Annotated in this window: 81 protein-coding genes and 3 tRNA genes (1 of these 84 running past the window's edge); 44 read left to right on the top strand and 40 right to left on the bottom strand. The window is 62.9% G+C overall.

Features of this window, described 5'->3' with window-relative positions:
• Positions 1-6,643 (bottom strand): Cna B-type domain-containing protein (locus D8M36_RS10285; protein WP_238638364.1); only part of this gene is annotated, 6,643 nt, incomplete at its 3' end.
• A gap of 335 nt (positions 6,644-6,978) precedes the next feature.
• On the opposite strand from D8M36_RS10285, the gene D8M36_RS03180 reads away from it, so the two are divergent.
• The gene (locus D8M36_RS03180; RefSeq protein WP_126846679.1) at positions 6,979-7,356 is read left to right on the top strand and encodes an iron chaperone; all 378 of its coding nucleotides are present in this window, start codon (positions 6,979-6,981) and stop codon (positions 7,354-7,356) included.
• 94 nt (positions 7,357-7,450) lie between these two features.
• Here D8M36_RS03180 and D8M36_RS03185 read toward each other — a convergent pair whose 3' ends face one another.
• Positions 7,451-9,103, bottom strand: coding sequence for an ABC-F family ATP-binding cassette domain-containing protein (locus tag D8M36_RS03185; RefSeq protein ID WP_126846681.1), 1,653 nt, complete (start codon positions 9,101-9,103; stop codon positions 7,451-7,453).
• Between the two features lie 59 nt (positions 9,104-9,162).
• On the opposite strand from D8M36_RS03185, the gene D8M36_RS03190 reads away from it, so the two are divergent.
• Positions 9,163-10,425 (top strand): GNAT family N-acetyltransferase, encoded by a 1,263-nt coding sequence (locus tag D8M36_RS03190; protein ID WP_161970194.1) that lies wholly within the window; start codon positions 9,163-9,165, stop codon positions 10,423-10,425.
• Positions 10,426-10,473: 48 nt separating this feature from the next.
• Here the strand turns inward: D8M36_RS03190 and D8M36_RS10050 are convergent, their stop codons facing one another.
• The 9 genes from D8M36_RS10050 to D8M36_RS03225 form a co-directional block, all read right to left on the bottom strand.
• The gene (locus D8M36_RS10050; RefSeq protein ID WP_153246498.1) at positions 10,474-10,644 is read right to left on the bottom strand and encodes a hypothetical protein; all 171 of its coding nucleotides are present in this window, start codon (positions 10,642-10,644) and stop codon (positions 10,474-10,476) included.
• Positions 10,645-10,738: 94 nt separating this feature from the next.
• Entirely contained in the window at positions 10,739-12,019 is a 1,281-nt protein-coding gene (locus D8M36_RS03195; protein WP_126846685.1) for an ATP-binding protein, read from the bottom strand.
• 193 nt (positions 12,020-12,212) lie between these two features.
• A tRNA-Ala gene (locus tag D8M36_RS03200) sits at positions 12,213-12,285 on the bottom strand.
• A 7-nt stretch (positions 12,286-12,292) separates the two neighbouring features.
• Positions 12,293-12,421, bottom strand: a complete 129-nt coding sequence (locus D8M36_RS10290; RefSeq protein WP_223845731.1) for a DLW-39 family protein — start codon at positions 12,419-12,421, stop codon at positions 12,293-12,295.
• Between the two features lie 19 nt (positions 12,422-12,440).
• Positions 12,441-12,514 (bottom strand) — tRNA-Ile (locus D8M36_RS03205).
• A 115-nt stretch (positions 12,515-12,629) separates the two neighbouring features.
• Positions 12,630-13,418, bottom strand: a complete 789-nt coding sequence (locus D8M36_RS03210) for a DUF3566 domain-containing protein (RefSeq protein WP_238638365.1) — start codon at positions 13,416-13,418, stop codon at positions 12,630-12,632.
• 22 nt (positions 13,419-13,440) lie between these two features.
• Positions 13,441-16,068 carry a DNA gyrase subunit A gene (gene gyrA, locus D8M36_RS03215; RefSeq protein ID WP_126846689.1) on the bottom strand — a complete coding sequence of 876 codons (2,628 nt, stop codon included), beginning with the start codon at positions 16,066-16,068 and terminating at the stop codon, positions 13,441-13,443.
• 71 nt (positions 16,069-16,139) lie between these two features.
• Positions 16,140-18,215, bottom strand: a complete 2,076-nt coding sequence (gyrB, locus tag D8M36_RS03220) for a DNA topoisomerase (ATP-hydrolyzing) subunit B (protein WP_126846691.1) — start codon at positions 18,213-18,215, stop codon at positions 16,140-16,142.
• Between the two features lie 561 nt (positions 18,216-18,776).
• On the bottom strand, positions 18,777-24,047 hold the full coding sequence (locus D8M36_RS03225) for a S8 family serine peptidase (protein WP_126846693.1): 5,271 nt from the start codon (positions 24,045-24,047) through the stop codon (positions 18,777-18,779).
• Between the two features lie 318 nt (positions 24,048-24,365).
• On the opposite strand from D8M36_RS03225, the gene D8M36_RS03230 reads away from it, so the two are divergent.
• Positions 24,366-26,453, top strand: coding sequence for a bifunctional metallophosphatase/5'-nucleotidase (locus tag D8M36_RS03230; protein ID WP_126846695.1), 2,088 nt, complete (start codon positions 24,366-24,368; stop codon positions 26,451-26,453).
• 132 nt (positions 26,454-26,585) lie between these two features.
• Here D8M36_RS03230 and D8M36_RS03235 read toward each other — a convergent pair whose 3' ends face one another.
• The 4 genes from D8M36_RS03235 to dnaA form a co-directional block, all read right to left on the bottom strand.
• Positions 26,586-27,326, bottom strand: a complete 741-nt coding sequence (locus tag D8M36_RS03235) for a DUF721 domain-containing protein (protein ID WP_126846697.1) — start codon at positions 27,324-27,326, stop codon at positions 26,586-26,588.
• Positions 27,323-28,645 (bottom strand): DNA replication/repair protein RecF, encoded by a 1,323-nt coding sequence (gene recF / locus D8M36_RS03240; RefSeq protein ID WP_126846699.1) that lies wholly within the window; start codon positions 28,643-28,645, stop codon positions 27,323-27,325. Before recF ends, D8M36_RS03235 begins: the two co-directional genes overlap by 4 nt.
• 14 nt (positions 28,646-28,659) lie before the next feature.
• Positions 28,660-29,778, bottom strand: a complete 1,119-nt coding sequence (gene dnaN / locus D8M36_RS03245; RefSeq protein WP_126846701.1) for a DNA polymerase III subunit beta — start codon at positions 29,776-29,778, stop codon at positions 28,660-28,662.
• Positions 29,779-30,232: 454 nt separating this feature from the next.
• The gene (gene dnaA / locus D8M36_RS03250; RefSeq protein WP_126846703.1) at positions 30,233-31,831 is read right to left on the bottom strand and encodes a chromosomal replication initiator protein DnaA; all 1,599 of its coding nucleotides are present in this window, start codon (positions 31,829-31,831) and stop codon (positions 30,233-30,235) included.
• 342 nt (positions 31,832-32,173) lie between these two features.
• Here dnaA and rpmH point away from each other — a divergent pair, with 342 nt between their 5' ends.
• From rpmH to D8M36_RS03290, 8 genes are all read left to right on the top strand, one after another.
• Positions 32,174-32,311, top strand: a complete 138-nt coding sequence (gene rpmH, locus D8M36_RS03255; RefSeq protein ID WP_016663525.1) for a 50S ribosomal protein L34 — start codon at positions 32,174-32,176, stop codon at positions 32,309-32,311.
• Positions 32,312-32,324: 13 nt separating this feature from the next.
• Positions 32,325-32,717, top strand: a complete 393-nt coding sequence (rnpA, locus tag D8M36_RS03260; RefSeq protein ID WP_126846705.1) for a ribonuclease P protein component — start codon at positions 32,325-32,327, stop codon at positions 32,715-32,717.
• Positions 32,714-32,995, top strand: a complete 282-nt coding sequence (gene yidD / locus D8M36_RS03265; RefSeq protein WP_126846707.1) for a membrane protein insertion efficiency factor YidD — start codon at positions 32,714-32,716, stop codon at positions 32,993-32,995. Before rnpA ends, yidD begins: the two co-directional genes overlap by 4 nt.
• A gap of 81 nt (positions 32,996-33,076) precedes the next feature.
• The gene (gene yidC / locus D8M36_RS03270) at positions 33,077-34,177 is read left to right on the top strand and encodes a membrane protein insertase YidC (RefSeq protein ID WP_126846708.1); all 1,101 of its coding nucleotides are present in this window, start codon (positions 33,077-33,079) and stop codon (positions 34,175-34,177) included.
• A gap of 9 nt (positions 34,178-34,186) precedes the next feature.
• A complete protein-coding gene (locus tag D8M36_RS03275; protein ID WP_126846710.1) occupies positions 34,187-34,711 on the top strand; it encodes a Jag family protein in 525 nt (174 codons plus the stop codon).
• Entirely contained in the window at positions 34,711-35,385 is a 675-nt protein-coding gene (rsmG, locus tag D8M36_RS03280) for a 16S rRNA (guanine(527)-N(7))-methyltransferase RsmG (RefSeq protein ID WP_126846712.1), read from the top strand. The genes D8M36_RS03275 and rsmG overlap by 1 nt, the downstream gene beginning before the upstream one ends.
• A gap of 28 nt (positions 35,386-35,413) precedes the next feature.
• The gene (locus D8M36_RS03285) at positions 35,414-36,283 is read left to right on the top strand and encodes a ParA family protein (RefSeq protein ID WP_274542644.1); all 870 of its coding nucleotides are present in this window, start codon (positions 35,414-35,416) and stop codon (positions 36,281-36,283) included.
• A 12-nt stretch (positions 36,284-36,295) separates the two neighbouring features.
• Entirely contained in the window at positions 36,296-37,666 is a 1,371-nt protein-coding gene (locus D8M36_RS03290) for a ParB/RepB/Spo0J family partition protein (protein WP_126846714.1), read from the top strand.
• A 2,449-nt stretch (positions 37,667-40,115) separates the two neighbouring features.
• Here D8M36_RS03290 and trxB read toward each other — a convergent pair.
• From trxB to D8M36_RS03310, 4 genes are all read right to left on the bottom strand, one after another.
• Positions 40,116-41,165, bottom strand: a complete 1,050-nt coding sequence (gene trxB / locus D8M36_RS03295; protein WP_126846715.1) for a thioredoxin-disulfide reductase — start codon at positions 41,163-41,165, stop codon at positions 40,116-40,118.
• A 73-nt stretch (positions 41,166-41,238) separates the two neighbouring features.
• Positions 41,239-41,787 carry a hypothetical protein gene (locus D8M36_RS03300; protein WP_126846717.1) on the bottom strand — a complete coding sequence of 183 codons (549 nt, stop codon included), beginning with the start codon at positions 41,785-41,787 and terminating at the stop codon, positions 41,239-41,241.
• Complete coding sequence (locus D8M36_RS03305; protein WP_126846719.1) at positions 41,784-45,830, bottom strand: murein biosynthesis integral membrane protein MurJ; 4,047 nt, start codon at positions 45,828-45,830, stop codon at positions 41,784-41,786. Before D8M36_RS03305 ends, D8M36_RS03300 begins: the two co-directional genes overlap by 4 nt.
• A 16-nt stretch (positions 45,831-45,846) precedes the next feature.
• Positions 45,847-48,291 (bottom strand): DUF6049 family protein, encoded by a 2,445-nt coding sequence (locus D8M36_RS03310; protein ID WP_126846721.1) that lies wholly within the window; start codon positions 48,289-48,291, stop codon positions 45,847-45,849.
• Between the two features lie 91 nt (positions 48,292-48,382).
• Here D8M36_RS03310 and D8M36_RS03315 point away from each other — a divergent pair, with 91 nt between their 5' ends.
• The 10 genes from D8M36_RS03315 (at position 48,383) to D8M36_RS03360 (ending at position 57,530) form a co-directional block, all read left to right on the top strand.
• Complete coding sequence (locus D8M36_RS03315; protein WP_126846723.1) at positions 48,383-49,906, top strand: CCA tRNA nucleotidyltransferase; 1,524 nt, start codon at positions 48,383-48,385, stop codon at positions 49,904-49,906.
• Complete coding sequence (locus D8M36_RS10385; protein WP_126846725.1) at positions 49,903-52,311, top strand: transglycosylase domain-containing protein; 2,409 nt, start codon at positions 49,903-49,905, stop codon at positions 52,309-52,311. The genes D8M36_RS03315 and D8M36_RS10385 overlap by 4 nt, the downstream gene beginning before the upstream one ends.
• 153 nt (positions 52,312-52,464) lie before the next feature.
• Positions 52,465-52,755, top strand: a complete 291-nt coding sequence (rpsF, locus tag D8M36_RS03325) for a 30S ribosomal protein S6 (RefSeq protein WP_061212179.1) — start codon at positions 52,465-52,467, stop codon at positions 52,753-52,755.
• Positions 52,756-52,801: 46 nt separating this feature from the next.
• Positions 52,802-53,368 carry a single-stranded DNA-binding protein gene (locus tag D8M36_RS03330; protein WP_034371286.1) on the top strand — a complete coding sequence of 189 codons (567 nt, stop codon included), beginning with the start codon at positions 52,802-52,804 and terminating at the stop codon, positions 53,366-53,368.
• Positions 53,369-53,455: 87 nt separating this feature from the next.
• Positions 53,456-53,692 carry a 30S ribosomal protein S18 gene (rpsR, locus tag D8M36_RS03335; RefSeq protein ID WP_016663507.1) on the top strand — a complete coding sequence of 79 codons (237 nt, stop codon included), beginning with the start codon at positions 53,456-53,458 and terminating at the stop codon, positions 53,690-53,692.
• Between the two features lie 21 nt (positions 53,693-53,713).
• On the top strand, positions 53,714-54,184 hold the full coding sequence (gene rplI, locus D8M36_RS03340) for a 50S ribosomal protein L9 (RefSeq protein WP_065248615.1): 471 nt from the start codon (positions 53,714-53,716) through the stop codon (positions 54,182-54,184).
• Positions 54,185-54,297: 113 nt separating this feature from the next.
• Entirely contained in the window at positions 54,298-55,749 is a 1,452-nt protein-coding gene (locus D8M36_RS03345; RefSeq protein WP_238638366.1) for an amino acid permease, read from the top strand.
• Positions 55,750-55,919: 170 nt separating this feature from the next.
• Positions 55,920-56,786 carry a hypothetical protein gene (locus D8M36_RS03350; RefSeq protein WP_126846727.1) on the top strand — a complete coding sequence of 289 codons (867 nt, stop codon included), beginning with the start codon at positions 55,920-55,922 and terminating at the stop codon, positions 56,784-56,786.
• A 121-nt stretch (positions 56,787-56,907) separates the two neighbouring features.
• A tRNA-Leu gene (locus D8M36_RS03355) sits at positions 56,908-56,991 on the top strand.
• Between the two features lie 71 nt (positions 56,992-57,062).
• The gene (locus tag D8M36_RS03360) at positions 57,063-57,530 is read left to right on the top strand and encodes a DnaJ family domain-containing protein (RefSeq protein WP_126846729.1); all 468 of its coding nucleotides are present in this window, start codon (positions 57,063-57,065) and stop codon (positions 57,528-57,530) included.
• A gap of 78 nt (positions 57,531-57,608) precedes the next feature.
• Here D8M36_RS03360 and D8M36_RS03365 read toward each other — a convergent pair whose 3' ends face one another.
• Positions 57,609-58,226, bottom strand: coding sequence for a DJ-1/PfpI family protein (locus D8M36_RS03365; RefSeq protein ID WP_126846730.1), 618 nt, complete (start codon positions 58,224-58,226; stop codon positions 57,609-57,611).
• A 3-nt stretch (positions 58,227-58,229) separates the two neighbouring features.
• The gene (locus D8M36_RS03370; protein ID WP_126846732.1) at positions 58,230-59,066 is read right to left on the bottom strand and encodes a glycoside hydrolase family 25 protein; all 837 of its coding nucleotides are present in this window, start codon (positions 59,064-59,066) and stop codon (positions 58,230-58,232) included.
• An 86-nt stretch (positions 59,067-59,152) separates the two neighbouring features.
• Between D8M36_RS03370 and D8M36_RS03375 the strand changes: the two genes are divergently transcribed.
• Positions 59,153-60,625 (top strand): protein adenylyltransferase SelO, encoded by a 1,473-nt coding sequence (locus tag D8M36_RS03375; RefSeq protein ID WP_126846734.1) that lies wholly within the window; start codon positions 59,153-59,155, stop codon positions 60,623-60,625.
• Between the two features lie 21 nt (positions 60,626-60,646).
• Here D8M36_RS03375 and D8M36_RS03380 read toward each other — a convergent pair whose 3' ends face one another.
• The 5 genes from D8M36_RS03380 to D8M36_RS03400 all read right to left on the bottom strand — a co-directional run bounded on the left by D8M36_RS03380 (position 60,647) and on the right by D8M36_RS03400 (position 68,293).
• Positions 60,647-61,795 carry a hypothetical protein gene (locus tag D8M36_RS03380; protein WP_148110237.1) on the bottom strand — a complete coding sequence of 383 codons (1,149 nt, stop codon included), beginning with the start codon at positions 61,793-61,795 and terminating at the stop codon, positions 60,647-60,649.
• Positions 61,765-62,604 carry an ammonia-dependent NAD(+) synthetase gene (nadE, locus tag D8M36_RS03385; protein ID WP_065248607.1) on the bottom strand — a complete coding sequence of 280 codons (840 nt, stop codon included), beginning with the start codon at positions 62,602-62,604 and terminating at the stop codon, positions 61,765-61,767. The genes D8M36_RS03380 and nadE overlap by 31 nt, the downstream gene beginning before the upstream one ends.
• A 9-nt stretch (positions 62,605-62,613) precedes the next feature.
• The gene (locus D8M36_RS03390) at positions 62,614-64,590 is read right to left on the bottom strand and encodes an HSP90 family protein (RefSeq protein ID WP_126846736.1); all 1,977 of its coding nucleotides are present in this window, start codon (positions 64,588-64,590) and stop codon (positions 62,614-62,616) included.
• Positions 64,591-64,666: 76 nt separating this feature from the next.
• A complete protein-coding gene (locus tag D8M36_RS03395) occupies positions 64,667-67,627 on the bottom strand; it encodes a YhgE/Pip domain-containing protein (protein ID WP_126846738.1) in 2,961 nt (986 codons plus the stop codon).
• A 12-nt stretch (positions 67,628-67,639) separates the two neighbouring features.
• Positions 67,640-68,293, bottom strand: coding sequence for a TetR/AcrR family transcriptional regulator (locus D8M36_RS03400; RefSeq protein WP_126846740.1), 654 nt, complete (start codon positions 68,291-68,293; stop codon positions 67,640-67,642).
• A gap of 211 nt (positions 68,294-68,504) precedes the next feature.
• Here D8M36_RS03400 and D8M36_RS03405 point away from each other — a divergent pair, with 211 nt between their 5' ends.
• Positions 68,505-69,065: a TetR/AcrR family transcriptional regulator gene (locus D8M36_RS03405; RefSeq protein WP_126846742.1), complete on the top strand. Its 561-nt coding sequence runs from the start codon at positions 68,505-68,507 to the stop codon at positions 69,063-69,065.
• Here the strand turns inward: D8M36_RS03405 and D8M36_RS03410 are convergent.
• Positions 69,062-69,742 carry a metal-dependent transcriptional regulator gene (locus D8M36_RS03410; protein WP_126846744.1) on the bottom strand — a complete coding sequence of 227 codons (681 nt, stop codon included), beginning with the start codon at positions 69,740-69,742 and terminating at the stop codon, positions 69,062-69,064. The two genes, D8M36_RS03405 and D8M36_RS03410, sit on opposite strands and share 4 nt — an antisense overlap.
• A 150-nt stretch (positions 69,743-69,892) precedes the next feature.
• Between D8M36_RS03410 and D8M36_RS03415 the strand changes: the two genes are divergently transcribed.
• From D8M36_RS03415 to D8M36_RS03435, 5 genes are read left to right on the top strand one after another with little or no spacing between them, the layout of a single operon-like run.
• A complete protein-coding gene (locus tag D8M36_RS03415; RefSeq protein ID WP_238638367.1) occupies positions 69,893-70,459 on the top strand; it encodes a manganese efflux pump MntP in 567 nt (188 codons plus the stop codon).
• A gap of 53 nt (positions 70,460-70,512) precedes the next feature.
• The gene (locus D8M36_RS03420) at positions 70,513-71,625 is read left to right on the top strand and encodes an FUSC family protein (protein WP_126846748.1); all 1,113 of its coding nucleotides are present in this window, start codon (positions 70,513-70,515) and stop codon (positions 71,623-71,625) included.
• A 33-nt stretch (positions 71,626-71,658) separates the two neighbouring features.
• Complete coding sequence (locus tag D8M36_RS03425) at positions 71,659-72,561, top strand: putative selenate ABC transporter substrate-binding protein (RefSeq protein WP_126846750.1); 903 nt, start codon at positions 71,659-71,661, stop codon at positions 72,559-72,561.
• A gap of 1 nt (position 72,562) precedes the next feature.
• On the top strand, positions 72,563-73,318 hold the full coding sequence (locus D8M36_RS03430) for a phosphonate ABC transporter ATP-binding protein (RefSeq protein ID WP_126846752.1): 756 nt from the start codon (positions 72,563-72,565) through the stop codon (positions 73,316-73,318).
• Positions 73,315-74,865, top strand: coding sequence for a PhnE/PtxC family ABC transporter permease (locus tag D8M36_RS03435; RefSeq protein WP_126846753.1), 1,551 nt, complete (start codon positions 73,315-73,317; stop codon positions 74,863-74,865). Before D8M36_RS03430 ends, D8M36_RS03435 begins: the two co-directional genes overlap by 4 nt.
• A gap of 29 nt (positions 74,866-74,894) precedes the next feature.
• On the opposite strand, the gene D8M36_RS03440 is transcribed toward D8M36_RS03435, so the two are convergent.
• Positions 74,895-75,497 carry a GNAT family N-acetyltransferase gene (locus tag D8M36_RS03440; RefSeq protein WP_126846755.1) on the bottom strand — a complete coding sequence of 201 codons (603 nt, stop codon included), beginning with the start codon at positions 75,495-75,497 and terminating at the stop codon, positions 74,895-74,897.
• 10 nt (positions 75,498-75,507) lie between these two features.
• A complete protein-coding gene (locus tag D8M36_RS03445; protein ID WP_126846757.1) occupies positions 75,508-76,047 on the bottom strand; it encodes an NADPH-dependent FMN reductase in 540 nt (179 codons plus the stop codon).
• Between the two features lie 66 nt (positions 76,048-76,113).
• Between D8M36_RS03445 and D8M36_RS03450 the strand changes: the two genes are divergently transcribed.
• The 10 genes from D8M36_RS03450 to D8M36_RS03495 all read left to right on the top strand — a co-directional run bounded on the left by D8M36_RS03450 (position 76,114) and on the right by D8M36_RS03495 (position 95,677).
• Positions 76,114-77,142: an ornithine cyclodeaminase family protein gene (locus D8M36_RS03450; protein ID WP_126846758.1), complete on the top strand. Its 1,029-nt coding sequence runs from the start codon at positions 76,114-76,116 to the stop codon at positions 77,140-77,142.
• Between the two features lie 3 nt (positions 77,143-77,145).
• A complete protein-coding gene (locus D8M36_RS03455; RefSeq protein ID WP_074298622.1) occupies positions 77,146-78,414 on the top strand; it encodes a phospholipase D-like domain-containing protein in 1,269 nt (422 codons plus the stop codon).
• 111 nt (positions 78,415-78,525) lie between these two features.
• Positions 78,526-79,749: a glycerophosphodiester phosphodiesterase family protein gene (locus D8M36_RS10085; RefSeq protein WP_161970195.1), complete on the top strand. Its 1,224-nt coding sequence runs from the start codon at positions 78,526-78,528 to the stop codon at positions 79,747-79,749.
• Positions 79,750-79,887: 138 nt separating this feature from the next.
• On the top strand, positions 79,888-81,228 hold the full coding sequence (gdhA, locus tag D8M36_RS03465; RefSeq protein WP_126846760.1) for an NADP-specific glutamate dehydrogenase: 1,341 nt from the start codon (positions 79,888-79,890) through the stop codon (positions 81,226-81,228).
• A gap of 22 nt (positions 81,229-81,250) precedes the next feature.
• Positions 81,251-82,045 carry a sulfite exporter TauE/SafE family protein gene (locus D8M36_RS03470; RefSeq protein WP_126846762.1) on the top strand — a complete coding sequence of 265 codons (795 nt, stop codon included), beginning with the start codon at positions 81,251-81,253 and terminating at the stop codon, positions 82,043-82,045.
• A 117-nt stretch (positions 82,046-82,162) separates the two neighbouring features.
• Entirely contained in the window at positions 82,163-83,764 is a 1,602-nt protein-coding gene (locus tag D8M36_RS03475; RefSeq protein ID WP_126846764.1) for a Na+/H+ antiporter NhaC family protein, read from the top strand.
• Positions 83,765-87,451: 3,687 nt separating this feature from the next.
• Positions 87,452-87,889 (top strand): hypothetical protein, encoded by a 438-nt coding sequence (locus D8M36_RS03480; RefSeq protein ID WP_126846766.1) that lies wholly within the window; start codon positions 87,452-87,454, stop codon positions 87,887-87,889.
• A 571-nt stretch (positions 87,890-88,460) separates the two neighbouring features.
• Positions 88,461-92,306 (top strand): phosphodiester glycosidase family protein, encoded by a 3,846-nt coding sequence (locus D8M36_RS03485; RefSeq protein WP_126846768.1) that lies wholly within the window; start codon positions 88,461-88,463, stop codon positions 92,304-92,306.
• A 152-nt stretch (positions 92,307-92,458) separates the two neighbouring features.
• Complete coding sequence (locus D8M36_RS03490; protein WP_074298634.1) at positions 92,459-94,261, top strand: ABC transporter ATP-binding protein; 1,803 nt, start codon at positions 92,459-92,461, stop codon at positions 94,259-94,261.
• Positions 94,262-94,312: 51 nt separating this feature from the next.
• Positions 94,313-95,677 carry a carboxylesterase family protein gene (locus tag D8M36_RS03495; protein WP_126846770.1) on the top strand — a complete coding sequence of 455 codons (1,365 nt, stop codon included), beginning with the start codon at positions 94,313-94,315 and terminating at the stop codon, positions 95,675-95,677.
• 60 nt (positions 95,678-95,737) lie between these two features.
• On the opposite strand, the gene D8M36_RS03500 is transcribed toward D8M36_RS03495, so the two are convergent.
• The 8 genes from D8M36_RS03500 to hutG all read right to left on the bottom strand — a co-directional run bounded on the left by D8M36_RS03500 (position 95,738) and on the right by hutG (position 105,469).
• Positions 95,738-96,637 (bottom strand): anchored repeat-type ABC transporter permease subunit, encoded by a 900-nt coding sequence (locus tag D8M36_RS03500; RefSeq protein ID WP_126846771.1) that lies wholly within the window; start codon positions 96,635-96,637, stop codon positions 95,738-95,740.
• On the bottom strand, positions 96,637-97,449 hold the full coding sequence (locus tag D8M36_RS03505; protein ID WP_126846773.1) for an anchored repeat-type ABC transporter ATP-binding subunit: 813 nt from the start codon (positions 97,447-97,449) through the stop codon (positions 96,637-96,639). Before D8M36_RS03505 ends, D8M36_RS03500 begins: the two co-directional genes overlap by 1 nt.
• Entirely contained in the window at positions 97,446-98,582 is a 1,137-nt protein-coding gene (locus D8M36_RS03510) for a choice-of-anchor M domain-containing protein (RefSeq protein ID WP_161970196.1), read from the bottom strand. Before D8M36_RS03510 ends, D8M36_RS03505 begins: the two co-directional genes overlap by 4 nt.
• 28 nt (positions 98,583-98,610) lie before the next feature.
• Positions 98,611-100,221, bottom strand: coding sequence for an anchored repeat ABC transporter, substrate-binding protein (locus D8M36_RS03515; RefSeq protein ID WP_202974864.1), 1,611 nt, complete (start codon positions 100,219-100,221; stop codon positions 98,611-98,613).
• Entirely contained in the window at positions 100,218-102,212 is a 1,995-nt protein-coding gene (locus D8M36_RS10390) for a choice-of-anchor M domain-containing protein (protein WP_126846778.1), read from the bottom strand. The genes D8M36_RS03515 and D8M36_RS10390 overlap by 4 nt, the downstream gene beginning before the upstream one ends.
• Positions 102,213-102,304: 92 nt before the next feature.
• Entirely contained in the window at positions 102,305-102,922 is a 618-nt protein-coding gene (locus D8M36_RS03525; protein WP_083476128.1) for a cysteine hydrolase family protein, read from the bottom strand.
• On the bottom strand, positions 102,919-104,382 hold the full coding sequence (locus tag D8M36_RS03530) for a purine-cytosine permease family protein (RefSeq protein ID WP_126846780.1): 1,464 nt from the start codon (positions 104,380-104,382) through the stop codon (positions 102,919-102,921). The genes D8M36_RS03525 and D8M36_RS03530 overlap by 4 nt, the downstream gene beginning before the upstream one ends.
• 43 nt (positions 104,383-104,425) lie before the next feature.
• Positions 104,426-105,469: a formimidoylglutamase gene (gene hutG / locus D8M36_RS03535; protein WP_126846782.1), complete on the bottom strand. Its 1,044-nt coding sequence runs from the start codon at positions 105,467-105,469 to the stop codon at positions 104,426-104,428.
• A 62-nt stretch (positions 105,470-105,531) separates the two neighbouring features.
• Between hutG and D8M36_RS03540 the strand changes: the two genes are divergently transcribed.
• Positions 105,532-106,290 carry an IclR family transcriptional regulator gene (locus tag D8M36_RS03540; protein ID WP_065248576.1) on the top strand — a complete coding sequence of 253 codons (759 nt, stop codon included), beginning with the start codon at positions 105,532-105,534 and terminating at the stop codon, positions 106,288-106,290.
• A 55-nt stretch (positions 106,291-106,345) separates the two neighbouring features.
• Here D8M36_RS03540 and D8M36_RS03545 read toward each other — a convergent pair whose 3' ends face one another.
• Both D8M36_RS03545 and D8M36_RS03550 read right to left on the bottom strand, forming a co-directional pair.
• On the bottom strand, positions 106,346-108,103 hold the full coding sequence (locus D8M36_RS03545; RefSeq protein WP_126846783.1) for a pyruvate dehydrogenase: 1,758 nt from the start codon (positions 108,101-108,103) through the stop codon (positions 106,346-106,348).
• Between the two features lie 620 nt (positions 108,104-108,723).
• Positions 108,724-109,572: an MBL fold metallo-hydrolase gene (locus D8M36_RS03550; RefSeq protein WP_126846785.1), complete on the bottom strand. Its 849-nt coding sequence runs from the start codon at positions 109,570-109,572 to the stop codon at positions 108,724-108,726.
• A gap of 230 nt (positions 109,573-109,802) precedes the next feature.
• Between D8M36_RS03550 and D8M36_RS03555 the strand changes: the two genes are divergently transcribed.
• Genes D8M36_RS03555 through D8M36_RS03565 form a run of 3 tightly spaced genes read left to right on the top strand, consistent with a single transcriptional unit; the run spans position 109,803 to position 112,944 of the window.
• Complete coding sequence (locus D8M36_RS03555) at positions 109,803-111,128, top strand: ABC transporter substrate-binding protein (RefSeq protein ID WP_126846787.1); 1,326 nt, start codon at positions 109,803-109,805, stop codon at positions 111,126-111,128.
• Positions 111,125-112,009, top strand: a complete 885-nt coding sequence (locus D8M36_RS03560) for a carbohydrate ABC transporter permease (protein WP_126846789.1) — start codon at positions 111,125-111,127, stop codon at positions 112,007-112,009. The genes D8M36_RS03555 and D8M36_RS03560 overlap by 4 nt, the downstream gene beginning before the upstream one ends.
• A 50-nt stretch (positions 112,010-112,059) precedes the next feature.
• Positions 112,060-112,944 carry a carbohydrate ABC transporter permease gene (locus D8M36_RS03565; RefSeq protein WP_226998179.1) on the top strand — a complete coding sequence of 295 codons (885 nt, stop codon included), beginning with the start codon at positions 112,060-112,062 and terminating at the stop codon, positions 112,942-112,944.
• Positions 112,945-113,076: 132 nt separating this feature from the next.
• Here the strand turns inward: D8M36_RS03565 and D8M36_RS03570 are convergent, their stop codons facing one another.
• Complete coding sequence (locus tag D8M36_RS03570) at positions 113,077-114,393, bottom strand: ABC transporter substrate-binding protein (RefSeq protein WP_126846792.1); 1,317 nt, start codon at positions 114,391-114,393, stop codon at positions 113,077-113,079.
• 231 nt (positions 114,394-114,624) lie between these two features.
• Between D8M36_RS03570 and D8M36_RS03575 the strand changes: the two genes are divergently transcribed.
• Both D8M36_RS03575 and feoB read left to right on the top strand, forming a co-directional pair.
• The gene (locus D8M36_RS03575; protein ID WP_238638368.1) at positions 114,625-114,984 is read left to right on the top strand and encodes a FeoA family protein; all 360 of its coding nucleotides are present in this window, start codon (positions 114,625-114,627) and stop codon (positions 114,982-114,984) included.
• Positions 114,981-115,343: the 5' portion of a ferrous iron transporter B gene (gene feoB, locus D8M36_RS03580; protein WP_126846794.1), read on the top strand. Its footprint extends 1,584 nt past the window's final position; 363 of the gene's 1,947 nt are visible here — the first part of the coding sequence; the start codon lies at positions 114,981-114,983; the stop codon falls past the right edge of the window. The genes D8M36_RS03575 and feoB overlap by 4 nt, the downstream gene beginning before the upstream one ends.

The raw sequence follows: 115,343 nt of genomic DNA on the forward strand, positions 1-115,343 counted from the left end.
TCCAACCGTTCTCGGCGTTCAACTCGACGGGATCACCAACCGGCGACTTCCCCCCACCAGTCGACTCCATGAGCTGAACCTTCACCGGCATCGTCAACGCCGGATCAAGATCCTCACCCTCAAACGACTTCCAGACTTTGTTTACCGCAACTTCGGTCGTGGGCGGTGTCGGCGGAGTCTGCGTATTCGTGATCGTGAAGCCACTTGCCGCATCGCCCGTCACCTCGGAGGTGAAGCCCTCAACAGTCAGCTCCTCAACCGAGTACGAGATCGAAACCTTCTTGCCCTCAACGAGCTTCCACTCCGGAAGATCCTTGAACGTGTGCGTCCAACCGTTCTCGGCGTTCAACTCGACGGGATCACCAACCGGCGACTTCCCCCCACCAGTCGACTCCATGAGCTGAACCTTCACCGGCATCGTCAACGCCGGATCAAGATCCTCACCCTCAAACGAGTTCCAAACCTTGTTCACCGAAACTTCGGTCGTGGGCGGTGTCGGCGGAGTCTGCGTATTCGTGATCGTGAAACCACTTGCCGCATCGCCCGTCACCTTCGAGGTGAAGCCTTCGACCTCAAGTTCCTCAACCGAGTAGGTGATGTCAATCTGTTCCCCGTCCACCTTTTCCGAAACAGGAAGCCCACCGAACGTGTGCGCCCAACCGTTCTCGGCGTTCAGTTCAACTGGCTCACCCACCGGCATCTTCTCAGCGCCAATGGACTTCATGAGCTGAACCTTCACCGGTGTGGTTGCCGACTCTTCAAGAGCCGAGCCATCAAACGCTTGCCAAGTCTTCTTGACAGAAACCTCAGATACCGGCGGAATCTGTGTATTAGTCACGGTAAAGCCATCTTTCGCGTTACCTGTGACCTCAGACTTGAATCCGTCAACCGCCAGCTCTTCAACGGAGTAGGTGACGTCAGCTTGCCCGCCGTCAATACTCTCTGAGACTGGCAACTTGGTAAACGTGTGCGTCCAACCGTTCTCGGCGTTCAACTCGACGGGATCACCAACCGAGGTGGTCTTACCGTCAACCGTTTTCATCAATTGAACATTCACGGGAACCATGGAGTCCGCATCGAGATCGGAACCATCCGCGGCCTTCCACACCTTGTTGATGTTCACTTCAGTCGTGGGCGGAGGAGTCTGCGTATTCGTGATCGTGAAACCACTCGTCGCATCGCCCGTCACCTTTGAGGTGAAGCCGTCAACAGTCAGCTCCTCAACCGAGTAAGAAATATCGGTTTTCTTGCCCTCAACGAGCTGCCACTCAGGCAAATCCGTGAATGCGTGCGTCCAGTTGTTATCAGCATTCAACTCGACCGGATCACCAACGGGGGTTGTTTTCCCGTCAACGGTCTTCATCAGCTGAACCTTCACTGGTACCGTCAACGCCGAGTCAAGATCCGAACCATCAAACGACTCCCAGACCTTGTTCACCGAGACTTCCGTCATCGGCGGTGTCGGCGGAGTCTGCGTATTCGTGATCGTGAAACCATTCGCCGCATCACCAGTCACCTCAGAGGCGAAGCCCTCAACAGTCAGCTCCTCGACCGAGTACGAGATCGAAGCCTTCTTACCGTCCACAAGCTGCCACTCAGGCAAATCATTGAACGTATGTGCCCAACCATTCGCCGCATTCAACTCAACCGGATCACCAACGGGGGTTGTCTTTCCGTCAACGGTCTTCATCAACTGGACCTTCACCGGAGTCATCAACGCCGGATCAAGATCCTTACCCTCAAACGACTTCCAAACCTTTTTCACCGAAACTTCGGTCGTCGTCGGCGGAGTCTGCGTATTCGTGATCGTGAAGCCACTCTTCACGTCACCCGTCACCTTCGAGGTGAAACCTTCGACCTCAATCTCCTGAACCGAATAGGAAACATCGACCTTCTTGCCATCAACGAGCTGCCACTCAGGCAAATCCGTGAATGCGTGCGTCCAGTTGTTATCAGCATTCAACTCGACCGGATCACCAACCGGTGTGGTCTTACCGTCAACAGTTTTCATCAATTGAACATTCACGGGAACCACGGAGTCCGCATCGAGCTCGGAGCCATCCGCAGCCTTCCAAACCTTGGTGACGTTCACTTCAGTCACGGGCGGAGGCGTCTGCGTATTCGTAATCGTGAAGCCACTCTTCACGTCACCGGTGACAGCCGAGGTGAAACCATCAACTTCAAGCTCCTGAACCGAGTAGCCGATATCAACCTGCTTGCCATCGATCTTCTTGGTCAGCGGCAAACCAGTGAACGTATGCATCCACCCGTTGTCAGCTTTCAACTCGACCGGCTCACCAACCGGGGACTCCTCCCCGGCAACGATCTTCATCAACTGAACCTTCACCGGAGTCATCAACACCGGATCAAGATCCTCACCATCAAACGACTCCCAGACCTTATTCACCGAGACTTCGGTCATAGGAGGCGGAGTCTGCGTGTTCGTGATCGTGAAACCATTCGCCGCATCACCGGTCACCGTCGAGGTGAAACCTTCGACCTCAAGCTCCTCAACCGAATAGGAAATATCGGTTTTCTTGCCCTCAACGAGCGTCCACTCCGGAAGATCCTTGAACGAATGCGTCCAACCATTCTCGGCGTTCAACTCGACTAGCTCGCCAACGGGGGTGGTCTTCCCGTCAACGGTCTTCATCAACTGGACCTTCACCGGCATCGTCAACGCCGGATCAAGATCCTTACCCTCAAACGACTTCCACGCCTTGGTCACCGAGACCTCAGTCGTCGTAGGCGGAGTCTGCGTATTCGTGATCGTGAAACCACTCGTCGCATCGCCCGTCATCTCAGAGGTGAAACCGGGAACCTCCGCTTCTTTAACGGTGTAGGTCACCGGGTTTCGCTTACCGTCGACAATCTCGAACTGCGGCAAATCCTTGAATGTGTGCGCCCAGTTGTTTTCAGCGTTCAACTCGGCCGGACCACCCACCGGGGAGTTCTCCCCGTCAACGGTCTTCATCAACTGAACCTTCACCGGAGTCATCAGCGCCGGATCAAGATCCTTACCCTCGAACGACTTCCAAACCTTGTTCACCGAAACTTCGGTCGTCGGAGGCTGAGTCTGCGTATTCGTCACGTCAAAGCCAATCTTCGACACGCTCTTCAGTACAGACTTCGGGCCAGGACCATCAACCTGCTTCACGTAATAAGTGACATCAACCGACTTACCGTCGACAGTCTCGAACCGGGGCAATTCCTTGAACGTATTAGTCCACTCATTCCCGGCGTTCAGTTCAACTGGGTCACCCACCGGCATCTTCTCAGCGCCAATGGATTTCATAAGCTGAACCTTCACCGGATCTTTCTTGGCCATATCCGTAACGGTGAAGCTCATCGTCTTGCCAGCCGAAACATCGTAAGCAAAGTCCTCGAGGCCTAGCTCCATCACTGAGTACTCAATCTTCACCTTCTTACCATCAACCGTTTTGGTTTCCGGAAGATCGTTGAACGTACGCGACCAATCATTGCCGACGTTCAACTCAACCGCGTCACCAAGCAGAAACTTCTCCCCACCTGTTGACTCCATCAGCTGTACCTTCACCGGTGCGGTCGCAGCTGGAGCGGAGATTGTCAGACCGTCCTTCGCACTACCGCTCAACTCGACAATTGCAGGCTCGACACTCTGCTCTTGTACGGAATACCTGGGCTCCACCCGCTTACCGTCGACAACCTCGAACCGGGGCAATTCCTTGAACGTATGCGCCCAACCATTCGCCGCATTCAACTCAACCGGATCACCAACGGGGGTTGTCTTTCCGTCGACGGTCTTCATCACCTGAACCTTCACCGGCATCGTCAACGCCGGATCAAGATCCTTACCCTCAAACGACTTCCAAACCTTTTTCACCGAAACTTCGGTCGTCGGAGGCTGAGTCTGCGTGTTCGTGATCGTAAAACCACTCGCCGCATCTCCGGTGATGCGGAAGTTAAAGCCACTTACGCCCAACTCCTTGGTCGAGTACGTAACGTCAACCTGCTTACCTTCTACTTCCTTCGTCGCCGGAAGATCCTTGAACGTGTAGGTCCAGTCGTTATCGGCATTCAACTCGACCGGCTCGCCAACCGGGGACTTCTCCCCACCTGTTGACTCCATCAGCTGAACCGTCACCAGCGTGATCGCAGCTGGAGCGGAGATCTTCAGACCGTCCTGCGCACTACCACTCATCTCGACGGTCACAGACTCAACACCCTGCTCTTCTACGGAGTAGTTGATCTTGACCTGCTTACCTTCTACTTCCTTCGTCGCCGGAAGATCCTTGAACGTGTAGGTCCAGTCGTTATCGGCATTCAACTCGACCGGCTCGCCAACCGGGGACTTCTCCCCACCGGTTGACTCCATCAGCTGAACCTTCACCGGCGCGTTCGCAGTCGGAGCGGAGATCTTCAGACCGTCCTGCGCACTACCACTCATCTCGACGGTCACAGACTCAACACCCTGCTCTTCTACGGAGTAGTTGATCTTGACCTGCTTACCATCAACGGTTTTGGTGGTCGGCAGATTCTCGAACGTGTGTGTCCAACCGTTCTTGGCATTCAACTCGACCGGCTCGCCAACCGGGGACTTCTCCCCACCGGTTGACTCCATCAGCTGAACCTTCACCGGCGCGTTCGCAGTCGGAGCGGAGATCTTCAGACCGTCCTGCGCACTACCACTCATCTCGACGGTCACAGACTCAACACCCTGCTCTTCTACGGAGTAGTTGATCTTGACCTGCTTACCGTCAACCGTCTTGGTTTCCGGCAGATCCTTGAACGTATGCGTCCAGTCGTTATCAGCTTTCAGCTCAACCGGTGCGCCGAGCTCGAACTTCTTACCCTTGACCTCGCCAACAAGCTGCACCTTCACCGGAACCTTTGACTTCTCGTCAAGGTCCTTACCGTCGGCGGTCTTCCAGTCCTTGGTGACCTTGACCTCGGTCTTGCCTGGAGTTCCGAATACGAGTGTTCCGTTCGAACCTACGCCAGCACCGCGCGGAGCCTTGTTCTTCGTCACGGTAAGTCGAGCCCACGACTTCGCGCGGTTCTTGGCCTGTGCGTCAGCGATCGTTTTCAGACCTGAATTGGCGAGGGCCTTCGGGTAGTCGTGAGTCTTATCGGAGTCTCGACCGGTGCCGTCGAACACTTGCTTTTTTCCGGGGTTGTCCGCGTCAAAACGCGAGGCGTTACCGGATGCTCCATCCTTGTAGAAGTCCGGCTCAGCGCCACCCAGCATGCGCGAGTCGATTGTCAACCCCGCACGGTTCGCACCCCCGTAATTATCATGAGCGAAATCATCACCCCAACGGCTACCTTGTTCGCCATCAGCCGCGGAATTATCGAACACCGCGGCGCCGTTCGTCACATGCATGACCAGATCGCCGGTCGGGCACAGCCAAATGCCGCCACCGAGCGCAGTCGAGCGCGATGTCGCCGCATTTTCAGTGATGAGAGCATCGTTGAAGTGCGCAGCGTAGGATTTTGTGGCGACGTACACGCCACCGCCCTGCTGGTGTGCAATATTGCCCTCGATAAGGCCAGCATTCAGCTCGACAGCGTTGGAGACCGTGTTCACGCCGCCGCCGGTGCGGGAGGCCGTGTTCTCCTTGATGGAGCCACCGTTCATCGTGAACCCGCCCGGCGAGACCTTACTCCATTCTTCGGGCTTGAACTTGCAGCCCATGCCGTCGCCAGGAACCTCTGCAAAAGAGCCCTCCGCTCCCCACACATACAAATCCATGGCGTTCACGCCGCCACCGTTGGGCGCCTGGTTCTTCTTGATAGTGCCGCCATTCATCGTGACAGCCGCGTTACCGAAAACGTTCACGCCGCCGCCGCCAAAGGCCGCACTGCCATAGGAAATCTCGCCATCGTTGATCACGAGTGTTGAGCGACTCTTCGAGGTATCCTCGCCAAGCTTCGGGCAATTCCCAAGCCAGTTGGTGACGTTGATGTTGCCAGCCCAACCGTGATTACCGGTGATCTTCCCGCCGTTCAGTTCAAGGTGCGAGCCCTTAAACACCCCGACGCCTCCGGCCTCGTTGTAAGCATCCCACCGTTTCGCGGCATATCCTTTGGAGATTTCGCCGCCATTCATCACCATGGTCGCGCCGTTGTTCAGCGCAACGTTTGCAGCTCCGTTTTGCGTTGTCGACGGCTCGTTTTTGCGTTGGTTGTCGGTAATTGCACCGCCGTTGAGCGTGAACTTTGCCTCGGGCCCGTCAATGGTCACCGCGCCCTGGCCTGCACTGGAGATCTTTCGGGCTCCCTTGATGCTGCCGGCGTTCATCACCAATTCGCCGCGGACGTAGACGGTGGGCGCGAAGCTATTACCCTTGACGACATTGTCGTGCTGGGCGCGTGAATTGATGACGAGTCCCTCGCCGTTGCCGGTGCCGTCGGAGAGCGTGAGTTTGCCACCCTTTTCCACACGGATGAGACTGCCTGTGAATGTGCCATCGTCGCGGATAATCTTGGCTCCACCACTCCATGGAAGAACTTCCGCACCCACCAATTCGATGTCGGCACCTTTGGGAATGACCAAGGTTTTCGTCAGCAGCGTTTCCATACCGTTGCCGATCTCGATCCGAGTTGGCGTCGTTCCGGCCTCGGTGATGAGCTGTTGGAGCTGATCTTGCTCGCAGAAGAGCACAGCCCCCTCTTTGTAACACTTGAGCACCTGCCGTTCTGTTGGCTGCGGCGCCCCCATCGCCGCTGACGGGAAGCCCACCACCCCCGCCAACATCAACAACAAAGTTAGACACGCTGCAACAAAAGGCGCCCCGCGTTGGGCGCGAAGTTCACTGCTCACTTCTTCGGCTTTCCAGGTGATGCGCCGTGGCCCATGGTCCACCGGCGACTTTATAAAATCATGCCAATCCCACTTTATACCCAGGTCATGGGGACAAAATACCGTTACCACCGGGGCGGCAACCGTGGGAACCAGCTCCCCCACACTTGCTTCGGCCCCTGCACTAAGGTGGCACCGTGACAATCCGAACGCTAAACGAATTCCTCGACACCGTGCCCGACGGCCCCAAACGCGAGCGCATGATCGAGGTGCTCGAATGGGTGCAGGCGACGTACCCGGACCTGGAGATGCGGATCGCGTGGAGCACGCCGATGTTCACGCATCACGGCACGTTCATCATCGGGTTTTCGGCCGCGAAGATGCATATGTCCGTGTCCCCCGAGAAAGCGACCATGGACCATTTCGCGGGGTTCATTCAGGAGCGCAGCACCGACCGCACGGCGATGCTTGCCCGCCAGCCGTGGAGCAAGCCGTTTGATTACGAGCTGCTCGCGGAGTTCATCGACTACCAGCTCGCGACGAAAAAAGACGTCACGACCTTTTGGCGCCCTTAAACTCGGGCCATTCCCGTACATGCGTGGCTGAGGTGGTGAAAAACGACCCGGTTAACGCCGAAAGTGGCGTCCACACCTCGATTTTTCACCACCTTCACTCGGTAACACCAAAAGCGGGCGAGGGCGCGAGAGTGAGCCGCCGCCCCTCCCAATGCTCAATGAGCCAGCGGTCGTGGCTCGCAATGATGAGGGTCCCCGTCCATTCATTGAAGGCCTGCTCGAGCGCCTCAACCGTAGCGAGATCGAGGAAGTTGGTGGGTTCATCAATGACGAGGAACGACGGCGCCTCGGCAAGCGCGAGGGCAAGCTGGGCGCGTCGTTGATTGCCCGCCGAAAGGTCCTCGATTCGTGTGTGCCACATCGAGGGATGCAGCATTCCGGCGCCGCGCTCCCCTACCCCCTCAGTCCATACCTCGCGCGTGAAACCGGGATCGTCAATGTGCGGTAACCGCTGCGGCACGAACCCTACGGGACGGTCGCTTGAGATGCTGCCACTCGCCTCGGCTCCTTCGGGCGAGGCTCCCGACGCGATCCAATTGAGAAAGGTTGTTTTCCCTGCGCCATTCCCGCCGGTCACGAGTAAGTGCTCTCCACGCGCAAGATCAAGGGTGAGCGGCGCCATGCGCTCGTGAACGGCGGCATCTCGCGCCGAAAGGGCGAGGCCGGGGGCGTGGTGCGCGGGTGCGAGGGGGAACGTCAAGTTGTAGGAACGGGGCCGACGGACCTCCCGCTCCTCGAGTGCCTCTAGGCGCCTGTCGTCATTTCGCTTTCGTCGCGTAGAGGTTGCCTGCGCACGATCGGCAAAGAACTTCTTCGCCATTCCTTGAGCCTCCGAGAGCCGCACCCCGCCGCGTGCGATCGATTGTGCGGCATTCCTGTGTGCACGAATCTCCCGTTTTTCGCTCTGCTGCTCGGCGTGGATGTCGGCGTGCGCCCGGTGAGCCTTCTGTTTCGCCTCGAGGAATGCCGAGTATGCGCCATTGGTGCGATACACGCCGTGCAGATCGTGTCCTTCGGCCGTTGCAAGGGCCTGCCAGGTCGCGACGTCCAGGTCGTAAATCGCCGTCGCCGTCTCATCAATGAAGGCGCGGTCATGGCTCGTCATCAGTACCGGCCCTTCCCACTGGCGCACGGTGCGCGCAAGGAAGTCCACGCCCTCGGCATCAAGATGGTTCGTGGGCTCGTCGAGAATGAGCACCTCGGGCCGCGCGATAAGCATCGCCGCAAGCGGGAGCCTCCCGCGCTGACCGGGGGAAAGTGTTGCCACCTCACGTTCGCGGCCCTCCCCCGTGAGCATCGGAAGGCCTAGCCTCGCAAGCACTTCATCGATGCGCGACTCAAGCGACCACACATCGCGCACTGTCATCTGCGCAAGTAGAGCGTCGTATTCGCGAGCATCGTCGGGGCTTTCATCCCCGTTCGCCGCCATGTGGGCTGTGAGGCGTTCAAACATCGTGCTGAGAGCGCGCACGGGCCGAAGGGCTTCATCGAAATAGTCGCCAACACTCCCGGAAAAGTTTTCTGCCGACGGAGGCTGGCGAGCGTCGGACCCCATTCCTTCCCATACAACCGCGCCACTATCCGGGCGAAGTTCCCCGAGCGCGAGCCGTAAAAGCGTCGTTTTTCCGCAGCCGTTCGGGCCCACCAGGAATGCACGCTCGCCTGCCCCCACCCGAAAGCTGACCCGATCAAGGAGGGGGCGCGACGTGAACGAAAACGACACCGCATCGAACATAAGTGCAGGCATCGCACGCTCCTCTCCCCTGCCACAGGTCCCCCAGACCCTACTTTGCTAGGGTTCCAGGCGTGAATCTCAAGTATGAAACCCATCACGTGACAAGCGCCAACCCAAACGATAACCCATGGTATCCCGCCTGGCTCACCGCCGTCCAGCAGGGATTCCACGATCCCTACCCCTCACAGAAATTCCTCGAGCACCAACTGAAAATCGACGCGGAGCGTAAGGCGACCGCTCGCACGGTTCTCGACGATGAGAGCCGCAAGTACGGCCTCGGCAAGGATGTTCCCGTCGCCACGTTCATGGATTGGACGGGCGAGCTCAACGTGGGTGGCAAGGTCATCGACTGCCACCAGATCAGCGAAGTCACCGTTCTCGCCTCCCACCGCCGCCAGGGCATCGCCACGACCCTCATGACCGAGTCGCTCACGGACGCAAAAGAGAAGGGCCTCGCCGTTGCCGCTCTCACCGCGACCGAAGCCGCGATCTACGGCCGCTTCGGTTTCGGCCCCGCCATCTTCAGCACCTCCGTCGAGCTGCACGCCGGCTCGGGCTTCAGCGTGTCCGCACCCATCACCGGCACGTGCGAATACATCGACGTCACCCAGCTCGCCGAGGCCTCCCATCACGTCTTCAAGAAGTTCCACGCGCGCCAGACCGGCTCGATCAGCCGCTGCGCGCCCGAGATGGAGATCCGCAACGGCTCCATCGACAAACCCACGCGCGAAACGAACAACAAAACCCGCGCGATTGGCCATTGGAACGAGAAGGGCGAACTCGACGGTTACGCGACGTGGCGCCTTGAAAGCCGCGGCGGCGCCCTCGATGTCATCGACTTCGTGCCGTGCAATACCAACGCGAGCATCGCGATGTGGTCGTTCCTCGGCTCGCTTGACCTCGTGCGCCGCGTGCGCTTCGACAACGCCCGCAACGACGAGCACCTTCCCTGGGCCCTCGCCGATCGCCGCCGCTACCAGATCAACGAGCACAACGACTTCCTGTGGCTGCGCGTGATCGACCCGGCCGCGCTGCTCGAGGCCCGTAACTACTACACCGAGGGTGACGTCACCTTCCGCGTGGTGGACCCGATGGGGATTGCCGACGGCACCTGGCGTCTCACCGTGAAGGACGGCAAGGGCGCGTGCGAGCCTTACGAGGGCGAGCCGCAGGTGGAGATCGATGTTCCGGCTCTCGGCTCGACTCTCCTCGGCGGCGTCAACATTCAGGCCCTCGAAACTGTGGGCTGGGTGCGCGGTGACGAGGACGCGGTCGACAAGCTCGGCATCCTCCTGCAGCGCCGTCGTGAGCCGTGGTGCGTGACCTACTTCTAGACAATGTCGACGCCGCCTCATACTGCGGCGCAAAAGCCCTGGCGTACCTTAGCGACCTTCGGTGAGCTTGTGCGCTAGGGCTTCGTCTTCAAGCTCCGCGGCGATACGGGTCGCCCGGTCGAGATTCACGCGTGAGTTCCCCAGATCAAAGCGCGGAAACGTCGGCTCCGGGGCAGCTGTGGTTGCGCTCCGCTGCTCTTCGTTCTGATTCGCGGTCATGAGGCAATCCTATGTGGGGGCTTCTCGCGGCGAAATGGGCTCGAGGCAAGAATTTTTTCTCGCACCCCTCAGCGGAAAGGCGAAAAGCGCTCATTTACGGGTGCTGCCAAAGACTCGAGACCGGCAGAACGTGGAGGGGGGCTCCTCCATTTTTCATGGTGACTGCGCGCGTTCCCGAGTACAGCACCACGCGCGCCGCGACTCGATCCTTGAAGGGAGCTGATCCCACATCAAGGTTTTTCCACGCGCGTTCCGTCACGGTTTCGGCCGCCTTCACTTCGATGAGAATCAAGCGAGAATCGGCAAGTTCAACGACAACGTCGATTTCCCGATCTCGTTCGCGATAGTGGTGGAGGCTGAAGCGCTCCCGTGACCAGGTCGATTGCGCTCGCAGCTGCTCCCCCACAAACGACTCAAGCGTTGCCCCGAAAAGTTCCGCGCCTCCCGCGACGCGCGTCTTTTCGAGCGTGAGCCCAGATAAAAACGCGGCAAGGCCCGAATCAGCCACGGCGACTTTCGGGCGCTTGACCACGCGATTCGTGAAACCCACTCCCCACCCGGGCGTGACATCAAGAAGGTACATGCGCTCAGCGAGAGCAAGATAGTCCCCGAGTGCCGTCTCGCCAACCCCGAGAGCACGTGCCGTTTTCGCCTTCACGAGTTCCGATTGGCCCTGCTCCGCGAGGTGCCGCAAGAGTGCTCGCAACTGGGAAGGGAACTGGCCTCCCGCGAGCTGAGGCGCATCATGTTCGATGAGTGAAGTGACATACGAATCGAACCACCGTGCTTTGCGACGCTCCCCTTCACGCTGCACGGGAACCGGATAGCCACCAGCGAGGACCATGCCTCGAAGCTCATCCCCGCCGCAGTAGGAGACCTTGCCAGCATTTGCTCCCGCTGCGCCATCAAGAATCCACGAGACCCAATCCTCGGGCTCTGCCCGTTCCATAATTTCGCCAGCGGTAAGCGGATACACGCGAAGAAACTCCGCGCGACCCGCGAGAGAATCAGAGACACCAGGGGTGCGCAGCAGATCGGACGACCCGGTGATCGCGAATCGGCCCGGGCGCCGGTCGGCATCGATCGTGCGTTTCAACTCAAGTGCGAGCGCCGGAACGCGCTGCGCCTCATCGACCACAAGAGTCTTACCTTGGGCCTGTTGTAAAAACGCTGCCGGGTCCGCTTCCGCGAACGCTCGCTCAAGTGGATCATCGAGGGTGACCATATGAGCGCGTTGTGGATCAACAGCCTGCCCCACGAGCGTTGATTTCCCGACCTGGCGCGCGCCTTGAACAACGAGCAGGGGCGAGTCCTCGAGGATCTCCCGCGCGATTGACACCGCATGCCGGGGAATGTGGGCGTTTACCGAGTTCATGGGCTTATTCTATGCGTCTCCAGGCAAAAAAGCGAGGATTTGCCACCTTATTTCCGAGGATTCGCCACCCTCTACGCGGGGATTTGCCACCTCATTTCCGGGGATTCGCCACCTCGGTTTGGCACCACCGGTCACGCGCATCAAGGCATGAAGAAACCCCAGGTCGGCTCTAGCCATCCTGGGGTTTTATCTGTGGAGCTAACGGGACTCGAACCCGTAACCCCCTGCTTGCAAAGCAGGTGCGCTACCAATTGCGCCATAGCCCCCGGTATGTCAGCGAGTCTGTTCTTCGGCTTCTTGCCAAAGATCATCCCTCAACTGTTTTTCTTCAACTTTCCGCCAGGCAAAAAGGCCGACGGCGGTGGAGGCGATGAGCAAAAGAAGTGCTCGTACAAACTTCACGATGCCTCCGTTCGTTGAGTGGGCCTAGCTGGACTTGAACCAGCGACCTCTGTCTTATCAGGACAGCGCTCTAACCGACTGAGCTATAGGCCCTCCTGGAGCAACTTGCGCAACTCCAACGAGGAAACACTCTAGCCCAGTGCGGGCCCTTCGCACAAACGCGAGGGCGCATGTGTATGAGACGCCACACGGGCTAGAGGGCTGCGGCTTAGTTATCCGTCAGCGTGACCTTCAAACCGCCAAGCAGCGAGGCCACGATGTTGTACAGGAACGCGAAGAGCGTGCCGAGCGCGGTAATGATCACGACGTTGAGCACGGCCACGATCACCGAGTACGAAAGCATCTTGGAGAACTCGAAGTACTCCAAGAACGGCAGCGGCTTGCCGCTGTTGAAGTCAGTACCGATCTGGTTGATCTGATCCCACAAGCCGATCGCATCGACGATCTGCCACAGAAGAGCCACCGCGACCACGAGCGCAATACCGAACGCAATCGCCACGAGGAACGACAGCTTCAAGACGCTCCACGGATCAAGCTGCGAAAGCGTGAGTTTGACGCGGCGGCTGCCCTGGCGGGGTGCCTCCTGCGCGGGTGCCGTTTCGTGTGCCCCGGGCACGGGCCGTGCGGCCGGCTGGTGGGTTGTGCGGCTGCGCGGCACCGGCTGCGCACCGGTCTGCGCGCGGTTTGCCTGGGCATCGTGCGCGCCACGGCTCTGGCCACCGGCTTTTGCGCCGTGGCTCTGCCCGGCGTGGGGGGCAGCAGCGCGGTCCGACGCTTGCTCGCTTGCCGCGTTTCCTTCTTTCGCACCCTGTGCCTGAGCATTCTTCTTGGTGCGGGAGGTCGACTTCGGCTCGTCGGTTTCGCCGCTCTTAATCGCGTCGATCCGGCTCGTGACGCCCTCCGAGAGCGCGGCGGTGGCGTTGCGGGACTCGGCGCTCTGCTCGGGCCCGCCCTGCTTCGCAATCGGCTGGGTCTTGTCGTCGCTAGTGGAACTCACGGTGTTCTCCTCGCTCATTCGATCAGTCCGAGACTACGGCATCGCCGGCATCATCACTGCCAGCTTCTTCCGCCTCGTCATCCGGTTCGCTTTCCTTGAACACGTTGACGAGGATGATCGAGTCTTTCTGGTCGGGCTTTGCGAACACAACGCCCATGGTGTCACGGCCCTTGGAAGGCACGCCCGCGACGGAGGACCGCACGACCTTGCCCTTCTCCATGAGCACGAAAACTTCGTCAGTTTCCTCAACGATCGCGGCACCCACGAGGTGACCGCGGTCGTTCGGGAGCTTCGCGACTTTAATACCCAGGCCACCTCGGCCCTGCACGCGGTACTCATCGATCGAAGAGCGCTTCGCGAAGCCGGAATCGGTCACGGTAAACACGAACGTGTCGGGGTGGGCAACATCCATCGCGAGAAGCTCATCGTCACCGCGGAACTTCATGCCCGTCACACCGCCCGTGACGCGGCCCATCGGGCGCAACACGTCGTCGGAAGCGGGGAACCGCACACTCTGGCCGTTCTTGGACACGAGCAACAGGTGATCGTCACCGTTGACAGCGCGGGCCGCCACAAGCTCGTCGGTGACGAGGGAACCGTCGGACCCCTCAAACTCACGCAGGTTGATGGCGATCAGGCCGGCACTGCGGTTCGAGTCAAACGCGCTCATCGCGGTCTTCTTAACGATGCCGTGCTTCGTGGCGAGCACGAGGTACTCAGCTTCGTCGTAGTCGCTGATCACGAGCACGGAACGGATCGACTCGTTCGGCTGGAATTCGAGAAGGTTCGCGATGTGTTGGCCCTTCGAGTCGCGCGGCGCCTCGGGCAGCTCGTAGCCCTTGATGCGGTACACGCGGCCGAAGTTCGTGAAGAACAAAAGCCACTTGTGGGTCGTCGTGGTGAAGAAGTGGTCGACCACGTCGTTCTCGCGCAGGCTCGCGCCGCGCACACCCTTGCCGCCGCGCTTTTGCGCGCGGTATTCGTCGGTCTTGGTGCGCTTAACCCAGCCGCCGCGCGTAATCGTGACGACCATGTCCTCTTCGGGGATCAGATCCTCAACGGAAACATCGCCGTCAAACGGCACGATCTGGGTGCGGCGCTCATCGCCGTACTTCTCGACGATCGCCTCGAGCTCCTCGCTCACGATTTCGCGCTGGCGCTGCTCGCTCGCAAGGATCCCCTCGTACTCGAGGATCAACGCGGCGAGGCGATCATGCTCTTCGGTGATCTTCTGGCGCTCGAGCGCGGCGAGGCGGCGAAGCTGGAGCGCGAGGATCGCGTTCGCCTGGATCTCGTCGATGTCGAGAAGCGCGATAAGAGCCGTGCGGGCCTCGTCCACGTCAGGCGAACGGCGAATGGTCGCGATCACCTCGTCGAGCGCGTCGAGAGCTTTGAGGTAGCCGCGGTAGATGTGGATCTGCTCTTCCGCCTTGCGCAGGCGGAAGCGGGTGCGGCGCACAATGACGTCGATCTGGTGCTTCGTCCACTCGCGCACGAACGAATCGATCGAGAGCGTGCGCGGCACGTCGTTGACGATCGCGAGCATGTTCGCGGAGAAGTTCTCCTGAAGCTGAGTTTGCTTGTACAGGTTGTTGAGCACAACCTTCGCCACGGCATCGCGCTTGAGGGTGAGCACGAGGCGCTGACCGGTCTTACCCGAGGTTTCGTCGGTGATGTCGGCGATGCCCTGGATGCGGCCGGCCTTGACGAGCTCGGCGATCTTACGTGCGAGATTGTCGGGGTTGACCTGGTAGGGAAGCTCGGTCACCACGAGTGCGAGGCGGCCGTTGATCTCCTCGGTCTTGACGACGGCACGCTGCGTGATCGAACCGCGACCCGTGCGGTACGCCTCCTCGATCCCCTTACGACCCGTGATGGTCGCGCCGTTCGGGAAATCGGGGCCCTGGATGCGTTCAATGCACGCCTCGAGAAGCTCTTCCTTCGTGGCTTCAGGATTCGTGAGCAGCCACTGCACCGCAGAAGCGACCTCGCGAAGGTTGTGCGGCGGAATGTTGGTCGCCATACCCACGGCGATACCCGCCGAGCCATTCACGAGGAGGTTCGGGAAGCGCGAGGGCAACACCACGGGCTCATCGACCGTGTTGTCGTAGTTGCCCACCATGTCCACGGTGTCTTCGTTGATATCGCGCACGAGCTCGAGGGCGAGCGGCGACATCTTGCACTCGGTATACCTCGAGGCCGCGGCGCCGTCGTCACCGGCCGAGCCGAAGTTGCCCTGGCCGAGCACGAGCGGGTAGCGCAAGTTCCACGGCTGCACGAGGCGCACGAGAGCATCGTAAATCGCGGAATCGCCGTGCGGGTGGTACGTACCCATGACCTCGCCGACGACCTTCGCACACTTGCTGAAGGAGCGCTCGGGGCGGTAGCCACCGTCGTACATGCCGTACACAATGCGGCGGTGCACAGGCTTGAGGCCATCGCGCACATCGGGGAGTGCACGCCCCACGATCACGCTCATCGCGTAATCGAGGTAGCTCTTTTGCATCTCCTTGTTCAGATCAACCTGGAAGATCTGATCGCCCTCGTCCTCGTCGATCGCGTCAACGGTTGTGGTGAGGCCCTGCGGAATCGCGTGTTCGAGATCCTCGGCGCTTCGCGGGCCCTGATCTTCGATGTTCTCGTCGCTCATGTCCTTCTCCCCTAGTCTTCCTCGCGTGAATGCTCTCTCAATAACCGCTGCTTACCCCTCGGGGCGCCGGTTTAGATATCGAGGAAGCGCACGTCCTTCGCGTTTTCCTGAATGAACCGGCGGCGCGCGTCAACGTCATCGCCCATGAGCACGCTGAACACCGCGTCGGCGTCAGCAGCCTCCGCCATCGTCACTTGCTTGAGGGTGCGCAGATCACGGTCCATAGTGGTCGTTTGAAGCTCTCGCCAGTCCATCTCGCCGAGGCCCTTGTAGCGCTGGATGCCGTTGTCCTTCTGGATGCGCTTACCGGCCGCGCGGCCCTCTTCGAGCTTGAGGTCTCGTTCCTCATCGCTGAACACGTACTCGTGCGGCGAGTTCGTCCACTTCAGGCGATACAGCGGCGGCATCGCGATAAACACGTGCCCGAGTTCGATGAGCGGGCGCATATAGCGGAACAGCAGCGTGAGCAGAAGCGTGCAAATGTGCTGGCCATCAACATCGGCATCCGCCATGAGAATGATCTTGTGGTAGCGCAGCTTCGTGGGATCGAAATCCTCGCCAATACCCGTGCCAAACGCCGTAATGAGCGAGCGCACCTCGGCGTTATCGAGAGCACGATCAAGGCGCGCCTTTTCCACGTTGAGAATCTTGCCGCGGATCGGGAGGATCGCCTGAGTCTTCGGGTCGCGACCCGAAACCGCCGAGCCGCCTGCCGAGTCGCCCTCGACGATAAAGATTTCGCTGATCGCGGGGTTGCGGCTCGAGCAGTCGCGAAGCTTGCCGGGCATGCCGCCCGTTTCAAGCGGCGACTTGCGGCGGGTCGCATCGCGCGCCTTACGGGCTGCCTCGCGGGCCGCGGCCGCCGATTGCGCCTTCGTGACGATCGTCTTCATCTCGTTCGGGTGGGCCGACGCCCAGTCCCCGAGCTTGTCGGTCATCACCTTCGACACGAACGTGCGCGCGATCGTGTTGCCGAGTTTGGTCTTCGTTTGGCCCTCGAACTGCGGCTCGCCGAGCTTCACGGACACGACCGCCGTGAGACCCTCGCGGATGTCTTCGCCCGTGAGGTTCGCGTCCTTTTCCTTCATGAGGTTGTTGGCGCGCGCGTAACGGTTGATCACGCCCGTGAGGGCACTGCGGAAGCCCTCTTCGTGCGTACCACCCTCGTGCGTGTTGATGGTGTTCGCGTATGTGTGCACCGACTCGGAATACGCCGTGGTCCACTGCATCGCGATCTCCACCGAGATCATGTGGTCGGTGTCTTCGCTCTCGAAGCTGATGATCTCCGGGTGAATCACCTCGGCGCGCTTTTGCTTGTTGATGTACTTGACGAAATCCTCAAGGCCCTGCTCGTACAGGAACGTCACTGTTTTGGTCTTGGGCTTCTCCGCGGTATCGGCGCCTGCCTCGGTGGGGCGCGCCGCATCGTTGATGCCGTCGTTTTCGTCAACATCCTGGTCGAGGTTATCGAGATCCGGGAGGTCGTCGTCAACGGGATCCTCAACCGGGCGGTGATCCGTGAGGGTGATCTTGAGGCCCTTGTTAAGGAAGGCCATCTGCTGGAAGCGCTTGCGCAGCGTCTCGAACTCGTACTCGGTGGTCTCGAAAATGTCGCCATCGGCCCAGAACGTCACGCTCGTGCCGGTCTCGGTCGTTTCCTCGCCCTTTTCGAGCGGGGCGTTCGGGACGCCGTGCGTGTACTGCTGACGCCACACGTAACCGTCACGCTTAATTTCGACCTCGAGGCGCTTCGAGAGCGCGTTCACGACGGAGGAACCCACGCCGTGCAGGCCGCCCGAGACCGCGTAGCCGCCACCGCCGAACTTGCCGCCCGCGTGGAGCACCGTGAGCACGAGCTCAACGGCGGGCTTCTTTTCGGTGGGGTGCATCGCCACCGGGATGCCGCGGCCGTCGTCGATCACGCGCACGCCGCCATCCTCGAGCACGTCCACGGTGATCTCACTCGCGTAGCCCGCGAGCGCTTCGTCAACCGAGTTATCAACGATCTCGTACACGAGGTGGTGCAGGCCGCGCTCGCCGGTCGAACCGATGTACATGCCTGGGCGTTTGCGAACCGCCTCGAGGCCTTCGAGGACCGTGATGTCCGAGGCGTCGTAATGCGGTGCGTTTTCCTGGGCTTCGCTCACGAAGGAATCTCCTTGATGGTCAATGCCGGGTCGGTTGAACCCGGGTGTGAGGATCGAGGGCCCGTGAGTCATCGCAACCCCTGGGTACGGGGCGGGGCCCATTTCGGGGGCCCGTGGCCTCTCAGGGCCATTTGCGGGCCGCTGAGCGGGACTCGACCACTCTCAACCCTCAAATTTTACCGCACGGGAACCCCAGAAATTGGTTCATGCGTGCATATCGCGGTCTCGTGTGTCGGTCAGCACAGCCCCCTCCCCCTGAATTGCATAGGGGTTGTGGGGGTTTGGGCGATCGACCCCCCGGGATTCCATAGGGCTAACGGGGGTTTGAGCGATGGGAGCCCTCGGATTGCATAGGGCTAACGGGGGTTTGAACCACCCGGGGCGGCCGGGCCGGACCAAACCAGAATTACCCCCACAACCCCTATGCAATCCACGGAAAAAAGGTGGGGCGCGAAGTCCGACGCTTGCCGGCCTTCAGCACCCCACCAATTCTTGGCCCGTTCCCGGACCTACCTCAGGGCATCACTGCTTCGAGAGCACATGCCCTCAAATGCCCATCCGTTACTTCTTGCCTCGCCTCCTCGCTAGCACAACGATCGCCACGCCGCCGAGCACAATGAGCGCTGCAACGCCCGCGGTCGCCGCAATCTCCGCACCCGTACGTGGCATATGCGAGCCACGAGGCGAGGAGGCATCCCGCGAAGGAATCCTCGACGGACGTTCGGCCGAGGAACCGTCGGACTTCCCCGGTGCCTGAGAACCCTCGCCGCCACCATTCACGGGTGGCTTACCGGGGTTCCTCCCGCCATCCGTATCCGGATTTGCGGGGCGCTCGGGCGCATCATCGCCAGGGTTCGCCGGGTTCTCCGGCGTGCTCGGCTCGGGGGCCTTCTGCTTCTCGGTAATGGTCACCGTCACGACACGCACAACCGCGCGGCCGTCGGCATCCGTGGCGACGAGCGTGACCTTCTGCTCGCCTGGCACGAGGACCGTGCCGGGCGCGAGCGCGAGAGTCGTGTCGCCGTCCTTGAACGCCGAGCCGTCGTCGGTCACCGTGTAGTGGTCGAGAACCTGCTTCGCGGCGGCTGCCTGGTCGGCGAGCGCACCGTTCTCGACCTCGAAGGCCACCGTGTCGGGTCCTTCGATCATGGCATCGTCGTCGACGATGAACGTCTTGGTGTGCGTCGTGACGTTGCCGGCAAGGTCGGTCGCCTTCACGCTGGCCGTGTAGAAACCAGCCGGGAGATCAGCCGTCGTGATCTTCGTGCCGAGCCGGGTTTGCGCGGTGCTCGTCTCGGTGCCATCCACGACGGTCGTCGGCCGAGGCGCACTCCTGTCGCCCGCATCGGAAGCAGCCTCTTCAGCATTCTCGCTGTTCGGGGTGACCTCCTCCGCATTGTCGCCGTCGGTCGTCTCGGGCGGCGCGAGCACGCCGTCGATCGTTGCGGCTTTGCTCGTCAGCTCAGTGTTCTCGTTGTAGATCTCCTTACCGTTGAGGCTCACCGCGACGTTGGCAAGGTTCGGATCCTCGCCCCACGCCTCGAGCTCGCGCTGGTCGCGGATCACCTCCATGTCCTTGACGGTATCGACGCCGACGGTGGGCGCCTCTTTATCGACAACAACGGGAATGACCGCGACGAGCTCATTGCCCATCGAGTCGTTCGAGTACACGAGGAGCTTGTCGCCGTCGCGAACCGTCACGAGGCGCTCGAACTCCTGGCGATTAACCTCCTCACCCGTGTGGTTGTACCGCACGAAGTCGGTCAGGTACTCGTTGTTGATCGCGAGGTAGTGACCCCAGCCGTCATCGCTGATCGATCCCTTGAAGGTGACGTCATCGGTGTTCGTGTAGAGCGTGCCACCCACGAGACCCGGCTCCGTGAAGTGGAGGCTCGGCGGCTTGATATCCACCCACAGGCGGAACGAGCCACTGAACTGCTCCTCGCCCTTGTCGTCCTTCACGATCTGGTGGAAATCGATGATGCCCACGTCGATCGGGAGGTCAACGCTAAACGTGTCGCCCTCGATCGTCGCGGCGATCGGCTCGTTCCTCGTGATCGTGCCATCCTTCGCACGCGAGGTGGGAATGAACTCGATCGAGCTCACGGGATCCTGGATCTTGCCGGTGAGGTGGAGAGTTTTTCCATCCTCACTCACACCCTCACTCTTCGAGCTGATGTCGCACCAGTTCTCTTCCGCATCGCACGTCTCGATGTCGTAGGTCGGGCGAGCAAAGCCGTTGCCTTCGGGTTGTTCCTCGGGGGCAGGCGCCTCGCGGCCCTCGATCTCGACATCGAGGGTGCCCTCCGTGGCGCCATCGCTCGCCACCACGGTCACGACGGGAACATTCGGATCGACCTTCCCGGTGTACGTGAAGGTGCCATCCGGCTTGACCTCGACGGGTTCGTTGAAGATCCACGCCTTCAGGTCGGCGTTCTCGCGCTCATCGGCAATCGTGCCGGAAAGCGTGAAGCTGCCGTCCTCGGCTACAACGAGCTTGCCGTTGTCGTTGAGCGCACTCTTGTCGATCGTGATGGTGGGCGCTTTCGCATCCTGCTCCACCGTGATCGTGCGCTTCGCCAGTTCCTTGCCGGAGGCATCGTAGGCCACAACCTCGAGCGTGTAAGGCTCGGGGCCCTTGTAGGCGTTATCGACGTACTCGAACGTGCCATCAGTAATCTTCGCTTCCTCACCGTTCACGGTGACGCGGGAAACCTCTCCCTGCACAACACCCGATATTTCGAGGGCACCGTCGGAATCCTTACCCACGTACGCGCTCTCGCCCTCGGGGATGCTGTATCCGTTGACGTTCACGAACAGAGGTTCGGTGCTGAAGGTGACGATCGTGGAGCCCTCGTTGAAGCCGTTGTCGAGCGCTCCAACCGTCACATACGGGGTGGCGGGGTCGAACGTTGCCACGAAGCTGCCATCGGCCTGCTTCTCGACCTCTACCTGGTCGCCGTTCGCATCAAGCACGATCGGATCGTCGAGGATGCCCGTGCCGCCCTGATTATCGACGGCCGTGAAGTGCACGCGGCCCGGTTCCTTGTCGAGAATCTCGACCGTAGGCGCCGCGGTGTCCACGGTGAACGGGAGATCCGTGATTTGTGGTTCGTAGCCCTCGGCGATGCGCGCCTTGAGGCGGAACGTGTAGGAGCCATCGGCAAGTGGTGTTTGCTCACCCGTCGACTTATCCCACAGCGTGCCGTCGAAGGAGCGACCCATGAACGTGAGGTCGCCGTCGAACGCGGTCGGCACCTTCGAGCCGATCATGCGTCGAAGCATCTCATCCTTGCCGAGGCTCGCGATGACCTTGCCGTTCGCGTCGAGAATCTCGTATTCGACCTCATCCGCGTTACGCATGAGCAGCATGCCCGGCGTCACCGTGTCGAGAACGCCGTCGCCGTTCGGCGAAAGCGCAAGCGGCTCTTCATCCGGGTTGTTGAACTGGGCGGTGTCCTCACCGAGGGCGCCCACGAGGTTCGTGTTGTCGGCGGGGCCATCGTCGATCCACGGCTTGCCCGGCTCCTGGATGATGTTCTCCTCGTTCCAGTCGCCCACGAAACCGAGGTAGGGAACGGCGAGGTCAAGCGCGCCGTTCTCGCCCTTGAACTGGGCCCAGCCCTCGATGAAGTGATTGCCCGCACCGGTGTGCGGGGTGAGGGTGAACTGCACCGTGGCGGTTCCGCCCGCGGGCACGGTCACCCTCGAGGCCGACGCCGCAAGCGACTCGCTCGAGACTTTGGCGAGGGTCGGCTGCCCCGCCTCATTGGTTTCCCCGAGCACCTTTTGCGCGGGAATCGAGAACGCGTGGTCCTGATCGCCGCGGTTTGTGAGCGTGACGGTGAAGGTCGTCGGCCCATTAATCTGCTTGAGTGCGACGGCTGCCTCGCCATCCACGGTGGCGGTGGCGTCAGTGGCGAGCGCGCGATCGACCTCCGCGAGACCCGCCCCGATCTGGCGCGGGAGGTACGGGGTGCCGTCCTCGTTTTCGAGGATCTTCGCGGTGTTCATGAGTGAGGTTTCGATGAGCTCGACGCGTTCTTTACCCGTGATGTTCGGGAAGCGCTCCGCGAACTTCTGCGTGAGAAGCGCGCTGAGGCCCGCGACATTCGGGGTCGCCATCGACGTGCCGCTCATGTTCTCGTACTCGTTTTCGCCGACGGTCGAGTACACGTTGCCGCCGATGCCCGCGAGCTGGGGCTTGAACGACAAGTCGTTCGGGGTGCCCCACGACGTAAACGAGCTGGGCTCGAGACCATCGGGGGCGGGATCCTGCTTGATCTCGTCGGTGAACGTCACGGTCGCGTTCGGGTCTGCTTTAAGGGCGTCGATGAGCTGGTGGCCCTGCTCGTTCGTGAGGGCAGCACCGAAGGTCTCGAACTTGTCGATGCCCGCCATGCCGCGGTAACCCTCTTCGCCGTCGCTGTTGAACACCATGACGCCTTCCGCGCCGTGGTCAAGGGCGTACTGGAACTTTTCCGCGAACGAAATCTCGCCGCGCGAAATGAGCGCGTACTTGCCCTTGAGGTCGATGCCGTCCTTGTAGTCCTCCGGGCGGCCGAGACCCACGTACTCGTACGGGTGAGGCTTGCCGTCGGGCTCACCCACGCCCTCGAGGTAACCGATGTCGGTGCGCTCGCCGTTCGCCTCAAAGTACGCGAGCGGAACACTCAGGGTCGAGTTGTTCACCGAGGCAATCGAGAATGCCGAATCGTTCGTCGAGGGACTGCCCGCCGTGCCATCATCGAGGCGGCCGAGCGCGTCGTCCGGCCCACCCTCGAGCGAGAAGTTCTGGCCTTCGTTACCCGCGGCCACGAGCGTGATCACGCCCTCTTCGCGGGCCTTCTTCATGGCCTCATAGGCGCCGTCGGAAAGATCCGGAACACCATTCGGGCTGCCGAGCGACATGTTGATGACATCGGCCTTGAGCTTCACCGAGTCTTCGATCGCGGCGATGATATCGCCATCATTCGCGCTAGCTGACTTCTTCGGGTCGTTCGAGAAGACCTTCATCGCCAGCAACTGCGCATTCGGAGCTGCGCCGTCGATGCGGCCGGTCGAGGCAAAGTCAGGGGTATCCCCCTCGGAGCCATTCGCCGCGGTAATACCCGCAACGTGCTGGCCGTGCTGCGAATCGGTGAGGTCCATGACCTCGAAGTTGTCATCCGCGTAGTTGTAGCCCGTCGGCACCTTCTCGTTGAACTTGCCGGCCGCTTCGGGATTGATGCTCGTGATTTTTGCGTTCTTAAAAACGCCGTCGTCAAGGCGCATATCCGGGTGGCCCGCATACACACCCGAGTCGATGATCGAGATCACCGTTCCCTCGCCGTCAACGCCGAAGTCTTTGTATGCCGCGGGAACACCCTGAAGCTCACGTGCCGAGTATTCGCTCTGGTAGTACACGCGCTCGCGGCGCACCGAGGCAACCTGCTTCTCGGTCGCGAGGTTTTGGATCTTGCCCTCGGGCATTTCGGCACTGAAGCCATTGACGAGATACCCGAACTGTCGATCCACCTTCAGGTCGTACTTCGCTTTCCACGACTCAAGCAACTTTGCTTGTTGCGAAAGACGGCTCTTCTCACCGGATTCGCTCGGGGCTTGCGGCTGCTCCTTCAGCATGACGACAACGCGCACGCGTTCATTGGACACGGGGCGAGTGCCCCGCTTCTCACGCTGCTTCTGAATCGCCGCGCGCTGAATCGGCGAGATCGCCGGCGCTGATTCGTGATCATCGGTAGGCGCTGCGAGCGCTGCCGGGACGGCAAAACCCGCGGCGACGGCGCTCACCGACAACGCGGCAAGCACCTTGCGCATAAAGCCTGGGGACACGCTGTTCTCCTTTGAATAAAACTGCGAGGAAACAAACCGAGAACACCGGGATCTTCAACACGCCAGACTCGAAGCCGGGGAAGAGACGAGAGGAGAGTATGTGACTCAGTTATCACTGAAGCCTAGACACAATGCGGGACTTAAGTGGCCAGTTGCTCAAAAAATGACACGGAAAAAATGAAAGGCCTGGTCAGCCGTCGGAACCTTCCGGTCCTGTCAAAGTGACCCTGTGCCGTGCCCCGCCGTTCACCCACCCGTAACTTTCTGCGCTTAAATTCCGAAACGCCCGCTATCCCTCCACATTCACCAGAAGATCCCATGCGCAAAGCAACGGCAGCTGCGCTCACCGGCCTACTTTTCCTTACCGCGGGAGCCCCCGCGTTCGCGGCCGACGGCGACCGAACCGACATCGACGACATCACGATTCTTGCGACGACCGACACCCACGGCACGGCGCTGAACTACAACTACTTCACGGGCGAGCCCTTCGGCACCTCTGAGAACCCGAAGAATCTTCGCGGCATGGACCACCTCGCCACCGCGATCGCGGACATCCGCAAGGACAAGGGTAAGGACGCTGTTGCGCTCCTCGACAACGGCGACGCCAACCAGGGCTCCTCCCTCGAGACGGTCTACAAGCGCGACCACAAGCCTGGCGACGTTGACCCGATCGCGACGATCTACAACTACCTCAAGTACGACGCGGGCGTCGTGGGCAACCACGAGTTCAACTACGGCCTCGACGAACTCCAGGACTACAAGAGCGCTCTCGAATTCCCTCTCCTCGGCGCTAACGTCACCGATAAGAAGACCGGCGAGCCCTACCTCGAGCCCTACACCTTCGTGAATAAGAAGACCGCCGACGGCCACGACGTGAAGATCGCCGTGATCGGCGTCGTGACGCCCGGTATCCCCGGCTGGGACGGCAAAAAGGTTGAGTCCCTCAACTTCGGCGACCAGGTCGAGGCTGTCCAGAAATACGTTCCCGAGGTGAAGAAGCAGGGCGCGGATGTCGTCGTCGTTCTCGCCCACACTGGCCTCGACCCCGAGGGCTACAAATGGGATCCGAAGGACCTCCAGGAAAACGCCGCGCGCTCGATCGCCGAGAACACCTCCGGTGTCGATGTCGTGATCGGCGGTCACTCGCATCAGACCGATCAGGTGCAGAACTACTACACCAACAAGGACGGTCACGAGGTTCTCTTCACGCAGCCCGGCTACCACGGGCGTTTCCTTTCGAACATCACGATCCCGCTCAGCCTCGACAATGACAAGGTCGTTGTCGACTGGAACGAGAAAGAGAAGCCGAGCGCCGTTGCCCTCAATGCCGCGGCTTACTCCGCCGATCCCGAAATTGAAAAGCTCATTTCCGATTGGCACGAGAAGACCAAGGAATGGGTCGAGAAGGTCGTTGCACAGGCAACCGAAGACATGCCCGCCGCCGATTCGGCATGGGAGGACACCGCGATCCTCGACTTCATCAACTACGTGCAGACCGAAGAGATCAAGCGCGCGATGAAGGGCACCAAGAACGAAGGCCTGCCGATCGTTGCGGAAGCCTCGCCGTTCTCACGCGAGGCCGTGTTCAAGAAGGGCGATGTCACGATCGCCGATATGGCCTCGCTCTACATCTACGACAACACCCTCTTGGGTGTGAAGATGAATGGCGCGCAGCTCAAGGAATACCTCGAGCACTCGGCTCGCTACTACAAGCAGCAGGAGGAGGGCGCGAAGATCGACGATTGGTCGACCGTCACGAACGCCCAGTACGACGGCATGACCCGCGGCATTCCCGACTACTCCTACGACGTTCTCTCGGGCGTGAGCTACCACATCAACATCTCCAAGCCCGTTGGGGAGCGCATCGAGAACCTCACGTGGCCCGACGGTACCCCCGTGAAGGATAACGACGAGTTCATCCTCGCGCTCAACAACTATCGCCAGTCGGGCGGCTCGGGCTATCCGGCCGTCAAGGATGCCGAAATCGTCTACGACGAGCAGATGGCCATCCGTGACCTCATGATCGACTGGGCGATCAAGAACAAGACGATCGATCCGGCGAACTTCTTTGCGAAGAACTGGGACGTGAGCACGTCGGCCGCGCCCGCGGTTGACCTCCCGATCGACGACGGTGCCGAGGAGCCCTCGGATCACGGCGAAGACCCGGCCGAGGATCCCACGGGCGACCCTGCCGCTGATGGGGAAAGCACGCCGATCAGCGATTCGGGTGACGGCAACGGTGGCAAGGCTGAGCCTTCGACTCCGGGTAAGGCTGCTCCCGATAAGGCTGATGCGGGTCGCGGCCCGCTTCCGCGCACCGGTGCCGAGAGCCTCGCCGTTGCGGGTCTCGCCTTCTCGCTGCTCGCAGCTGGTGGCGCGATGATCGCTCGCAAGCGTCGGGCCTGATCCCATAGGTGCCCTGTAAAACAGAGGGCCGGAGCCAAGTGGCTTCGGCCCTCTTTTGCATCTCAGAGCCACACCCGCACACTCTTCACTGCCCCCTATCAGCACCTCCCCCAGCCCTTACTCGCGGCTGCACTACCCGTAGGTGTCGCGCGGTCCCCGCCAATGTACGGTGCGCCGGCCCTTCTTCCAGGATTGCGTGCTCGGCCCCACAACCTTGATCTCGCTCACGACCTGCGCTCCCACGCGCTCGTGGATTCGGGTCACGATTTGCGGCCCCAGCATGCGCAGCTGCGCCGCCCACGCCGATGAATCGGTGCTCACCACGAGCATGCCTTCCTCGAAGCTTTCGATGTGGGAGTGCTGTGCGATGGCCGGCCCCACAATGTCGTCCCATTCGGCGAGCACGCGCCCCGCGCTCAGACCGCGATCCCACCCGAGGTTCACGAGCATCTTCTCGAGCACGGTGTTCAGGCGCTGTGGATCGCGCGGATCGGGCCGCGCCCCCGAATAGCCGGCACCCTGGGCTCGCTCACCACGCGGATCACCTTTGGGTTTCGTAAGACGGCTCGCGCGCGGCCGATAGCCGTGTTTCTTCGCGGCGGCACGAGCCTGGTTGAGGGCGCGCCGGCCGAGCTCATCGGGGCGCGAGAAGTCACGAGGTTTCGCGTCGGTATCGGGCGCGAGCTCATCGGTCATTCGCGGTCCGACGCTTGCTTCGCTGCCCTCGCCCCCACCTTCGGCACGGGGCTGCCCCGCAACCTGTTCGGGAACACCGTGCCCTTGCTCGGCACCACCACCCTGCTGCCACGTTCCGAGGGCATAGGGATTCAGTGATGGCCTTTGCCGACCGTGACCGCCGCTGGTTTCACTCACCACGTGGCCCCCATGTCGCTCGCCCCGCGCGGCCCGCCCTCGCGCACGGTTGCGGAGCCCTTCACGACGTCCACCACATGCACGTCGTTGCCAATGGAACGGGGGATGTCGGCGTCGTTTGCCGTCGTGATGAGCACTTGGGCAGCGCCTTTGATGATGCGCCCCAGGCGCTCGCGACGGTGAGCATCGAGCTCGCTGAACACGTCGTCAAGGATAAGGATCGGTTCGCCGTCGCCGAGGTCGCCCTCTTCGATCGTGAGGAGGTCGTAGGAGCCGAGGCGCAGCGCGAGGGCGAGGGACCACGATTCGCCATGGCTTGCATATCCCTTCGCGGGAAAGTCACTCAGGCGAATTTCGAGGTCATCGCGGTGGGGCCCCACGAGGCTCACGCCGCGGTCAATTTCATCGTCGCGGCGCTCAGCGATGTGGGCGAGGAGGGCGTCGTGGAGCTGCTGGAGGCTCGGCAGGGGCGGTTCGTCACGGGTCGTTTCGGCATCGGTCGCGGCGGCGAGCCCTCCCTCGAGAACGCTCGAGGCGTAGCGGATATTCGCGGGACTCGACACTGCACCGCGCCCTTCGGGGCCCAGGCCAAGATTGGGGTCGGCGCCTTCGTCGCTCGAAACGCGCAAGTAGGAGTAGCCCACGTGGGGGCGAAGGCGGTTGACGAGGTGGAGCCGTGCACGCATGAGTTCAGCGCCGCGGCGGGCGAGCTGTTCATCCCATACGGCGAGCGTCGTTTCCGCCGCCTCGCGCGGGTCCATGCCACCAATCTCGTCTGCAGCGTGTTTTCCGCCGCGGCCCTTATTCATCGCGCGCATCTGTTTGAGAAGGTGATTGCGCTGGCGAAGAACCTTGTCGTAGTCGGATTTGATGCTCGCAAAACGGGGGGCGATTTCGAAAAGGATTTCGTCGAGGAAGCGGCGCCGGCCTTCGGGTTCGCCCTTCACAAGGGCGAGATCCTCGGGCGAGAACATCACGGCGCGCACCTGACCGAGGATTTCGCGGGGGCGCGCAAGCGGCTGTGAGTGAAGGCGCACCTCGTTCGTTCGACCGGGGGCGATCTGCATGTCGATCCGTACATCGCGTCCAGCACGCTCGCACATCGCGCGGATGATCGCAGTTTTCTCGCCTCGGCGCACGAGTGCGGCATCGTGTGCCACGCGGTGCGAGGAAAGGGTTGCGAGGTACCAGAGGGCTTCGACGATGTTCGTTTTGCCCTGGCCGTTTGCCCCCACGAACACGGTGATCCCGGGTGTGAAGCGCAAGAAGGCATGCGCGTAGGAGCGGTAGTTGGTGAGTTCGAGCGCCTTGAGGTGCATCGAGGATCAGGCGCTCAGATGCGCATGGGCATGAGGAGGTAGCGGTAGTGCTCCTCCGGCGACGCTTCGAGCGACTCTTGGCCACGCAGCACCGTCGGCTTGACCGAATCGGGAAGCGAGAAGTGCGTGAAATCGGTGCCGAGCGCGCCGAGACCATCGAGCAGGAAGCCCGAGTTGTAGCCCACCACGAGGTCGCCGCCTTCAACGTTGGCCTCGAGAACTTCGCTCGCCTGCGCCTCGTCACCGTCGCCTGCTTCGAGAGCAACCTGGCCCTCGCTAAAGGTGAGGCGCACGGGGGTGTTGCGCTCAGCCACGAGGCTCACGCGCTTGACGGCCTCGATGAGCGGGGCGGTCGCGACACTCACGGTGTATGGAGTGACATCGGGGAACAGGCGCAGCACGGGCGGGTAGTCGCCATCAACGAGGGTCGAGGTGGTGCGGCGGCCCGAAGATTCAAAACCGATGAGGTTCGCGGAGTCGCCTTCGCTGAGGGCGACCTCGACGTTACCCCCGCTGAGGGAGCGGGCAACGTCGGTAAGGGTGCGCGAACGCACGAGTGCGCTCAGTTCGCTCGAGGGGTTCGCGGGGTTCCACGTGAACTCGCGAACCGCGAGGCGGTAGCGGTCGGTCGCGGCCATCATGACCTTCTCGCCCTCGATTGTGACCTTCACACCCGTGAGGAGCGGAACCACGTCGTCTTTGCTTGCGGCGATCGAGACCTGCGCGATCGCGCGTGCAAAGGTTCCCGAATCGATCGTGCCCACCACGGGAGGCATTTCGGGAAGAACCGGGTATTCGGCGACGGGAAGGGTCGCAAGCGAGAACCGCGAGGAGCCACACAGGATCTCCACCTTCGGGCCCTCGTGGGCGACGGAGACCGTTTTGTGGGGAAGCGCGCGCACGATGTCGTTGAGCATCTTGCCCTGCACAAGAATCTCACCGGGCTCATCGATTTCCGCCTCGACGGAAATGTGGGCGCTCACTTCGTAGTCGAAGGTGGAAAACTTGAGTTCGCCATCTTCGGCAACGATCCTCACGCCTTGGAGGATGGGCATTGCGGGGCGCTGCGGGAGAGTGCGGGTTGCCCACGACACGGCATCACTCAGCACGTCCCGATCAAGATGAAATTTCACGCCTCGGCTCCTTTACGAAAAAGCTTCCCGCGCCCTCGCGCGTACTTTCCAACTTTAGCCAAATTCTTGACTTCGCGCCTGGGTCAAAATTACACGTTTGTCATTCTCGTCCCCAAGGCTTCCACATCCGTCGAGGCTCGAGCATTTGCAGCAACGCGAGTTTTCCCCATCACCCGTGTCCCAAGTTTAAACAACCCTCTTAATTACGGCTGTTGATGCTGTGGATAACCAGTATCTCTGCAGGTCAGGCTGAAAACTACAAGTTTCGGATTCGGTGCGAGTAACGACAAGGCGCTGTGGAAGTGTTGGGCATAACTGGCATTTTTTCGCGTGCGCTCTCGCTCCCTACTCACAAGAGTCATGCCGTGCGTGCACATTCTCCACAAAGTTATCCACAATTCTGGATACCTTGCCCGTGAGCAGGAGCGTTGCACTTGCCGCAACCGTCGGAGCCCTAGCGCCGACCCTGCTCCTGAGCGTTGGCTTTCACCCGCGCCGTGAGCTCCGTAACCTGGTTAAACAAGGCTCGGCGCTCCTTCATGAGGGTCGAGACCTTCCTGTAAGCGTGCATCACGGTCGTGTGATCACGCCCGCCGAAAGCATCGCCGATCGCCATGAGCGGCATTTCCGTGAGCTCGCGACACAGGTACATCGCGCACTGCCTCGCCGTGACGAGCGCACGAGTGCGGGCAGTGCCCTTAATTTCATCAACACCGAAACCGAAGTACGATGCCGTTTCCGCAATGATGAGATTCGGGGTGATTTCCGCGCCGCCGTCGTGCGTGAGCAAATCCTTGAGCACGCTCTGCGCAAGGGCAACATCCATGGGCTGCTTCGACAGCGAGTGCAGCGCCTGCACGCGAATGAGGGCGCCTTCGAGTTCGCGGATGTTCGAGGAGATGTTTTCAGCGATGTACTCGAGTACCTCGCGTGGCACCTCCTCGTTGTTCTCGGCCGCCACCTTCTTACGCAAAATCGCGATGCGGGTCTCGAGATCCGGCGGCTGAACGTCGGTCATGAGCCCCATTTCGAAGCGTGAGCGCATGCGATCCTCGAGGCCGCCGAGAAGTTTTGGCGGAAGATCCGAGGTAATGACGATCTGTTTATTCGCGTTGTGCAGAGTGTTGAACGTGTGGAAGAACGCCTCGAGAGTCTCGGGGGCGCGCTGGAGGAACTGGATGTCGTCGATCAACAGAATGTCGATGTCGCGGTAGCGTCGCTGAAATTCCTGGGCCTTACCGAACTGACCCGACTGCACCGAGTTGATGAAGTCGTTCGTGAATTCCTCGGAGTTCACATAGCGCACCTGGATATTCGGGTGCAGTTGCTTGGCGTAGTGCCCGGTTGCGTGGAGCAAGTGAGTCTTGCCGAGTCCCGAGCCACCGTAGATGAACAGAGGGTTATAGGCGAGGGCGGGCTGCTCGGCCACGGCGTAGGCGGCGGCTTGGGCGAAGCGGTTCGAGGCACCCACCACGAATGTCGCGAAGGTGTACTTCGGGTTTAGGCGCGAATCGTTCCCGAGCGAAGAGCCCTTGGGAAGCTCGGAGGGAGCGTGCGACGCGTCAGTCCGCTCAGTTCTCGTGGCGGGCTCGGCCGGGGTGTAGGGGGAATAGGGCGTGGGGTCCGACGGTTGCTGCGACCACAGCGATGCCACATTCACAGAGTTATCCCCATCGCGACGTGGGGGGATGCCGATTGTTCCCGATGAATCCACAGAGTTATCCACAATGTTGTCAACGGCGGGAGCGGGGGCCGGCGCGGGCGAATCGGGGGCATCGTCGAGACCAAGCGTGGGATCGATCGTGACCGCGAACGTCACCTGCGTGCCCATTGCCTGAGAGAGAGCCGAGCGAAGCTGCTCGGGAATCCGCATTTCAAACAGGTCCTTCACGGTCGCGTTCGGCACCGCAATAAGGGCCGTATCCTCGAGAAATCCGCGCAAACTTGAGAGCGTGACGTAGGCGAGGTGGCGATTCGACACTGAGTCATCGGCGCGCAAAATCTGCTGGCACTGGGCCCACAGCGCGTCGCGATCGAGTGCGGTCTCGTCCATTCGGGGCTCCTCGTGAGGATCGGGGGTGCGGCGGACGCCCACAATTATCCACCATGTTTTCCACATTTATGCCCAATGGAGTGGAAGAAGGCGCACACTCTGTCGAATCGTTGGGGATAACCATGAGATTCTAGGCACACTTCGCTGAATCAAGGCTCGATCCATTGACCGGCCCGCCGCGCGATTCTAGACTCGATCAGTCTGTGTTCACGAGAACCACACCGTGAATCTCGCGCACACACCCGAAACCACCGGCCCCACGGGCCGTCTTTAACCGGGCCCTCCGGCCGCATTGCGGTTCCTTCCCGGAGATGAGGGCCCCGATTTATTTGGAGAGAAAAGATGACCAAGCGTACGTTCCAGCCGAACAACCGCCGCCGCGCCAAGAAGCACGGCTTCCGCGCACGCATGAGCACCCGCGCGGGCCGCGCCATCATCAACGCGCGCCGCTCGAAGGGCCGCGCCTCCCTCTCGGCCTGAGCCGCGGCGTGACGTGCGGGCTGTAAACCGCCTACGTCACAACGACGACTTCCGCCTGACCACCCGCAAGGGCGTGTCAGCGGCTCGATCCCACGTGATCGTGCACCTCGCGGTCCTTTCCTCCCCGGAGGTCAAAAGGATCCAGGAGGAGCCGCGCGTGGGATTTGTCGTGTCAAAAAAGGTTGGCAACTCCGTTGTTCGCAGCCGCACAAAGCGGCGCCTGCGGGAAATCATGAGGGCCCGCCTCGATTCTCTCCCCGCGTACGCGAGCGTCGTCGTGCGCACGCGAGTGGGGATCAACGAGATCGACCACGACACACTCGCCGGTGAAGTCGACTCCGCCTTGGCCTCCGCCCTACGAAAGCTCGAAAGGCGCACCGCGAAAAAGGAGGACGCAGCGGGATGAAGGCAACCGTCGGAATCCTTCGCGCGTACCAGCGCGGCATCTCCCCGTACCTGCCCGCCGCATGCATGTACACGCCCGTGTGCTCACAGTACGCGGTGGACTCGATCCGCCGCCACGGAACCGTCAAAGGTCTCTTGCTCGCCGCGTGGCGGATCCTGCGGTGCAACCCCCTGAGCCATGGCGGGATCGACCCGACCCCCGCCCCGGGCATGTGGACGAACCCGAAACCCGTCACCGAGCGGGACACTGAAAGCCCCAAGTTCGCCCACACCCACTAGGCTTGACCCGAACACCCGACCTCAGGCCGCTCATCGCATGACCGTCATGCGCATGCGAGCGGCAGGAAGAAAAGGCCGAAGTTGAACATTCTTTACCCCATCGAATGGGTTGTCGTCTGGATCATGGTCCAGGCCCACAAGCTGCTGTCCTTCGTGATGGACCCCGATTCCGGGTGGACCTGGCTGCTGTCGATCGTGCTGCTCACGGTCGTGGTCCGCATCATCATCTTCCCGCTCTTCGTCAAGCAGATTAAGAGCTCGCGCGGCATGCAGATCGCCGCTCCCGAGCTCAAGGCGATTCAGCAAAAGTACAAGGGCAAGACCGACCCGGAATCCCGCCAGGCGATGGCCAACGAGACGATGCAGGTCTACAGGGAGCACGACGCGAACCCCGTTGGCTCGTGCCTTCCTGTCCTCATCCAGATGCCGATCTTCTTCGCGCTCTTCCGCGTGCTCTTCTACAAGCTCCCGGAGGCCGCGCAAAACAACACGAACTTTGGCATCCTCACGCCCGAGCTCGCCGATAGCGCCCACAATGCGCGCATCTTCGGCGGAACCACCATTTCCGATTCGTTCCTCTCGGGCGATATCTCCGCGAAGATCATCGCGGGCGTCATCATCGCGCTCATGGTGCTCGTCACCTTCCTCACGCAGAAAGAGCTGACGATGCGCAACATGCCGCCGTCGGCACTCGAAGGGCCCATGGCGTCCACGCAGAAGATGATGCTCTACATGCTCCCGTTCATCTACGTGCTTTCGGGTCCCGGAATGCCAATCGGTGTGCTCGGCTACTGGCTCACGACCAACGTGTGGACGTTCGGCCAGCAGTGGTGGATGATCTCGAAGAACCCCACCCCCGGCTCAGCGGCCGAGAAGGCACGCCACGAGCGCATCAACAAGAAGCGCGCAAAGCAGGGCCTCGAACCGCTTGACTTCACGCCGAAGAAGTCCAAGCGCGTGCAGGAAATGGAAGCGGCGAAGGCCGAAAACATCCGCGTTCAGCCCAAGCGGTACGAGAACGGCCGCAAGCTGAGCGACGAGGAAATGCTCCAGCGTGCCCGTGAGAAGCGCGCAAAAGCCATCGAAGAGCGCCGCAAGAAAGCGGCCGAAAACGGCGGTGGCACCCAAAAAGGCGGCTCGAAGTCGAGCAACGCCCTCGGTAAGAAGCGTAAGAAGAAGTAAGGATTCCCGATGAGCGAGAACGACACGATCGAGAACGAGAAGGCGAATGCACAGGCCTCCGCTGAGGAGCGCCTCGCGCGCCTCGAAGAAGAGGGCGATTTTGCCGCCGATTACCTCGAAGAACTCATGGACATCGCCGACCTCGATGGCGATATTGACATCGACGTTGATGGCGACCGTGCCTCCGTGGAGATCCGCGGTGCCGCCGAACTGAGTGCCCTGAACGAGCCGAAGGGCGAGCTTCTCGACGCTCTCCAAGAGCTCACGCGCCTCGCCGTGCAAACGAAAACGGGCGTGCGTTCGCGCCTCATGCTCGACATCGGTGGCTTCCGCGCAGGCCACAAGAGCGAGCTTGAGGAACTTGCGGAAAAGGCCGTCGCGCAGGCGAAGAATGGCGAAGTTCCCGTTCCGCTTCAGCCTATGAACCCGTTTGAGCGCAAGGTCGTGCACGACGTTGCGAAGCGCCACGGCCTTTGCTCTGAATCGGATGGCGAGGGCAAAACCCGCCACGTTGTGATTTACCCGCAAGACTGATGCTTCCTGCCCCCGCACACCTCGATTCCCTCGCCCGCGACCTTTTCGGTGAACGTCTCTCGCTCGCCGAGCGGTATGCGGAGATTCTGCGCACCCGCGGAGCAGAGGAAGGCCTCATCGGCCCCCGCGAGGTCGATCGGATCTGGGAGAGGCACGTCATCAATTGCGCGCTCATGGTGCGAGCCCTCGGGCCCGTGGGGCTCGTGGAGTCACTCGCGGATGTTGGCTCGGGTGCGGGCCTGCCCGGGCTCGTCATTGCCATCGCACGCGAGGACATCGACGTCACCCTCATTGAAACGATGCAGCGGCGCGTGGACTTCCTCGAGCGTGCGATCGAGGAACTCGGTCTCGTGAACGTCGAGGTCGTTCGCGCCCGGGCCGAGGACCTGCACGGCGAGCGTGAGTTTGATGCCGTGACGGCGCGTGCCGTTGCCGCGCTTGACAAGCTCGCCAAGTGGACAGTGCCGCTCGTGCGCATTGGCGGTGAGCTCGTGGTCATGAAGGGCAAGAGCGCACGCGACGAAGTCGCGAAGGCTTCGAAGACCCTTGCGCGTCTCGGTGCAGTCGATGTTCGCGTTGAGGAATTCGGAGATCAGTCCGTGGAGGTTCCTACTACAGTGGTACGAGCACACGTTCGTGAGATATCGGGGCGAAAGGGGCCGCGTCGTGGCTAAGAAAAGCTCTCTCGATGAGACACCGCTCATGCGGCAGCTTCGTAACGACATGGAGCTTCGCAAACGCCTCGAGAAGGCGACCTTCGCGGCGCCCGAAAAAACCCGCATCATGGCCGTCGCCAACCAGAAGGGCGGCGTCGGTAAAACGTCGAGCGCCGTCAACGTCGCGGTGGCACTCGCGAAGGGCGGCCTCAACGTTCTCGTGATCGATTCGGACCCCCAGGGCAACGCCTCGACGGCCCTCGGCATCCCGCATGATCCCGAAATCGCTTCACTTTACGACGTGCTTATTGAGGACGAGCCCCTCTCGGCCATCGTGACCCCCTCTCCCGAAGCGGAATCACTGCTGTGCGCGCCCGCGACAATTGACCTTTCGGGGGCCGAGATCGAACTCGTCCCCATGGTCGCGCGCGAATCGCGCCTCAAAAATGCGCTTGCCGACTACTTCACCGAGCGTGAAGAGCAGGGGCTGCCGCGCTTGGACTACGTGCTTATCGACTGCCCGCCCTCGCTCGGCCTGCTCACCATCAACGCGCTCGTAGCCGCACGCGAAGTATTCATGCCGATTCAGGCCGAGTACTACGCGCTCGAAGGCATCGCGATGCTGTGGAAGAACATCGACCTCATCCGCAAACACCTCAATCCCGATCTCGTGGTGTCCACGATTTTGCTCACGATGTACGACGCGCGCACCCGCCTCGCCGCGCAGGTCGCTGAAGACGTGCGCGGACACTTCCCCACGCAGACCCTCGACACCGTCATTCCCCGGTCGGTGCGCATCTCGGAAGCACCGAGCTACGCGCAAACCGTCCTCAATTACGATCCCAACAGCACGGGTGCCCTCGCGTATCGCGCCGCCGCGCACGAGATTTCCCGTCGCCCCGAGCCGAAGAACTGAAACGAGGAGATCATGGCGAAGAAACGTGGCCTTGGTAGGGGAATCGGTGCGCTGATCCCCAGCTCCGAACCAGCAAGCAGCGAAAAGTCTGAAGCACCCGAGGCAAAGAGCCCCGAGCCTTCCGCGACAAGCACCGAGCCCCCCTCACCCTCGAAGAAGGATTCCGACGCCAGCCCCGCCCCCACCGAGGCCGAGGTTGCACAATCGACTTCCGCCGGCACTCGGGGTGTAGACATGTTCTTCAGCTCGGATGACTCCTCCACTGCGGAAGCTCGTGAACGCCGCAAGGCTGCTGATCTTGAGCTCGCCGATTCGTGGGCACGCGATGCGCGCTCGAAGCGACGCGGCGGGAAAAAGCCCGCGGCGAAAACTGCTACTTCGCGTGTCGGCGCTGAGAAGCCCGCGGAGAAGGGAGACAAGACTCGGGCCACGCAGCCGTCGGGCCCCGCTCCGACCGCTGAAGCGCCCGCAGCAGCGGCGCCCACAGCCGAACAGCCGGCTACCCCCGGCAACGCGCCCGCGAATGCAGCTGCGCAAGCCGGGCTTGTGCCCGTTCCCGGCGCTGAGTTTGTTGAAGTGCCGATCGCGGAAATTCGAGAGAATCCCCGCAATCCGCGTACCGTTTTCGATGACGATGAGCTCGATGAACTCGCGTACTCGCTGCGCGAGGTTGGCGTTCTTCAGCCGATCGTCGTGCGGCCTGTGACCGATTCCGTTGATGGCGAGTCATTCGAGATTGTGATGGGTGAGCGCCGTTGGCGCGCGGCGAAACGAGCGGGGCTCGATTCGATTCCCGCAATCGTGCGCTCCACAGCCGATGATGATCTCCTTCGCGACGCACTGCTCGAGAACCTTCACCGATCGCAGTTGAATCCCCTCGAAGAGGCGGCCGCCTACGGTCAGCTGCTTGAGGATTTCAATTGCACCCAGGATGAGCTGGCGGATCGGATCGGTCGCTCGCGGCCGCAAATCTCGAACACTCTTCGCCTTCTGCGCCTCCCTCCCCTCGTGCAGCGTCGCCTGCAGTCAGGTGCTCTTTCCGCTGGTCACGCCCGTGCTCTCCTGGGGCTCGACGATGTGCAGCTCCAAGAGGAGCTTGCCCAGCGCATCGTGAGCGAAGGCCTGAGCGTCCGCGCCGTTGAGCGGCTGATTGCAAACGGCGTTGAATCCTCCACGGCGACGCGCGCCGTGCCACGCCGTAGTTCTTATAACCCGCGCGTGGTGTCCTTGACGTCGCAGTTGTCCACCAAGCTCGAGGCACCCGTGCGCATCGATGTGGGTAAGCGCAAGGGCAAAGTCACACTCGAATTCATGAATCTCGACGATCTCGAGCGGATTGTGCAGAAGCTCGGGCTCGACGACGTGGAGATCCCCGAGGCCTGATCCCTCGTTGCGTGGGGCCTGAAACAGGGCCCTTTCGCTCCCACGCTCGCGTTCGCAGCCCACGCTGGCTCGTTTCGCCTGCTCTTTAAGGCCCCGCCGTTGGAGCTTGATGTCGTATGTGCGTGGAACGAGAATTCTGGCTCGCTCTTTTCCACTTTGGCCATTCGCCCTCCCCATCGGGCACCTTTAGCTGTCCTTTTCCAGCAGATTCCTTGTCCTATGCCCGCGGAACGGCCTTACTGTGCCGTTGGTTCCGTGCTCTTTCGTTGAGCTCGCCGCTGGGCCCTTCATTTCCCGTCGACGCATCTATTGCGTCCTCCTCTAAGGCGGGATCTCGGAAGGCGTCTGTAGTCGCTGGGTTGAACCGTCAAGCCCTCGATCGTCAGTTGTTGCGCGTCGGGTTCTTTACGGCTCTAGTGAGTTTCACGTGAAACATTCGGCGCCGTGGGTTATGCACCCCCCGATCGTCGTGTGAACGGCTTGCTTTGGCTTGCGCTGCATTTCCTTGTGAAGCTGGTGGCCTTGAGTTGATGGGTTGTGTTCTGTTGTTTCACGTGAAACCTGTTGCTGGGCGCGGCAGCCGCTTAGAACGGTTTCTGGTCTTCCTTCCCCGGCGATCATCTCCACTGCAACCTTCGCGGTTCTACTGGGGCGAACCCATGCGGCCCGGCGCGACGAACTCATTTCGATGATTCCTCTGCCGTGTTTCACGTGAAACGCCGCTGAATTGGGCTAAGTTTGCGCGGCTGGATTTGCACCCATTGCAATATCCGGCGAGTGCGGGCTTTTGCTATTCGCGGACACGCGCCAGTTCTGCTTGAGTCAGACTTCAAGTTTTGCCCGGCGTTTTTGCAATCCGGGCCCTGTTTCACGTGAAACAAAGGCGATGAGTTTGACGCGAATGTACAAACCGTCGCAAGTCAATTGAAATCCATTCAAGCGCCTAAAGTGCCAAGAAGACCCTGATCAAGCTAAAAGCAATTCGCGGGATGAATCGTTTCACGTGAAACCCAGTGCATCCGTTCAGCACAGGCTTTCGGACTATAGGAGTGCACTGGGTCCAATGGTTTCACGCGAAACCAGCGGCGAAACAAAGCGAACTCTTTAGGCGCCAACGCTATCGAAATAAGTTTGTCGGCGACTTCCAAAAGGTTCCACGTGAAACACGCGGTAGCTACCCACGACCCGAAGCCGACTGCTGCTAAGCGCGAGACTTTCACATCCTTCCCGCGGCGCCTTCTGCACAATGCTCAAAGGTCCGTTGCAATGAGTCCTTCGGGCAGGCGCGTCGCTATGTTTCACGTGAAAACCCAAAAACAAACGGTGGCATGAGAGGAGAGGGCTGTCTCGGCGCCTATTCAGCGGTCGAAAGAACCGAACGTGAAAAGCCCCGGCAGGTCGCATGCAAAGGTACAACGTTTCACGCGAAACGCCCTATCAAGTCAGTGAGGGAGTCGGAGGTCTGAAAATCATCTTCCGAAGGTAGTTGCGTGGAGAATCGCGATCGGGCACACCGAGGGGGTATCGGCCTGGTCCACGTGAAACACACAGATGTGAACAAAGATGTGGATAAGTGCGGCATCCGCAAGGGTTCGAACGGCGGTTGTCCACACGAAATCGATAGGGGGACTATGAAGGTCGAGAGAAAACCCCAGGCAGGCGCCCAGAAAAGCGCATAATCCACACTTGCGGTACGACTTGTGCACAGCTTTGTGGATAACTCTCAGTTAACCATATGGTCGGCAGCGTTGGGATTCGCGAGAGTCTTGCTGTCGAGCCACTGCCGCAGCAAGGGCGCGAATTGGCAACCGAGAAACCACAAGAGTCAAGGTGGATCTCACGCCGAAAGAAGCAACGCCTCCCTCACGTTCGGCCGATACCCGGGTCGATTCCGGTGATGACGCAGGGGGTGGTCAGCCCATGTATGAGGTAGGAAAGCCGGTGCGAGGCATAGGCAAGCGTAGAGGAACGAGGAAAAGCACAAAAGAGGGCCGCGGGGCAAGGCACAGCTCCCAAGCAGCGGTAGAGCAAATCCCCAGGGGTGTTGCGGGTGCGTGGGTCAACGAGCGTGAAACAAACCCAGGGTTCTAAGTGAGGCGCCCAGAGTAGAGTGCGCTGCGTAATTCGTCCAGTGCCTCGCGTACGGTGAATTTCGGGTGCGCGCCTGTGAGGACCCGCTCACCGACGAGGCTTCGACCGTTCCGGGCAATAATTCTCCACGTAGGGAGTACCCGAGGCACAAACTCCCCGGTCGGGATCTCGAGGGTCCTTGCTCCCGTACTGAGAGAAACGTCGTGGACGTGCACCTCGACATTGGACGGTAGAACTCCGTGGAGCTCTCGAGCGGTGAGCGGCGCCGGAAGTGAGGGCGCCGCCCACGATGCCCAGTAGAGGTGAATCTCGAAAGTAATGCCGCTCCGCGAGGAGGCGCCGAAGGCGACGGAGTCGCTCACTCTAGCGTGGCGAGGTATTTTTCGGCGTCGAGTGCGGCCGAGCAGCCGGATCCTGCAGCGGTGATGGCTTGGCGGTAGCGGTGATCCACAACGTCTCCGCACGCGAAAACGCCCTCGAGGGAGGTGTGAGTCGTGCGGCCTTCACAGATGATGTAGCCCTCATCATCGATGTCGATCTGGCCCTTGAACAGACCGGAACGGGGAAGGTGGCCGATTGCTTCGAAAAGGCCATCGGCGGGCACGGTTTCGCGTTCGCCGGTCACGGTGTCTTCGAGAACGAGGTGCGAGAGTTCGTTCTCGCCCTCAATGCCCACCACCTGGGTGTTCCAGCGGATCGCGAGCTTGGGGTCGTCTTCAGCGCGCTTCGCCATGATCTTCGAGGCACGCAGCGCATCGCGGCGGTGAAGCAGGGTCACGCTCTTGCCGAAGCGCGTGAGGAAGGTGGCTTCCTCAACGGCGGAATCACCGCCGCCCACCACGAAAATGTCCTTGTCCTTAAAGAAGAAACCGTCGCACGTGGCGCACCAGCTCACGCCCTTACCGGAGAGGCGCTCTTCGCCGTCCACTCCGAGTTTGCGGTACGCGGAGCCAGTCGCGAGAATGACGGCCTTCGCGCGGAAGACCTCGCCGCCCTCGGCTCGAATCGTTTTCACGTCGCCCGCGAGCTCGACCTCGGTCGCGTCCTCGAAAAGGATCTCGGCGCCGAAACGCTCGGCCTGCTCCTGCATGTTGCCCATGAGGTCCGGGCCCATGACACCTTCGGGGAAGCCCGGGAAGTTTTCCACCTCGGTGGTGGTCATGAGGGCGCCGCCGGCATCGAGAGAGCCGGCGATCACCACGGGCTTGAGGCCCGCACGGGCTGCATAAACGGCAGCGGTATAGCCCGCCGGGCCCGAGCCGACGATCACGATGTCGCGCACGGGGGCGTCTGCGGCATCGGAGGGGGCCGCGGTCTCAGCCGTGTCGGTCTGCGATCCCGAAAGGCTGATGCCGAAGCCGCCACCGAGGGTGTTGAGGATCGGGGTCTGAGGCTCAGAGGTGGTCATGATGTCCTTTCACAGCGAAGGCTCGCCAACAATCAAACAGAACAAGGGTAGGGGTGAAGGCTGAGTTTCGCGGTCAGCTCTTCGGATCCACGAGCACCCGTGCGGAAAACAGGGGCGCGGAGGCGCCGTCGGCATCCCTCCCGCACGTGGAACGCACAACCGTTGCCGAAACTTCCCCGCCTTCACGGCGCACTTGCGTGAGGTTGTGCTCATCGAGAACGAGGAGCCACGCATTTTCATCGCCGCCCCACGAAACCTGCTCGAGCATAAGCACGGATTCGTTCGAGGAGAGGGACTTCAGGCACTCCGTGACGTCGAACGTCGCGGGGGTTTGCAAGCTCCCCGTGTCGAGGAGATTCTGCACCTCGGCCCCGATCGTGTACTCGGTGAGAACGGGGAGGCCGGAGTTGTCGGTTCCCGGTGCCGGGTTGGAATCGGCGACATTTTGGGCTGCTGGGGCGTCCATCTCGACACTCAGGTTGAGCGCCCACGACAACATGATGCCAAGAAGAATCGTCGCAGCGAGGAAGCCCGCGAACACCCCCGGTGGGAAGCCAGTCCAGCTTCGCCTTTCACCGCGCGCACGGTGGGCGCTACGCGACGCACGGCGAATGGGGGTCATTCTTGATTGACCTTCACTTCGGCGATCTCGAGCCGGAATCCACCGTCGACAGCGCCGAGGTTGGGCGCCCACAGCACGAGCGAGCGCGCGTCCACGGGCTTTTCGGGCGTGAGCGTGAGGTCCTCGCCGGGGGCGACCTCACCGGAGGCGAGCACGTCGCCGATCTGGCCGTCCTCGGTGAGGGTGCGCAGCTCGATCGTGCCGCCCTGCTGAGCGCCGGGCGTGACGCGAACGTTTTTGACTTCGCCGTCGCCGAGGTCGAGCTTGACGCCCATGCCCTCGCGCAGGTGGCCGTACTCGGCGCTCGCGTACCGCTGAGTTTTCCACACGGTACCCGGGTCACCGTCGAGCATGCGCCCCGCGTCTTCGGGTTTATCGGCTTTCGCCGGATCGGGCGGGTACACCACGCTCACCTGGTTGAGCGGCGCCAGGGGTTTGGGCGCCTCGGCGGGTTTCTCGCTGGGCTCTTCCTTAGGGGCTTCGGTTTTTTCGGAGGCCTTTTCTTCCGACGCCTGCGTGGTCGGGTTCGTTGCCACATCTCGGTCGTGCCGACCCACTGACGTCACTGAGGTGATCGCCCACACGAGGCCGAGGATCACGGCGAGCAGGGCGGCGACGAGGATAATCCGCGCGGTCGTGGAGCGGGACACGTTGCCTTCGGCTGCGGAGCTGCTTCCTGCCGTATCGGAAGCGAGGGCGATGTCCACAACGTCGCGGAATGCCGAGGAGTGCTGCTGGCTGTGAGGCGCAGGAGCGTTCGGGTCGAGTGCGCTCGCTTCGCGCCCCTGCACGGGGATGACAACTCCGGCATCGGGCGCCGTCTGGCGCACACGGGGAGCCGAGTGCTGGACCGCCGAGGGCGGCGCAACGACGGGGCGGCCGGGCGCTTCGTGTGCGTCATCGTTCGTGTTCGGCGTGCGCGGTGATTCGGCGAGGGACTCCTCGCGACCCGCAACGGGAATGGGGGCGGGTGCGGGAGGCACCGGGGGTGCGACCGGCGCCGTGGGCTCTTCGGTGAGTGCCGCGGGGGCGTGGTGGGCATCGGCATCAATGTGCCCCGGGAACATGTGTGCCGCCGACGGTGCCTTCGGCGCATCGATCACTTCGGACCACGGCTTGTCGGTCTCCGCAACGGGCTTGTCGGTGGTCTCAGCCTCTCCCGTGAGGGGAGCGTCGGCTTCGTCGTGTGCCTCTTCGGCCTCCGGTGCCTCGGCCCGAGCTTCGCTGTCGCCGTGGTCGGCTTCGGAGGGAGAAGAGCTTTCGGCGGTCGCGTCATCGACCGATGCTTCATCGGTGCTCCCCGGCTCTTGCGCGTTGAGCTGCTCCCGGTGCTCGAATGGATCCGCGACGACGGGACCGGAGGTGTTTCGCTCCGCAAGCGGCACCGGCGCACCGGCGTGCTGCTCAGGATCGTACGCCTCGAGGGTCACGGGGAGTGACTGCCATGGCGAGAGCTCCTCGTGCACGTCTTCGATCGTCATCGGGCGAGGGCCGTCCGCGGGCGCGTTTGGTGTGAGCGGCGTGAGAAGGGTGGCGGTAAGCCTCCCCAGATCGGAGGGAACCGTGCGCGGAGATGTCGTCGACGGGTCGAAGGAAGCGTCGGAACCGAAAAATTCCGGCCCGCGCCCCGCGAGCCCAACGTAGAGAATCCGCCCCACCGCACGCACATCCGGGCTGAGCGTGAAGGGCTCCGTGAGGTGCAAGAGGCCCTCGTCGCCCGCATCCTCGATACCTGCTCCGAGGACTGTCACTTGATCGTGTTCGAGGTCAACGAAGACGCGGTCCTCATCGAGATGGTGGTGCCGGATGCCCTTGCTGCGGGCCTCCTGAAGGGTTGCCGTCACGCGACCAGCGATCGTGCGGGCGGTTTCCGCGCGTAGCGCACCCTCGCGCGTGAGGTCGGCGAGCGTGGGCAGGTTCGGGTCGGTGTAGATGACCGCCGTGACGTTCGTTTCGCCTTCATGCGACTCGAGCACGTCGCGAACGGCTTCAAGCCCCGGAACGTTCACGAGAGACACGCGGCGTGCGGCATCGAGGACATCGGCGGCAAACTCACCGCGAACGACGAACACGAGAATCGGCTCGCCGTTCTCGTTCACGCCGCGGTGCCACGACGCCCCTTCGGTTGAGGACGTAGGCAAGCGGTCAGAGCCCACGCTTTCCTTTTCCTCGAGGGCGGGGCTCAGTGAGAGAGAGGAGAAGAGTTCCTCAAGGCTGCGGATTTCTGTCACTGTGATCCTTTGGTTCGCTCGAGTGGTTCGATCCGATGCTTGACCATCGTAGCGGGGCTCTTCGACCTCGCTCGAGGTTTCTTCCACCGCAGCGGGTGCCTTCTTTGCCGGCTCCCCGCCTCGGCGTTTGCGCAAGAGTCGAGAGCTGATCATGGTCGCGGCGTCGCGAATCTCCGACACGCGGAGCATCCACGCGACAAGCGCGAATACTCCGGTCATCGCTGCCGCAACGATCACGCCCACGATGATCGCGATAATGCGCCCTCGCCACGTGAAATCGCCAAAGAGTGCGAGGAGCCCCCAGCCCGCCACCGCCGAAATCGCGCCGGCCACGAAAAGGCGCGCGATCGTGGAAATGGTGCCGAGAGAATTCACCTGGCTCATATCCACGCCTTTTCGGGCGAGGTTGCGACGCATGTGCCAGACACCTTCGAGCCACCCGATCACAAGGCCGATCGAACTCGCGAAGGCGCCCGCAGCCGCGGCATAGCGCGGATCGACCCAGAGGAGGATCACGGGGATCGCGAGAAGCGAGAGCACCGTGGGCGGCACGCGCATCATAAAGGCGGTGCGCGTGTCCTCGTAGGCGTAAAAGTAGCGCGTGACGAGATACGTCGCGGCGAAGGCTGGCAGTCCCAGGGTGTATCCGATGAGCACGAGACCATTGGCGCCCGCCCCAACGGGGGACGTGCCACCCACGACGACCCACATGATCGGTGCCGCGAGCACGATGAGCACAACCGTCGCGAGGGTCATCGGGACGAACAGGATCCTGTTCATCGAGGAATAGGTGCGATAGGCCCCGAGGTGGTCGCGTTCGTTGACCCGCTTCGACATGCGCGGGAAGATGCTCGTCACGAGGGAAACGGCAATGATGCCCTGTGGAAGCATGAAAACGGTGTACGACCAGTCGAGGGCCGCGAGAGCGGGGAAAAGCTCTCGGCTGGCGCCGGCTCCGCTCGCCTGCGCCTGCTCTACAGCCGACACGGCGCCGCCCGTGGACCAGCGACGTGCAAACACCGCGACCTGGCCGACGACCATCATCGCGAACGTCCACAGCCCCATCGTTCCGAGCTTGCGCAGGCCGAGTCCGCGAAAACCCCACTTGAACCTGATCTTGAGGCCGATCTTCCGCGTCCACGCCCACACGAGGAGAGCCTGCGCGGCACTGCCTCCCACCTGGGAGAAGGCGAGAACGAGCAGCATGCCCCACGTCCACTGCGTGCCATCGGGCTGTGCCCCCCAGAGCACGAGGAACAGAATCGATCCCGCGATATTCATGAGGTTGTTGAGCGCCGGTGCCCACGTGAAAGGCCCGAAGCTTTCGTGCGCATTGAGGATCTGCCCGAACATGATGTAGATACACGAGAAGATCATCTGCGGCATCATGAAATAGCCGAGAACGGTCGCGGCCTGAAGCGTGCCTGGGTCAAGCTTGGAGTTCGCGACGATCGTGAGGAACGGGACGGCAAGCGTGCAGAGCGTCGTGATCCCCACCGCGACAACGAAGAACAGCGTGAACAGGCGCGAGCAGAAATCCTCGCCCTTATCCGGAAGCTTCGCCGCACGCACGACTGCCGGCACGAGAATCGCGTTGAGGGTGCCACCGCCGATGAGGATCCACAGGGAGTTTGGCAGGATTTGCGCCGCCGAATACGCGTTTGCGGCGATCGATGCGGAGCCGCCGAGCACCATTCCGAGCAGGAAGGTGCGCACAAAGCCCAAAAGACGCGTTGATGCCGACGCGACCGCCATGATTGCGCTCGCGCGCATGGCCTTGCCGCGCGCAGAAGAACTGCTCGAGTTGTTCATGATTCGGGTGGTGTCCTTAGTGTTCTACACGTGAGTGAGGGGGCGCATCGGGGTGGTCGACGCTCGCGAGATCTTCCGGCTCGGTGAGTGCCGGGCTTCGCGCATCAGATTTTGTGCGGCCGGCGCGGATCACGCCCGTAATCACGAGCGCGGCGAGAAGCACCATCGCGATGAGGGTCGTCCAGTTCTCCCACTCGGGGTTGACGCTCAGTTGGCTCTTGCGCGAATCGAGGACCACGTCGTCGCCGTTCGTAATCATCACCGTGAACGAGCCGCTGCCGCTGCGCACGGCCTCGACGGGAATCGCGTTATCGCCCGTGGTGAGCGCCGGAAGCGTGACGGGCTCGAGCGTAGCGCCAGCCTTTGCGATCCGCTGGGAAAATGACACCGACGGGTTGAGCGTCACGGGTGTGGAAAAGCCGTTGTGAACGGTATAGGGGATCGAGGCCTCGTTCGAGACGAGATTGTAGGTTCCCGCGAGTGTCAATGAAATGCGCTTCGCGTTCGCTTCGGTGACCGTGTTGAGGTGTGCAAGTCGCGTGACGTGAGCGTGAGGGTCCTCGAAAAGTGGGGTACTCACGCCCGAAGCCGCGAGCAAGATCGCCGCATAAAGGTAGCTCGGATCCTCGAGTACGGCGCGCACGTCGCCCAACTTCGTGAGGCTCTTTTCGACCCTTCCGCTTGCGCCGGCCGGCACCTTTTGGGCTTCGGGATCGATGCGGGCGGGGCTGGCGTCGGACTTCTCACCGATGGCGTGGAGCTTATTCACCTTGCCCACCCAATAGTTCCCACTCTCGCCGCTGATCGACGTGGTGCCTTCTCCTGCCTTTGCCGCTTTGACGAGGGTGGAGGCGCTCGCGTGCGTGACCCACGGTGCGGCGCCAAGGGCATCGAGCATGCGGGAGGTGCGTGCGGGGTTGAGTCGGGAGGTAGGGGAAGGGGCAAGCAGAATGGTGCGGGGGGCCGACGCTGACTCGCCCGCGAGGAGTGCCGTATCCGCGAGAGCCCGCTGAACGGACAGTTCGGGATCGTTGTGATCGGCAAGCCGCTCCGAAAGGCGCGTGAGCCGCGTGTCGTAGCCGAGGAGCGGTGTTGCCGGTTCGCCGCCACCCTCGATCTGCGCGTACCCACTCGGGGTGACGCTTGGGCTCAGGGATGAATAGAAGGATTCGGCGGGCACGAGAGCGGTCTGTGCTCCCGAGGAGCGTACGGCCTTCGCGGTGACAGCCCCGGACTCTACGCGCATCAGGGTGGGGGCGGCTGCGAGGCCCGCGCTTTGTGCGGCTGAAGCGGCTTCGTTCTCGAGAAGCCGGGTGGTCGAGCGGGCTGTTGCGGGGCTCGCGAGGGCAAAGGGGGCGAGTGTCACGTCGTGTGTTCTAGCCGCGTCTATAAGTGAGGAGCGGCGCTCGTCCCACGCAGAATTCGGCCCCCACGGTGTGCCTGCGGCGCGAGCGGTGGCCGGCGTGCTCGGGGTTTCCTTGGCGCCGCCCGCATCCGAGGCCGGGGGCGCCGTGGGCGTTGCCGGGCTCGCGCTCGGCGATGGCGTGGGGGTTTTCGCCTCAAGACTCAAACGGGCTTCCTCAACGGTGCTCATACCTTCGGGCACCTTGAGCTCCGCGAGCATGGAGGGGTCGAGCCACCAGCTCACGTCGTCGCGTTGGGCAATCTCCCACTGGGCGGCGAAGGCGCCCTCGCGCACATCTTTTTCGAAAGCCTCCGGGTTGGTCGCCACGAGCGCGGGGTCGGTGGAGGCGAGGGGCGCGAGATAGGCGAGGGAAACACTCGGCGTGTGGTCAGCTGGCTGCCACACGAGGAACGTGCGAAGCGTCGCGACCGGGGTGGCGTTCGCGGAGGAATCGGCGGCATCGGGCGCCGTGGTGGCTCCCGTGACGGCCGTGAGAGCCACGCGGCGCGGGCCCCATAGCGACTCGTCGCGTGAGTAGCCGAGAGTGTCGGCGGGGATTCGCACCGTGAACTCGGCGGTTTCGCCTTGTGCGAGGGTGCGCGCAGCCGAGGTTCCGCGTACTGTCCCGCGGCGGGACGTCTGTGCCGGGGCAGTTGCCGACCACTCATCGGCGAGTGTGCGATCGGTGATGCGTGAGGTGAAGCTCGAGAGCTGGAGGGCCACATTCTCGAGCGGCGCATCCGTGGTGTTGGTGATGCTCACGCGGGCCTCGAGCGTGTCGCCGGGTCTTACCGCAGCGGGCGTAAGCGAAAGAAGGTCCAGGGTGAGCGGGGTATCGGCTTCCGGGGCTGGCCCGGGCGTGGGTGCGGGTTCCGACGGTAGCCCAGGTGCGGTCAGTGCCACATGTGCGGGCGGTTTCTGGCCGGTAGACTGGTAGGCTGCGGAGCCCGATCGGGCGAAAGCGCCAATGGGCGCAAGAGCCGCACACAGAATTGAATACAGTGCGACCATGACGAGGAGGGCGCGTAAGGCGCGCCGCGTCACGGATCGAAGCATGGAACCACTGTAGAGGGCGTGCCTTCGTGCCGCGTGCCAAACACGGGCTGCGTGCGCGCAGCGATTTGCACATCACAAACCAAGGTGAGGAATGACGTACGTGACTAATGGCGACACGCGCCGAGTGGAGCGCATCGGGATTGAAACCGTTCGCACCCGCGCGCAGAGCATGTTTCGGGCGCTTCCAGCCTCTGTCCATGAGCTTGGCGAAATGTTTGAGGGGACTGGTCAGGAGCTCGCCCTTGTGGGCGGGCCCGTGCGCGATGCCCTTCTTGGGCGCAGCAGCGATGACCTCGACTTCACGACGTCGGCGAGGCCTGATGAGACCGAGCGCATCCTTCGCAAATGGGTAGGTAAGCGCGGTGCGATATGGGACATGGGCCGCGAGTTTGGCACGCTCGGCGCGCAGCTCGACGACGTGAAGGTGGAAATCACGACGTACCGCACCGAGGAGTACGATCCGAAGTCGCGCAAGCCTCAAGTGGCATACGGCGACACGATTGACGGCGATCTTTCGCGCCGCGACTTCACCGTGAACGCGATGGCGGTGCGCCTTCCTTCGCTCGAGTTCATTGACCCATTCGGCGGTCTCGAGGATCTCGCCGCGGGGCTACTTCGCACACCCGTCGCCCCCGAGCAGTCCTTCAGCGACGACCCGCTGCGCATGATGCGCGCCGTCCGCTTTGCCTCCACCCTCGGTTTCGACATCGAGGAGGGCACCGCGCGCGCGATCGGGGCACTCGCCGAGCGCCTCACGATCGTGAGCGCTGAGCGCGTGCGCGATGAACTCGTGAAGCTCATGCTCGGCGACCACCCGAGGAGCGCCCTCGAGCAAATGGTCGACCTTGGTCTCGCCGAGATCGTCCTTCCCGAACTGCCCGCGATGCGGCTCGAAATCGACGAGCACCACAGGCACAAGGACGTCTATACGCACTCGCTCACGGTGCTTGAGCAGGCGATTGACCTTGAAACGGGCCCCGAAGGACCGGTGCCCGGCCCCGATTTCATTTTGCGCTTCGCCGCCCTCATGCACGATTGCGCGAAGCCCAACACGCGCCGCTACGAAGAGGGCGGGGTCGTGACGTTCCGCTTCCACGAGGTGGTGGGTGCGCGCATGGCGAAGGCCCGCATGAAGGCCCTCAAGTTCGATAAGGAGACGACGAAAGCGGTTGCCCACCTGATCGAACTGCACCTTCGGTTCCACGGTTACTCTGACTCAGAGTGGACTGACTCTGCGGTGCGCCGTTACGTGACCGACGCGGGAGACCAGCTGGAGCGCCTCCACCGCCTCACGCGTGCCGACTGCACGACCCGCAATAAACGCAAGGCCCAGCGCCTCCGTGAAGCCTACGACGACCTCGAAAAGCGTATCGCTGAGCTTGCCGAGCAAGAAGAGATCTCGAAAATCCGGCCTGATCTGGACGGCCGCGCAATCATGCAGATCTTGGGGCTCGAGCCGGGGCCAGCCGTGGGAAAGGCTTACGCCTACCTTCTTGAGCTTCGCATGGAGGAGGGGCCGCTCGGCGAGGAGGAGGCCTCCAAACGCCTTCAGGAATGGTGGGCGCATAATGGGGCGCACGACAGCGCCTCCGCGACGAGAGGAAACTCGAAGTGAGCGATAAGACGCCGAAGGGGACAAGCCGTACACGCTCGAGTGGGAAGCGTGCCGCACGCGCGGCGACGACCCCCGCGGCGGCGAGTTTAAGCCGCAGCCGCACAAAGCCGCGCCCCGAAACAACGACGCGCACTCCCGGCCGTCCCTCTGACGCACCGTCGTCAACGCCACGAGGTAATCGCAGGGCTAAGAACAAGCCCAAACCCACGAACCTTCTCAATTATCCCCGCGCGGGTAGGGAGGGTTTTTGGCGCTGGTGGCCATCGTGGCGACTCCTTTCCGCCGTTTTTGTGCTGCTCTTTTTCGCTGGCATCGGCTTCGGCGCGTGGCTGTATGCCACGACTGATGTTCCCGAGCCCACCGATATCGCGGTCGCCCAAACGACTCGCGTGTACTACGCCGATGGAGAGACTCTCATCGGCGAGTTCAGCGACCTCAATCGCACGATTCTGCCCGCCGACGAGATTCCCGACAACGTCAAGGAGGCTGTCGTCGCCTCCGAGGACTCCACGTTTTACGAGAACCGCGGCATTTCGCCGAAGGGTATCGTGCGCGCCCTCGTGAATAACCTTTCTGGCGGCTCCCGCCAGGGGGCTTCGACGATCACCCAGCAGTACGTCGAGAACTACTACACGGGCAAGGTCACGTCGTATACCGGCAAGGTGCGCGAGATGATCATGGCCGTCAAAATCGATCAGGAGCTCGACAAGAACGAGATCCTTTCGCGCTACCTCAACACGATCTACTTCGGGCGCTCCGCGTACGGCATTGAAGAAGCGGCACAGGCCTACTTCGGCAAGAGCGCGAGCGAGCTCGATGATGCCGAGGCCGCACTTCTCGTCGCCGTCATTCCCGCACCGAGCGCCTACGACCCCGCGAAGAACCCCGATAAAGCGAAGGCGCTCTGGCAGCGCGTGATCGATCGCGAGGTCAATGAGACGGGCACGCTCACGAAGGAGGAGGCCGACAAGCTCAGCTTCCCCGAGACGATCGAATACAAACGTCAAAGCTCCTTGCGCGGCACAAACGGCTACCTCATGATGACGGTGCGCAAGGAACTCGAGGCGCGAGGCTTTGACGAGGACGACATCGACACGGGCGGCTACACGATCGTCTCGACGATCGATAAGCACACCCAGGAGTCAACAGTCGAGGCAATCAACGATCTTCCCGAGGACCGACCCGAGAACAACCACGTGGGAACCGTGAGCATCGACCCGTCAACCGGTGCGATCCGGGCGCTCTACGGCGGCGAGGACTACCTCAAGCAGCAGCGGAACGACGCTACCCAGTCGCGCATGCAGGCCGGTTCAACGTTCAAGGCGTTCACGCTTGTTGCGGCGCTCGAGGAGGGCTATAGCCTCCACTCCCACTGGGATGCCTCCTCACCAAGGACGTTCAAGGGGTGGACCGTCAAGAACTTCGGCAACGCCTCGCGTGGCAGCGTCGACCTCCTGACCGCGACGCGGCACTCCTACAACACGCCCTATGCGGCACTCAACGTTGACATGGGCGCCGAGAAGACGCGCGAAGCGGCCATCAAGATGGGGCTTTCCGAAAAGACGCCCGGTCTCGACGACAGCCCGAGCAACGTCCTTGGCTCTTCATCGCTCACGGTTCTCGAGCTCGCGGGGTCGTATTCCGTGATCGCCTCGGGCGGGATCAAGCGCACGCCGCACATCGTCGAAAAAGTGACGAATGCTGACGGTTCGCACAAGTACGCCTACAAAGATGACGGCGAGCGAGTTCTCAAGGAGTCCACGGCCATCAACGCGACCGTCGCCCTCCAGGAGCCCACGAGCTCTCGTGGCTCGGCACGAATCGTCAATGAAAAAATGGATGGCCGCCCGGTCGCGGGTAAGACGGGTACTTCAAGCTCGTTCCGCTCGGCGCTCTTCGTGGGCTACACCCCGCAGCTTGTGACCGCGGTGGGGATGTTCCAGCCAAGTGCCGACGGCCGCACTGAAGAACCGCTCACACCCTTCGGCCCGTGGGAGGACATGACCGGCGGCGGCGCGCCCGCGAGCATCTTCGCCGACATCATGACAAGCGCCCTCGACGGGCAGGACGAAGTCGACTTCCACGACGAAGTCGACTCCGAGGGCAAGAAGAAACGGAAGAAGAGGAAAAAGCGGACGCACGCGCCGCGCAGGACCACGCAGCCTAAGGCTCCTGCGCAGCCGTCGGAACAGCCGAGTGAGGAACCGCCCGCAACCGAGGAGCCTTCGGAAGAAGCGCCCGAGCCAGCGCCCGAGCCGAGCGAGCAGCCCACGCCATCGTCGAAGCCCGAGAAGCCCAAGCCCGAGCCCGAACCGAGCGAAAAGCCGAAGACACCGAAGGTGCAGCCGACGCGCGGCAACGACAAACCGGTCGAACCGACCGTGACGCCGAAAGAACCTCGGTAGCGGTGAGGTCCAGGCCACCGTCGGACCCCCTTCCCCGAACCCAGCCGAGCCGCTAGACTTGGGAAGTCTGTGGAAAACCGCAGGCGCATGCATGACCCTCCTGCCACGGAAGGACCGTGGCCGCGATAGACCACAGGAGGTGGGGATTTACACATGCGTAAGTACGAAATGGTCGTGATCCTGGACCCGTCGATCGACGAGCGTACCGTGGACACCACTTTTGAGAAGCTCATCAAGGTTGTTCCTGCTGAGGGCGGCACCGTCGACAACACCGACGTGTGGGGCAAGCGCAAGTTTGCCTACGAGATCGACAAGAAGCAGGAAGGCATCTACGTCGTCCTGAGCTTCACCTCGAAGCCCGAGACCGCCAAGGAGCTCGACCGCCAGCTCGGCCTCAACGAGTCCGTTCTGCGCACGAAGCTCATGCGCGTCGACGAGAAGTAAAAACCTCGTTTACACGCCACACCGCACCACCAGCTGAAGGAGAGTCATGGCGAACGATACCGTCATCACCGTCGTCGGAAACCTGACCGCCGATCCCGAGCTGCGCTTTACGAACTCGGGCATTCCCGTCGCGTCGTTCACCGTCGCGTCGACCCCCCGCACGTTCGACCGCCAGTCGGGCGAATGGAAAGACGGCGAGGCTCTCTTCCTGCGCTGCTCCATCTGGCGCGATGCAGCCGAGAACGTCGCCGAGTCCCTCACGAAGGGCACCCGCGTGATCGTTCAGGGCCGCCTCCAGCAGCGCTCGTACACCGACCGCGAAGGCAACAACCGCACCTCGATCGAACTCCAGGTTGACGAGATCGGTCCTTCGCTCCGCTACGCGACCGCGAAGCCGACCCGCACTCAGCGCGGCGGCGGCAACTTCGGTGGCGGCTTCAACGGTGGAAATAATGGTGGCGGCAACTACGGTGGCGGCCAGGGCGGCTACTCCAACCAGGGAGGCTACGGCGGCAACCGCGGTGGCAACCAGGGAGGGCCGCAGGGCGGCCAGAACCCCGCCGATGTTGACCCCTGGAGCAACGGCGGCGCCGAAGAGCCCCCGCCCTTCTAAACCGCACCACTCGGCATACATCTTTGAAAATATCCATTCCATCCCGGGTCGAAAGCCCGGGCTCCCCTCACTCAAAGGAGCACCACGATGGCGAAGCCAGAGCTTCGTAAGCCCAAGAAGAAGCAGAACCCGCTAAAGAGCGCCGGTATCGAGAACATCGATTACAAGGACCCCGCAGTTCTGCGTAAGTTCATTTCGGATCGCGGAAAGATCCGTGCACGCCGCGTGACCGGCGTGAGTGTCCAGGAGCAGCGTAAGATCGCGAAGGCCGTCAAGAACGCCCGCGAGATCGCCCTCCTTCCCTACTCGACCTCCGGTCGCTGAGCCAAGGAAGGATAGAGAAACATGGCTACTACCAAGCTTATCCTCACCAACGAGGTTTCCAAGCTCGGCGGCCCCGGCGATGTCGTCGAGGTCAAGGCCGGCTACGCTCGCAACTACCTTCTGCCGCGTGGCCTCGCCACGCCGTGGACCAAGGGTGCTGAGCGCCAGCTCGAGCAGATGGCTGCCGCGAACTCGAAGCGTGCCGTGGCATCGCTCGAGGACGCCCAGGCCCTCCGCGACGTTCTCCAGACCAAGCCGGTCGTTGTGGCCGAGCGCGCGGGTCAGAACGGTCGTCTCTTCGGCGCCGTGACGGCCGCCGAGGTTGCCGAGGCCGTCAAGGCCGGATTCGATCGCGAGATCGACCGCCGTAAGGTCGAGTTCACCGCACCGATCAAGTCGCTCGGCGAGTACACCGTGACGGTGCGCCTGCACGAAGAGGTTTACGCAAACCTCGTTGTCCAGGTTGTTGCCGCGAAGGGTGCGCGCGCCTGAAGGGCATAGCGTAAGAGCGTATGAGGAAGCGGCGGGCTTTGCGCCCGCCGCTTTTTTCTGCCATTAAGCGGTCAATCGCCCGAACCGACCAAGAAATTGAATACATTTGTGGAATGACCTCCCCATCCTCACCCCCACCCACGGCCGGCGATCCCCACGAACACGGCCACCTCAATCGTTCCCTCACGCACCGCCAGATGGCGATGATCGCCATGGGCTCGGCACTCGGCACCGGGCTCTTTCTTGGCTCGGGCGACGCGATCGCGGTCGCTGGCCCAGCCGTGATTATCAGCTTCGCGATTGGTTCGGCCATCGCCATGACGATCGCTCTCGCCATGGGTGAGATGGCCTCGCGCCACCCCGTCCAGGGGGGATTTGGCACGCTCGCCGCGCGCTACCTCTCGCCGTTTTGGGGCTACCTTGTGCGGTGGCTTTACTGGATCGTGACGGTCGGCGTGACGGCCGCCGAGCTGTACGCGTGCAGCCTGTATCTGCAGTTTTGGGCACCCGGTTTGCCGCAGTGGGCTGGAGTCGCCATCCTTGGCGCGATCGTGGTCGCGATCAACGTCGTGAGCGTGAAGAGTTTCGGCACGATCGAATTTTGGCTTTCGAGCATCAAAGTCATTGCGGTCGTGGTGTTCATCCTCGTGGGGCTGTGCCTCGTGTTCTTCGGCCTCCCGGGCACGCCCGCGGCGGGTATTTCCAACTGGACGAACGACGGCGGCTTTATGCCCTTCGGCTTCAGGGGCGTGTGGGTGTCGATGGCGCTCGTGATGTTCTCCTTCGGTGGCATCGAGATGCTTTCGATCTCGGCGGCCGAGGCGAAGAACCCCGCACGATCGATCCGCACGGCGGCGCAGTCCACCGTGGTCCGCTTAAGCTTCTTTTACGTCGTGGCGATCGGCATTATCGTGGCGATTGTGCCGTGGCAAGAAGCCTCGGGGGCTTCGGGCGACGTGCGCCTTTCGCCGTTTGTCATGGTGTTCCATGAGCTCGGGATCCCCGCGGCGGCGGGCCTCACCAATCTCATTGTCGTGATTACGGCGCTCTCGGCCGCGAACGCGAACGTGTATGCGGGCTCGCGCTTTCTTCACTCGCTCGCCGCGGATTCGCTCGCGCCGCGAGTGCTTGAGCGCACGACCACGCGTGGCATTCCGCTGCCCGGCATTGTCGTGCACGCGTGCGGGATCCTCGTCGTCGTAGTCCTCGCGATGACGGGTATCGGCGGGCTGTTCCCGCTCATTATGTCGACCGTGATTTTTTCGGCGGTGATCGTCTGGGTGCTCATTCTCGTGACCTACATTGTGTATCACCGTACGCGTGACGGCCTCGAGCTTTTCCGTATGCCCGGTGGCGTCGCGACGGCAATCGTGGGTATCGCGGGGCTGCTGTTCGTGTTTTCGACCGTGCTCGCCGTTGAGCGCATGCAGCTCGCGGCCATGGTGGGCGTGCCCTTCGTGGCGGTTGTCTCCCTCGCCTACGTGCTCGTGTTCCGCCACCGCATTAGCGTTGAGGCCATCGACGCGAGCTTTGCGGAGGCTGAAAAGGCGCGCGCAATTTTCTAGAGTCTGACAACCGCTGCTGTCGGGCAGCCGTCGGACCCTGCCCACCCCTCGAGCGTGCGGCTTTTCCTTCACAACCTCCACACTTTGCCTAGTCTTTACTTTCGAGGCGTGGCGAGGGAAGATGTTTCCGCACGCACTTCCCTCGTGCTGATTCTTAGAGGAGATAATCCATGTCGATGAGGTCCACCTTCCGCGGCGCATCCGCCGCCTTTGCCGCAGCGCTCATGCTCGCGTCGTGCGGCGCCACGGGCAGTGAGGTTGCGAAGCCCAGCGAGACCCCGAGTGCCGCCCCGGAAACCACGACGGCAAGCCCCACCGCGATTCCCACGGCTGAGCCAAGTGAGGAGCCAAGCGAGGAGCCGAGCGAGAGCCCCGAGGCGAGCGAATCGGCGAGCGAAGATCCGAGCAAGAGCCCTGAGGTGAGTGCGAAAGTCACCGAAGCACCTGCCGTGATCGCCTACTTCACGGGTGAGGAGTTTCCCGAGATCGGCGATTTCCCCTTCGCTAAGAACACGATCGCCGAGGCGATCGGAAGCGTTTTCGAGGATGGTGGAGAGGTGAGCGTCGAATGCGACGGCGACGTGGACATCACGGCGGGTAAGCCCAAGGCCCACTGCACCGTGAAGGGCGAGGACGCGACTACCGAGGCGTTCGTGTACGGCACCTTCTCGAATGTGCAGGGCCCCGGCCTTCTCGTGTCGTTCGACCAGGATTTCGACTCGTCGCTCACCTCTCGATTCACGGAACCCGGCACCGAGGTTGTCGCCTACGGCATGGGTGGCGTGTGGGCCGCGGATGCTCCCGTAGATGGCCAGAACGTGTCAGAAAAGGCTCTCAGGGCAATGGAAGCTTTCGAGATGCCGGTCTCGAAGTTTGAGTGCTCGGGTGAAATGTTCGTTCCGGAGGGTCGCAACTCGCAGGTGTGCCCGATCGAGGCGGAATGGGGCAAGAGTGAGGCAACCGTGATTGCCGCGACGATCCTCAATTCACAGGACACGGGTGTGCTCGTCGTTCTGCAAACCCCCGAGGAGGGCTAACCTCCCGACTCGTGGTGTTGCCCACCAGGCCTGTGCCTTGATTCGCGCGCGGGAGTCGGTGCGGCTATATTAGGGAACGCTTCGATCTCGGTGTGCCTTGACGCCCGGTGTCGAAGTACTCGCGCAAGTGGCGGAATTGGTAGACGCGCACGGTTCAGGTCCGTGTGCCTTTGCGGGCGTGGGGGTTCAAGTCCCCCCTTGCGCACCCCATGCGGGCCCCTCCTTCGGGAGGGGCTTTCGCGTATTCGCACACGGTGACCGAGAGGGGCGAGCGCCATGAGTGAGGAGCCGGGCGCACGCCCGCACACGAATGCCTGGCTTGGAGCCGTGGGGGAAGGTGCGGGATTTATTCCGACGGCTGCCGATCGTGCAGCTGCTTCCGGCGCTTTTGACAATCTCCCCCTCGCGGGCATGAAACTCGAACTGCCCGACGTGCACGATCCTGATTGGTGGCTCAAGTCCCGTATCGCCTCGGGCGAGTTTGATCGCGAGGCGCTCCTCCCCGCTGTCGTGCTGCTGCGCAAGGAGCACGATGCGCTCGCGGACACCGTGCTCGAGCTCCCGTCAGAGCGCGCCGTGCGTGAATACGTCGAGGACTACAACGAGAGAGCACGCCGCGAAAACAGCGCGGCGGTGCAAGAAGTGAGGCCGCGCTCCGGTGCGAGTGCCGAGGCCCCGCTCCTTGCGCCCATCGCCGATGTTGAGGAATGGATCGCTCGCTGGCGCCGTACCCGCGAGCCTTGAGAGCCCGCCCCACTCGAGGGTGCCGGCACCGTGTGACCGGCACTGATGTGGGGATTGCCTCCCTTGCTTTCTCCACTTTCAGGGAAGGAGAGGAGGCGCCGCGGCGAAGGGATCCGAATCGCTGTTGGTATGGGCTGTGTATTCCGCCTTCGCGAGGGCCCGATCACGTGCCTCGGTGCCACACAGGGAGGCGATGAGTGCGGCGGCCATGTCCATCCCTGCGGCCACGCCCGAGGACGTCCATCGATCGCGATCTTCCACCCATCGTGCCTCCCTCTGCCAGGCAACCTTCTGCCCGAAGGTGCGCGCCCACTCAAATGCCGCTTTATTGCTCGTTGCCCGGTAGCCTTCGAGCAGTCCAGCGGCCGCGAACAGCGCCGAGCCCGTGCACACGGAAACGACGAGTCGTGCGCGCGTGCCGACCTCGGTCAGCCACGCGAGGAAAGGTGCATCGTTGACGAGCCCACGCGTCCCGGGCCCTCCAGGGACGAGCAGGATGTCGACCGGCTCCTGTGAGAGCTCCTGGAACGAACGCCGACACTCCATGCGAAGGCTCTGTGCGCTCGACGCGAGACCGACCTCGGGCCCCACAAAGTCGAGCGTGATGCCGTCGACGTGACTGAGGAGTTCGACAGGCCCGCAGACGTCAAGAAGCTCGAAGCCGTCAAAAAGGACGACGCTCACTCGTCTCGTCATTTCTTAATCTCCTTTGAGGTGCTTCGGTCGAATCACATCGATGTCGACCTTCGTGGAAATTCCCTCGACCGTGCCATCAAACCGCAGCTGCCACACCGCCCAATCCTCCTGAGCAGGCCTTTGACGCTCGGAGAAAAGCCAGTCTGGCCGGCCATCAGCGTGCGGAAGGCCGTAGTGCTGGCGCCACTCTTTACTCGAGTACACCACGACCTTGCGCCCCCAGGCCTTCTCGACCGCGTTCACGAAGGCCTCGACCTCGGCATTGGCGTGCTCAGCCTCGGGGCGCTTTTCGCACGCGCCATCAAATTCGAGGTCGAGGGCGGGCGGGAGTGCCCCCGAATCCGGTGGGGCCGCGTTCAAGAAATCGCGTGCCTGATCCGCTCCGGGGGAGCACAGCGTGAAGTAATGGTAGGCCCCGGGCGTGATGCCGACCTTCGTGGCGCCCTTCCAATTCGCGGCAAAATTCGGATCCGTGTATCCCGAGCCTTCGGTCGCTTTGATATACGCAAAGCTCACGCCGGAATCGGCAACATCGCCCCAGTTAATCGTTTTTTGATGCGAAGAAACATCAATGCCGAGGCTTTCTCCCTCGGTGAGCTCAACGCCGCGCGGCAAGTTCGAAAGTGCGGGCGCATCGGCGGGGGTTTCGGGGATCGTCATCACTCGTGCCTTGGCGGGGGTGGGCGCGGCGGCGGGGTTCGCGCGCGAGTTCGACGGCTGCCCGGCCGCGATGGTGTTCACGAGCGTAACAATCGAGACGAGCGCGAAGCACACGGCGAAGATGACGACGATCGCTTTGTATTGGCGCCGATAGATGTCGGCGCGAGAAAAGCGGGGCATACGGAAAGTGTAGTGGGGCAGCGCACACGAAGGTGGGTATGACGCTCGGTGAGCAAGCGTCGGGCATGCCCCTGTAGCGTGGTGGTGTGTGCTCCCAGTTTCCGCCCCTCACGACCCAGTTTGCGCGCGAGTTTCCAGGCTTCGTGCGCGAGTGTGCCCCCGACATTCCCACCGATACGCGCGTAGCGGCGGTGAATGCCCCGCTTGCGCGAGAGCTCGGGAGTGACCCCGGGGAGGAAACCGAGGCGGTCGAGGGCCTCGTTCGCGACTTGGCGAACGTGCCGAGCGCGCATGCGATGGCGTATTCGGGCCACCAGTTCGGCACGTTTTCCCCCGTTCTTGGCGACGGCCGCGCCCACCTCGTGGGCGAGTTGACCATTGGCGATGCACTCGTGGATGTGCACCTCAAAGGCAGTGGGCGCACGCCCTTCTCGCGCCCGGGCTCCGATGGCAAGGCGCCGCTCAGTGCGATGTATCGCGAATACCTCATCTCGGAGGCGCTTCATGCCCTCGGCATTCCCACGAGCCGCACTCTCGCGGTTCTCGAGACGGGGGAGCGGATCAGGCGCCGCGCTCCCGAGCCGGAACCCGCAGGGATTCTCGTGCGCACGGCTGCGAGCCACGTGCGGGTAGGCACCTTCCAGTTCGCGAGGATCGCTTCTGACCAGGGCGTGATCGAGCCGGATACGCGAGAAAGGCTCGTGCGGAGCATGCTCGAGCGGCACTACCCCGCTTGGGATGAGGGGCCCGACGCCTCTACGGCTCCCGCCCTTGCTCTTCTTCGCGGTGCCGCTTCGCGCCAAGCTCAGCTCGTTGCGCAGTGGATGGGCGTGGGGTTCGTGCACGGCGTGCTCAATACCGACAACGTGAGCGTTGCTGGCGAATCGATCGACTTTGGGCCGTGCGCTTTCCTCGACCGGTACGAGAGCGGCGCGTGTTTCAGTTCGATCGACACGGGTGGCCGGTATGCCTACGGGCAGCAGCCGGCCATCACGCAATGGAATATGGCGAGGTTTGCGGAGTCGCTCCTCGATCTGCTCGACCCGAATCCGGAGCGTGCGATCGACGACGCGAGTAGCGTGCTGAGCGATTTCGCCGAAGAGTACCGTGCGGCCTTCACACGCGTGTTCGCGAGGAAACTGGGGATCGGTGCCACACCGGGAGCGGGCGTAGAGCAATTCATCGCGGATACCCTCGACGCGCTCGAGCGCGAGGAGGGCGACTTCACGCTGTTCTTCAGGGCCCTCACCGAAGGTCGAGAGCTCGATGGGGAGTTCGCTGCGGGGAGCGCCTGGCGCGCGGAACTCGAGGAGCACCGCGCACGCGCCGGCACGAGTCCCGAGCAGTCCGAGATGCTCATGCGCGAGGCGAACCCGATCTACATTCCCCGTAACCACCATGTCGAGAAGGCACTGCGCGACATTGAGCGGGGCAATGCCGCCACATTCGAACGGCTCCTCGCGGCGATCCGCAACCCCTTTACGCGCGTGGACGGCTTAGACGATCTCGAATCTCCACCGCCGAATGCGCGCTTCTTCACGAGCTTTTGTGGAACGTAAGCGGCGAGGGCGAACGTACGCTCAGCCGCCGAGCTCGAACTCGAAGCGTTCGAGAGGCATGCTGCCGGCGCTCTCGAGCGATTTCACGCGGTCGCTCGTGCCATCACGCTTATCGAAGGCGATCGCGAGCGGGCGAGCTTCAGCGCGAGCCGAGTCAATGAAGCCCTCAATGGTCGTAGCCTCGCCGTGCACCCCCTCGATCTCAATCGCACCGTAGCCCTCGCGAGAGAGCTCGCTTGCGACCACCACGAGCTGCTTGAGAGCCGCGAGATACGAGCTCGGGGGGAGACCCTCGTGGCGAACATTCGGCAAATGCCGCACGAACAGCATCGCCGCGGTGCGGGGATTGCCCGTCGAGAGAAGGAACAGCATGTGGTCGATCTGGTGGCTGAGGTGCATGGGCGAGGACATGATGAGCGGATACGTGAATTCCGCGAGAGCCGCAGCCTCGGGAAGCCTCCCGGCGCGCGCAAAAGCTAGAAGCGCTTCCGACGCGATCGACTGTGGCTCCTCCGCACACACGTAGCCCTGATCGAGGATCTCGTCTACGAGGCGAAGAGCCGCCTCATCGTCGTCCATTTCCCACAGAATCGTGGCCTCTTGTGCCCGCGCGCACGCATCGCAGTTGGAGTATTCGTCGGGTGGGGAAGCCTTGATGCGGGCGAGCACCTCTCGCGCCTCATCGTTTCTGCCCGTTTCGAGAGCCAGTGAGAGCTCGGCCCACAGGATTCCCGCCTCGCCCGCGCCTTCGCGGCGGTAGGCGGCGCGCATCATGTCGAGCGCGGAGCGCACCTGGGCGAGCGAGTACTGCGGGTAGCTGAGAAGCATCACCGTGAGCCACTTGTACCACCACAGGAGGTCAACGTCCGGCTGAGCTTCGAGAGGTCGTGTGGGGTAGCGAGCCGGATCGGAGTCATGCATGTGCGCGCACCACAGGAACAGTGTGAGTTGCTCCGTAGCTTCGGCGGCCTGAAAGGCGAAACCCACAAGACGCATACGGATCTCGTACAAAGCACGCTTATCGCCAGACTCTTCCGCGAGGCGCTCGGCGCGTTTGCCGATGTCCCAGCGTTCCCGGTGCGGCATGGGCGCATGGGAATCGAAGCGGCGCGTGAGGCTTTCGAAAGTTTCGGCTTCGCTCATCGAGACCCCGGCGCGCCCTTCCACCACGTATCGGTGATGGTGACGGGGGTCGTGCGCTTGTGCCGCGAAGAAAGGTAGCGGCGCTCGATATTCTCGGCGGCGGCTACGGGGATCTCTCGGCCCTCGAGGTAATCGTCGATGTCGTCGTAGCTCACGCCGAGCTCGTCCTCATCAGTGCGGCCCGGATTGCCATCAAGGAGGTCGGCAGTGGGAACCTTCCGCCATAGCGGCTCCGGTGCGCCGAGATGCTCGAGGAGCGAGCGGATCTGGCGCTTGTTGAGGCCGAAAAGCGGGAGGATGTCGGCACCGCCATCGCCGAATTTCGTGAAGAACCCGACCGTGGATTCCGCGCCGTGATCCGTGCCGATTACGAGAAGTCCCTCGTCGCCGCCAATTGCGTACTGGGCGACCATGCGCAGGCGCGCCTTGATGTTGCCCGCATTGAAGTCGCTCGTCTCGTGGCCCGCCGCCGAAGTGAACTCGCTGCGAAGCGAATCCGTAGCGCCCTTAATGTTGATGGTCATTTCTCGGTCCGCACCGATCCAGTCCATCGCCGCTGCCGCATCGGCTTCATCGTGTTGGACACCGTGGGGGAGGCGAACCGCGACGAAGCTGGCATCGCCGCCCTGCGAGCGCACCTTCTCGACCGCGAGCTGCGCAAGACGGCCCGCGAGGGTTGAATCCACACCCCCGCTGATGCCGAGCACGAAGCCGTTCGTGCCGGTCGCGTGCAGGTATTCGGTGAGGAAGGCTACGCGGCGCTCAATTTCCACCGCGGGCTCGATATGGGGCTTCACGCCCATCTCGCTGATGATCGTGTGTTGAAGTTCGCGCATGATCCCAGCCTAACTTTCGTGACCGTCACCCGGCTCGAGAAAATCCTCGACCGAGATATCGCGCCGCATGAGGTTCGTGGAGAGCGCGAGCATGTCCGAAAGCGATTCGTTGAGGATCGCGCGATCCGCGGGCCTCAGCGGGTTGTGTCCCGCGAGCATCGCCTGCACGTACATCAGCCGCAGCGTTCGCGAGGCCACGACCTGATCATCCGTGTCGATGCCGGCGAGCATCTTCACGAGGGAGCTGTTCCAGTTGAGCACGAGCGTGGCGAGGGTGGGAAGGCCCGGCTCGGAGTTTTCCGACGCTTGCTCGGGGCTTGGCGCCGCCGTGACTTCACGCATGAGATCACCCCAGAATCCGCTTGTGGATTCCTCGAGGCGCTTGAGCTCCATGCTTCGCAAAACGTTGGGGTCGACGACGTAGAGGGCGGGGACATCTTCGGGCGTGAAAGCGCGCACCTGGACGTCGCAGTCGAGCCCGAAAAGCGCGGTTTCCGCGAGGGCCCGCACGCGTTCTGCGCCCTCGGCATCGGCGCCGAGCACGGCGCCGAATTGTGCGATCACATCGCCGAGCGTGATGGGGTTGGCGCTCGCGGAGGGGAGGGCCTCCCCAAGCATCCGCATGAGGTCCTTTTCGTACACGTAGCCCGCGTTGACAACGATCTGGTCGCTTGGAATCACGCCCGCGAGCTGGCGGAACTCTTCGGTTGTTTCCGCATAGCGCACGCGGGGGTTCGCCGCGACAATCTCGCTCACGAGCATGCGTCCCTGGTTCGTTTCAAACGTGAAATGGGGAAGCACGATGCGCGCGAGCTCGGCGTCGTGAACTGCGAGGGAGCGCAATGCGAGGTCGTGGATCGCAAGGAAGCGCTGGAGGCCGCGCGGATCGTTTTCGGCGAGGGAGAGAATCCATGCGCGCAGGCTCGAGGCGATCGCGCGCTTCGTGACCGCGAGCGCCTCATCGTTGACGAAGTTCTCGCGCGAGGCAGTGGGCGTGAGACCCGTGGAGTCGAGAACAACCCGCACGAAGAACGCCCATTCGGGCAGGAGGTCCGGCAGAGACTCGGAGACGAGGAGGCCGCCCATGTAAGCGCGCGTGGTTTGCTTCGCACCTGGGGAGGGCGAGGCTGGAAGTACGAAAGCGGTTCCCCGCGTGCCTGTTTCGGGAACGGAAATGTCGATCATGTCGAGCGGAGGGGCACCGAGCAGTTCTGCGCCGTATTCGGCGAGGTGCTCGAGATCCCGCTCGAGGGCCCATGCGTGGAGGTCCTCGATGCTGCCCTCCTCCAGAGTGCCTGTTTCCGAGGGGAGAACGGAAGGCGAGAGGTGACGCGTGAAGAACGGCGTGCGGTTCACGAATCGTTCGGTCCCGCGCGGACCGCACACCTCGAGTGTGACGGGCAGAAACTCCGCGTACAAGGTTGCGAGCTCCCACACGCGCGCGTACATCGTGAGTTCGCGTGACTCGGGGCGAGGCGTGAGACGCACCCGAGTACCAACCTTGATGCCCGCACCGGAGGTGCCTTCGAGTGGCTCGAGCGTGAATGTGCCATCACTGCGACCCACCCAGCGACTCGCCTCACTACCCGCGGCGGGACGGGTTTCCACGATGATCTCGTCGCTCACCATGAAACAGCTCAGCAGACCGATGCCGAACTGGCCGAGGCGATCCGTGCGAGGCAGATCGAAGATATCTCGCTTGCTCGATTGGCCGACCGTCGAGAGGAGTTCCGCCATGTCCTCGCGGTACATTCCCGCGCCGTTATCGGTGACAACGAGCTCGCTCGATTCGGGGCCGACGGGCGTGATGCGGATGAGGGCATCATCGGGTGCGAGCGTGCCCTGCTCGATGCTGGTCATGATCGCATCGCGCGCGTTCTGAATCAGCTCGCGAAGAAACACACTCGGGTGCGAGTAGATATGCGTACTCAGAAGCTCAACGACCGCGTGAAGGTTGACCTGAAACGGTTGGGAAGGAAGCGTCATGCTTCGATCCTACGGAACCAGGTGAGCCCTGGCGGGCGTCGGACCCCGATTGTGAATAACTCGCGCCCGATGCTACTCAGGCTTCCTGCTCCGGAGCCGGAGAGTCGGTGCCTTCCTCTCCCCGAGGAGCTTCGGCGTCCTCCGGTTCCTCCGCACGTTCTGAGGAACCGTCGGGATCTGCTGCTCCTTCGGAGCCTTCCGCCGTCTCAGCCGCGGACCCATCCTCGCGCTCAGCGCTCTCGACGCGGTCATGGATCTTCTCCTTGAGCTTCTCGACCCGGCGCTTCGCACGGATACCGAACAAGAGCATCACGAGGGCGACCGCCGAATAGGCAACCATGACCCAAATGAGGTGGGCGAAGTTGATCGAGCCGCCCGCGATCGCGACCCTCAGTGCGTTCACGACCGACGTGAAGGGCAAGTACGGGCTGATGATCTGGAAGAACTCCGGAGTCGTCTCAATCGGGTACGTAGCGCCCGCCGACGCGAGCTGAAGCACCGTGAAGATGAGCGACATGAAGCGTCCTACGGGACCGAAACACGCGACTAGCGCCTGGTTGAGCGCCATGAACGTGAGCGAGGCGATGAACGAGATGAGGAACGCCTGGCCTAGGCGCATCATGTCGATGCCCACGAGGAAGTGCACGGTCGAGACCATGAGCACCGACTGGAGTACGCTCACGAACGCGCTCGGAAGGTAGCTCGCGAGGGCGACGATCGCCGCGGGCATGTTGCTGCCCACGCGGCGACCGCTCAGGGCCGGGAATACGAGGAAGAACGCAAGCGCGCCGATCCACAGCGAAAGCGTCATGAAGTACGGGCCAAGGCCGTAGCCGTAACTCTTCACTTCGTGCAAACGATGCTTCGAGAGGTCGACTTGCTGCGCGGCGACACTCGCGAGGTGATCCTTCTCGGACGTGTTGTAATTCGGAACTTCTTCGACACCGGCAGCAAGACCGTCGTGAAGCTCATTCGCGCCGTCCTTGAGGTCACCGAGGCCGCCACCGAGTTTGCGCGCACCGTCGTTCAGGTCGCCGAGGCCACCGTTGAGCTTGACCGCACCGTCGTTGAGCTTGATGGCGCCATCCTGGAGCTTCACGGCGCCGTCGTTGAGCTTGCCGATACCGCCGTCGAGCTTCACGGCACCGTCCTGAAGCTTGCCCGCACCGTCCGTGAGGTCGCTCGTTCCGCTCGCGAGACGCTGGGCCCCGTCGTTGAGCTTGCCGCTTGCGGCATCGAGCTGCGAGGCGCCATCTGCGAGGGTTGAGGCACCCGCGAGTGCGGTTCCCGTGCCGTCCTTGAGCTGGCTCGTGCCACTCGCCAAACGGCCCGTGCCGCCCGTGAGGTCGCTGGCACCATTCGAAAGCTTGCCGAGCCCGTCGTCGAGTGTGTTCGCGCCGGTCGCGAGCTGGTTGATGCCATCCACAAGCTCGGTCGATTTCGCGTCGAGTTTGCCAACACCGTCGTCGAGCCTCTTGAATTTGTCGGCGACTTCTCGGGACTTCTCAGCCGCGTGGTCGAAGAGTGCGGGAAGTTCGTTGACCTTGTTATCGAGCGCGTGTGCGGCAACGTCGAGGGGAACGATGATCTTGAGGTCGAGGTCGCTCACGCCGGCGTTGATCTTTCGGGAGCGCTCCGCTATCTGATCGGCGCCGTCCTTGAGGCCGTCGATCATGAGCTTTTGCTGCTCGGGATCCATCTCGTCCCAGTGTTCTTGAATGTCCGCGAGCGATTCCGCGTAGTCTTCGGTGCCCTCGACGTCTTCGACCGTGAGCTTTTTGAGTTCAACGGCCTCATCGTGCGCACCGCGCGTCTTGTCCTTGACCTTGTGCAAGTCGTCCACGATCTCCGGACCGCGGTCGCTCAGGTCCTCCATGCGCTCGGCGATGAGTTCGGAGCCGTCGGCGAGGGCCGCCGACCCGTTCTTGAGCTCCGCGACCGCTCCCGGGAGGATCGCGGTTTTCGAGTTCAGTTCGTTGAGGCCCTCGGCAAGTTTCGCGGAGCCACCCTGCGCGTCCGTGAGCCCGTCGCGCAAGCGGATGGCGCCGTCGTTGACTTGCGTTGCGCCGTCGTTCAGCTGGCTGGCGGCCGAGTCGAGTCGACCCACGCCGTTTGCGAGATCACCCGCACCGGAGGCGGCGCGTCCCGTCGCGTCCTTGAGTTGCGTGGTGCCGTTCGCAAGATCGCCCGCGCCGTTCGCGAGCGTGACGGTGCCGTCCTTGAGGTCACCGAGGCCCACGACGAGCTTGCCGGAGCCATCCTTTGCGGTTGCGGTGCCGTCGGCCAGCTGAGCCGTGCCATCCTTCGCGGCGGCCGTGCCGTCCACGAGCTGACCCGAGCCGTCTTTCGCGGTTGCGGTGCCGTCGGCGAGCTTGTCGGCGCCGTCTTTCGCGTCGGAAGAACCGTCAGCGAGTTGGCCCGCGCCATCCTCGGCTTCCGAGAGCGAGTCGTGCATGTCGTTGAAGCCCGCGTAGATGTTGTGCAGGTATTCGTCGCTCACCTTTTCGTTGAGCGAGTCGGTGACCTGCGTGAGGATGCTTTGGGCGAGGTTGCCCGAAATCATGTTCTTCGCGTCGTTGGTTGTGATCGAGAGTTCGGCCTTGGCGGCCGTTGTGGGGTCGTCGTTACCAACGGAAGCGACATTCGTGCTGAAGTTTTCGGGGATCCGCAAAATCGCGTAGATCTCGCCGTCTTCGAGGGCCTTTTGGGCCTCATCCTCCGACATCTCGGTCCAGTCGAGGTTGTTGTTCGAGGTCGAGTCGAGAAGCTCGTCGGTCAGCTCGTCTCCGACCTCGAGGTCGGGATCGGAGTGACCTTTATCGAGGTTGACGACGGCCGCGGGCACCTGGTGGAGCCGGTTGATCGGATCGACGTTCGACCACGTGAGCAGTGCCGCGTACACGAGCGGGACGAGCGAAACGCCGATCACGAGGATCATGACGCGAATGATGGAGAGGCTGTTGCCTGAGTTGCGAAGGCGGCGCGCGACGGAGTTGGCCTTAGCCTTGCGCGAGGCTTCCCTGGTGGCTTGTGACATGAAGCGTTCTCCTTAGGCGGCCTTGAGGCCGGTCGCGGCCGCGAGGAAGGTGGTCGTCCTTTCGACCATCGCGGTGACCGGGAGGTCGTCGCGAAGGTCCTTGGTTGCTTGCGAGAGGAGGCCCGCCGAAAGGAATTCGGCGTAGCGTGCGGCGCGGGGGCCCGTGAGGCGTGTGAGCGCGTCACGCAGCGTGGCGAAGCCGAGCATGCGCCCCGCGAGGAATCGCGTGAGTTCGCTTTCGGCGGCACGCCCGCTTGGGCCGTTAAGAACCGCGAGGTAGAACGCGCGGTTTTCGCTCAGGTGCGTGAAGAGCGCCGTGAGGCTTTCGGCCGCAAAGTGGGTCCAGTTGTCGGGGAAGTCGGTGGGGCTTGTGGGCTCCGTGGGGTCCGACGCCTGCTGGGGGAGCATCGCGAAAACCTCTTCGAGGCGTTCCATGGCCGCCGCATGCATGAGCGTTGGGATATCTCCGAAGTGCTGGTAGAACGTGGGTCGGCTCGCGCCGGCGCGTCGCACGAGTTCGGAGACGCTCGGTGGCTGCGGGTTGTCGTCGAGGGCGTCGATCATGACGCGGATGAGCGATTCGCGTGATTTTTGTGCTCGCGGATCGATCGGGAGTTCCTCGTCGCGATGGACGAGGGCGCGCCTGGCGGCGTACAGGACAGACATGGGGCCTCGACTCTGCTCTTATTTACAGGTGTCAGTCTTTTCGACCGGATCAAAATTAGACCAGTGATTTACAGATGTAAAGAGATGTCGCTTACGTCTGTAAGAAATGTGGCATACCTCGCGTTCAGTCGCTACCCGCCACGGACGGTAACAAACGTTGTTATTTTGAAAAGCAATCCCCTCACCGCTGATCCCCGCCCCTAGGACCCCCATGCCCAGAACCAGCAAGAAAGAGTTCGCCCTCAAGGTCGCCTACCACCTCGTCACCGAAAGTGGCGGAGTCGACGGACTTACCTTCGATTCGCTCGCGGAAGCGAGCGGAATGTCGAAGTCGGGCCTCATCTACCACTTCCCGTCGCGTCACGACCTCCTCATTGAGCTTCACCGGTACGCCGCGCACCTGTGGGAGCGCGAGCTTGTTCGCGTAAGTGGCGGCAAAGCCCCCGAGGACCTCACGCAGGCACAGCGAGAGCGCGCGCTCGTCAGTGCGCTCGAGCGCGAAGAACCACTTGCCGAGATTCTCCTCAACATCCAGGCGCTCAGCCATCGTGACTATGAGAGGGCCTGGGATGACATTGACGAGCGCTGGCTTCTCAACCCGAGTGAAAATGTTGAGAGTGATGAGGATCTTGAGCGTCTCGAGGATCACGTTCTGAGTGCGGGGCTGTGGGTATACAACCACCTCAGTGGACGCCCGATTTCCGAAGCCAACCGGGCAAAGCTCGTCGAGCGCCTCGTGGCGCGTGCCGAGGCGCGCGAGCAGCGCGCTTAATCGCCGTTGGGTACCGCCCTGATTGCGCCGGCGATCTGGGCACTCAGTTCGACCTGCCCTTGCTCCATCTCGATGCTCATGAGGCCCGTCGAGTCAAGCCTCTCGAGAATCGTGAGGTGCGCCCCGGGTGCGAGGCCACGCTTCGCGCAGTAGCGCAGGATGTCCGGGTTTTCGTCGGAGACCCGCGAAACAACGAGCCTTTGCCCCTCCACGCAGCGAGCGAGAGGGACCCCCGGTGACGGTGCCTCGTGAATATCGCACGGGATGGGGTCCCCGTGCGGATCGACCGCGGGGTGCCCGAGAAGATCGTCCATGTGTGCGATGAGCCTGTCGCTCGTCGCGTGTTCGAGCCGGTCCGCTTCTTCGTGCACTTCGTCCCACGCGAATCCGAGGTGTTCCACGAGGAAAGTCTCAAGAATGCGGTGGCGTCGCACGACCTCGCGGGCAATTTTCTCGCCCTCGCTCGTGAGGGTGATCGCGCCGTAGGGGCGGTAGTCGAGGAGACCATCGCCCGCGAGGCGTTTGAGTTGCGCGGAAACGGTCGAGAGCGAGACGCCGAGTGCGGAAGCGATCGCACTCGTCGCGGGGGTGTGCCCGTCGTCTGGCCATTCGGTTGCCTTCCAGATAACAGCGAGGTAGTCCTCGGTGACCCTGGTCGGTTCCGACGTGGCTTTCATGGGGATGGGCCTCTCATGCGCGGGCAGCGAAGGGCCCTTCGGCCCGCTTCAAGAATCGCCCGCGAGATAGGGTCCGTCAAATTGTTTGGACGTCCTCACTTTCGGTTTCCTCTAGACACACCACTCACGGGCGCGAAAGTGTGGGGAGACGTGGACATCTTCGCAATTCTTCTTGTGGGTATCGGCCTTGCCGCCGATGCCTTCGCCGCCGCACTGACGCAGGGCGTCCAGATGCGGCAACTCTCCTACCGGGCCGCGGTGCTCATCGCGGTCGTGTTTGGCGCATTCCAGGGGCTCATGCCCGTACTCGGGTGGGCCCTCGCGTCGCAGTTCTCGCAGATTCTCGCGCCCGTCGAACACTGGATCGCCTTCGCGCTGCTCGCGCTTATCGGCGGCCTCATGATCCGCGAGGCCTTTGCCCCCGAGGATGTTCGCGAACAGCGCGAGGATGCGGGTTTCGACCTCAAGAAGATTCTCGTGTTGGGAATTGGCACGAGCATTGACGCCGCCGCGATCGGGGTGTCGTTCGCGATGCTCGACGTGAACATCGTCCAAGCCGCGCTCGTCATTGCCGTCGTCACCTTCGTGCTGTCCTTCCTCGCGGTCGTCATTGGCCACCGGGTCGGCGCCCGCTTCCGGAAACCAGCCGAGATTGCGGGCGGTGTGGTGCTCATTGCCCTCGGCCTCAAGATCCTCATCGAACACCTCGCGGCGTGAGTTTCCACTAGCGCTGATGCACGTTCAATTTGGATGGTTTTATCCTGAAGAACGTGCCTGAATCTCACGTTTCCCGCCACCACCGAACATTTCTGCACGCGATTCCTGCCGAAGCGAGAGAGCACGTGGGCTCGAGCGCCCGCACATTTGTGACCCTTGGCGAGGCGCGGGGAGAGTTCGTCCCTGCCGTGCGCATCTCCTTTTCGGTGGCCCTTCCCCTCGTGATTCTCCTTCTGCTGGGGCGCCTCGACCTTTCGCTGTTTGCGTCATTTGGTACCTTCAGCTCGCTGTATGGCCGATTCGTGCCCACGCGCGAACGCGTGCGCCAGCAGGCCATCGCGGGAAGCGCCCTGGTGGCGTGTGAGGTTTTTGCGACGGCCGCGCGTCACGTTGGGGCGCTCGTGCCGACGCTTCCCGGGGCCTGGATCGTCGTCATCGTTGGCACGATTGTTGCCGCCCTGACGTCGGGCCTCGTGCCCCGCTTTGGCTTGCGCCCAAGGGGCGTGCTGTTTTTCGTTTTCGCTTCGACCGCCATCACCACGAGCCCGCATAGCTTTCCCCTGTGGGTGCCGCTCCTGGTTGGCGGCGGAAGCGTGCTGATTTCCCTTGCGTTTAGCGCGCTTTTTCACGTGCTCGGTGAAGCTAACACGGACCGTGCGGTTCCCGCGCCCGAGCGCGTATCCCGCGCGGATTATGTGCAGGATGCGGGGCGGTTTTCTTCGGCGGCGCTACTCGCGGGATCCATCTCCACGGCTCTCATGATCCCCTCGCCGTACTGGGCGCAGGTGGCCGCCGTCGCCCCACTTTCCGAGACGCGTCGACTAGGGCAAGTCAACCGCGCCCTCCATCGCGTCGTGGGGACCGTTCTCGGTGTCGTGATTGCGGCGTTCCTCATGTCGTTCCCGAGCGAGCCGTGGCAAACGGTCGTATGGATCGTCGTGATGCAGTTCCTTGCGGAAATGTTCGTCACGCGCAATTACTCGCTCGGGCTCGTGTTCGTCACCCCGCTCGCGCTGCTCATGGTGCATCTCGCAAATCCGGAGCGAAACTACGAGATGCTTGTTCCCCGCATCGTTGAAACGTCGATCGGTGCCTGCGTCGGTATCGCCGTCGTCGTATTTGGACTGATTGTAGAGCGGAGATGGGCTTCGCGTAAGATTCGATAACGTCCGTTCTCCCTGCTGATAAGGATTTTTTTAATGGTTTCGCGACGCCGGGTCATCCAGGCTGCCGCCGCACTTCCCGCCCTTTCCTTTCTCGCCGCATGCGGGTCATCTTCTGAGGACTCCTCGCGCCCCCTTCGCGTGAGCGCAATTCCGGATCAGGATCCGGATGTGCTCACCGAACGTGAGGAAGCATTCGCCGAGTATCTTGCGAAGAAGCTTGAACGGGATGTTGAGTACGTTGCCGTTCCCGACTACTCCGCGTCGGTCGCGCAGCTCGGCACGGGCGATCTCGACCTCGTGTTTTACGGGGGTCTCACGGGGGTGCAAGCCCGCAAGCAGAACCCGGATGTCACGATCATCGGTCAGCGCGATATCGACGAAAAGTTCACGAGCATCTTCATCGCGAGCGCCGATTCCGGCATCGCGCCCGTGAGCGACGTTGCGGGCCTCTCGGTCTATGCGGGTAAGCGCTTCACGTTCGGATCGGAAACATCGACCTCGGGCCGCCTCATGCCGTCGTCATTCCTCGCCGAAGCGGGTGTTGAAGAGGGCGACCTCGCGGGCGAGCCAGGTTTCTCCGGCTCGCACGATAAGACCATCGAGCTTGTGCAAGCCGGCACCTACGAGGGCGGTGCCGTGAACGCGCAGGTGTGGAGGAGCCGCCTCGAAGAAGGCATGCTCGATACCGAGAAGGTCATCGCCGTTTTCGAGACGCCCACGTTCCACGACTACCACTGGATCCTTCGGGAAGAGGCCGAGAAGGACTTTGGTGAGGGCTTTGCCCAGAAACTCAAGGACGCCCTCTTCGCGATGCACGAGGACGAGGACGGCAAGGCCGTGCTCGAACTCTACAAGGCTGGCAGCATCATCGACGCGAAGCCCGAAGATTACGCACGCATCGAAGAGGCCGCCGAGAAACTGGATCTGCTCGGCTAGCATGACCGGTCGCGACACGGCCGCAGCGCACCTCGAGAACGTCGAGGTGCGCTTTGGCGAACGTTGCGCTTTCGCCGGGAGCCTCACCGTTGCTCCCGGCGAGAGGGTTGCGCTCATCGGCCCGAGCGGCGCGGGCAAGAGCACACTCCTGCGCGTGTGCACGGCGGCCGTGAGCCCGAGTGCCGGAACGGTGCGTATCGCGGGGAAGAACCTCGCCGAGCTTTCCGGCCGGCAGCTTCGGGCCGCGCGTGCCGGAATCGGCACGGTCCACCAGGGCCTCCATCTCGTCGAGCCACTTTCGGCGCTCCAGAACGTTCTCGCGGGCAACCTTGGCCGTTGGGGGAGTGTTCGCGCGCTTACTTCGCTCGCCTTCCCGCGCGAGCGCGAGGTCGCCGAGAGTGCCATGCGGGAGCTCGGCATCGCCCACCTCGCCTCGAGGCGCACGGGACTTCTCTCGGGGGGAGAGCAACAGCGGGTTGCCCTCGCCCGCATTCTCGTGCAGCGGCCTGACTTGATCCTCGCCGATGAGCCGATTGCCGCGCTCGACCCGGCCCGCGCGCGCGAAGTCATGGCGATCCTCACGCGCGTCGTTGACTCGACGGGCGCCGCACTCATCGTGAGCCTCCACGACCCGAAGGTCGCGACCGAGTGTGCCGATCGCGTCGTGGGCCTGCGTGCGGGAAACATCGAGTTCGATCTGCCCGCGGTCGATGTGGATGCTGAGCGCACAGGGGCCCTCTACAGGATCGACGCATGACGAAAGCGCGCAGCGCACGGTGGTGGGGTATCGCCACCCTCGCGGCGGTTCTCGTTTCCGTCGCGAGCGTTGTGCCGGGCGTCGCCTTGGCGCCGGGGGGAGTTCCGACGCTTGCCCGGTTCTGGCTCGCGGCTTTTTCGCCTGAGCTGAGCCTTTCCTATGTTTCGCGCATCCTCGAGGCGACCCTCACGACCCTCGCGTTCTCCGTGCTCGGCACGGCGCTCGCGGTCGTGATCGGCTTTGTCGGCGGGGTGCTCATGAGTGAGGGCTGGTGGCGATCCCGCACGGGGTGGCTCGCGATGCGTCTCGCGTTCGCGCTTCCGCGCGGTGTCCACGAAACCGTGTGGGCGGTCGTGCTTTTGCTCGTGCTCGGCAGGGATCCTCTCGTGGGAGTGCTTGCGATCGGCATCCCGTTCGGCGCGATCACCGCGAAGGTGTACGCAGAGATCATCGACGAGACTCCCAAGGGGCCAACGGACGTGCTTCGCCTCGCGGGGGCGGGGAAAATCGCAGCTTTCGCGTACGGGACCCTCCCTCGCGTGTGGAAGGATTTTGTGTCCTACGCCTTCTACCGGCTTGATTGCTCGCTTCGCGCCGCGGTGATCCTCGGCATGCTCGGCGTGGGCGGGCTTGGCTTCGAGCTCTCCACGGCGTTCCAGGGCCTCGCTTTTGAGCGCATGTGGACCGTCATGTACGCGCTTGTCCTCGTGGGTCTCGCGTGCGAGTGGTGGAGCCGGAAGCTTCGTGACCCGTCGCGGCGGTTCATGCTCGGTTCGTCTCTCGCGATCGCGGCACTTCTCGTCATGTCGGCCTTTCACTTGCGCGTCAGCATCGTTGAGCTCGACCTCCCGCGTCTCGCTCAGCGTACTGTGCGCGTTGCCGAAAAGGCGATACCGCCCACGCTTCCCTCGACCCTCCCGCAGCTTCTCGTGGACTCGGCGCTCACGGTCACGATGTCGATCGCGGCGATCGCCGTGGCTTCGCTCCTCGGCGGTCTCATGGCTTTCATGGCGACTCCGCCGCCCGTCACGCCCGAGGGCACCCGGGGCCCGCTTCGGCTCGCTCGCGAGGCTCTCGGCTTCCTCGCGCGCGCGATTCTCTTACTCGTGCGCGTCACCTCGCCGCCCGTGTGGGCGCTCCTTCTTCTCTTCCTGCTTTTCCCCGGGCCGCTTCCCGGCGTGCTCGCGCTCGGCATCTACAACGCGGGCGTGCTCGGAAGGCTCTACGCGGAGTCCCTCGAAACGGTGGATCGCCGCCCCTCACTTGCCCTGCGTCACGCGGGAGCGAGCCGCCTTGCGGAGGCCATGTACGGTGTGATTCCCCTGATCAAGGGCCGATTCGCCGCCTACAGCCTCTACAGGTGGGAAGTGACCATTCGCGAAAGCGTCGTGGTTGGCGTTGTTGGCGCGGGTGGCCTCGGGCGCGTCCTCGAAGCCGAGCGCACGGCCTTCGACTACTCCTCGATGCTCACGGTTGTCCTCGCCCTTCTCGTGCTCTCGATCCTCGTGGACCTCGTGAGCGCATCGGCACGAAAAGCCTGGAGGTAGGTTGGCTGCCGTCGGAACCGAACGCCCGTTTAGGCCTGCGCTTGCGCGAGCCGATACTCCAGGTGGGCGCGCACGCTGGGCCATTCGTGGTCGAGGATCGAGTAGAGGGCGGTGTCGCGCGTCGTGCCGTTCGCGAGGATCCGGTGGCGGCGCATAACTCCTTCGAATGTCGCCCCGAGTTTTTCGATGGCGGCACGTGAGTGCCGGTTGAGGGTATGCGTGCGCAACTCGATGCGCTGGAATTTCTCGACCTCGAAGAGGTGGCGCAAGAGAAGAAACTTCGCCTCGGGGTTCACGGCGGTGCCCTGGACGCTTCGCGCGTACCACGTGGCGCCGATCTCTGCGACCCGGTTCGCTCGGTCGATGTTGATGACGTTCGTCATCCCGGCAATGTAGCCGGCGTCGTCATCGACCTTTCGGATGACCGTGTAAGGGAGCATCGAGCCTTCCTCGCACAGCGTAAGGCGCCGCTCGATCTCCTGGCGCATCCGCGCGGGCTCCGGGATATTGGCGTACCAGAGTTTCCACAGATCGCCATCGGTGACCGCATCCTTGAGTCCTGCGAGGTGGTCGAGCGAGAGCGGTTCGAGAACAACGAAGTCGCCGGCGAGACGAAGGGGTGAAGAAAGCATGGGGAGCATCTTACGCTGAGTGTTCTTCGAGTCCTTTGAGGAGGGTTGTGGCGTTCTGGGTCCATTCCTCACTGATGGCGAGGGAACCGTCTTTGAGGTCAGCGCCGTAGCTCGTGTAACCGAGGAGCGGCTCGACGAGCCTCATGCGAAGGGAAGCGGCAACGGGCGCGAGCGCGCGCGCCGCGTCCAGACCGCCATTGTGATAGCCCCACGCGATGATGCCAAGCGGCTTGCCCTCCCACTCCGCCGCGAGGTAGTCGATCGCGTTTTTGAGTGGAGCCGAAAACGAGCCGTTGTACTGGGGGGTTGCCCACACGATCGCGTCGGCCCGGTCCACGGTGGCGGCCCACGCTCGCGTGTGAGGGCGCTGATAGTTTCCGGCGCGGGGAGGCTCGAGCTCGTCAAGGAAGGGCAAATTGACCTCCTTGAGATCCGCGAATTCGACGTCGAAGTTCGTGATGTCTTTCGCGAGGGCTTCCAGCGCTCGTGACACGAGGATTCCCGTGCGCGAGGGGCGCGTCGTTCCGTGAATTATCAATAACGTGGGCATGTCTCGAGGCTACGCCTCCACTTCTGGATTCGGCTCGCCTCAAGTCACGCATGACACAGTGATGGCATGAAAACCTTCACCGCAGAAAAGGTGTTTGCCCTCGGCTACCGCGCCGCGGCAGACGCCTTGACCGCCGCTCTCGAGCGGGGATTTGACCCCGCGAGCGATCCCGAGCGCACCTTCACTCCTGTCGATGCAGGCGAGTTCCTCACGATGCCCTCGAGCGTTGGCAAGGATGCGGGGATCAAGATCCTCACCCTCGCCCCGCACAACCCTGAGAAGGGCCGGCCCTTCATCCAGGGCACCTATCTCCTGTGCGACGCGGAAACACTCACGCCGCACTCGCTCGTTGAGGGGATCGCCCTCACGGCACTGCGTACGCCCGCCGTCGCGATCGCGGGGGCGCGACCTGCGCTTTCGGCGATCGCTGCGCACGTCACGCGCCGCCCGAATATCGTCGCCTTCGGAGCGGGGGTCCAGGGGGAGGGGCTCGTCCGCGCCCTCGCGGCGGAATGCGGCGACGGGGGTGTGGGTTTCGAGGGGCTCGGCGCGGTCGCCTACGCAGTGCGCAATCCGGATCGCGTGAGCGCGAGTGCGCTCGCGGTCGGCAAGGAGGGGTGTGCGAGCGAGGTCGGAGCGGTGCGTGCCGGGTCCGACGCCTGCCGCGCCGCCGTTGAGGCCGCGGACGTCATTGTGTGCGCGAGCGCCGCGACGGAGGCGGTGTTCGAGGATTCGTGGGTGCAGCCGCACGCCGCCGTGCTCGCCGTTGGGGCGCATACGCCTCAGACGCGTGAAGTTCCCGCCGCGACGATGGGCCGCGCCCGCGTCATCGTCGAGGATGAAGCTGTGGCCTTGCGCGAGAACGGGGACGTTGTGCGCGCCATAGCCGACGGGTTCCTTGCCGACAACGCACTCGTGAGCATGAAGGCTCTCCTTGGCGAAGGGGCCACTATGGCGGCAGGTGAGGTGAACGTTCCGGACGCCCCCACGGTCGTCACCACGGTGGGGATGAGCTGGCAGGACCTTGTGGTGGCTGCTGCCGTGGCAAAGCACGTGGACGAGGACGCAAACTTCAGCAAGACTTGCGAGAATTGAACCATGAGTGAGAACACTGCACAGCAAAGCGCCATTGGTCGTGCAAAACGCGTAGCGAAGCGGGCCGCACTTGCGGCGACTGCGGGGATTGCCGCCTCGCAAGCAGTCGCTGTGGGAACACTCCTCGCGATGGACGCCTACACGAAACACGGTCGTAAGAAGCGCCGCGCCCCCAAGCCGGGCACGTTTGAGTCGACCGTTGAGAAGTCGGACATCACGATCTTCACGAGCGGCGAGGATCTCTTCGAGTCGATGATCGAGTCGATCGATCATGCCGAGCACACGGTGATGCTCGCGACCTTCATTTGGAAGGGCGATCGCGTGGGGCAGCGCTTCATGGACGCCGTGAACAACGCGGCTGCGCGCGGGGTCGATGTGTTCCTCATTTGGGACGTGTTCGCGAACCTTGTGGTTCCTCGCCAGTTCTTCGAGCAGCTTGATGAGCGCATCAACGTTCACCGCATGTACCCCATCTCGGGGTCATTCTGGCGGGCACCGATCCGCTCCACCGGCCTCATTCACTCAAAGGTCCTCGTCGTGGATGACGAGATTGGCTACGTGGGCGGCTTCAACATTGGTGACGCGTACGAGAGCGAGTGGCGCGACACCCACGTGCGCGAGGTGGGGCCCTCCGTGTGGGAGCTGCGGCAAGCGTTCGTGAACGTGTGGAACGAGGATCGCCGCGCCGACGAGCGCATCGACTGGGTCGCCCCGAATGCGTGGAACACACGCGTCGAGGTCCATCCGAACCTCCCGCTCCAGGCCGTGTACCCGATTCGCCGCATGTACCTCGCGGCTATCGAGCGCGCCCAGAAGAACATCTGGCTCTCGACCCCGTACTTCGTTCCCGACGGCAAGCTCCTCGAGCCGCTGCGCGCGGCCGCGGCTCGAGGCGTTGACGTGCGCCTCATGCTCCCCGAGCAGTCCAACCACGTGGTCGTTGACTGGGTCGCGAGAGGCTTCTATCAGGATTTGCTCGACGCAGGCGTGCGGATCTTCCTTTACACGCCCGCGATGAACCACTCGAAGATTGCGACGATCGACGGAATGTGGGCGACCGTCGGAACCGCGAACCTCGACCGGCTCTCTCTCGCGCTGAACTACGAAACCAACCTCGAAGTCGCCGACCCGGCCTTCGCCGAGGCGCTCGAAAAGGTGTTCGAGGCCGACTTCAAGGACTGCTACGAGGTCGATCCCGAAAAATGGAAGGCGCGCGCCGGGATTGAAAAGGTCACCGAAAAGCTGCTCATTCCACTTCGCCCCGTCATGTAACCCGGCTCGTTCACCTCGAGGCCACCGGGGCGTCAATCGCCCGTGGGATTGCGGGCCTAGCCTGGCTCGATCACGCGCAAAGAGCGCACACCTCAGGAAAAGGAGTCTCCCGTGAAGTACACGCACCGAGTGCAGGTCTCGGCGCCCTTTGACGTTGCCCTCGAGGCGACTCGCCACGCCCTCGCCGAAGAAGGCTTCGGGGTGGTGTACGAACTCAACATGCAGGGCACGTTCTCCAACAAAATCGGCGCGGAAGCCGGTGCGGAGCTCGGCCCCTACGTGATTCTCGGGGCCTGCATCCCCACGCTCGCGCGCCGCGCTCTCAACGCCGATAAGTCCATGGGGGCTCTCCTCCCGTGCAACGTCGTCGTGCGCGCGGGGGAAAGCTACGAACAGAGCATCGTCGAGTGCATCGACCCCACCATCATGAGCACGCTCAGCACGGGCGATGAGGTGCGCGCGATGACGGAGGACGCCGATCACGGCCTGCGCACGGTGCTTGCGAGCATCGATCACTTCCTTCCCGAGCGGGCCGCGGGCACGGGTGCCCCCGCGGTCGTGGAGGATGCGCCCACGGCGGGCGCGGTCCCGTCGCAAACTGAGGGCGTCGAGGTCGCGGGGGTTGAGGGCTACCGACCCGTGATCGTTGGCCACCGCGGTGCGGCTCTCGTGACGACCGAAAATACCCTCGCGGGTTTCCGGCGCGCGAAGATCGATGGCGCGAGCGTTGTCGAATGCGACGTGCACCTGAGTGCCGATGGCACGCCGATCATCATGCACGACGAGACGATCGACCGCATGGCCGATCCGGCCTCGCTCCCTGCGAAGGGCGCGATCAAGGACCTCACGAATGCTGAACTCGCGCAGGTTTCCCTCCAGGGCGGTCACGGGGTTCCGCTTCTCACGGAGCTCCTCGCAATGGAGGATCTCGAACTCTACGTCGAGGTCAAAGTAGCTTCGGCGGCGAAGGCTTCGGCGCAGCTCATCCACGACAAGCGTCCGGGGCACGGGGAGCGCGACACCGTCATCTCATTCGTTCCCGAGGCTCTCGCCGCCGTTCACGAGATCGCGCCGCACGTGGGGCTCGGTCTCCTTGTGAACACGGTCGAGGATTCGACCTGGGACACGCTCGAGGAGCTCGGATGCACGTGGCTCAGCTGCAGCGTTGACGGACTCACCCCCGAGGCCGCGAAGGAAGCGCACGCGCGCGGTTACAAGATCAACGTGTGGACCGTGAACACGGAAGAGCAGCTCACAAAGGCCGTGGCGCTTCGCCCGGAGTCGATTTCGACTGACGATCCGCGCTGGGCGATCGAGCAACTCGCAGGCCACTAGCCCCGGTATTTCTCATACTGAGACCCGCGTTTCCTGAAAGGTGGCCGCGGCGTGTAGATTTTCAAGTGCGCCTTTACCAGTCAGTATCAGCCGAGGTGTACGACAACAACCGCACGCGACCACCACGAAGGACGATCGATGGCCACATCACTTGACGCGACTCTTGACGCCGTTTTACGCCGCAACCCGGGTGAAAGCGAATTCCACCAGGCGGTCAAGGAGGTGTTCGAGTCCCTCGATCTGCTCCACGCGCGCCACCCCGAATACGCCGAGGCCGCGATTCTCGAGCGCATCGCCGAGCCTGAGCGGCAGATTATCTTCCGAGTCCCGTGGGTGGACGACGAGGGAAAGGTGCGGGTGAACCGCGGCTTCCGCATCGAGTTCAACTCGGCTCTCGGCCCCTACAAGGGCGGCCTTCGCTTCCACCGCAGTGTGAATCTCGGGATCGTGAAGTTCCTTGGGTTCGAGCAAATCTTCAAGAACTCCCTCACTGGCCTCCCGATTGGCGGCGGCAAGGGCGGTTCCGATTTCGACCCGCACGGCAAGTCCGAGGGCGAAATTATGCGCTTTTGCCAGTCGTTCATGACCGAACTCTTCCGCCATATTGGCCCCGATACCGACGTCCCCGCGGGTGATATCGGCGTGGGTGGGCGCGAGATCGGCTACCTGTTTGGCCAGTACAAGCGCCTCGCGAATCGTTTCGATGCCGGCACGCTTACGGGCAAGGGTCTCAACTGGGGCGGCTCGCTCGTGCGCACGGAGGCCACCGGCTACGGCGCCGCGATCTTCGCGAACGAGATGCTGAAGGCGAGGGGCCTCGACTTCGAGGGCCGCCGCGTGCTCGTGTCCGGATCCGGCAATGTCGCGCTCTATGCCATTGAGAAGGCCCAGCAGCTCGGCGGCGTGGCGATCACGGCTTCCGACTCGAGCGGCTACGTGGTCGACGAGGACGGCATCGACCTCGACCTGCTCAAGCAAATCAAGGAGGTCGAGCGCGGCCGCATCCACGAGTACGCCGAGCGCCGCGGCGGCAAAGCGCGGTTCGTGGAGGGCGGCAACGTGTGGGAGGTCCCCGGCGAGATTGCGATCCCCTCCGCTACACAGAACGAGCTCGACGGCGAAAGCGCCAAGATCCTCCTCAAGAACGGCCTCATCGCCGTCGCCGAAGGCGCGAACATGCCCTCGACCCCCGAGGCCGTGGACCTTTTCCAGGAGGCCAACATCTCCTTCGGGCCAGGCAAGGCCGCCAATGCCGGCGGCGTGGCAACCTCCGCGCTCGAGATGCAGCAAAACGCCGCGCGTGACTCGTGGACGTTCGAGGACACCGAAAAACGCCTCACCGACATTATGGTGAACATCCACGACACGTGTGCCGCGACAGCCGAAGAGTACGGCCGCCCCGGCGACTACGTCGTCGGCGCCAACATTGCGGGCTTCGTGAAAGTTGCTGACGCGATGCTCGATTTCGGTGTGATCTAGGCGTGCAGATCGCGGTGACGCGATGAACGCCGTCCTTTTCGCGGCGGTGATCGGCGTGGGCATCGGCCTCGTGGTCGGTGCCCTCGGCGCGGGTGGGGGCATCCTTTCCGTGCCCCTGCTCGTTTACGTGCTCGGCATGGCACCCCACGACGCGACGGGGGCCTCACTCGTCGTCGTGGGTCTCACCGCGGTTGTGGCGCTCCGCCACCCCGCGAAGCACGGGAACGTGCGATGGAAAGAGGGCGCCATTTTCGGCGCGATCGCGATCGCGGGGGCGGCGCTTGCCTCGAGGCTCTCGCTCCTCGTGCCCGAGCGCGCGCTCATGCTGTGCTTCGGCGTGCTACTGCTCGTTGTTGCGGCAGTGATGGCACGCCGCGCGCGCCTACTGCGCGCCGAAGAGAACGCGAAAGAAACGGGGCCGACGCTAGCCCGGCAACCGTCGGAACCCGAACCCCAACCCTCCCGGTTTGCCCTCGTGCTTGCCGCGAGCGCCACGGGGCTCCTCACGGGCTTCTTTGGAGTGGGCGGTGGGTTCCTTGCCGTGCCGATGCTTGTGATCGCTCTCGGGCTGCCCATGCGTGCGGCGTCGGGCACGAGCCTGCTCGTCATGATCATGACCTCTGCCGCGGCGTTGCTCGCGCGCATAGGGACCCCCACGCACATCGACTGGCCGGCGGTGCTCATCTTCGCGGCCGGAACGGTGCTCGGTGGGATGGCCGGTGGGCCCGTTTCGGCGAAGGCACGGCCTTCGAGTCTCACGGCGCTCTTTGCGTTTCTCCTCGCCGGGGTAGGCGTGTTGACGCTCGCGACGTCCTAAGCACACGTATCCTTCACCACGTATCGGTCCCCTCGGGGGCTATTGCACTTTTCACGTGGGGCAAGCGCGCCTACTGTGGGGGTGTTCTTGCGTCTGCGACACGCCTAGGAGGTCATTGTGGTCGAGACCTACCCGATCCTCACCCTCGTTCCACCACTTCTCGCGATTCTCCTCGTGATCGTGACGAAACGCGTGCTCATATCCCTCTTCGCGGGCGTTGTCTCGGGGGCGATCCTCATCGCGGACTTCGCGCCACTCGCCTCACTCAAAGAGGTCGGTAAGGCCGCCTTCGGACTCGTCTGGGAAGACGGCGGGCTGAACTGGTACACGATCCTCATCATCGCCTTCCTCCTCGAACTCGGCATCATCACCTCTCTCGTCCTCATGGCAGGCGGGACCTCGGCGTTCTCGGACTGGGTGGAAAAGCGCGTGAAGACACGGCGCGGGGCCCAGATCCTCACGGGCCTTTTGAGCCTCTCGTTCTTTATTGACGACTACTTCAACGCTCTTTCGGTGGGGCAGATCGCGCGGCCCATCTCGGATCGGCAACGCGTCTCGCGCGCCAAGCTCTCGTACCTGATCGATTCGGGCGCTGCCCCCGTCGTCGTGCTCATCCCCTTCTCGAGCTGGGGTGCCTCCCTCATCGGCATCATGTCCCCGATCCTCGCGGCCTCCGCTCTTCAGATGAGCGAGGTCGAGGCTTTCGTGCGCGCCGCGCTCATGAACTTTTACGCGGTTGCCGCGCTCGTGTTTTTGTGGCTCGTGATCGCCTGGCAGCTCAATTTCGGGCCCATGCGTAAGGAAGAGGAGCGGGCCTTCGCCGGAGAGGGCGTGCACGCCGATGAAAAGGACGCTCCCAGCCAGGCGACCGATAAGCTCCCGCGTCACGAACCGGGCGCGAAGCGCGCCCTGCTCGTCCCGTTCGTGCTGCTGATTCTCGGTGTCGTGGGCGGAATGTACGTCACCGGCGGCCTCGAGGCCGGCGCGTGGGATCTCTTCTCGACGATGGCCAATGCCAACGTGTCGCTGTCCCTCAACGTCGGCGGCGTCATCGGCCTCATCGTCGCGTTCTACTACCTGTACCGTTACACGCTCTCCAACCCGGTCTTCTCCTCAACCGTGCGTTTCAGTGGCGCTTTCCAGGGCGCGAAGTCGATGCTTCCCGCGATTTCGATTCTTCTTCTCGCGTGGATGCTCGGCGCCGTCATCGGCGATCTCGGCACGGGCAGCTTCCTCGCCGACGTCGTTGCGAACGTGAACCTCCCGGCCCACTGGCTCGTCCCGATCCTGTTTGCGATGGCCGGTCTCATGGCGTTCGCGACCGGCTCCTCGTGGGGTGCGTTCGGCATTCTGTTGCCGCTTGCGGGCCAGCTCATGAATGCTTCTGCCGGAGGCAATGAGCTTCTGATCGCCGCGTTCGGCGCGGTCATCGCCGGCAGCGTTTTCGGCGATCACTGCTCGCCGATTTCCGATACGACGATCCTGTCGAGCACGGGCGCCGGCTGCAAGGTGAGTACGCACGTGAACACCCAGCTTCCCTATGCGCTCGTCGCGGCCGGATCCTCGTTCTTGGGTTACGTCGTGTTTGCGGCAACGGGAATGGCGCCCGCGGGCTTCGCCGTGATGCTTCTTGTGCTCGTCGCCGCGGCCCTTGTGCTGCGTGCGCGTTACGGCGGTGAACGATCCGTGAATTCCGGTGTTGCCGCTGGCGCAGCCTGAAGTTCACCGACGGGCAAGGCCCTGTGAGGACTCGATTCTTAGCCTGACGTTGACACTGTTTGTCGAGTTCAGGATAGAAATCATGCCCCGAGTGTCCCGGTCTCCACACTCGTCACCTCAACCAGGCGACGGCAACCGCGGAAACTGGCGACACCGCCTACGTCGACGGCAACGGCACCGCATAGACCATCACAAAATCCAGCTGGCAAACGCCCCTCTCCGCCTGCTGCTAACGCACCAGCGGGCACAGTACCAACATCATCATCATCGAAGCCCACCCAAAGAGCTGACGTCATTCAACCGTTAGGGGCTTAAGTCCGCTTCTCGCTCCTTTTACGTGGTAATAGTATTTCTCTGACTCCCTCTCTGGGGCGTTACGGGAGCAGCAGTGATGCTGCAAGTGAGTAGAGGATTCTCGCGTGGGTGGCTGGTCTAGTAATCGTGTGTTTCGCCGTGCTGTTTTGTTGACGGCGTATGGGGTGTCGGCGGCGTTGGTGTCGGTGGGTTTGGTGCCTGCATCGCAGGCCTGGGCTAATACCACTCCTCCCCCTTCTCCTTCGCCTGTGGAGCAGGCCGCTCCCGCCTCGGGTGGCGTGGTTGACTTTCCGTCGGCTGTGATCCAGGCCCGAGCGACGGGCAAGCGTGTGGAGGTGTCGGCGGAACGGTCGGAGTCCTCGAGCACGTGGGTGAATGCAGATGGGCCGGTGACGACAGAGCATTTCGCGGCCCCTGTGCGGTTCAAGAACGATAAGGGTGAATGGGCCTCATTCAACACTGATCTGGTTGAGAAGGCGGATGGTTCGCTTGCTCCCGCGTCAGTGCTCGAGGGAGTTGTGTTGGCGGGTGAGGTGAAGGGCACAGATGCTCAACCGGAAGGATCTCTGGAAGGCTTCCCGGTTAGCTATGGGTAGTAGGCGCGCGGAGGTATCAAAAAAAATGGCTAGAGAGCCAGAAGAAGAAGACTTAGAGCGCACAGAAGAGCCTGGGGAAGACAGTAAATTTCATAAATTCCTTATTCTGATAGATTCTGCTACTTATGCGACTCTTCACACACTTCCCGAAGGGTTAACATCCGTCTCAATCGCGGTAACGGTAGTAGCCAGTCTTTTGTTGTCGTATACTGGCTACGAAATCCTTTTAAAAGAGAGCAAGAAATTTTCACAAGGTGGTTTATGGTTAGCCCTTAGGGAGAGCCTGAGTGTCGCCTTAGGTACATCGCTTGTGACATCAGTGTGCACTAGTTCGATAGTCCTGACGGTGATCTCTCTGGTCGCGGCAATAGTGTTTGAGCTACTTCTGCTCTGGTGGAATAGGCTTTGAGCTGTGCGGCGCATAAAAGTGCGATTGTGTGGCCGGTGCCAATAGTCGCTGGGGAGCGCAATCCCATCGGGGCACGGGGTGCTGGAATGCTGATGGGGGGTGGGCTCCCGCTAATGCCCTGGAGGATGAGTTAGATTTAGGAGCACTTATGTGGGCTGAGAGCGATAGATCAACGTTCCGTAAGGAGCGAAAGATTCTAATGCAAATTTTGATGGAGGAAAATCCAGCAAACATCCCAGAATATGTTCTGCAGGAGTCCTCGTTGGTGTACTCTGCCGAGGCAAATGCTATTTACAGATACGTTTGCAATAACGTTCAAGAGGATATCAGTAGTGAGCAGCTAGAACAGGTAATATATGATGCTAGCGGTGACCCGCTAGATGCTAATGCTGTAAGTCGCGCAGCGCAGAGAATCGTGGAGGCGTTAGGGTAGTGTCACTTGTGGCACAGTGGATCCGTTTTATACGTAAGGAATGAGACCGGGCTTCGGCTATAGACGCGATCCATAGACCTACCGTCCTTCTAGTCACGAACTATAATATTGACGTAGTCACAACTGTAGAACTGCCAGCAGAGAGCGGGCAACTGGCATCAGCCATTGAGGTCTGGAGGAGCTACGCAGAGTACGGAGAGAACCAGCGAACCCTAAACCAAGTATCTAGGCTTCGACCGCCCTCCTCCCTGGGTTGGCTTGATGGAAAGTGGCGTGAAAACTCAGAAGAGTATGCCTCGCTGTACCTTATGGGTCAGCGGCTCTATAACTCACCGTCGGGCACCTTTACAGCTAATGATCCGATGAATCAGTGTGACACTAGTGGGACGGCAGCCTGCAGCAGGCGAGCAGCCAGCAAAAAAGTATGCATGTGGGAAGAAAATCATCACCACTTTATGGATGTATCCGCCATACAAAACGGTGCCTCTAAGCAAATATGCGCGACAGGTATGAAGATGCGATCAATTGAGCTCTGGGGTTCGTTTATCACGTGACTGCAATCGAGGTGCAGCAGCGATGACGGTGGAAAAAGGCAATCTATGAAAGCTGCAATAAGGTTGGGCGCTGGGAGCGAAATTACTACGCTTATGAATACAAACAAGCTCGCGTTTCGAATGATAGGTATATTGGTCCGGTTATGATCAAGCGCGTATACAATCAGGAAGGGCGCGAGCCTTGACGGGACGCATAGATCGTGGTTGATAGGGGTTTGTGGCAGATGCTTTACAGGGCTTTCCTTGCCACGCGGCCTTGGCATTGGAACCTCGCTGCTCTGTTGGTGCTCGCTGGCTGGCACCTTGCCGCGTTGCTACCCCTACCTCGTTTCATAGATCAACAATCCGTATGGGTTGTGCCGCCAATAGTTATTGGCTGCCTAATAGTGAGCGGGGTGCGAGGAAGCGATCGCTTTCAAACTGAGTCACAGCCTCCGCGGGACCCCAAAGCTCGATAATTGCGACGGTCTAGCTGTTTTTACTAAATCGAAGGGTTATATACTGCTTAAGTTAGCACCGGTCCGACTGTCGCTAAGCCTTCTTAATTAAACTTCGGACACATTTGTAACTGCAAGGATATCGTTCAGGACGACTGTCGTCGTGCTGCCGTTGTAGTCAGTACTCGCGAACCACTGGGAGCGCGTGTAGTTTCTAGCGTTTCCGTCGTGCCAGCGAGTGTTGGCTAAGAAGTCCGGCGCGCATTCCCACAAACGCGTTGCGGTTGCATTTTTCTACGCGCTCGGTCTTGACCGCCGACGCCGCCAAGTATCACCTCTCGCGCTGTCGCGGATATCTGTGAAATCCTTGCCTTCGATTTTTGCTGGGCGCGTGATTGGGTGGTCGGTCATATCGGTGCGGGAGCTAGCTGCGTAGGTCGCTTAGCGCTCCGGTGAGGTTGGTCTGCTCTCGTACTCCACGGCATACAGCTACCCCACGGACCCTATTTCAAAATTCGACCTCACAGGCCGCTGCGGCTCTACAAGCACGGTAATGTGCCGCGAGGAAGCACCGGGAGGTACTCGAAGTACGATAGGAGTGGGTGGTCGTGCATCTGCAACGGGATCGGGACAGCGTAGTTCAGGTATGTCGACTAAGAGAGGCGCAGCAGGTTCACGTAAGCCCAACAGTCCCAGCGCAAAAGGCAGATCCATGAACAAGCACAACCGCAGATCAGGGTGTAATCTGACGCGACGGCACAAGACGGCGCGCATTCAAGTAGGCGGCAAAACGATTGAGAAAGCAGCTGTAGACGCGCCGGGGAGGGTGCGTAGATATGTGCTGTGGAACCGGAAAATAAACGACGCAGTTTATGGTGGAAACAGGAAAGATAGGCAAATATGGAACTGTCACCGGATATATTAGCCGTTGAAGGAGGTGACTGTGTCACAAAAGTTGCCAAATGGAGCACGAACTGAAGCGGGACTCTCCAAGTATTCGACGATGGATTTCTTGGAAATTTGTGAGGATAATCTCGGCACGCTCTTAAAGGGCTTGGATGGTCATCTGTATTATCTGAAGGCCGATGAGTTGAGCCGGAAATGCATCCTCAAAAATATGCGCGAAGGTGCTGCTCTATACGTCAATCCCGAGGGTTACTGGTCATCCTCTGAAGCGGAAGCGCACAGAGGGCGGATCGGAAAATGGTTTACGGGGCGCGAAGGTAGCGAAAGTGCGCGGCGTTATGCTGACGATAAGGCTAAATACCCTCTAGTGTACTCGGCGCTATTTTGGAGCCACGTCGATTCGAAACGAGTCCTGTATCTAGAGGGGTATTCACTGGAGCCGCTCCTTAAATTGAATTTAGAAGAGCGCAAGTGAACTCCCGTCAGTGTGGTTAGCGGCATCATTGAAATGGTTGCAGTGCTGCTTATCTCAATGCTGGGGTCTCTAAGACGAGACCTCATGATTCCTTGGTGCCGATTCTGACGGGCCCAGTACGAGTGTTTGACCAGCCCGTGGTAACGATTCATTGCGTCGCGGGTTGCTTCGCCATCCTTGCCTTCGATGCTTGCTAGGCGCGTGCGCGGGTTCCCCTTTACCGGGTGTGGGTGTTGGCTGTGTAGGTCGTCTAGCGCCACGGGGAGGTTGTTCTGCACGCCTACTCCACGGTCTGGCGGCGTTGCTTTGTTGACGGTGATGCTGATCGCTCGGGGGCGGATCTGAGCACGAGTGTGTCCGCGCCGGATACACGTCTCAACGCTCTCCCGACCGCGAGGCACAGGGCTCGTCGCCGCGGCCCTCGTGCTGCGCTCGCGCAGCCGCGGTGAACGATCCGTGAACTCCGGTGTTGCCGCTGGCGCAGCCTGAAATTCACCGCTCGGCAAGAACCCGTTAGGACTCGATTCCTAGCCTGAACCAGACACTGTTTCTCGAGTTCAGGATAGAAATCATGCCCCTTATCCCCACCACGGGCGAGGTTGCCCCCGCCGGCGCTTCGCGCACGCGCCGCACGCGCGGCGGCCTTCGCGCCCTCGCCGTTGCCGCGGCCCTCGCCATCGCCGTTCCCGGTAGCTTTGCCCTCCCCGCCGATTCCCCCTCCGTTCTCGCGCCGGCCACGGCCCAGGCCGCGCCAAGCGAAGACGACGTTGCAAAGGGTGGCGTGTTTGCGGATTCGCAGACGCGCCGCGTCGCACCCGGTCTCGACCTCACGACCTTCTCGCGCCTCGAGAGCGCGGGCTGGAACGAGGGAAGCGTACTGACCGCGGATCTCACCGAGCAGACCCTGTCAATGGACGTCGTGGACAACGGTGCGGTCGCGAGCCGGGCCCCGCTTGGCGAACTCATGACCTCGGGCGAGCGCGGCGACCAGGCTGTTGCCGCGATCAACTCGGCCTTCTTCGACATTAACTTCAGCGATGCGCCGGTCTATAGCTCAGTCTCGAATGGTGAGTCGGTCGTTGGCTCGGATAGCAAGCGCCCGGCATTTACGATCGCTGGCGGCAAGGCCGTCGTGCAGGCCCTTACGACCTCCGGCAAGGCCACACTTGCCGACGGCTCCGCGATTGAGCTTGCGACCCTCAACGATCCGAGCATCCCCGCCGGCAAAGTGGGCGTGTACAACTCGCGTTGGGGTTCCTACACGCTCGATCGCCCTATCGGCGGACCCGACAAGGTGAGTGCTCACGCCGCTTACGCCCTCGTCCAGGACGGCAAGGTCGTCAAGGCGAGCGGCATCGTCGAGAAGGGTGTGGGGGAGCAGGAGATCCCCGAGGGCGCGCAGCTCCTCCTCGGCCGCGAAGAGGGTGCCGACAAGGTCGCGGCGCTCAAGGTTGGCGACAAGGTCGACGTCGCGATCGGTCCCGACCAGGACGTCGACATGGGCGTGCAGGGCAGCGATCAGATCCTCACGAATGGCGAAGTCATCCCCATGAGTGATGACTCCCTCGTGAAGACGAGCCACCCCCGCACCGCGATTGGCGTGAGCAAGGATGGTTCGAAGGTCTTCGCGATCGTGCTCGATGGCCGTAGCGCCAACTCCCACGGCATGACCCTCCCCGAGCTCGGTCAGCTTTTCAAGGATCTCGGCGCGTATAACGCCGTGAACCTCGACGGCGGCGGCTCCTCCGCGATGATTGCGCGCGCTGCTGGCGACGACGGCCCCGCGGTGTGGAACACCCCCTCCGACGGCGACGTCCGCAGCGTTTCCGACGCCCTCGTGTTCTACTCGAGCGCCCCGAAGGATGAACTTTCCGACGCGCAGCTCTCGATCGCCCTCGAGAGCGAGAACGCCGTGTTCCCGGGCCTTCACCGCACGATTGAGGGCACGGGGCTTGGCAAGAACCTTGCCCCGCTTGCCGTCGAGGGTGAATATACGGCCGAGGGTGCCGCGACAGTTGTCCCGACCGAGTCGGGAACCGCGGTTGTCGAGGGTGTCGAGCCCGGCAGCGCCACCGTGACCTATAAGTCCGGTGTTCACGAGGACTCGGTGAACGTGCGTGTTCTCGGCGACCTACTCGCGATTCGCCCGAGTGCCCGTACCCTGAGCCTTCCCGATGCCGATGCGATCCGCAGCCTCACCCTCACGGGTATTGATTCCGACGGCCGCCGCGCCCGCATCGAAACCCAGGACGTCAAGGTCGAGGCCAGCAATGGCTTTACCGTGACCGACGATGGGCTTGGCACGTGGGCGATCGCCGGCACGGGCGATGCCGAAGCTGGCACTGTGACCTTCAGTGTGGGCGATGTCGAGACGACGGTCCCCGTGAGCTTCGGCTACACGGAGGCACCGGTCTTCGATTTCTCGGCCGTGGAGAACTTCAGCGATGCGAACGCTCGTGCCGCCGGTTCGATCGAGCCCGCGACTGGCGAGAACGGAGAGGACCCCGCGGTCCGCTTGCAGTATGACTTCACGCAGTCGACCGCGACCCGCGGCTACTACCTCGTGGCGAACGAGCCCGTGAAGATCGAGGGCAACACCCTCGCGTTCACCGCGACCGTCAAGGGCGATGCCACGGGCGTGTGGCCGCGCCTCCAGGTCGTTGACGGCAAGGGTACCCGCACGAACATTAACGGTGAGAACATCACGTTCGATGGCTGGAACCAGGTGGTCTTCACCGTTCCCGAGGGGCTCGCGCAGCCGCTGACCGTTGAGCGTCTTCGCTTCATGGAGACCCGCCCCGACGCGCAATACAAGGGCGACCTGACCGTCTCGGCGCTGACCGCAACGACGACCACGTCCGCCGAGGCGGGCGAAGACAAGGCCATCCACGACCCGGCACTCCTCACGGTCGGCTCGGTCGACGATCGTGCGCAGCGCATCGCGGTCATGAGCGACTCGCAATTCGTGGCACGCGCCCCCGAGTCGAATGGTGTCAAGGGCGCCCGCCGCACGTTCCGCGAGATCAAGGCGGAAAAGCCCGATCTGCTCATCATCAACGGTGACTTTGTTGATGAGGCAACCCCCGAGGACTACGAGCTTGCGAAGAAGATCCTCGACGAGGAATGGGATCCGTCGATTCCGTACATCTACGTGCCCGGCAACCACGAGATCATGGGCGGAAAAATCGAGAACTTCGAGAATGCCTTCGGCGCAACCCGCCACGACCGCGACCTCGGCCGCACGAAGATCTTCACGCTCAACACCGCTGGCGGCAGCCTCCGCTCCGGCGGCATCGACCAGATTGCGGCGCTCGAGAAGGCTCTCAAGGACGTGGAGCAGTCGGATACCCTCACGGGCATTGTCGTGTTCTTCCACCATCCGCCGAGCGATCCGCTTCCCTCGAAGTCGAGCCAGCTCGCTGACCAGCGCGAGGCTCGGGAACTCGAGCGCGTTCTTGGCGAGTTCCGCGATCGCTCCGGAAAATCTGCTGCGGTGGTGAACGCCCACGTTGGCGTGTTCCACGGCGCGGCTGTCGAGGGCGTCACCTACCTCGTCAATGGCAACTCCGGGAAGAACCCCGCGGGTACGCCGGAGACGGGCGGCTTCACCGGGTGGACGATGCTCGGCATCAACCCCGGTGCCGGCAAGGTCGGCTCGAACCCCACGACCTCGGACCGCGTCAACTGGCTTGCCGCCGAGGTGAAGCCTTGGGTCGACGAGGTCACCCTCACGCTCCCGAAGATCCTTCCGGAGGGCGAGACAGGCGAGTTCTCGGCAGTCATCGAACAGGATGGCCGCAAGGTTCCCGTCGCGTGGCCCGTGACCGCACAGTATTACGGCGAGGGCGTCGTCGTTGACGATGGTTCCGAGGCAGCCGAGGCTGCTGACGAAAGCGCCGTGATCCGCGTGAACCCCCTGACGGGTGAGGTCACCGCAATCCGTCCGGGCACCGCCGAACTTGTCGTTGAGGTCAACGGCCGCACTCACTCGCAGTGCATCACGGTTGAGGGCGCAAGCGCTCCGGCGAAGCCGGATCCGGCCGAGGAGCCGTCGGATACCGGTGTGGCGCCCACCGAGCCTGCTCCCGCCGACGGTGATGAGGTGGCCGACGCTGAAGGGCCCGAGGGTGCACAGCCCACGGACGAGGGCACCACCGCTGAGGGTCTCGCTGATGACGGAAGCGTCGCCGAAAGCCCCGCCGAGCAGGGCACGGGCGCGAATCGTGGGGATACCCAGTCAGGTGCCGCCAACCTCGGCACGGCATCTCGCCCCGCGCAAGTGACCGCGCCAGCGGCGGGCCGTCATGCGCCCCTCCCACGCACGGGCGTCGAGCTTGGAGGAGCGATCGCAAGCCTCATGTTCCTTGGCCTCGGGAGCGTGCTCGTGGCGCGCTCACGTAAGGCGGGTATGAAGTAACCGAAGAGCCCTCGTTCGAGAGCTCAGGGGCGCCGGCATCGTGGGTTTTGCGAGCCCGGCGCCCCACGCCTTTATTGAAAGTGGGAGCAGTTCCTCACACTGCGGAAACGACGTGCGCTCGGCAACCGTCGGACCTCGCCTACCCTGGAAGGGTGAAGGCACTTTCGAGAATTTTCCGGTTTACGAGCGAGCTGTGGCCGCTCTACCTTGTGATCGTCGTGTCGGCGCTCCTGACGACCGCGATGACCCTCGTCATTCCGTTCCTCATCGGCTCTGCAACCGATACCGCGACTGCGGCCGTGGCGGGGACGCTCACGCGCGACGAAGCCCTGCACGACATCATCATGACGGCCGTGTGGATCTTCGTCGCGTTCATGGCGAGTGCCCTCATCCAGAACATCGGTGGGTACTTCGGTGACGTCATGGGCAACCGCCTTCGTGCGATGCTCTCCGTCCGCTACTACGACAAGCTGCTCAACCTCCCGCAGCGTTGGTACGACGAAGAACTCACGGGCACGATCGTCTCGCGCCTGAACCGTTCGATTGCCGAAATTGGAACGTTCGCGAAGATCGCCTCAAACGCCTTTATCTCGATGATCATCACCGCGATCGCCGTGCTCGCGATCAGCGCGTGGTACTGGTGGCCGCTCGCCCTCATCCTGTTCATCATGTTCCCGCTGTACCTGTGGCTGACCTCCCTCACGAGCGTCAAGTGGCAGCGACTCGAAGGCGAGAAGAACGAGCAGATCGACATTGCCTCGGGCCGCTTCGCGGAGGTCGTGGGCCAGATCCGCGTCGTCAAGAGTTTCGTGCGAGAAAAGAGCGAGCTTGCCTCGTTCACGAAGCGCTTCAACAGCACCGATGCGATCACGAAAGAGCAGTCGGTCCACTGGCACAAGATGGATGTCTACCGCCTCGCGGCGCTTAATCTCGCGTTCGCGGTGCTGTACCTCATCATCTTCATCCGCACGGTTCAGGGCGATTTCTCGGTCGGTGACATGGTCATCCTCATCCAGCTCATGAACCTCGTGCGCAACCCGATCGAGAACATGAGCTGGGTCGTGGACACGTCGCAGCGCGCGGTTGCCGGGTCGAAAGACTATTTCGCGGTCATGGACACGAAGGTCGAGGTATGGCCGACACTTGCCGACGGACGATCGTTCCCGGAGGCGGTGGAGGGTGCCCCGCGCATCGTTTTCGACCACGTGAACTTCGCCTACGAAGAGAACCACGACGTCCTGCACGACATGAGCTTCCACGTGGACTCGGGGGAGAAGGTCGCGCTCGTGGGCGAATCCGGCGGTGGCAAGTCCACGATCGTGAATTTGATTTTGGGGCTGTACCGCACCCGCACGGGCGAGGTGCGCCTTCGCGGCCACAACGTCAACGAGCTTCCGATCGACGTTGTGCGCTCGCGCGTGGGCGTCGTGTTCCAGGATGCGGCGCTGTTCAGCGGCACGATCCGCGAAAACATCGCCTACGGTCGACCTGACGCGACAGACGAAGAGGTGCGCGAGGCGGCTCGCCGCGCGAACGCGAACCAGTTCATCGAGCGGTTCAACGACGGCTACGACACCCTGATTGGGGAGCGCGGCCTCAAACTTTCGGGCGGGCAGCGCCAGCGCATTGCGGTTGCGCGCGCGATGCTCAAGGATGCTCCGATCCTCGTGCTCGACGAGGCAACCTCCGCGCTCGATACGAAAGCCGAGCGGCAGGTCCAGGCGGGTCTCGATGCGCTCATGGAGAACCGCACATCGATCATCATCGCCCACCGCCTCTCGACGATCGCGGGCGTGGACCGCATCATCACGCTGCGCGATGGGCGCATCGACGAGATCGGCACGCCCGCCGAGCTTGCCGCTTCCGGCGGTATCTACGCGGAGCTGCTCGCGCTTCAGAACGCGGGCGGCGCTGAGGCAAAGAAGCTGCTCGAGAGGTTCGGGATCACCGGCTGACGTCCCCAGGCTAGTCTCGAGGACGCCGAAGGGCGTTCGTACGATGGTGTCGTGACTTCCGAGCGTTTTTCACGAGAGCAGAGCATTGTGGTTGACGCGCCGGCCGGGCGCATCACCGGGTGGCGCGACGGCGAGGTGATTCGCGCGACGGGCATTCCGTATGCCCGGGCCGAACGTTTCGACAAGCCGGTTCCCGTCAACGAACTGGGATCGTACGAAGCGCGACAGTGGAGCCCCTCGGCGCCGCAAAACGCCATGGAGGAGCCGCCGCTTTTCGGCCCCGAGCTGCGGGATCTTGACGTGAGCGAGGACTGCCAACACCTCTCGATCACCATTCCCGGTGATATCCGCGAGGGTGAGAAGCTTCCCGTGATCGTGTGGATCCACGGAGGTTCGTACGTCGCCGGGGCTGGCGATTCGTCGTTCAGCGATCCCGCGCGGTGGGTGGCTGAGCGCCGAGTCATCGTCGTGACCGTCACCTATCGCCTCGGGGTGCTCGGTTTTCTCGGCTCCTCGCTCGGCCCCGCGAACCTCGGCCTCCTCGACCAGGCGGAGGCATTTCGGTGGGTACGCCGCAACATTTCGTCGTTTGGCGGGGACGCTGCGCGAGTGACGGCACTCGGGGAGTCGGCGGGGGCCGACGCCATCCTGCACCACGCTGCCGCCATGGGGTACGCGATCCTTGACGGCCGCGACGAGGAATTGCTGTTCGACCGCGCGATTGCGCTCAGCCCGCCGCTCGGGATCCGCGAGGGGCGCAGCCGCATGAACGCGCTCAGCGCGCGGATTCTTGAGAAGCGCGTGAGGCGCGAGTCGTCCATTGACGACCTGCTCGCGGCGCAAAAAGCGATTGAAAAGGCAGCGGCGCCCTTCGGCTACGCGGGGTCGATGCCGTTCGGCGTCCAATACGGCCACGACCCGCTTCCGCCGGAGGAGGGCGTGCTCGCGGCGTGGCACGCGATCGCGCCCAAGGTGCCCCTCCTCATCAGTTCGGTGGGAACCGAAAGCAGCTTCTTCGCGCATTCGGTGCCTTTCGCCCGTTTTTTGCGGGGGCTTCCGCGCGTGGGGGAGCGGGCGTACTGGACGTTCGTGGATTCGGCGAGCAGAGCGGTGTTTACGAAAGGCATCGACTTTCTCGCCCACGAGTGGGGCGCGGCCGGCGGTGTTGCCCACCGCGCCGTGGTTCCGTGGAGCGTGCCCGGCAACCCATTCGGCTCCCCGCACGTCACGGACATCGCGCTGCTGTTTTCTCGCGAGGACTCGTGGCGAAGCGCGCTGCCATTCGAGGGGGCCACGTGGGACGAGGTCGATCGCGCCGGTGCCGAACTTCGGCGGTATTTTGCGGAGTTCGCGAGCGGTGCGAGCGACCACCCCCTCACGAAGGAGCCGCGTGTGATCCGCGGCCACGCCGCCTAGGAAGCCGGACCTCCTCGCCGAGGTGGTGCCCCGGCGAGCGGGGTCGGCTAACGGTAAACCTTAGACCGCCGCCTCGAGCTCCGTTCCCTCCGCGCCGCTATCGAGCTCGCCCCGGCGCTTGTTGCGCAGCACCCCGTGACGGGGGCTCAGCGCCCACGAGAGCACGAAGATCGCCGTCGCGACGAGCACGATGGTGCCACCCGTAGGGAGATCGAGCGCCCACGAGAAGTACACGCCGAGCAGGGCGCTGCCCATGCCGATGCCCGCAGCGCACGCCATCATCGGCACGATCCGGTCGGTGAGCATCCGCGCCGAGGCCGCCGGCGTGACGAGGAGGGCGAGGACGAGGATATTGCCGATCGTGTGGATACTCATGACAACCGCGAGAGTCACGAGCACCGAGAGGGCGATATCGAGGAGCATCACGGGCAGGCCGAGTGCCGCGGCGTAACCGCGGTCCATGCCGACGACAACGAGGTCGCGGTGAAGGATGACGAGGAGGGCGAGGACGATCGCCGTGAACACCGCGGAGGTGACGAGCGCCGAATCCTCGATGCCCGTGATGGCCCCGAACAAGAAGCTCGAAAGTGAACCGCCGTAGCCGGGGGCGCGGCTCATGACCACGATGCCGAGTGCAAACGCCGCGACGAAGAACACGCCGATCACGGCGTCGCTTCGCAACCGGTGATGGTTGCCGAAAACGGCGATGAGGATCGCCGTGATGACGCCCGCGACGATGCCGCCCACGAGGAACGAGCCCTGGAGCACGAATGCCACCGCGATTCCGGGGAACACTGCGTGCGCGACAGCGTCGCCGATGAACGTCATGCCGCGCAGCACCACGTGCGTGCCCACGACGGCGCAGACGAGCGCCGCGAGCATCGACACGACGAGTGCCTTCGGCAGGAACGTCAGCTGCGGGTTCGTGAGGTCGGTGAGGAAGTCGAGAGGAGTCAGCATCAATGGTCTTTCGATTCGGCGTCGACCGCGGAGGCGACGTGCGTAAGAAGTGGTGAGTGCTCGGAAACGCGGAAGGTCTCCCGCCACGGCGCGGGATCGCGCAGTTCGCGTGGCGGGGCATCGGCGATCACTCGGCGATTGAGCAGCACCACGCGGTCGGCGACGTGCAGCGCATGCGTAAGGTCGTGCGTCGACATGACCACGGCGCAGCCCTCGCGAGCGAGCGAGACGAACAGGTCGCTCAGGAGTTCCTGCGAGGGCATGTCGAGCCCCGTGAACGGCTCGTCGAGCAAAAGAACGGCAGGCTCGAGCACAAGTGCGCGAGCGATCATGACGCGTTGGCGCTGACCGCCCGACATCTCACCGATCGGGCGATCCTTCATTGCGTCCATGCGGACCTTTGAAAGGGCGTGCGCGACGGCCTTGTAGTGCTCTTTGCCGGGGGAGCGCCAGCGGCTGAGCTTGCGAATAAGCCCGAGCATGACCACGTCGTGCGCGGTCGCGGGGAAATCCCACTCCATTTCGCTGCGCTGCGGAACGTACGCACGTTCCCCGCGCGCCTCGACGGTTCCCGAAGCGAGGGGGAGCACCCCGAGGAGGCTCTTCACGAGGGTGGTTTTACCGGCGCCATTCGGCCCGAGCAGCACCGTGACGCTTCCCGCCTCGATATCGAGGCTGATGTCGTCGAGGACCGTGCGCCCACCGAGATTGACGCGCAGCTGCGAGCACGACAGCGGACGTGCGCGATCCGCGTGGCCCGCCGCGGTCGCGCCAGCCGCCTCACGCGGGCGTGCGCCGAGAGCGGAGGTCACTTCCTGCCACCTTCGCCCGGGTGGTTCGCGGTCGAGGATCCGGCGCCTGCGGCTTCGCTTTCGGCTTCGGCTCGCGCGCGCTCATTCTTCTTCTTGTTGAGCGCGTAGGCTCCGCCGCCCGCGGCAGCAACCACGGCAGCGCCGCCGCCCACGATCCACGGAAGCGAGTTCGAGCTCGTCTTTTCGCTCGCGCCGTCATCGGCAGCGCCCTTCGAGGGCTTGGCCTTCGCGTCATCCTTCGCGGCGCCGGGAGCCGAGGAGGCGTCGGACCCGCCATCGCTCGCACTTCCCGCGGCCGGTGCACCGTCGTTGCCCCATGCGGGCGTCGCCTGCATCGCTTCATCCGGTGCGGTCGCATCGCCGACCGCGAAACGCAGGGTGCCGCCGGCGGAGTACTTCGTGCCATCCTCGCCCTCGGCCACCGCCTCCACGGCGAGGAGATACACGCCGGGCTTCGTGAACACCCAGTTCGCGTGCGTGTGCGTGTTGATGTCCACGAACACGTCGGCGGGGGTCTGCTCGAGCGTGTCGCCATCGGCGAGCTGCTGCGGCGGCGCGAAGTTGCCCGGCTGGAGGAACAGGCTGAAGTGGCCGGGACCGGACACGTGCGTGAAGCGCAGCGTGACGCCGCGCGGGCATGCTTTGACGACAGCGGGATCCTGCGTATTCCACCCGAGCCACACGACGCCCGACACTTCGGTCTGGGGCACGACGTACACCTCAGAGCCAGGTTCCGCCTTGATGAACGAGTACGCTTCATCGTCCGGAACGGGAAGAATACCCTGGTCATGAACCTGGAAGACGATGTCCTCGAGCATGCGCCACGTGGGAGTTTCCCCCGTGTCGTCACGCGCGGCGAAGATCCACTCACCGTCGATGAGGCGCGGACCGAGATCGACGTGATGCGCATCGATCACGACCTTCTCGCCCTCGACGATCTTCTCGTCATCGCTCACCTTCTGCTTGAGAGCCGGGTCGTCGGCACCGTCGGTCGCGCCGTCGGTCGGATCGAGCGGGAGGGGCCGTGCGGGTGCCGCGAGGGCAGCGGGGGCGCATGCCAGGGCGCCGAGTGCGCCGGCGCCGAGGGCCGCAAAGTGGCGCCGCGTGAGGGCGCGAGAAGAACGGGAAGTCATGAGCTCATCTTTCGTTGGTAGGAGGGTTTTATTCCGACGCTTGCCGGTCGCCATCGCCCAGGGGCTTTCCACCGAGTCCCCTCGCGAGGGAGTCGGCGTTGGCCCTCATCATCGCGGCGTAGGTATTGACCTCGCGCGTGAAAGAGTCGCCCCAAATGGGCTGGACGGGAATCTTTTCCATGCGGGCGGCATCAACGAGGCTCGTCGATACCGGTCCCGCTGTGGCTTCAAGGAAGACCGCTTTCGGGACGAGGTCGCGCAGAGTCGCGGCGAGGCGGCGGCGATCCGCGATGGAGGGCTCTTGCCCCGGTGAGGGGGAGACGACGGCGGCGATGCGAAGCCCGTAGCGGTTCGCGAGGTAACCGTAGGCGTCGTGGGTCGTCACGAGTTCGCGGCCGGCCTGCGGGATTGAATCGATCGAACGCTGAACGTAGGAGTCGACGTCGTCGAGTTCGCGCAGGTATGTGGCCGCCCGCGAGCGGTATCCGCCCGCGTGGTCCGGGTCGAGGCCGCACAGGTGGTCGCGGATGACCTCGACGTAGGCCTGGGCGTTCGTGACGTCCTGCCACAGGTGCGGGTCGATCTCGCCGTGAACATGCTTGCCGAGCACAGCCTGCGGCAGCTGGTAGACGTCTGTTCCGCCGCGGGCGATGAATCGGAAGGCGGGATCGGCGGGGACCGGAAGCAGCGCTTTCGGGGGCACGTGGATCACCATGTCGTCGAGCGCGATGTCGCGCGTGCCGCCGTCGGCCTCGGGGTCGTCGATGCGCATCACGAGCGCGCCCGAGGGCACGTCGACCGTGATGTCGGCGTGGCCCGCGGAAATCACCCGCCGCTTCGCGAGGGAGGCATGGGCGCCTTTTTTCGCCGCTTCCTCGGGGGAGATGCCGACGCAGATCCAGACGTCGCCCTCGGCCGAGGACTCGGCGCCAAGCGCTCCACCGCTCCACGTTCCCCTGAAGCGCGCGCGATACACGCCTGCCTTGGTAAAAGCCCAGCTCATGTGCGTGTGGGCATCCATGGGAAGGTCGATGGCATCGGTGCGGGCCGAGACGCCGTCGGACGAATCAAAGACGCGCTGAGGCTCCCCGAACGTTCCGGTCACGTACCCGTGCAGGTCGCCGGGGCCGTCGCTCTCGGTGAGTGCGAGGCGCACCTGCGTAAGGCGCCCGGCGCCGCGTTCGCGCCCCGCGACGCGAAGGCCAAGCCACACCGTGTCGAGAGAGCGGTTCTCGACGAGCGGGATGATCGTGGCGCCGCGCGTCGAGGCTTCCTCGGCGAGTGCGAGGTGCGTCGAGCCAGCGGGAAGATTCGCGTCGATCGTGCGGATCAGCGCCTGCTCTTCGAGCATGAGGTAGTTCGACAGCGCGAGATCGGCGTACGCGATATCGCGTACGTTGCGGGGGAGCGGCTCGAACGAGTGCGGGTCACCGCCCTCGGGAATGAGCGACGTGACGAGTGCATCGGGACCCGCGACGTTCTTTGCGAGATCGGCGAGAATGCCGGTCGTCGCCACGATGCGCGGGCGGGGATCCTCGCTCGAGCGTGCGGTGCGGCCAGGCAGAATGATCGCACCGAGAGAGCAGGCGGCGGCGCCCAGGAGCACGGAGCGCCGCCGCAGTTGAGGGGTGGAGGTCACTGGAAGCGGCGCCTCGCCACTGCCGTGCCAGCGCCCACGATGATGAGCGCCGCGGCGGTGCCGGCGAGGCCGGTCACCTCAGCGCCCGTGCGCGGAAGACCCGAAGCGGACCCCGCGGGAGCGTCGCCCGTCACGGACTTGGCGTAGTCGGCGGAGCCGCCCGCCTCCACGATCTGGTCGGCGGTGAGCTCACAGTCGGCGCCGTCCTCGGTCTTGCCCTTGAGGTCGACGATCTTGTAGCCCTTGCCGTCCTTGAAGATCTGGCCGATCTTCGCGCTCTTGCGGTCCTTTGCAGCGCTCACGCTCGAGCCCGAGCCGGCGGTCGAGGAGTACCACTTCTGGCCAACGATCTGGCCGAAGTTGCCCGAGGTGAACACGCCCACGTTGCCCGGTCCGCTCGCGGACACGAGGGTCTGCGTGATTTCGCCGGTCGTGTTCTGAATGATCGAGGGGTGCATCGTGTTGGCGCCGACCCACGGAACGCCCGGATCCTGAGTCGAGCCGATCATCCACACGTCCGAGCCGGCGGGGGCAATGTACTCAATGCCCGCGGGTGCCTTGGCCTTCGCGGCGTTGCCGAGGCCGAACGAGATGGAGGAGGGGTCAACCCACTGCGCGGGTGACTTGCGGTCGTCCTTGATCGACGAGATGAGCTTGCCGTTCTCGAAGCGTGAACCGAAGTCGAAGTGGCCGCTCGTTGCGCCGGAGCTGCTACCCACGTTGAACGTGAGGGTCGAGGTGTCGGAGTAGGTCTTGCCGTCCTTGCCCTTCGCGCTCTGGCGGATCTTCAGCTTGTAGGTGCCGGGCTTGGAGAACACCCAGTTGGGGTGCACGTGCGTGTTCGCGGGAATCGTGTACGAGCCGCCAACCTTGGCCTTCGACGTGCTCGTCGCGGCCTTGATTTCGTCCTTCGTGGCGTCGCGCACAACTTCGGTCGCGGTGCACACGGGCGCCTTCGGCTCCTCCTTGGCGGGGGCTTCCGGCGCCGCCGGTGCCGCGGGAGCAGCGGGCTTGGTCTTGGGCTCAGGAGCCGGGGCCGGTACCGCAGGCTTAGCTTTAGGCTTCGCCTTCGGCGCGGGTGCGGCGGGCTTTGCCGGCGCCTTGGCCTTCGGTGTGGAAGCGTCACGCTTCGGCTTATCCGCGGGTGCGGGGTTCGCGGGCGCGGCAGGGTTGGTGGAGTCCTCCGGTGCAGGCGCTTCCGCGGTGGGTGCGGTGTCCGACGGCTTCTCCGGTGTCGTCGAGTCCTCCGGTGCGGGGGCGGGAGCCGGTGCGGGGGCAGGAGCCGGTGCCGGCTTTTCAGCCTTGGTGTCGGCCTTGCCGCGGAACTCATCGCCCACGGTGAAGGTGTAGGTCGCCTTGTTCGAGGAGACCTTCTTGCCGCCCTTCGTACCCTCGGCGTGGAGAGTCAGCGTGTACACGCCGGGCTTCGTGAAGACCCAGTGTGCGTGCGTGTGAGCAGCGAACGACTGGTCGCGAACGGCACCGGACTTGAGGTCCATGCTGCCGTTTTCGAGCAGAGGCGTGATAGCACCGAAGCTGTCAGCGCCCATGAGGTGGATATTCCCGGGACCCTCGACCTTGTCGAACTTGAGCTTAATCGACTCATCAAAGCCCGTGCCCTTGACCCCCAAGGTATCCCAGCCGGGCCAGAGGAGGTTCTGGTCTTGGGTCATCGGCAGCCAGTAGGCCTTCGGGGCACCGGGAACATTCTCCGGCAGATCCTTGAGAGCCGCCGACTTCACGTGAAGCTCGACGTCTTCGGCAGCGTGAGTCTTGTGCGAACCCGTGACGTCTTCCTTGAGGTCGAGCTTGAGCGCGTCGCCCTCAGCGGTGACGTTGAAGGCATCGACGTGGCCGGAATCGATCACGAGGCGCTCGGCGGCGTGCGCCGAGCCGAGAGGAATGAGAATAACGGCGAGCGAAGCGAACGCCGCGAGGAGCGCGCGCAACGCGGCGCGAGTGCGCGCCGGCGCCGTGGCTGTCTGGACCAAGGGAGCACCTTTCTATGTCGCCCGCCGAAAACCGCGAGCAACGGTTGTTAATGAGAGTCGCTATCATTAACAACATAGGGAGCCTCCTCCCGTCAACCCAGGGACAGCACCTCGTTCGTTGTGGCGATACGCACCTGCGGCGCAAAAAGCCCCATGATTGAGAGCGCCCGCTCGTGATTTCCCTGGTCAGAGCCCGCGCACGCATCACCTACGAGGGTGATCCACGCACCCGCATCGGCCGCGGGCAAAACGGTCGAGATCACGCAGCAATCGGTCGACACTCCCGCCACGACGAGACGCGGGCTCTCGCCCGTGATAGCCCTCAGCTGCGCGCCCCACTTGCCGAACGTCGGCTCATCAATCACGTGAGGGGCGTCGAGCGCGGCCGCCTCGGGGGTGAGGTCGTACAGTGGATCGCTCGCGGGCACATCCGCAAACGGCCACGCCTCGAAATACTCGCCCCACGAGGTCGAGCGGTCAGCCGTCGGAATCCAGCGCGTGAGAATCACCCGCCCCTCGAACGCCTCCGCAAGGCGCGCGATATTCGCCCAGGCCGCCTCCCACATGGGGGAGGCCCAGTCCGACGACTGCTCGGCAAAAATTACCTGCGGATCAATGACGAGGAGCCACGCCTCCGAGGAATCGTCGCCGGGAACGCCGCGAGAATGCGAAGCCGCTGTGACGCCGGAAGGCGTCGGCGCCGTACTCATGCCCACTCCTGGCGGCGGATCGTGCCACGGCGCAGCACGAACGTGAGAACGAAGCCGAGGACGAGTGCGAGAAGAACGCCGAGGTTCGCGTCCGCCCACTTGCCATCGCGCCCGCCGAGCGGGCCAAGGAGGTAGCCCTGCCAGTTGTTCCATGCCGCCGCTTCCGCGAAGCCGTTGACCACAAGCCCCCAGCCGAGCACGGAGCACACGATGAGCGCGAGGATCGAGATCCAATCGACCGAGCCGTAGCGGCCTTGTGCATCGAACAACGCCTGCTCGTCGTAGTCGGCGCGGCGCGTGAGGATATCGGCGATAAGAATGCCCGCCCAGGCCGCGAGCGGAACGCCAAGGGTGATGAGGAAGCTCTGGAAGGGACCAAGGAAGTCGTGCGCGAAGAACACCACGTAAATCGTGCCCGCCGTGAGGATCACGCCGTCGATCGCGGCCGCGGCGGGGCGCGGGATATCAATGCCCAGGCTGAGCAGCGTGAGGCCCGAGGAGTAGATGCCGAGCACGGCCCCCGACACGAGTGCAAGAACCGCCGTAAGCCAGAACGGGATGAGCACCCAGATCGGGAGGATCGAGGCGAGCGTGCCGATCGGATCATTCACGATGCCATCGCTCAGTGAGGGATCCGAGGCCACGAGGAGCACGCCAAAGAACACGAGGAGCACCGGGGCGATCGCACCGCCGAACGTGTTCCACCAGATAATCGCGCCGTCAGAGGTTTCGCGCTTTTGGTACCGCGACCAGTCGGCGGCAATGTTAATCCAGCCGAGGCCAAAGCCGGTCATGACCATCACGAGCGCGCCAATGACCTGCTGCGGCGTGCCGTTCGGGACCGCGAGAATCGCGTCGACATCGATGTGGGAGAACGTGAGGAGCACGTACAGGATCGTGATGGCGCCCGTGATCCACGTGAGAACCGACTGCAGCTTCATGATCGTGTGGTAGCCGAGTACGCTCGCGACGACGATGAGGGCTGCGACCGCGATCGTCGCCGCGATGAGTACCGGAGTGCCGCTTGGAAGGCCAAGGCGCGCGAACACCGTAGCCGTGGCGAGGACCGCCATGATGGAAAGGAACGTTTCCCAACCAATCGAGGTGAGCCACGAGACGATGCCCGGAACCTTCTGGCCGTGCACGCCGAAAGCGGCGCGCGAGAGCACCATCGTGGGGGCGCTCCCGCGCTTGCCGGCGATCGCGATCAGGCCGCACAGAAGGAAGGAGACCGGGATGCCGATGAGGGTCACGAGCGTTGCCTGCCAGAAGCTCACCCCGAAGTCGAGGATGTAGCTTCCGTAGCTCATGCCAAACACCGAGATGTTCGCGGCGAACCACGGCCAAAACAGGTCGCTTGGCTTCGCCGTGCGCTCGGATTCAGCAACAATTTCGATGCCCTGGTGCTCGATGAAACCGGGGCTCGAGGAAAGGTTTTCGGGGGTTGCCTGGGTGCTCATGGCATCTCCTCGGGTGCAGGGACAGGGGTGACCCTTATCCTAGTCAGCTAGCCACGAGATGCGTGGCCTCGCTCACGAGACGGGACGCCGATTTTGCCGTGCGTCCATCAACGTCGAAGCGCGGGTTCAACTCGACAACGTCCATGAGTGCGAGTTTTTCCGACGCCGCCGCAGCCCGCACCGCCGCCACGATAATCGGGAGATCCACGCCGAGAGCCGCCGGCGCCGACACCCCCGGCGCAGTATGGGCGGGCAAAACATCAAGGTCGATCGTCAGGTAGAGAACATCCACGCTTGCGGCAAAGTCTTCGACGAACCGCGAGACGCCCGCGGCGCCCATCTCGAGACATTCGAGATCCGTGCGGTACTGGACGCCGAGCTCATCGGCGGTCTCGAACAGTGTGCGCGTATTGCCAGGCTCCGCGATCCCGAGCACGGCGTAATTGAGGGCGCGCCCCTCGGCCGCCTCCGCCTCGGCCATTTGCAGGAACGGGGTTCCGCTCGTGGGCGTAGGGGCGCTGCGCAGATCAAAATGGGCATCGAGATTGAGCACGCCCCACGACGGGAGCTGGCATGCGTCGGACCTTGGGCACCCAGGGCGAGGCGTGCTTTCTTTCGCTGACCCGCACGCACCCAAGTGCTCGCGCAACCCCAGGTAACTCGCCCATGCGGTCTCATGACCACCACCGAGCACGAGCGTGAGGCGATTCCCCTCCGCGCCGAGCGCACGGGCCGTGAGGTGCCCCATCTCCGCTTGCGCCTCCTCGAGCGCTTCGCCGACCGTCGCCACGTCACCCCAGTCCACGAGTGCCGCCTCGCCCGTGCCGAGCGGGCCGTGAAGCGCCATGCTTGCAAGAGCCGAACGCAGTGCCGCCGGTGCCTCCGCAGCGCCCACGCGACCATGGTTTCGGCGCACCCCTTCGTGCGAGGCGAAACCCGCGAGCGCGACGTGTGGACCTTGAGGCGGATGCTCCGTGCTCACGAGCGACACGCGCTGATGCCAGCGCGCATGCGCCGCCCCCTCACCGTCGACTCGACCCTGCCACGGACTGCTTTCGATGCTGCTCAACGTGTTCACGCCCTCCATTATGGGTGGGCGGACTGTATCCAAATAGATTCGCTCCAGGCGTGCCCTATAGTGTGTCCCCCATGCCGTCGAAAGTACCCGCTGCCGCTTCAACGCTGAGGATCCTCACCTATCTCGCTCAGCGCTCGAGGCCCATCGCCGCCTCACGCATCGCGAGCGAACTCGATATTCCTCGTTCGAGCACCTACGACATCCTCGCCGAACTCCTCGACCAAGGCTTCGTTCTGCACTACCCGGACCTTCACGCCTACGGTCTCGGCCCGTCCGCCTACGAGCTGAGCTTCGGCTACACCCGCCAGGCACCGCTCGCCCGCCTTGGCAAACGCGTGACCGAACGCCTCACGGATCGGGTCGGCGAAATTTCCCACGTCGCGGTGTTGCAGGGGCGCCACGTTCTCTACGTGGTTGAAGCACGACTCAACAAGCCCGCGTCATACCCCACCGACGTGGGCGTGCGCGTGCCCGCACACCTCACCGCAAGCGGACGCGCGATCCTCAGTGCCCTGCCCGCCAACCAGCTCGCCGCGGTATTCACGGGAGAAACCGTACTCGAGCCTCATCTCGGTGCCGACGTTGGCCCAGCCTTCCCCGTTGCCCGGGCGCTCGCCGATGCTCGCGACACGCGCACTCGCGGCTATGCCGTGGAAAACGGCGAGGTTCTCGACGGGCACCGCTCCGTGGCGCTCCCCGTGTTCGATGGCGCCAAGTGGCCCGTCGCTGCCGTGGCCGTCACGTGGCAGGGAAGCGACTCCTCGCGCGACCTCGACATGCTCGAATCCGTGCGCATCGCCGCCGACCAACTGCAAAAGGCGATCTCCTAAAGGAGACCGCCTTTTGCGTGAGCACGGGCCCGCCGAGGCGCGGGCTACGACGCTCTTAGAAGAACGCCCCCGGGCGCGGAATGTTGCGCACATTCGACTTCGCAAGATTGACCATCTTGCCCACGCCACCCTCGAGCACGATCTTGCCGCCCGCGGTCGCGAAGCCGCTCATCTGCTCGAGCGTGATCTTCGGAGGCATCGCGAGCGCATCCGGATCGGTCACGATGTCGATGAGCATCGGGCCAGGTGCCGCGAGGGCCTTCTTGAGGTCCTTGCGCAGAGTCTTGGGGTTCTCAATGCGGATCGAGGGAATGCCGGCGCCCTCAGCGATCTTCGAGAAGTTCACCGAATCGTGGTCGGTCTCGAAATCGGGAAGGCCCGCCACGAGCATCTCGAGCTTCACCATGCCGAGGCTCGAGTTGTTGAACACGACGATCTTCGTGTTCAACTGGTGCAGGCGCACCGTGAGAAGTTCGCCCATGAGCATTCCGAGGCCGCCGTCGCCGCTCATCGAAATCACCTGGCGGTTCGGCTGCGCAGCTGAGGCACCGATCGCCTGGGGGAGGGCGTTCGCCATCGTGCCGTGGCGGAACGAACCGAAGATGCGGCGCTTGCCGTTCGGCTCGATGTAGCGTGCGGCCCACACGTTGCACATGCCCGTATCGACCGTGAACACTGCGTCGTCGTCGGCGAATTCGTCGAGGAGGCTCGCGACGTACTCCGGGTGAATTGGCTTGAGGCGCGAAGCACGCTTCGTGTACGAGTTCACGACGTGCGTGAGTTCCTTCTCCTGCTTGCGCAGCATCGAGTTGAGGAACGAACGGTTCTTCTTCTGCTTGAGCTGAGGAAGGAGCGCGCGAATCGTAAGGGCAACATCGCCGTGAACGCCAAGATCGAGCGGCACGCGGCGGCCAAGGCGTGAGCCGTCTGCATCGATCTGCACGACCTTCGGCTTGCCTTCGCGCGGGAGGAACTCCGAGTACGGGAAGTCTGTGCCGAGCAGAATCAGCAGGTCGCATTCGTGGGTGGCCTCGTACGCGGCGCCGTAACCGAGAAGGCCGCTCATGCCCACATCGAACGGATTGTTGTACTGAATGAACTCCTTGCCGCCGAACGCGTGACCAATCGGGGCCTTGAGGGTGTCGGCGAGCTCGAGGACCTCCGCGCGAGCGCCCTCGATGCCCGCGCCAGCGAAGAGCGTGATCTTCTTGGCCGAGTTTGCGAGGTGTGCGAGCTCCTCAACGACCGAAGCCTGCGGCTGAACCGCACCGAAAGTCGTGGTGAGGGTGCGGGTGGCCTCGATCGTGACGTCCTGGCTTGCGATATCGCCAGGAATCACGAGAACCGACACGTCTTTCTTCGCGAGTGCGGTTTGTGCCGCGTTATGCAGCATCTGCGCGCCGTGATTGCCAGAGTTGACCATTTCGCAGAAGGCCGAGCATTCGTTGAAGAGAAGCTCGGGGTGGGTCTCCTGGAAAAAGCCCGTGCCGATCTTTTCGCTCGGGATATGCGAGGCAATCGCGAGAACTGGGACCGAGTCGCGATGGTTGTCGTAGAGTCCCTGCACGAGGTGGGTGTTGCCCGGCCCGCACGAGCCTGCACACACGCCGAGCTTGCCCGTGACGCGTGCTTCAGCGCCCGCGGCGAATGCGGCAGCTTCCTCGTTGCGCACGTGGATCCATTCGATGCCCTTGGTCGTGCGCACGGCATCCACGATGGGGTTGAGGGAGTCGCCAACAACGCCGTAAATGCGCTCGACGCCCATAGCAACGAGTTGATCGACGGTGTGCTGGGCGAGTGTCTTTTTCGCCATGGAGTTTCATCCCTTTCGCGGATGTTCGTCTGGCCAGCGGCGAAAACGCCGAAAAGACCAGCGTTGAGTCTGTGACGCTTTAAGCGTAGGCGGGACTTTGGTCCATTGCAGCTTGAGGTTTCAAAGGTCACGTTATTGGCGTGAGCCGGCGCACATATTGATGAAATTAGCAATTTGTGGGGCGGGGTGGCGTCGGACTGGGGCCTTCGCTCCCGCCTGCACCGCGATGTGCTTACGCCTGCGGCGTGCCGCCGGAGCCGCTCGAACTTTTTCGTGTGAACTGGAGTGCTTGGCGGCTGAAACGCAACGCTGTGGCCTGGTATTTTGTGCGGGTTCTGAGCAAGATTGCAGGAATTGCAGCCAATCGTGAGCGCGCATTCCGGATTTTCCAAGGAAGACGTAGTTGCCTTAACTCATCGCGCACGGATCACGGTGAAACGTGACTCCTTCGCGCGGGGATAAGGGTAAAGGGATTGACCCCCGGTTCCGCCGTTTGTGGCGGGCCGGGGGTTTCCTTTTTGTGCTCGCCTTCAATCGAGGGGTCGATAACCGGGTTTTGAGAGTGATTGTGGGCGCGCACCTGCAGTTTTCTCCACCTCGGTTGGGGAGGGATCCGACGGTTACCTGCGCTCCACCGCCGCCTCCACGAGCCGCGCATGCCACGCCTCCATGCCCCGTGTTGCTCGACGCTCATCGCGAGGGTCATCGCCGTTGAGAATCGCCGTGAGGTAGGCCCGATCCCGCTCGAGTCTTTCGAGGGCATCGGTGCCGAGAGGGCCGTGGCCCGGGATGACGAGGCGTGCCTTTCGCGCATAGGGCTCGAGGAGGTCCAGGGCCTCGAGGTAGGCGGTGAAGGGGTCGATGCTTCGCTTTTGGAGTAGGCGTGCGCGAGATTCGTGGTGCTCAAGATCGGGCAGGGGAAGTTCCGTGCTCGAAAGCATGTCTCCCGCGATGAGGATCCTTTGCTCTGGAAGCCACAGCGCGGTGTGACCTGGCACGTGAGCATCGTGGGTGAGTAGCTGGGGTTCGAAGCCGCACGGGGCGACGCCGCGAGGAAGCCACGTGTGATGAGAGTTCGCTGGAGCTTGGGGTGTGGGAGAGAGGCGCCCGATAAGCGCGAGAAGCTCGGGTCGCGCCTCGAGTGCGGGATCATCGGCGGTGGCGTGCGCGAGGAGATCCTCGCGTTCGGCGCCGGCGAGGCGCACCGTTGCCGCGGAGGCCAAACGCGGGGCGTTCCCGAAGACAGGGTGCCACAGCACGTGATCGTGGTGGGCATGAGTAGCAAAGCCTGAGAGTGCGGCGAGGCCCCGCTCGGCGAGCTGCACCGCGAGGTCGTCGAGCTCCGCTGCCTCCCAGCCCGGATCTACGAGCATCGCCTCGCTAATCGACGCGAGAACGATGCTGTTGAGTGCGTCCTTGCGCGAAGTGTGCACGAGAATCCCGGGTGCGATGTCCACCAACTCAGCCATGTCCCCATTGTTCCAGTCGCATCGCCCTCCCGGAGAAAGTAACTGTGTCAGAGATTCCGAAAATTGCTATACCTAGGGCGTTTTTCTCCTTTTGGGCGGTCGGATAGTGAGCTAGTTACCGCAGTCCCGTCGAGGTAGACGTATGATGACACCACTGTGATGCAGGCCGCATGGGTGCGGGCCGACCCGAAGTCGAGGGCCCCACCGTGGCGGATCGACAAGGAGGTCACATGCAACCCATCACCCGGCGTACCGCGCTCGCCGGAACAGGCGCCGCACTCGCGGGTGCCCTCGCGAGCTGCGCCCCACCCAACCCCGGCTCCGTCAATGCGGAGGCCACGATCCCACCGTCAAACGATCGGGTGAAGCTCACCTATTGGGCGTGGGTCAAGGACCTCCAAAAGGTCGCGGACGTCTTCAATAAGAGCCAAGATCGCATCCACGTGGAAGCCTCGTGGATTCCGGGCGGCGGGGCCGGCGGCTACGCCAAGATTCTCTCCGCCGTCGCCGCGGGCGGCGGCCCAGACATTGCGCAGGTTGAGCTTCGCTCCGTTCCCGAGTTCGCGCTCGCGGGCGCCCTCGTGGACCTCTCTCGCTACGGGATCGTCAAAGACAAATTTGATCCGGGTGCCTTCGCGCAGGCCCAAGTGGGCGAGTCGGTCTGGGCCGTCCCGCAGGACACGGGCCCCGTCGCACACTTCTATAACCGCGAGGTGCTCGAAGGGGAGCTTGGCCTGACGCCACCGTCGACATGGGAGGATTTTCGCGAGGTTGCGGGGGCGGTCAAGGATGCGGGAAAGACGATCTTCACCCTCGATCCGAGCGACGGTTCCTTCTTCGTGATGTGGGCGATGCAGGCCGGCGCCACGTGGTTCAAGCCCGAGGGCGATGGATGGATCATCAACATGACCGATGAGAAATCGCTCAAGGTTGCCGAGTTCTGGGACGGCATTCTCGCCGACAAACTCGTGGGCACCGGTTACGGCGCCTTCTCGACGCCGTGGATGGCGGCCACGGGTGACGGCAAGGTGCTCAGCACGATCTCTGGATCGTGGAGCGACGCCCTTATCGAAGCGGTGCCGGGCGCCAAGGGAAAGTGGGCCGTCGCGCCCATGCCCACGTGGGACGACGGTTACGCCTCGGGAGCCCACGGCGGCTCATCAGCGGCGATCCTCTCCACGAGTAAGCACCCGGCCGAGGCCCTCGAATTCTGCACGTGGATGTGCACGACTCCCGAGGGGATCGACGCGATGATTGAGCACTGCGGTATCGGTTGGTCGCCGTCGGCGGACTACATCGGTGAAGCTCGCACGCAGCCTTCCGAGTTCTTCTCCGGCCAAAACTACAACGAGGAGGTCATCGTGCCTATGGCCGAGGGGCAGAACCTCGAATGGACATGGGCGCCGCTTATGCAGCGCTTCATGGATGTCGTGGGCACTGGGATGACGAAAGCGATCAATGGCGAGCAGCCCCTCGTGGACCTCCTTGCGGCCACGCAGAAAAACATCACCGAGATCATGCAAGGCATGGGCCTCAACGCGGAGGAAGCGCGATGAAAGCGAAGTGGGCACCCTGGGTCCTTATGGCACCGTTTTTGGTGCTGTTCATCGGCACGATGGTGGTGCCGATCATCATGGCGGTTGGCTACAGCTTCACGACCGTGGAGCGTCACGGCCTCCTCGGCGAGGGCGGCATCGAGAGTTCGTTCGCGGGCCTCGATAACTACATCGCCGCGCTCGCGAACCAGAACTTTGTGGCCTCGATCGGCCGCATGATCCTCTTCGGCGTCGTGCAGGTGACGGTCATGATCGTTGCCGCGACAGTGCTCGCGCTCCTTCTCGAAAGTGCCGCGGCGAAATGGCCGGGATTCTTTCGAAGCGCCTACTTTTTGCCCTATGGCATTCCGGGCGTGATCGCCACGATTCTCTGGTCGTTCCTGTACATCCCCGGGCTGAGCCCCATTGTTGATGCGCTTCAACTCGTGGGAATTGAGGCCGATTTCCTGAGCCCGGACATGGTGCTGTGGTCGATCGCGAACATCGTGACCTGGACGTATACGGGCTACAACATGCTCATCATCATCGCCCAGCTCAAGGCCATTCCCGGTGAGCTGTACGAGGCCGCCCGCATCGACGGGGCCGGCCCCTTGAAGATCGTGACGTCAATTCAGTTGCCACTCATTCGCCCGGCGCTTTTGCTGACGATCATCTTCTCGATCATCGGCACGCTCCAACTGTTCGCGGAGCCTCGCCTGCTGATGACGATGAGCTCGGGCATCACGAACGAGTACACGCCGAACATGAGCGCCTACGCGTACGCGTTCCAATACAACGAGGTTGGGATGGCGGCCGCGCAGGCCGTGATCATCGCGGTCTCGGCCTTTGTTCTTTCGGCCATTGCTCTCGGGGTCTCCTCGTGGGCGGAGAGGAAGCGATGAGCGCCACGCACACGACGCACGTCAGCGAACGTTCGAGGAAGAAGCAGGCTATGCGCCTTGAGCGGGATCAGCGTTCGGGTGCCCGCTCGGCTGGCCGCAAGCCGGCGACGACGATCATTGTGACAGCGCTTTTGGCGATCGTCGCGATGTACTTCCTCGTGCCGGTCTATTGGGTGATCGTGAACGCGACGAAGTCGACCGAGGACCTGTTTGGTACGAGCGGCTTCTGGTTTGGCAAAGAGTTCCTGCTGTTCGACAACCTCAAGGCCGTGTTCACGGCCAATGGCGGGATCTTCTCGCGCTGGGCGCTCAACTCGCTTCTGTATTCGGGAGTGGGCTCGGTGCTCGCGACCTACTTCGCGGTCGCCGCGGGGTATGCGCTCGCGAAATACCGCTTCCCCGGCCGCAGGGCCGTGTACGCGTTCGTGCTCGGTGGTGTGCTCGTGCCGGGCACCGCGACCGCGCTCCCGCTGTTTTTCCTGTTCTCGAGCGTGGGGCTCACAAACACGTACTGGGCCGTGCTTATTCCGTCGCTCGTGAGCCCGTTCGGTCTGTTCCTCGCGTCAATCTACGCGAGTGCGGCCGTTCCGGATTCGATGCTCGAGGCGGGGCGTCTCGACGGCGTGAGCGAGATTGGGCTGTTCCACAGGCTTGCCCTTCCTCAGCTCACGCCGGCGGTGGTCACGATTCTGTTGTTCCAGTTCGTGGCGATCTGGAATAACTACTTCCTTCCGCTCGTGATGCTTGCCGACGAGAAGCTCTACCCGATCACTCTGGGCCTCGATAACTGGCGCGCGCAAACGGACCGTTTGCCGGAGTTTTTCCAGCTCACGACCGGTGGCGCGCTGCTGTCGGTGATCCCGCTCGCGATCCTCATTCTCGTGTTGCAGCGCTTCTGGCGTGGTGGCCTCACGGAGGGTTCAGTTAAGGGGTAGGTGCGCGCCTGAGCCCGGTTAGGGCGTGGGGGTTCCGACGCTCGCGTGCGGCACGCAGCGCCTCCTTTTACGCTACTGGCCCGCCTCCCCGGTTGGGGAAGCGGGCCAGTGCGCGTGCGCGCGCTCGAAGGCTTAGCTATTTTCCTTCTTGAGCACCTCGTTCATGGCTTTCGCGAGTGCCTTGCAGCCTTCTTCCGCGGAGATCTCCCCGTCGAAGACCTTCGAGAGGTGTTCACCCTCGAGCTCTTCCCATTCGGGGCATGTCTTCGAGACGGGGAAGGGTGCGGCGTAGTTGTGTGCCTGGTCGACGAAGACCTCGAGGTTGTAGCCGGGCTGAGCGTCGACGTACGGATCCTGGGTGCCTTCGAGGGCGGGGAGCGCGATGCCCGATTCTGCGCTGATCTTTGCGGCTTCTTCGCCCGCGAGGAAGGTCACGAGGGCCTGGGAGGCCGCGAGATTCTCGGTGTTTGCAGCGATCACGTGGCCGAGGCCGTGCACGGCTGTCTTGCGGTCGTCGCCGCCGGGCAGGTACGCGACGGCGCAATCGTCCTTGACGGAGGAGCCGATGAGCGCACCGACTCGCCAGTTGCCCGACCACTGCATGGCCACCTGCCCGCCCTCAAACATGCCGTAGCACGAGTTTTCGGCGAGGAACTCCCGGCTGGGGCATGCGCCGATCTCAATGAGGTCGCGCCAGAACTTCACGCCTTCGATGGTCTTCGGATCGTCGTATCCGGACTTCGTTTTGTCGTCAGAGATGACCCAGCCGCCGTTGATGGCGATCGAGTGGTAGTAGGACGCGGTGCGCGAGAACACCTCGGCGCAGCCCCACACGCCGTCGGGAAGCTTGTCGGTGAGCTCGAGTGCCTTTTCCTTGTAGGTCTCGAGAGTCCACGTCTCGTCGGGGTACGCAACGCCGGCCTGGTCGAAGAGCTTCTTGTTGTACCAGATGCCCACGCAGTCGACGTCCTTGCACGTCGCGAAGAGCTCGCCGTCGACCGTGTACATGTCGACGAGTGCGCTCGGGTATTTGTTCGGGTCGATGAGCCCGTCGTCGACGAGGGCTTTGAGGGAGGCGAGCTGGCCGTTCTCAGCGTAGGAGCGGAAGTTCGGGCCGTTCATCCAGAACACGTCGGGCAGAGCTTTGGAGGACGCTTGGGCGCGGAGCTTTGTGAAGTAGTCCTTGAACGGCACCATGTTCAGCTGAACCTTGACGTTCGGGTACTTCTCATTGAAGGCTTTCATGACGTCTTTGAGCATCGCCTCTTGGTTGATGTCCCAGTAGGCATAGGTGATCGTGCCTTCGATCTTTTTCGGGTCGTCGCCAATTTCGTTCGTGGCGTCCTTGATGGCGGCCTTGTTTCCGCCGCCACATCCTGCGGCGGCGGCGGCGAAGGCGGCCCCGCCAGCGGCGAGGAGGGATCGGCGGGCGATCGGGGACGTGGCCATGATGGTCTCCTTTGGGGTGTAGGGATTGCGGAGAGTGGCGGAAGTGAGCGGTTTTCTAAAACCACTTTAAGAAGACCAATCGTGGGGATTTTTCGGCAAGACAGAGAGGCAAATTTTGCAGCTCGTTCACTGAGTATTCAGATCGGTGAACGCGACAGGTGTGCGGGCAGGGGGCGGTGGCGTGCCGCACATCCCTTCCTAGTTAGATTAGGCAATGCTAACCTTGCAAATATGTCAGTTGCCTACACCGAGATGGACGCGCTCGCCGAGGAGCTCACCTCCCGCGCGCTTGTGTGCACTCTCGATTGCCCCTTCGCTTCGACCATTGCACTCAATGAGCTGCCGAAGGGGGTCACCGCGGTGATCGCCGCCTATCGTGAGGCGAACTCGGTGCTATGCCGGCGTCTTTTTGACCTGGGCTTCCACCCCGGCCTCGAGGTCGAGCTCGTGCGCAAGGCGCCCATGCGCGACCCGCTCGTGTTCCGCGTTGCCGATTGCGAGATCGTCCTTCGAAAGCGCGACGCGGCACGCATCCTCGTGCACGTTGGGGACGAGCACGATACGAACACTGCCGAGAAGAAGGCCGCATGACCTGCCACGATGCGGCGCCGGAAGCGCCGCGCGAGACCGGCGCGCGCCGTTTTGCGCTCGTGGGCAACCCGAACGCCGGTAAATCCACGGTGTTCAACGCCCTTACGGGCATGCGCGCGAAGGTCGCGAACTACCCGGGCGTCACGGTCAGCAGGTTCGTGGGTGCAGTTTCGGTGCACGACGCCTCCGGAGCCCCATTCGACGCCGAGATCGAAGACCTCCCGGGCACCTATTCACTCGACCCGATCAGCCCCGATGAGCAGGTTGTTCTCGAATCGCTCAGCGACGACAACCGCGCTGATGCGCTCATCGCCGTGCTCGATGCGACGAGTATGCGTCGTTCACTCGGGCTCATCGCA

This window comes from Dermabacter sp. HSID17554, from assembly GCF_003989295.1.
In the GTDB taxonomy this organism is placed as follows: domain Bacteria; phylum Actinomycetota; class Actinomycetes; order Actinomycetales; family Dermabacteraceae; genus Dermabacter; species Dermabacter vaginalis.

Coding starts and splice junctions, on each gene's coding strand:
- D8M36_RS03185 (WP_126846681.1), bottom strand. CDS start 9,103: ATGCCTGCACTTATGTTCGATGCGGTGTCGTTTTCGTTCACGTCGCGC.
- D8M36_RS10050 (WP_153246498.1), bottom strand. CDS start 10,644: ATGACCGCGAATCAGAACGAAGAGCAGCGGAGCGCAACCACAGCTGCC.
- D8M36_RS03195 (WP_126846685.1), bottom strand. CDS start 12,019: ATGAACTCGGTAAACGCCCACATTCCCCGGCATGCGGTGTCAATCGCG.
- gyrA (WP_126846689.1), bottom strand. CDS start 16,068: ATGAGCGACGAGAACATCGAAGATCAGGGCCCGCGAAGCGCCGAGGAT.
- D8M36_RS03230 (WP_126846695.1), top strand. CDS start 24,366: ATGCGCAAAGCAACGGCAGCTGCGCTCACCGGCCTACTTTTCCTTACC.
- recF (WP_126846699.1), bottom strand. CDS start 28,645: ATGCACCTCAAGGCGCTCGAACTCACCAACTACCGCTCCTACGCGCAT.
- dnaA (WP_126846703.1), bottom strand. CDS start 31,831: ATGGACGAGACCGCACTCGATCGCGACGCGCTGTGGGCCCAGTGCCAG.
- rpmH (WP_016663525.1), top strand. CDS start 32,174: ATGACCAAGCGTACGTTCCAGCCGAACAACCGCCGCCGCGCCAAGAAG.
- yidD (WP_126846707.1), top strand. CDS start 32,714: ATGAAGGCAACCGTCGGAATCCTTCGCGCGTACCAGCGCGGCATCTCC.
- D8M36_RS03275 (WP_126846710.1), top strand. CDS start 34,187: ATGAGCGAGAACGACACGATCGAGAACGAGAAGGCGAATGCACAGGCC.
- rsmG (WP_126846712.1), top strand. CDS start 34,711: ATGCTTCCTGCCCCCGCACACCTCGATTCCCTCGCCCGCGACCTTTTC.
- D8M36_RS03285 (WP_274542644.1), top strand. CDS start 35,414: ATGCGGCAGCTTCGTAACGACATGGAGCTTCGCAAACGCCTCGAGAAG.
- D8M36_RS03290 (WP_126846714.1), top strand. CDS start 36,296: ATGGCGAAGAAACGTGGCCTTGGTAGGGGAATCGGTGCGCTGATCCCC.
- trxB (WP_126846715.1), bottom strand. CDS start 41,165: ATGACCACCTCTGAGCCTCAGACCCCGATCCTCAACACCCTCGGTGGC.
- D8M36_RS03300 (WP_126846717.1), bottom strand. CDS start 41,787: ATGACCCCCATTCGCCGTGCGTCGCGTAGCGCCCACCGTGCGCGCGGT.
- D8M36_RS03305 (WP_126846719.1), bottom strand. CDS start 45,830: ATGAACAACTCGAGCAGTTCTTCTGCGCGCGGCAAGGCCATGCGCGCG.
- D8M36_RS03310 (WP_126846721.1), bottom strand. CDS start 48,291: ATGCTTCGATCCGTGACGCGGCGCGCCTTACGCGCCCTCCTCGTCATG.
- D8M36_RS03315 (WP_126846723.1), top strand. CDS start 48,383: ATGACGTACGTGACTAATGGCGACACGCGCCGAGTGGAGCGCATCGGG.
- rpsF (WP_061212179.1), top strand. CDS start 52,465: ATGCGTAAGTACGAAATGGTCGTGATCCTGGACCCGTCGATCGACGAG.
- D8M36_RS03330 (WP_034371286.1), top strand. CDS start 52,802: ATGGCGAACGATACCGTCATCACCGTCGTCGGAAACCTGACCGCCGAT.
- rpsR (WP_016663507.1), top strand. CDS start 53,456: ATGGCGAAGCCAGAGCTTCGTAAGCCCAAGAAGAAGCAGAACCCGCTA.
- rplI (WP_065248615.1), top strand. CDS start 53,714: ATGGCTACTACCAAGCTTATCCTCACCAACGAGGTTTCCAAGCTCGGC.
- D8M36_RS03345 (WP_238638366.1), top strand. CDS start 54,298: ATGACCTCCCCATCCTCACCCCCACCCACGGCCGGCGATCCCCACGAA.
- D8M36_RS03350 (WP_126846727.1), top strand. CDS start 55,920: ATGTCGATGAGGTCCACCTTCCGCGGCGCATCCGCCGCCTTTGCCGCA.
- D8M36_RS03360 (WP_126846729.1), top strand. CDS start 57,063: ATGAGTGAGGAGCCGGGCGCACGCCCGCACACGAATGCCTGGCTTGGA.
- D8M36_RS03365 (WP_126846730.1), bottom strand. CDS start 58,226: ATGACGAGACGAGTGAGCGTCGTCCTTTTTGACGGCTTCGAGCTTCTT.
- D8M36_RS03370 (WP_126846732.1), bottom strand. CDS start 59,066: ATGCCCCGCTTTTCTCGCGCCGACATCTATCGGCGCCAATACAAAGCG.
- nadE (WP_065248607.1), bottom strand. CDS start 62,604: ATGCGCGAACTTCAACACACGATCATCAGCGAGATGGGCGTGAAGCCC.
- D8M36_RS03390 (WP_126846736.1), bottom strand. CDS start 64,590: ATGACGCTTCCTTCCCAACCGTTTCAGGTCAACCTTCACGCGGTCGTT.
- D8M36_RS03395 (WP_126846738.1), bottom strand. CDS start 67,627: ATGTCACAAGCCACCAGGGAAGCCTCGCGCAAGGCTAAGGCCAACTCC.
- D8M36_RS03400 (WP_126846740.1), bottom strand. CDS start 68,293: ATGTCTGTCCTGTACGCCGCCAGGCGCGCCCTCGTCCATCGCGACGAG.
- D8M36_RS03405 (WP_126846742.1), top strand. CDS start 68,505: ATGCCCAGAACCAGCAAGAAAGAGTTCGCCCTCAAGGTCGCCTACCAC.
- D8M36_RS03410 (WP_126846744.1), bottom strand. CDS start 69,742: ATGAAAGCCACGTCGGAACCGACCAGGGTCACCGAGGACTACCTCGCT.
- D8M36_RS03425 (WP_126846750.1), top strand. CDS start 71,659: ATGGTTTCGCGACGCCGGGTCATCCAGGCTGCCGCCGCACTTCCCGCC.
- D8M36_RS03430 (WP_126846752.1), top strand. CDS start 72,563: ATGACCGGTCGCGACACGGCCGCAGCGCACCTCGAGAACGTCGAGGTG.
- D8M36_RS03435 (WP_126846753.1), top strand. CDS start 73,315: ATGACGAAAGCGCGCAGCGCACGGTGGTGGGGTATCGCCACCCTCGCG.
- D8M36_RS03440 (WP_126846755.1), bottom strand. CDS start 75,497: ATGCTTTCTTCACCCCTTCGTCTCGCCGGCGACTTCGTTGTTCTCGAA.
- D8M36_RS03445 (WP_126846757.1), bottom strand. CDS start 76,047: ATGCCCACGTTATTGATAATTCACGGAACGACGCGCCCCTCGCGCACG.
- D8M36_RS03450 (WP_126846758.1), top strand. CDS start 76,114: ATGAAAACCTTCACCGCAGAAAAGGTGTTTGCCCTCGGCTACCGCGCC.
- D8M36_RS03455 (WP_074298622.1), top strand. CDS start 77,146: ATGAGTGAGAACACTGCACAGCAAAGCGCCATTGGTCGTGCAAAACGC.
- gdhA (WP_126846760.1), top strand. CDS start 79,888: ATGGCCACATCACTTGACGCGACTCTTGACGCCGTTTTACGCCGCAAC.
- D8M36_RS03470 (WP_126846762.1), top strand. CDS start 81,251: ATGAACGCCGTCCTTTTCGCGGCGGTGATCGGCGTGGGCATCGGCCTC.
- D8M36_RS03485 (WP_126846768.1), top strand. CDS start 88,461: ATGCCCCTTATCCCCACCACGGGCGAGGTTGCCCCCGCCGGCGCTTCG.
- D8M36_RS03500 (WP_126846771.1), bottom strand. CDS start 96,637: ATGCTGACTCCTCTCGACTTCCTCACCGACCTCACGAACCCGCAGCTG.
- D8M36_RS03510 (WP_161970196.1), bottom strand. CDS start 98,582: ATGACTTCCCGTTCTTCTCGCGCCCTCACGCGGCGCCACTTTGCGGCC.
- D8M36_RS03525 (WP_083476128.1), bottom strand. CDS start 102,922: ATGAGTACGGCGCCGACGCCTTCCGGCGTCACAGCGGCTTCGCATTCT.
- D8M36_RS03530 (WP_126846780.1), bottom strand. CDS start 104,382: ATGAGCACCCAGGCAACCCCCGAAAACCTTTCCTCGAGCCCCGGTTTC.
- hutG (WP_126846782.1), bottom strand. CDS start 105,469: ATGGAGGGCGTGAACACGTTGAGCAGCATCGAAAGCAGTCCGTGGCAG.
- D8M36_RS03540 (WP_065248576.1), top strand. CDS start 105,532: ATGCCGTCGAAAGTACCCGCTGCCGCTTCAACGCTGAGGATCCTCACC.
- D8M36_RS03545 (WP_126846783.1), bottom strand. CDS start 108,103: ATGGCGAAAAAGACACTCGCCCAGCACACCGTCGATCAACTCGTTGCT.
- D8M36_RS03550 (WP_126846785.1), bottom strand. CDS start 109,572: ATGGCTGAGTTGGTGGACATCGCACCCGGGATTCTCGTGCACACTTCG.
- D8M36_RS03555 (WP_126846787.1), top strand. CDS start 109,803: ATGCAACCCATCACCCGGCGTACCGCGCTCGCCGGAACAGGCGCCGCA.
- D8M36_RS03560 (WP_126846789.1), top strand. CDS start 111,125: ATGAAAGCGAAGTGGGCACCCTGGGTCCTTATGGCACCGTTTTTGGTG.
- D8M36_RS03565 (WP_226998179.1), top strand. CDS start 112,060: ATGCGCCTTGAGCGGGATCAGCGTTCGGGTGCCCGCTCGGCTGGCCGC.
- D8M36_RS03570 (WP_126846792.1), bottom strand. CDS start 114,393: ATGGCCACGTCCCCGATCGCCCGCCGATCCCTCCTCGCCGCTGGCGGG.
- D8M36_RS03575 (WP_238638368.1), top strand. CDS start 114,625: ATGTCAGTTGCCTACACCGAGATGGACGCGCTCGCCGAGGAGCTCACC.